Origin of the sequence: Terrisporobacter glycolicus ATCC 14880 = DSM 1288 (assembly GCF_036812735.1) — a bacterium.
Classification (GTDB): domain Bacteria; phylum Bacillota; class Clostridia; order Peptostreptococcales; family Peptostreptococcaceae; genus Terrisporobacter; species Terrisporobacter glycolicus.
In genome coordinates this window covers 749,727-865,069 of record NZ_CP117523.1, presented here as the reverse complement: position 1 = coordinate 865,069, position 115,343 = coordinate 749,727, and the positions used below count along the sequence as shown (strand labels likewise).

Below are 115,343 nucleotides of genomic sequence, written 5' to 3'. Positions count from 1 at the left end.
TTAATTGAATGCTGGATAAGATAAACTTTAGAACCTTCATTTTCTATAGGCATATTTGCAAAGTAAAGATATCCATCTTTTGTTTTTCCACAATACCAACTTTCAGGAACCTTAGCAATTCCTATGTTTGGTATTTCTACCTCTTTATATCCATCATATCTATAGTGCTCATTTACAAAAAATAAAAATACTACAGATATTATTACCATAAAAATACCGCTCTTTTTCATTTAATTCGCCCCTTTACTTGTAATACTAAGTATATTTACACAAATCTAATAAATATCCTTTTAAATCATCACAAAAATAAAGTGACTTTATCTCCTATATTTCACAATTATAAAAAAGGCTAAATTATTTATTAATTTAGCCTTTTCAAACTTTATATATTATTTCAATTTGAATTCGTATTCTTTTACACCATCTATTGAGTTAATGATATTAGTATATCCGTCTTTTTCTAATATTTGCGATGCTTCAGAAGTTCTTGTTCCTGTATTACAGTATAATAATATTTCTTGGTCTTTATTTTTTAATTCTTTTTTAGCTTTTACTTCAAATTCATCCATTGGTATGTTCACTGCATTTTCTACTGAACTTTTTTCAAAATCTTTAGCATCTCTAAGATCTAGTATAACAGTATCTTTGTCTTCTGTTGCTAATTTTTCAAATTCACTTCCAGTTACGTTAGTATATTTAACTGTATCATAATCATATTCTTCCATGCCATCTTCTGCATTGTATACTTTAGTGAACCCTTTATCAACTAGCATCTGTCCTGCTTTACCACTTTTGTTTCCAGTATTGCATATTAAAACTATTGTTTGATCTTTATAGCCATCTAAATCACTTATTTTCCCCTCAAAATCATCAAATGGTATGTTGATAGCATTAGCTAAATGTCCTTTTTCATACGCATCAGCACCTCTTACGTCTATTACTAATGTTTTTTTAGTTTCATTGGCTAACTCTACTGTTTTTGCTGAGTCTATTTTGTTGTATGTTTTTTCGCTCTCCTTTGAAGAACACCCTATTGCAGAACTTAATGTTACAACTAGTAACATCCCCAATGATAAAACTTTAAATTTTTTGTTTAATTTCATGATTATCCCTCCAGTTAAATTCCATATTATAATTTGCTATAATATATTTTAATAATTAAACTTCTCAATCCATTTTATTATAACAAATTCGACTCATTTAGGTAAATTAATATAGAAATAATCAATAATTTACAATTATGTATAATTTTTTTCTATATGTTATAACATTTATATTTTGTATTCCTTTATTTTTAGTTTTGCATTTTCACATGTAAATAAAGTGCTCATAATAGCAAAATCGTCTGCATACTTTAAAACTTCTTTAACATTTTCAGGTAATATACCTCCTAGTGCTACTATTTTAATATCAGTGATTTTTTTCCCTTCTTTCAAAAGATTTATTCCTTTAGGTTTTAAATTTTCCTTACACTTAGTTTCATATATATGTGATAAGGTTATATAGTCTACTTTTATATTATTTTCTTTAATAATTTTTTCTAGTGTGCTAATATCACTTGTATTATGAAGAGACAATCCTAAAATTTTATTATCCTCAAAAATAAATCCTTCATTAACAAGTTGGATAAATCTTTCAAAAGATAAATGGATTCCACTGAAATTAAGCTTTTTGTACAAATTTATATTACTATTAATGATTAAATTAAACTTGTTATGTAAATAACTTGTTTTACTTACAATCTTATTGTACAAATCGGTTAACTCCTCATCACTCATATCTTTTTCTCTTAAAATAACATTTTCTATTCCACTACTTACAGTATCTTCAATAACTGACAAATAATGATTTTCATCGCATAAATGTCTATTTGTTATCAGATACATTAAAATCTCACCCAATCTTTAAATACATATTGATATCCAATTGATTTCAACATACTAGCTACTTCTTCTATACTATTGTCATCATTAGTTTTAAACTGAGCTGTATTTTCTTCTCCTTGAGAATGTCCGCCAACATCTGTTGATACTGCTGCACTTAATTTTGTAACGCCAAGGGGCATTAAATGCTTTCTCATGTCTAAAGTTTCTCTGCTCGATACATTTAATGCTGCATGAGGATCGAACAATCTCATAATAGTTAAAATTTGAAACTCTGTAGCATCGTCCACCTCTAAAACATCTTCAAAACTTCCTTTAAATGGTCTTATTCTAGGAGCAGAATATGATAGTTCTATATGTGGATATTTTGTTTTTAAATACTCTCCATGTAAAATCGAGAAAAATGCGTCTTTTCTAAAATCACTAAGACCAAGTAATGCTCCTATGGATAAAGACCTCATACCAGCAATAGCCCCTCTTTCTGGTGCATCTAATCTATATCTATAGTCAGCTTTAGGACCTTTTATATGTACTTTTTTATAAACTTCCTCATCATAAGTTTCTTGATATATAGTTAGTGAATCTGCACCTTTATAAACTAAGTGTGTATATCCTTCAACGTTCATAGGATAAACTTCTATAGCTATTGATGGAAATTTTTTAGATAAAATTCCCACAGCATCACCTATATATTCAATGCTTGATTTTGTTTCACTTTCTCCAGTTAAGACAATAATATGTTTAAAACCTTTAGCAGCAACACAGTTTCCTTCTTTTTCTATTTCTTCTAAAGATAATTTTTTTCTCTTTATTCCACTATGACAATTATAACCACAATAAACACAGTGATTTTCACAGTAGTTTGCAATATAAATAGGAGTATATAAAGTTGCAGTTTTACCACAATATTGTAATGCTAACTTACTAGCCTTTTGAGCCATTACTTCTAAATGCTTTTTTGCTGTAGGCGAAAGTAAATTAAGTAAATCTTTGTGATTTAGCTTATCCTTTGATAAACTTCTTAGTACATCATTATCACTTACTTTCTCAAAATATCCATCAAAATCAAAATCTTTATATTCTTCTATTACCTCATAAAAACTCATTTTAGATACCTCCTATAAGTTCCCTAAAAAACCAGTAAGAGGAGAAGATGCATTTGCAAATTCTGATACAGATCCAGTTTTTGCAATAAATGCTACACGACCACCCTCTACTGCCATTTTAAATGCTTTTCCCATAGCTATAGGATCACCAGCTGATGATATTGCTGTATTTACTAAAACTGCTGCAGCTCCCATTTCCATTGCCTCCATAGCTTGTGAAGGCTTTCCTATACCTGCATCAACAATAATTGGAATATCCAGTTCTTCTATCATTATTCTTATCATCTCTTTCATTTTAAGACCTCTATTTGAACCAATCGGTGCACCTAGTGGCATAACTGCAGCAGCGCCTGCTTCTATTAATCTTCTTCCTGCATATAAATCTGGACTCATATAAGGAAGTACTACAAATCCTTCATCTGCAAGAATTTTAGTTGCTTTTATTGTTTCTTCATTATCTGGTAATAAGTATCTAGTATCTGAAATTACTTCTATTTTTATAAAATTTCCACATCCCATTTTACGAGATATTCTTGCTATTCTTACAGCTTCTTCGGCCGTTGTTGCTCCTGATGTGTTTGGAAGGATTGTCATATTTTTAGGTACATATGTAAGAATATTTTCATTAGAGTTATCTAAATCAACTCTTCTTAGTGCCATAGTTATTATTTCACTACCACTTTCTTCTATTACTTTTGGAAGTATTTCATTAGACCCATATTTTCCTGTCCCAATTAAAAGTCTACTATCAAACTCATGTCCACCTAATATTAATTTATCCATTAATTTATCCCCCTAAATATAATCTATAAGTATTTTACTTGCTAAATTAGCCATATGATTTGCACAGATTGCCACACGAGGTGCCATTAACCCCTCACCTTCTTTTGCTTCATGTACAAAATCACCACATATATAAAATTTTTCTCTTATTTTCTTTGTCACAATAATATTTGAGTCATAATATCCTGCCATGCCAGAAGATGCTATTAAATATTTTTCTCTCATATGAAGCAAAACAAAATTACTTATTTCAGCTTTACAATTTGGATCATCTAAAGCTTCAATTATTATATCTACTTCATATAAAAAATTCATATTTTCTTTAGTAATATAAGAATTATGTATTTCAACCTCTATGAAAGGATTAATTTTATCTAAATGTTCTTTCATTGCTTTTGTTTTGTATTTTCCAATATCATCAATAAAATATTGTTGTCTATTTAAATTGGAAGGTTCTACAACATCATAATCAACCAAAATCAACTTACCTACACCTATTCTAGCTAGAGAGATAGCTATATTAGAACCTAGACCACCAATGCCCAAAATAGCTATCTTTCCTCCTTTTAATTTTTCATGTACTTTTGGTGTATGCCTTGCAATCATAAGATTTTCTAGTTCATTCATAGATGGTTTCTTTCCTTTTTCTATTAAAGTTACTCTATCATTTTCTTTTAATATTTCATTTTTTTTAGTAGGAAATCCATTTAAAACTACAACATCACTAAACTTATTAAAAATATCTTTAATTTTAAAAACACTTATATCATTTTCAACTTCTCTTTCTATTTCATTAACAAATATTTTCAAATCAACCACCACCAATAAAGCTAATAATTTCTATTACATCATGCTCTTTTAATACATAATTTTCATATTGCTCATTTTCTAATATTTCTAAGTTTATCTCTACAACAACTCTATCTTTGTTTAAGTTGTAATCATTTAATAAATCTAATACAGTTTTATTATTTTGGAATTCTACTACTTTTCCATTTACCTTCATCGTTACACCTCCTCACTTTTTTGTTTCAATAAAAAAAGCCTTACCCGTAGGTAAAGCTTGTAGTAATCACATATCATATGTGAAAATTCACATATTTCATTATATAACACTCTACTCTTTCCTACGCTGGTATTATCCAGATCAGGTATAAGGGTTAATGTTTCCATCTCTCAGCCTTTTAGGGCACCCCTAGGTAAAACTTTTCAATTTGTTTTAATTGTAGTACTTAAATTTAATTTTTTCAAATCAAAATATTTTTATGCTTGTAATAATTATATTTATATTCTTGCAACACCAGTTTTTATAGCAGCTTCTCTTACTGCTTTTGCCACATTTTCTACTACATTTTTATTGAAAGCATCTGGAAGTACATAATCTGGAGTTAATTCTTCGTCACTAACTACATTTGCTATGGCATAAGCTGCTGCAACCTTCATTTCTTCATTTATTTCTCTTGCTCTAACATCTAATGCTCCTCTGAAAATTCCAGGGAAAGCAAGAACATTGTTAACTTGGTTAGGGAAGTCTGAACGACCAGTACCCACTATAAATGCGCCTCCTGCTTTAGCTTCATCAGGGAATATTTCTGGAGTTGGGTTTGCCATAGCAAATACTATTGGTTTATCTGCCATAGTTTCAACCATTTCTTTTGTGACCATCTTAGGCGCAGATACCCCTATAAATACATCTTTATCTTTTATGATATCTACTAAACTTCCTTTTTCACCATATTTATTAGTCACTTTCACCATTTCTTTTTGTGCCCAATTTATATCCGCAGAATCTTTATGTATTGCACCATTAATATCACATAAAACTACATTTTTAACATTTAAGTTAAGTAACATTTTAGCTATGGCCATACCTGCTGATCCTGCACCATTTATAACTATTTCCAAGTCCTCAATTTTCTTTCCTGATAATTTAACTGCATTTAATATTCCTGCAGAAACAATTATTGCTGTACCATGTTGATCATCATGGAATACCGGAATATCTAATTCTTCTTTCAATCTATTTTCTATTTCTATACATCTAGGTGAATTTATATCTTCTAAGTTAATTCCACCAAATACAGGTTCTAATAATTTAACTGTTTTTACTATATCATCAATATCAATAGTGTTTATACATATTGGAAAAGCATCTACGTTGCCAAATTCTTTAAATAATATTGATTTTCCTTCCATTACAGGAATCGAAGCAGCAGCACCTATATTTCCAAGACCTAAAACTGCAGTTCCATCACTAACCACTGCCACCATATTACTTTTACAAGTATATTTATAGACATCTTCTGGATTTTCTTTTATTTTTAAACAAGGCTCTGCAACACCAGGAGTATATGCAGTAGATAAATCATCTTTGCATTTTACTTCAACCTTACTCTGTATGCTAACCTTTCCTCCGTGATTTTCGTGCATTTCTAATGCTAATTGTGCAAAATTCTTATTACTCATTTTACTTCTCCTTTATAACATCTGACAAATTATTAGTTTTTAAATTTATTCTGATTCTTTTGCAAACATTGCTCTTCCTTTTTCATATATATTGTTACCATAAGAGTCTATAGCAACAATTAACTGTAAGCCTTCAACCTCTAATCTTCTAACTGCTTCTGGTCCTAAATCTTCATAAGCTATTACTTCACATTTTTTAATAGCATGAGAAATATATGCTCCTGCTCCACCAATAGCTGCCAAATACACAGCTTTATTTTTTATCATAGAACTTACTACTTCTTCTCTTCTTTTTCCTTTACCAATCATAACTTTTAGGCCCAACTCTAATAAAGGTACTGTTAAGTCATCCATTCTATAACTTGTAGTTGGTCCAGCTGAGCCAATTATTTGCCCCTCTTTACTAGGTGATGGCCCCACATAGTAAATTCCTGCTCCATTTACATCAAATGGTAGCTCTTCTTTATTATGTATTGAGTTTATCATTCTTTTGTGAGCTGCATCTCTTCCAGTATAAATTACACCACTAATTTTAACAACATCTCCACAAACTAATTTCTCTATATCTTCATTTTTAAAAGGTGCTTTTAACTCTATCATATTTTCCCTCCTATATAATCACTTGCTTATGTCTAGCAGAGTGACAATTTATATTAACTACAACAGGAAGCCCTGCTATATGTGTTGGGAAAGTTTCAATATTTACAGCAAGAGCCGTCGTATTTCCTCCAAGGCCTTGAGGGCCTATTCCTAAATCATTGATTTTTTTAATCATTTCTTTTTCTAAATCTGCTATCATCTCATCTTCACTGTGATTTCCGATATCTCTAAATAAAGCTTTCTTAGCAATTTGAGCACATTTATCTACTGTACCACCAATACCCACTCCCACAACTATAGGTGGACATGGATTAGGTCCAGCTTCACTTACAGTTTTCACTATGAATTCTTTAACTCCCTCAATTCCATCAGAAGGTTTTAACATTTTTAATTGACTCATATTTTCACTTCCAAAACCTTTAGGTGCATATTGAATTTTTATTTTATCTCCCTTCACCATTTCATAGTGAATTATGGCAGGAGTATTGTCTTTTGTATTTATTCTAGTTATTGGACTTACTACAGATTTTCTTAGATATCCTTCTCTATAACCTTCACTTACACCTTTATTAATAGCATCTGTCAAGGTATCTCCTTTTATCATAATTTCTTGGCCAATTTCAACAAAAAATACTGCCATTCCCGTATCTTGGCAAAGAGGTATATGCGTGTCTTTAGCTATTTGAGCATTTTCTATTAAAATATTTAATATATCTTTTCCTAAATCACTTTTTTCTTTTTCTAAATTTTCCTTAAAGGATTTTATTACATCATCCCCAAGGTATATATTTCCTTCAATACAAAGTTTCTTAACCTCTTTAGTTATTACTTTTGAATCAATTTCCCTCAAGCGAACATACCTCCCAAACAATCTCATAATTATTCGTGTTTACATTTTAACTGTACCACTTTTTTTCAATCTAAACAATATTTTAAAGTATAAATTTTATGGTAATTATGTTTATATATAAATTGTATCAGTTATAAAAAAATAAATCACAACTTTTAAAAAAGGATTTTCGTTCCTCTATCTAGAATAACTATATATGTTAGTCCTATGCTTTTTTAGGATTCATTATAAAACTTGAGGAGTGAAATATATGAGTGTTGCAACAGTAGATTTTTGGGTTAAATCATTTGATAATATTTATTTAAAATGCGCAAAAGACTTAGTAAATAGTCCTAAAGCTACTATCTTAATCCTACATGGATTAGCAGAGCACTATAGAAGATATGATTATATCACTAGAAAATTTGTTTCAGATAATTTTAATGTATATAGATATGACCACAGAGGGCACGGAGATTCTGATGGAAAAAGAGGATATGTTGACGATGCCCATACCTTTGCAAAAGATCTAAAAATTGTTATTGATTTAGTTAAAGAAGAAAACCCAAATCTTCCTTTATTTATTTTAGGTCAAGGCATGGGAGGACATATAATGAGTATTCTAGGTGGACAATATGATAATCTGGCAGATGGTATGATATTTTGTAGCCCTTTAATTTGTGATTATGGTAATTATACAAATTGTAATTCTGATGAATATGATAGTGATTTTGACTTTGTTTCTGTTGGAAGTATTCATAATCTAAGCCATGATTATGATTTTATTCAATCTTATGATGAAGATGAATTAGTTTTAAAACAAGTTACTGTAGGTCTTTATCACGTGTTGAAAAAAAGTTGTTCAAATATTATTGAATATTTATATAAATTTAAATATCCTTGCTTAATACTTCATGGCTCAATGGATGCAGTAACAGATTGTGAAGATAGTAGGTTTTTATTTAATAATATAATTTCTACAGATAAGGAAATTAGGATTTTGAATGGTTTATATCATAAGCTTTTGGATGAATTAATTAAAGATGATATAATATCTGAAATGAGTAGATGGATAGAAAATAGAATATAGTTAAAAAAGGAGAGTTAAAATTATTCAGCTCTCCTTTTTTAATTAAATGATATATTTAATCTCTGCATCTGGAAAAATTTCTTTTATATTTTCTGTAAAAAACTTTTTCATATATGCTAAATGTTCCTTTGGATAAACAAATTTTCCATATCCAAATTGGCCATATTTATAAGTTCTATCATTATCTTTCATTGGTAAAATATTCTCTGGAAAAACTTCATTTATAATATTTTTTGCTCTTGTTGTATATCTGTGAGATATTACTTCAAAAGTAATTGAATTTTCTAAATTATTAGGTATCTTTTCACTTAAATAAATTAATAAGTTTCTGTAATCGTCTTCCCAGTTTTCATATATAAATACTGGCGCTATAATATATCCAACATGATATCCTGATTCCATCATTTTCACGCTAGCTTCAATTCTTTTTTCTCTACTACTAGTTCTTTTTTCATAATCTCCTATGACTTTTCTTGTATTAATAGTAAATCTTGCTTCTGTTTTTCCTCTATGTTCAATATCTAATAAAGTGTCAACATCATCAAACTTTGTAACAAATCTAAATCTTCCGTATTCACTTTTTGCGAAAAATTCAATTGTTCTTTTTAGAGAATGTGTATATGGCTCAACAGGTATAGGATCAGATGTAGCTGAACCTTCAAATATGGTAATCTCAGGCTTTCTTTCATACATATACTCTTTTGCTCTGTCTAAAATATCATCAATATTTGCATTAACCTTTATAAAAGGTTTATCACCTAAATTTGTGTTCAAGTAACAGTATTGGCAATTCCCCACACAACCGCTAAATAAAGGTAGTTGCCAGTGAGCAGATGGTTTACAACTTTGAAATTTATAGCCCTTTTTAATTCCTACAACTAAAGTGTTTTTGCCTTCTTTGTAAAAATCTCTAATATTATCTCCTGGTATATGTTCTTTAACTTTATTATTAGTCAAATTTATTATTTCTGTTTTTTCTTTATTTTTAAATTCTTCATAAATATTTTTTCCTATTTTATAGTTTAGAGCGTCTTTTTCAAATATAATTCTTTGAGGAACAAACATTACTTCACCTTCCTTTGATTCTATTTTTCCAAATTAATATTAAAAAATTCAAGGACAAATTGGAATTATATGTTATAATCTCAATAAAAATAATATTTAAGGGGTTTATTATGTCTGAAAGTATTAGTGAAAAAAATTTAAAGGAACAAGAAAAAATAAAAAGATTTGAAAAAATTAAAGAAGAAATGATAAAAAATGGATATAAAGAGAATTCAGGCACAATTACTGTTGCAAAAGCTAACATTTATGCCCTACTTACAGCCGGACCAATAGCTCTTGTTTGTTTTTTCATTTATATAAATAAATGGGGAAGTATTGTTTTAGAGTTTACTCCAGCTACTCTTATGTTATTTTTTATTTCAATAATTGCATGTGTCGTTATACATGAATTTTTACATGGAGCCACATGGAGTTTATTTTGTAAGGAAGGATTTAAAAGTATAAGTTTTGGTGTTATGTGGAAGTCATTAACTCCTTATTGTCATTGCAAAGAACCACTTAGCTTTAAAGCTTATATTACTGGAGGACTTATGCCTTTACTTATTTTAGGTATTTTACTATTCATAATATCTTTCTTCACGGGCAATTCTTCATTAATGAATTTAAGTTTGATTAATATTTTATGCGCAGGTGGGGATACTACTATCGCCCTATTATTATGCAAATATAAGGATGCTCTTTTTATAGATCATCCTACAGACTGCGGTTTTGTTGCATTCACAAAATAATAAGACAAGAATTTCAATAAAAAACAGATACAAATTCCAAACTTGTATCTGTTTTTTATTTATTTTATTTCATCAATCATAGATTTAAAATCTGTTGAATTGTACATAAACATAACTATGTCAGCATCACTATCTTCAATTATTTCTTTTATAGATAAATCTAGTTTTTCCGTATATCTTGGATCAACTAGTTGTACTTCTGAAAACATGTCTGCAAATAACCATGAAGTAGGAGCTTGATAAGAGTCCCTTATTATTAGTATTTTCTTATCACTTAAAGCATCCTTATTTTTAATTTTTAATATATTACAAGCATTACCAAACATGTAGGCTCCACCATATAATATTTCATCTTCATGTCTCCTTGTGGCTACAAAATCTTCTTCTTTTCCTTTAATTTCTTTTTTTCCATCATATTTAAAATATTCATATTTATGTTTATTTTTTGAATGAACATAAGGAATATCTTCATCTTCTTTTACTAAATTATTTAAATTTAAATTATAGCTTCCTAGGAAATATCCTTTTTTTAAATCTGTTTTAATATAATTATTCCAATTTATATTTTTAATACCTTCTGTTTTTTTCATTTCCTCCATAATAGTTTTAAAACCTTCATATGCCCCTATACCATTCCAATGATGATCTGTTTTAAAATATAATTTTTCTCTTTCTTTCTCATTAAATTTACTTAAAAAATCTTCATCTATGTCAATAAAATCTATCTTATCTTTATCTAAATAATTTTTAAATTTATTTTTATTTTCTGTAGCATTATTTAAACCTTTTGTAAATTTAGGGTACAAATTAGTTAACATACTTTCTTTGTGTGGCGCTGATGCATAATAAACTTTCTTGTTAGACTTTAATGCTGCCTGAGAAAGCTCATTTATTTTTTCAGCTGAATCTTTTAAGTCTTCCTCTGATAATGCATCTACTGGTGTTGGCATAACCCAATTATTTTCAAGCACATAGTAATTTTTAATTTTATTTTTACCAAGCATTAATTCTACTTTATTATAAAGCTGTGACAATTCCTCTCTAAAAGGAAACTGGTCTGAAAAATAGGCTTCAAACTTTTTGGTGAAGTCTTCTTTTTGCACATCTTCCACTGAGGGTATTTGTGCTAATGATCTATTTTCAGATGCGCTTATCTCTTTATCTTTACTTATTGTATGAATAAATAATGTAGCTATTATTGCAATTAAAAATGGTATAGCTATATATTTAGCTTTTTTATTATTCATTATTGTATCCTCCTCTTAGAATCTAAAATATAAAAATGGATTGTATGTGGAATTTATTAAAATCACAACAACTATAAACATAATTGACATTAGTGAAATTGAATGAAGTGCATAAGTAAATCTATTATCAATTAATTTCTTATTTCTTAACTCGATTTTCCACTTAATCTTATGTAAAATTGGTGTAGCAAAAATGATCGCTAAAATCACAATAAATCCTGATTCATTTATGTAACTAAGAAATGAAATATTCAAAATAGAATTTTCGCCAAGTCCCATTAAAACTTTTATATATTCATATGCTTGTCCAATATTTTCCGCTCTAAAGAATACCCATCCTATCATTACTAATAATATTAAATAAATATGTCTACATAACTTTGGTAACTTATCTAAATATTTTTGTAAGAAGGCTTTTTCTAGTGCAATTAGAAAACCATAATATAGTCCCCATGTTACAAAAGTCCAATCAGCCCCATGCCATATACCTGTTAACGACCAAACTATAAATAAATTTCTATACTGTTTAATAGGAGAAACTCTATTTCCCCCTAGGGGAATATAAACATAATCTCTAAACCAACTTCCTAGAGAGATATGCCATCTTCTCCAAAACTCCGATACATTTTCAGATATATATGGATAATTGAAATTTTCTAAGAAATCAAAGCCAAACATTTTTCCAAGTCCTATGGCCATATCACTATATCCACTGAAGTCAAAATAAATTTGAAGGGTGTAACATATTATCCCCAACCAACCTTCCATAGTAGACAAATCTGACATATTAGTTGCAAATATACTGTCAGCAACTAAGCCTAAATTATTTGAGAAAATCACCTTTTTTCCAAGACCAATAACAAATCTATTTATACCTACGGAAAATTTATTTATGGTATGAACTCTACTATTTATTTGCTCGTCCACCGTTTCATATCTAACAATCGGACCTGCCACAAGTTGTGGAAATAAACTTATATACAATGCTAAATTATAAATATTTCTCTGAAGTCTACTACTATTTCTATACACATCAATTACATAACTCATTGTTTGGAAAGTGAAAAATGATATTCCAAGAGGCAAAGGTATTGTGGGAATACTGATGTTAAGATGTAATAAACTGTTAATATTATCTATTAAAAAATTGCTATATTTAAATACTCCTAATAGTGAAATATTAAAAATCACAGCTATTATAAGCCATAACTTCTTTTCCTTTGCATCATCTGAGGATACCTTGATTCCAAATATATAATTGCAAATGATAGATGCAATCATTAAAAATACATATTTAGGTTCTCCCCATGCATAAAAGAACAAACTTGCCAACAGTAATACTACATTTTTTAATTTTTCATTAGATAAATAATAAAAAATAAGTACTATAGGTAAGAATAAAAATAAAAAAATCAAACTGCTAAAAACCATAATTATTTTCAATTCTAAATCTTAGAATTGTTTTCCCCTCCATCTATTAATTTTCTTCTATAATAAATATAACAAATAAAATCTTAAAAATATCATATTTATATGTATTGTTCACTCTTTGTTATAAATATTTAATAAAATGTGATTTTCGTTATAAATTTGTTATAAAGATTAATTTTTACAATCTAAAAAGCTATGAAATTAATTTTTATCTCAACTTCATAGCTTTTATGGAAATTATAAATTTTAACAATCTAAATCATTTAATTTTCCGTCTATTATTGATATAATTCTGTCTGCTTTTTTTGCTATTTCATTATTATGAGTTATCATTATTAAAGTTTGATTGTATTTTTTTATGGATTTTTTAAGTAAATCCATAACTTCTTCAGTAGTCTTGCTATCTAAATTCCCCGTAGGTTCATCTGCTAAAATAATACTCGGCTTAGCTGCTAGTGCACGAGCTATAGCAACACGTTGCTGTTGACCTCCAGATAATTGATTTGGTAAGTGATCTTTTCTCTCTTCTATTCCAAGTAATTTCATAAGATCTTCTATATAATCTTTATCTATTTTTTGTTTATCAAGTTTTAGTGATAGTTCTATATTTTCTTTAACATTAAGAACTGGTATTAAATTATATTGTTGAAATACAAATCCAACTTTTTCTCTTCTATATTTAGCTAGTTCGTTGTCAGATAAGCAACATATATCTTTATTATCAACTTTTATAGTTCCATTGCTTGGTCGCTCAAGTCCTCCTATTAAATGAAGAAAAGTACTTTTCCCACTTCCACTAGGCCCTACTATTGCCACAAATTCACCCTTATTTATTTTTAAATTAACGTCTTGTAATGCATCTACTTTTATTTGTTTTTTTCCATATATTTTACCTAAATTAATAGTCTCTAATATCACCATAATAATCCCTCTATTCTATAATATTTATAGCTTCTACTATGCTACTTTCTTTTATTTTTCTAGCTGGTAGATAAGTTGCTAATAACCCCACAGTTATATTAGCTAATACAACTACTACATATAACTTGTAATTTATTACAAAATCCATGCCATAAGCTTCAAATCCAAAGGTTTTGTACATTCTTATTTGCATCAACAATGAAGTTACTACTACAATTACACTTGAAATCACACCATAAAATAACCCTTCATAAGTGATCATTTTTTTAAAATCTTTTTCACTTATACCTATTGCTCTTAACATTCCAAATTCACTTGTTCTTGAAATTAAGTTATAACTCACATTATTAATTATATTAAACACACTTATAGCAAACATAACTGCTACTACACCAAAGTCTAAAAGTTTCTTCTGTTTTAATATTTGCTCATCCATTTTTTTATCTTCAGTCATATCTGTAGTTACAGTTCCTGGTACTTTACTCCCAATTTCTCCTAGTTTTTTATTTATAGTATTATGATTTGCTCCATTTTCCATATTTGCATATACAACATCATAATTGCTGTTGCCAACCAATCCATCTAAATATTTGTCACTTACTATAATATCTATTCCGTCGTCTCCAGAATATAAATTGTCATCTGCATAAGGATAATTAACTATAGCTCCTACTCTAAAAGTGTAGTCTTCATATTCACAATTGTCTTTTCCTTGCCAATACTTCTGAGTATCCTCTATTTTACCTTTAGGATATTTAACTGTAACTGTATCTCCTACCTTAATATTTGCAAGAGGTGAACCCGTATTTCCACCTAGTACTTTACCTTTTGTACCGTTATCATCATATATATAAGGCATATATACTACTGCCAAATTCTCTTTTTTCATCTTTTCTATATCAATTTTTCCACTTACTAAATAATCCTCTAGTGATTTTATCATCTCATCATTATATCCCTTTAACTTTTGTTTCATTAAATAAGTATCACTGGATTTATTATCTATCAAGCTTCCATTTAATACATCTCTTATATATATTTCTGAATCAAGCTGTTTATTAAAATCTTTCTCTAATAAATCTTTTTTAGGTAAAACTAATCTACTTTGCAAAATTCTAGCTACTTTTACTTCATTTATACCATCTATATTTTTAATTTCCTTAATATCTCTATCACTTAAACCAACTCTTTCATCATCAGCTGAGGTAACTTGCATAATAAAATCACCATTTAAATACGTTCCCTTTCTTTGCTGTTCATACATAGCATCAGATATTGTATAAGCATAATTGTTTCTAATTACTAATACACCACCTATACTCATAGACAGCATTATTAAAATAAAGGCTTTCTTGTTTCTCAATATATTCTTCATTGAAATTGATTTCGTTTGTGATATACAATTACTTATTTTAGATATTATAAAACTACTTTTCTTAATCTTACTATTTGATCCGTAGTTTCCTTTTATGGCTTCAATTGGAGATATTCTTTTTATTTTGAAATAAGTAAATATACTAATTATCAATATTACAACAAAAGTACATACTATAGATAGTAAAATCACTTCTGTTGGTATAACAAAAGGTGTTGATTCTAACTTGCCTTCAAAATTTATATTCCCACCTAACTTATTAAATAACTGTGACCCTCCCATACCAAATAATATTCCAATTGGTAGTGATACTAAAGCAATAATTAATAACTCATAAATCATACATCTAAATATTCTTAAATTAGTAGCTCCTACAGCTCGTAACATTCCGTAATCTCTAATTCTTTGGTATACAGATATGGAATAAATGCTATAAATTACAAGGCCTGCAAATATGCTCATGGCAATAGCCGTGCTTTTACTTGCCATATCTATACCACCGTTATCTTCAACCGTTTGTACTAGTGATTTATTTACTCCAACCTGATTCTTCAAACTTATATTTGCTTCATTGGCAATAGCTTCTATATCATTGCTTATTGGACTTCCTTCATTAAATTCTACATTTGCAGTAAATTGACTAACATTATTCTCATCAAGGTGTAAAAATATTTCACATCTTCCAACACTTTTATCCTTATATCTATCTTTAAGAATTCCTACAACTTTAAAAGTCTCAGTTTTTTCTTTATTATAAAGTTTAAAAGTTAGCTCTTGTCCAACCTCTGGTTTTAGACCCATACTATTTAATATCCAAGCTTCTAAAACTACCTCGTTTTTATCTTTTGGTAATCTACCTTTAACTATCTCTGACTCATCATTAAGATAATTATTATCAGCATATAAAATATTAATTGGTAACTTTTCACTTACATCTGTAGATGCATAATATGACGTTATCCCAATATTTTCTATATCCTTACCCTTTTTTACTATTTCTAATTGATTCTTATCTATGTCTTTATAATAAACATGATAAGTTCCCAGCTCCCTTTTAGTTCTGTTTATATCTGCTTGCTGAGCACTTTTTGATAAAGTACCTACACCTACTATAAGTGCTGTTCCTAAGATTATACTAAGCATTATTGCTATAGATCTTGATTTAAAACTTTTTATATATTTTATTACTATATTAAAATCTTCCCTCATTTGTTTTGCTCCCTTCCATCTGAATAAACTCTCTTCTTGAATAAGTTCATTATATATGTGAAAAATAATTCTATCAAATCAAGTTTTTTCAACTTTTTTATAGTTATTTGTTCACTTCCATAGATATAATTGCACATTTTAAGTTCATTTATGTAAATTTCAACTTTTTACATATTTTTTTATAAATGATATACTTCTAATATAAATGGAAAACTAAGGAGTTAAATATGTATAATATTTTTATATTTACAATGGGTATTTTAGTAGTTTTTATGGGTAGTAATTTAATTTTTTATAGATATGATTTTTATAGAAAGATGAGTTTTGGAAAAAGAAATATTTTTAGTTTATGTATATCTTCAATATTATTTTTAATAGCTTATAAAATATTTACGTTTGCATTATATAAATTAAATGATAGTTTATTGACAAAAGGTGTTTTTATATCAGTATTAGCCTTTACATTAATGATTTTTTCTTTATATCTTGGCTATGAACTTTCAAAAACATTGAATATGAAGTATGAATACAAATGTGAATTAAATAAATTAAATAATAAAATAGAGCATAAGAGCAGTATTATAGCTAAACTTAGAAGTCAAAAACATGATTATCTTAAACATTTGCAAGTGGTTTATTCCCTACTTAATAATAACTTGAATAAGGATGCAAAAGATTATATAACAAATATATCTAATAGTTTTAGATCTAAAACTTCTAGATACGGCAAAGTATCTTATTTAGATGCCATTTCTTCACTAAAATACGAAGAGTGCCTTATGAAAAATATTACATTTGATGTTTATATCCAAGATTTTATTGATAACTTGGTGATTGAGCCAAGCGATATGAGTTCCGTAATTTTAAACATAATTGACAACGCTATTGATTCTCTGTCTACCATAAAAAAAGATAATAAATATATAAAACTTTTCGTCTACGAAGATGAGTTTCAATATGTTATATCAATAAAAAATAACGGTCCACAGATATATAATACAGAGAGTATTTTTGAAGAAGGATTTTCAACTAAGGATGGAGATAACAGGGGTTATGGTCTTTATCTTGTGAAAAATATTTTAGATAAATATGGTTATCATATTTTTGCAAGTAGTGATGAATTTTTAACTGAATTTACTATTTTAATACCGAAATACTGTTAAGAGGAGATAATTCTAATGATAAAAGTTTTAATATGTGATGATGATAAAGCTATAAGAGATGATATAGAAAATATAATAAAAAATTCTGGCTATGTCGATTATGTTAAAAAAGCAAAAAATGGTATTGATGCCATAGAGTTTATTAAAAGCGAAAAAATAGATTTACTTATAATGGATATTGATATGCCTCATAAAAATGGAATTGATTGCGCAAAGGAAATTGCAAAGATAGATGAAGATGTTCATATAATCTTTGTAACAGGTTTTGCTGATTATAGTTTGGAAAGTTTCAAAGTTCACCCTGTTGATTTTATAGTAAAGCCATTTACGAAGGAGAAGATTTTAGATTCTTTAAATATTGCCATAGATCATATTAATTCTCATAAATTAGCTAAAAGTAACTTTATCGAAGACACCTTATTTGTATATAAAGTAAGAAAACAAGTTCATATGCTTAACTTTGATGATATCGTTATGTTTGAAAAAAATTCTAGAGCTATAAATCTTTATACTAGAGATCATGATGTAATAAAATTCTATGAAAATATTGAGGATTTATCTAAAAGATTACCACCAAATTTTTTCACTTCTCACAAACAATATATAGTTAATTTAAAGTTAATACATAAGGTTATACCAATTAATAAATCCTCTCTTGAAATAAGATTTATTAATTTTCAAGAAACAGCAACCTTGAGCAAATCACTAGAAAAAGATTTTCTTTATAGATTTTACAGAACAAAAAGGTTTTAAGGCATACCAAAAGGTATGCCTTATTTTATAATATCTGCATATTCAAAGTTTATAGCCTTTTGTAAGTCTTCAGGGTTTAACTCAATTTGAAACCCAATTTTTCCTCCACTTACAATTATGTTTTCTAAATCCTTGCCACTTTCATGTACAAATGTAGGATATAACTTCTTCATTCCCACAGGAGAGCATCCTCCTCTAATATATCCGGTTACTTTATTTATATCTTTAACATGAATCATTTCTACATTCTTTTCTCCAGCTGACTTTGCTGCCTTTTTCATATCTAAACTTTCTGCCACAGGTATTACAAAAACATAAAAGTTTTTACTGGCCCCTTGAGCTACTAAAGTTTTAAATACCATATTTTCATCTTGATTTAATTTGTGTGCCACACTTATTCCATCTATATGGTTATCATCAGCTTCATAAGTATACATATTATACTCTATTTTCTTAGCATCTAATATTCTCATGGCATTAGTCTTTTGTTGTTTTTTTGCCATTTCATCATCTCCTTGTTAATTTTTCCAAATTGATATTATTCTTTTATTATAATATAATTTCCTAAACGGATACATCATTTATCATAAAAAAGTGAATTTTGAGTAACATATTTATTCGATGTGGTGACGATGATATATCGTTGACCATATGAAGTAATTCACCCACACAGTGGCTCAAGTGAAGCGAATTTTATTTTACTTCTATAATATAGGCACTTGTTTGTGGCGGTATACTCATTGTCATAATATTAGAATGATAAGCCACAACTAAATCACCTATATTTAAATCTTCTACAGTAATTTCATTGTACTTACGATCCAATATTAGAGTTTCATCACTTACAACAAGTCTTGTAAATGTATAAATATCCTTCGGATTCTGTCCTATCGTGACTAACTTATACCTTTCATCATTACTCTCCATTATTTCTACTATTACTCCTATTTTATAAGAACAACATTTCATTATAATCCCTCCAATAATTCTATTTAATTATTTATATTTTTATTAGTTAAATATAGTTACAATAATAAAAAAATAAAACATCCTATATCATATAAGATGTTTTTATTTAAAGTTATTTACAATTAGTATGAAGTACACTTATATCTCTTGTATTTTTCACAATGGTATAAAAATTAGGATATTTACTTTTTAAAAATTTATGATTAAAATCATCAATATATTGTGAATAACAAGAAGAATATACACTAGAATAATTTATCAAAGTTACGCTAGAAAATAAATCGTCAAATACCTCCTTAATTAATACCTTGTATTACAAACTTATTAGTTTTTATAACAACTTCCTTCACAATGTTTTTTCGAAGAATTTCTTTTTCTATCTTTTTCACATTCTGATACTCCACAAGCTGTACAGTTTAGTATTTCTTTTGATGCTAATTCAAATATTGTACTCGCCAATTCTAATACTACGTTTTCTAACGAATTTATTTCATCTTCTAATTCACACACCATACATTCTATTAGTTCACACTTACAATCCATATGTGACTTACATAAGCACTCTATATTACTTATTTTCGAAATTATACTTTCTATCAAATCTATTATTTTAAATAATTTACATAAAACATCTGATATCAAGTCACATCTTTTACTAAATAGACATTTTAATTGACAAAGTAAATTTTTTAAATTTTTTAATATACATTCAAATTTGTCTATTTGTAATAGATAACCATAGTTTTTCTTACAGTTAGTACATTCCTCTATATCAAAAAGTGTTGTCATTAATACATCTAATAAGCTAATGCAATTACAATCTTTATTCCATCCCTGTAGTTTATCAATGCACAAGTCTTCTTCTAAAAAATTTTCCGTAATATTTCTTATTATTTCTACTTCTTTTGGATGGCGCTCCTTATCACAACAATTATGGTCATGACAATTTTCATGATGTTTTTCATCACATTCACAATCTTCATGATCTTGACAACTATGCATATCATCTATGCAGTCTTTTTCACAATGTTTAAAATCATTATGACAGTCGTCAAATTCTTTATGATAACATCTTTTATCACAAAACAAATCAAACTTCATTTCGTTTAATATTTTATAAACAAATTTTAAATTAAATATATGATACACTACTTATCCCACCTTTTTAGTCTAAGAATACTCTTTTTATATTTTAATTCTTTAACAGTTTCGTAAAAACTTTTATAATACTTATTTCTTGCTACTTCAGCCACATCTATCTTGACGTTAGTATGGGCAAGACCTCTATTTCCATAGCTCGCCATGTTAAAATAACACATTTGCCTATATTTTCTTTGTAATGATGCTGCTGTATAGGAAGGTCTGCATTGATGATAATTAGAAATTTAAATCGCTGCTATTAATGTACTTAATCCTTGTATTTAATCACTCATTAAGTTTTTTAATAAGAATTACCTTCTTTCCCTATATATATGAATATTTCTAATAATTGACACTAAATTTAGTGTTTTTATCTATTCAAATTTATATTATTTACATAAAAATGCTTCACCAAATTATTTTTTTTTCATATTATAAAATATACTTGATAGGAGGGAGTATTTATGAAAAATTATGACTGTCATAACAACATAATATGTCCATCAACGGTAAAAAAATTTTTGGATTCTGATATTGCTACAATTGCTGCAAATTCAAGTTTTCCAATGTATTTTACTTTATGTAAAAATTTAAAATTGCCTAAAAATTGCAAAGTTGAAGTCCTAGAAACAAGATTGCAATATAATATTTCTAAAGTAGAAAAAGAATTGTTAATCAATGGTAAATATGTAGATACAGATAAATCTTTACTTCATGATTGTATCAATATAAAGGACGTATTTATTAATTTGCCAAAAGATAACTATAATAAAATCTTATTTAGTATCATAGAAAAGCTTAAATTACAAATTTCACTTATATTAGAATTTAAGGCTATAGCTCATACTGATAATTGTAAAAAAATATATTTTGAAGCTACCGGAAAGTCTAAAGATTATATAGAGACTATTTTAATGAACAAATGTTGCATACCTGCTAATCATGATTTAGATAATAATTTTATAGATGTGGACCACCGCTTAAATGCTGAAGTTAATCCAGATTATATATTTATATCTCCTAAATACGATTGCCATTCTAATATTGACGGTCTTTTAGGAAGGGTATTTATTAATTATGAAATTCTGATGGATTTAATGTGTCATAAAAAAATAAGAAAATATTTTTATAATACTACTTATAATACTGGAGATATTTATCATAAAAAATATATATATTTTAACTGACAATTATATTTGTCAGTTTTTTATTTTAATATAAAAGCTTTTAAATGATATCTTATTTTGTAACATAAAATTATTTCTAAATATTTTAAAATTAGTCATCTATTATTCCTAAAATACATCAATATTTAGCAAAATTTTAGTTTTTTATACTTATTTAGTAACATTATTTTATTTTATAAATATATTATACTATAAGCTTCGAAAGCTTATAATATAATATTTGAAGGAGTAGATGTTATGAGTAATAATAGTTGGATGGTTTCAAAACCATGCCAAAATCAAGAACATTATCCAGAAAAAGATGAATGTTCTTGTAAAAAAGACGAATGTTGTTGCAAAAAAGATATGCTAAAAGCTTTAGAATTATTATTTGATCCAAAGATAAAAGAGTTTGTATGTTTCCATAAATTTTCATTTATTGGCAGAAAGTATTTAGTAGGTACTTTTTTAGAGTATTTTAATCCATATGATCATGATAATACTGCAGCACCTTGCGCTAAACTAAAATCTATTGACCCTTGTCAATCTGATTATATAAATATATGGGCAGATGGCTTCTATTATCCAATTCCTACTAATTATAATTATAAATATAAATATTTTGTACCATATCCAGTTGATAAAGCATCACTATGTGATTTAGAGGCTATTCAATTTGAATACTATCAATGTGGATCTGGTTGGTCTTTTAAAGAAAGACTAATGTCATTACTAGATAAAAAACGTCCGTTCAAGTGCTGTAAGGATGATGATTGCTGCTGTGGTGATACTACATTTAGAAATCTGTCTTTTACGAGCAGCAATGTGAATCTTACTGCTGGCTGGTTAGCTTTAACAGATGCTGAAGTACTTGGTAGGGTAGGTAATATATTAGTTCTTTCTGATACAGGTTCTAATAAAATTAGCTATGTTTGCTTAGAATCTGTTGGATTCTATGGTCCTTCATATGGACCTATAGCTGTAGATGCACCTGCAACTGAACCTGTAGCTGAACCTGATGTAGAATAGGTTATAAGAATTCTATTAAAATTTTTTCTGATTAAATAGTTAGGTGTGCACCTTCTTAAAATAAGGTGCACACCTTTATATTATCTTATAGTACTGAACTTATTTTTGATGTGGAGTAAATTGTTATACCCGAATCATTGTTATTTACTAACATAACCCCACTACCGACCTGTTTGATAACACCATTTATATCTTCTTCAAACGGTGTTGATATATTTTCCTTACTTATTTCCACACTGCTTATTAGACTGGTAGGTTTTTTATCCAGTTTTACATCTTCCGCAACATAATTTTTACTTTCAATAGTTTTAACTGACTTAACCATATCTATTTTTTCTATCTTATCTATTTTAGATACTGAATCATATTGAACATCTTTTATACTCTTTATTGATTCTGCATTTTCTTTAGTAGCAACAAAAGCCGTTTCATCCTTATTCACTATATTGTTTACACTACTATTTGAAACATTAATAATATTGTTTATGGAAGTTTCATTTTCTTCTTTTTTCTCTAGTATATTATTATCGTATTCAATATCTACAGAATTTATAAAACTATCCTTAGAATAATTTATATCTTTAACCACTTGATTTATTATGTTTTTATTTTCATCTATATTAACTAATATATTTTTTATATTATTAGGTACTACTGTTATAGTTTTCATAGATACTTTTAATGGTTCGAAGGTTCCATCATCCAGTACTATACCTATATAATTCTCTCCTGTTGGATCAAAAGTTAAGTATTTATCTTTTACTTCTTCTTTATTAATATTTTTATTACTAGGTTCAACAATCAAAATATCAACAGTTTTAGGTTTAATTAGCTGAATATCTGTATTAACATTTCCGATTATTTTTTCTTCACAAGCAGTTTTTATATCTATTATTGCTTTTGATTTTTTTTCTTTAATATCTTTAACTACTTTTGTAGGAGATTGATTTGTAATTACTTTACAATCCTCCATATGTATATCGGTTACTACTCCCATTTCTTCTATTTTTATAGGTTTTGCTACTTCAACTTCGTTAGAATTATTAGTTAAAACAAGTATTTCTTCAGTTTCAATATCTTTTATTACTTTTTCCTTATTGTCTTCTATGGAACTTAACACGCTATTTTTTTCCACATTTACTTTCAAGTCCTCCAAAACAGCTTTTCTTTTTATATCTAAGGATGTGTCATGACTTAAAGCTTCCTTTTTATCCACAGATCTAATATTATTCATATAACTATCATATTTTGTTCCATTGCAATAAATTGTGTTTATATTATTTTTATTTTCTTGTATATACCATTCTATATTCTTTTCCTTAGATAAATTATTACCGCCTCTATAATACCCTGCATTTTTATGCTCTTGGATTATTTCCTTTTCAATAATATTTTCTACTTCTGCTAGGAATATATTTTTAATCCTATCATCCAAATTAGCATCTAATATTTTTAATTTTACTATATCTTCTAAACGTAATGCTTCTTTTTCTATTATTATTATGTTTCTATTTATTTTAATTAAGTCTACATTATTATTAGTAATTTTTATTTCTTTTCTTACTCCATCTGCCGTAATTATTTCCATATTAATTGCATTATTCCTTTTATTTGATAACGTATTTACTATATCATTTATAAGATCAAAAACTTTGGTAAATATCTTATTCTCATTTTTTTTACTCATTTTTTTCACTCCTTTTCAAAAACAAATCTCCTCATTATACCTATGTATAATGAGGAAATTTTATTACATAAGACAAAGACTAAATTATTAGTGATTAGTCCTATACATATTTTTATCCATTGTAATAGCAGTTTGAGCCAATTCTTCCATCTGTACAAGTAATACTGCTTGGATTCGTATTTGTATATACTATAAGCTCTTCTTTTACTATGGCATATATTGTCTTGCTTATTAATAAAGTTGAAAAAGCATCTGCACAGAATTTCTTTGTTACACAATCATAAGTTTTTGTTGATCTTATACAATCTATTGACAGACACGCATCAAAAATTTCTTCAAAGTGTACTCTATTTCTACCTGTTGGTAAACATATTGTTCCAAAGAAATCCGCTTTATTAAATCCAAACCCTGCGCTTAATGGTCCACTAAATTCTTCAGTTTCTGCTCTAAAGTTTTCACAACCTATTTTACCTTTAACTATAAGTTTCGCTTTACAAATATAAAAATCTAAACAATCTTCACCTATTATAGTTTTTCTTCCTTCTTCACAGCATTCAATATCTATCGTCTTGCTTCCTTTGTATATGTTATATAATTTTCTCTTTATAGAACCTCCATCGCAATCAAATTCACATTTGCAGCTTTCAGATTCATCAGATGAATGGAAAGATACTTCATTCTCTAAGCTATCGATTCTTACTTCTATCTCCTCATCTATTAATCCTATGCATTTGTACTTAACTATAATAGTTTCTATACATATTTCATCCCCTTGTTTATAATCGCCATTTGATGTTATAGTAAATTCAATGTCTTTCAAATATTTTCTCTGTTTATCTTCTAAATATACACAGTCGTATATTCTATTAGATAGTACTGGAATACCCTTTGCTGTACATATATCCAACGGAGCTGCTATCTCTTTTGGAGAGCAGCATCCTTCTTGGCATCTGTTTGGCTTTTCAACTAGTCCTGGTTTTTCACAGCCACAACAATCTTGATTTAAATTGTCTTTTACTTCACTCATGTCATATATCCTCTCCTGATTATTTTTTAGAAAAGACCATATTCTCTTCTTATATAAAATATATGATTTTAATGAGCACATGTTACTATCAGATTAACATATTTATTATTTTCGATAATTTATGTATAAAAAACAGTATTTTAATATAAATATTAATATGAATATTTTTAAGGAGGGATATTATGCCTTTTATAGATAAAACCTCTATCTTAGTTGAAAGTTCTATTAATAAAGGACTAACCTTATTTGAACTTGGTAAAAATATTGTCTCTACTAATATAGATACTGATTTAGATAATATAGGTTCACGTATATTATTTAACGGGGAGTACTCATTTATAGATATTTGGCTAGACATAGATGATAAGGATAATATTTATGGTATATTAAATGATAAAAAAGGAAAACTTCAAAATTTAATTATAACTAACGATAACGTCGATTTTAATACAATTATTAAATATGATTATAAAAATTTTTTTATAAAGTTTACTTATATAAAAGAAATAAACAATGAAAATCATATATTATATTACTCTATTAGCAAAGAATCCCCTTACTGTGCATATATAATTCACTTATATAAATCATCTAATGTTTGTAAAAAAACTAGAATCGATTTTATCAATTATAGCATATTAACTAACTTCGTTATTACTTATAATAACAACGTTCCAACCATATTTTACTTTAAATTAGTAAATCATCACGAGGAACTATTTTCATCTACATTTGATGAAAATCTTTATACATGGTCAACTCCTAAACAAATAACTAATTCTAAAAAAGATAAAATTTATTTATCTGCAATAAAAGATAATAAAGACAACTATCATATAGTTTTTGCAGAAAATAATAAAAATAGGTATTATTGTAAATACATACAAGTAAATTTTATGGATAATAATTTTACTATTTCATCAGAAAAATATATCAGTAAGAATTCCATGTGTGTATTTCCTAATTTAATTTCTACTTGTTCAAAAATATATATTCAATGGATTGAGTATTTCGATTTATATACCAGTGAATCTTTAGATTTCGGCAAATCATGGTCAAAGCCAAAATTAAATTATTCAGCATCAGATTTTCCTTTTCAAAGATATGAGTTTAGATCAAACAATAATATTTATAACACTTCTACTATCTACGCACTGAAAAATTACAGTATTATATTATAATATATTTTAAAGGAGATAAGTTATGCTTTGTAAGAACTGTGGATTTAAGTACGGTGAAGAATATAAATTCTGTCCTAAATGCAGCGAAAAAACAGATACGAATGATAAAGCAGAAAAAATAATAATTTTTAATTCTGATAATAAAAGTAGTAATGAAGAATATTATAGAAATGGTAAAATAGGTAATAGCATTTACGATGAGTTTGCTAATCTAAAGCCTTATTATCAACTAGAGTTCACAAAAATAAAAGATAATGATGAAACTTATAAAGGTAAGTTTAATTTCTTTCCTTTTTTATTCTCTTGGATTTGGATGCTAACTAAAAAAATGTATGTTGGAGCTGTAGTATATATTATTGTAGTTGGAGCCTTAACCAATTATGTCCATGGCATTTTTTCCTTACTCTTTGGAATACTAATGGGATTTAGAGCCAATTATATGTATTATAATTACTATACTAAGGGTACATATAAACTTTGGTAATTTATTTAAAGCAGTATATGTAAAATTTACATATACTGCTTTTATTAAGTTAAAGATTTTATTATATTTTGAATTACCATATTAATTTCTTTTTCATCATTCCACTGTAAAATAGGAAATAAAACAAACCTTGGTATTAAGAATCCTAAAATATTAGTTATAATAATTCTGAAAAATGTAATCTCATCCACATCTATAATTTCATTTTTCTCCTTAAGCTTCTTAATTAATTTTGTAAATACAGGATAGACATCAATTAAGAACATTTCCTTTATTTCCTCTTTTATATAATCTTGAGATATGATTTCCTGAATAATAATTCTAAATAATGGCGTTTCATCCTTTGCAAATTCATATCTATCTCTCACTATAACTTCAACAAAATTTTCCAATGTATTATAGTCTTTATCTAAAACACTAGATATAAATTCTTTTATAATTTTAGGTTTTATAAGTCTCATAAATGAAGGAATAAATATGGTATCTAACAAATCTCTCTTTGTTTTGTATTGCCTAAAAATTGTTCCTTCAGCTACTCCAGCTCTTTTTGCAATTTCTGCAGTTGATACTTTTTCATATCCTTTTTCACTAATAAGCTCTACGGCAGATATTAGAATATTTTCTTGTTTTTTTGTAAGTTTATTTTCTTTATTACCTTCTTCAATAATATAATTCATCCATTTACTCATTTTATCACCTTACCAAATTCTATGTTTTTTTAATGTCATTATATTTAATATTGCAAATACCACAGTAAATCCTATAAGCACTAATAAATCATTACTAATTTGTTGTAAGTTATAGCCACAAGTCATCACACCTCTTAGGGCATCACTTGCATAAGTTAATGGCATACATTTTGATAAAATTTGTAAAGGCTCTGCCATATTTCTTATGGAGAATAATCCACAGAAAAACACTTGAGGAACTATAACTATAGGTATAAATTGCATAACTTGAAGTTCGTTATGTGCATAGGATGATACAAACATTCCAAAACTTAGAGCACAAAGAGCTATTACTGTGCTTATCAACAAAATAAGACCTATGCTTCCGCCATTATATATTTTTAATATGCCAATGGAAAAAGCAGAGATTAATGCGGATTGAACTATAGTAAATATGCCAAACCCAATTAAGTATCCAAATACTATTTCATATCTTTTAATTGGAGTTGCTAAAAGTCTTTCTAACGTTCCTGTTGTACGCTCTCTTAAAAAACTTACTCCTGAAATTAAAAATACAAAGAAAAATATAAATAATCCTATTAAAAGTGGTCCTATATAATCTATTGTACTCATATCATTATCACCAAAATAATTGTCTGTTTCTATTTCTGTTGAATTTATATCTATAGAATCAACCTTACTGGCAAAATCCGTATTCATCATGCTAATCATAGGATTGCTTACTAAATCTTCAATTATTTTTTTATTATTTTCTCCTTTTTTAGTCATATAATCTTTGACTGCTTCTTGAATATTTTTATTTAACTGATTAATCACAGAATTATCAGCACCATTTAATAAAATATTAAGTTCTTTTTCGTCTCCATAAATATACGCATCTAGGTCTTTAGCTTCAAATTTACCTTCAGCTTCTTTTTTACTCATTATACTTATGTCATTATCTTTATGCATAGATGATAATATATTTTTTACATTAAAATTTTCCACACCTATATTTAATTTAGTATCTTCTTCAGTAAATACAAAACTCATTAAAGTTAAAACTAGCATAGGGGCTACAATTAATAATGCTAATGTTCTTTTGTCTCGTAAAAATTGTCTTATTATTCTACAAACCATAGCACTAATCCTCATACACATCGCCCCCTAATTTTAAAAATACCTCTTCTAAATTATTACATTCATTTTCTTTTATTATATTATCTGGTTCTCCTACACAAATACATCTTCCATTTCTAAGTAATGCTAATCTATCACAATAAGATGCCTCATCCATAACATGAGTGGTAATAAGAATAGTTACTCCATTTTCTTTTAATCTATATAATTCCTTCCAAATTTGTTTTCTAAGTAGGGGGTCCATTCCTACTGTAGGCTCATCTAAAATCAATATTTGCGGATTATGAATTAATGATATGGCAAGAGATAACCTTCTTTTCATACCTCCAGAAAAATTACTTACTATTTTCTTAGCATCTGCATTTAAATTTACTATCCCCAGGCATTTTTCAATTCTACTTTTTCTTTCTTTTTTAGGCACTTTATATAGTCTACAATAAAATTTCATATTTTCTTCTGCACTTAAGTCTGTATAAAGAGCATCTGCTTGAGCTGTATATCCTATACTTTCTATAGTTTCAGGATTAGGTACTTTTTTATTAAAAATAAGCACCTCACCTTTATCATTTTTTTCCATCCCCATAATAATTCTTATTAAAGTTGTTTTTCCTGCTCCTGAAGGTCCTAACAAACAAAATATTTCTCCATTTTCAATGTCAAAAGATACATCTTTCAGCACCTTTTGCTTTTTATATGATTTATTAATATTTTTTATTTTTATACAATAATGATCTTCCATATCTACCCTCCTAAAATGAGTGATTACTCACTTTATATAAAGATATCACAATTTATTCTCTATAGCAACAAAAAAGTCTATCTTAAATAGTTAAAAGATAGACTTTAGTTTGATTTAATTTTACTTACAAGTAAATGTATCACAAGATGCTTTATTCGCACCTATATTTACACTCTTAGCAGTACAATTTTTATTTTTGTTATATTTACATTTGCAAGCTTCACAACTTATATTGTGAGTATTAGTTCTTACAGAGTTCACACTATTTGTAAAAGAATTTGAATTTCTATCTACATATGAAGAGCAAGTAGTTCCATCAGTTGTAACTGCTTCTGTTCCTCTAATATTTATAGCTCCTGCGCTACACTCCATTCTTTGATTAAATGCACAATTTGTAGCATTACATTTTAAGTTTGTATTTTGCATTTTTTACCTCCTTAAATATATATTTCTTATTATTACCAACATAAAGAAAAATATTTAAGGCACTAAAAAAGACTCAAAAAGGCAGTCCAGTACCTTGTTGAGTCTTTTACTTACTTATTATTTCGAATAAAACTCTACTATTAGTATTTCATTTATTTCTATTGGTACCTCATTTCTTTCAGGCATTTTGATAAGTGTACCCGCAAAATTTTCTTCATCTTTTGCTAAATAAGGATATACTACTAGTGATCTTTCTTGGAAGTTAGTTTTAAACATTTCGTTGCTTCTAGATTTTTCTTTTAGAGAAACAGTATCCCCTACACTCACTGCACATGAAGGTATGTCCACTTTTTTCCCATTAACTAATATATGTCCATGCACAACCATTTGACGAGCTTGTCTTATAGAATTTGCAAGACCTAGTCTGTAAACTATATTGTCTAATCTACACTCTAACATTTGAATTAATACTGTACCTGTAGATTCCTTAGATTTTTCTGCTTTCTTGTAGTAATTTCTAAATTGCTTTTCTAGTACTCCATAATAAGCTCTGAGTCTTTGCTTTTCTAATAATTGATGTCCATAAGCCGAAAGCTTTTTATCCGCTCTAGAAGTTCCTTTCACCGCTCTATCCATCGCCTTAGGATGTCCACATACATTTAGTCCTAATCTTCTACATTGTTTAAATCTTGGTCCCATCATTTTTGCCATTGCTTTAATCTCCTTAAAAATTATTATTTGCCGCGATAATTTTTAAAGCCAAGATAATTATATCATCCAATAAGTTAATTGTAAATGATTTTCATTAACATCCGTTCCATCATTTATTCACTTCTCTTATTAAATAAATTTCTATATAGAAAAAGAATCTGGGTGCAGACTCCCAGATTCTTTTTTACAATTAAGAGTAATTTTTAAAAGTTAAAAAATCAATAGCAAAATATTTCACATAATATTAAGGTGTTTTTATGGCTTTTATTATAAATTTTTATTTTTCACTAAAAATCTTTTGTTTTTCAACTTTGATTATATTTTACCACAATGATATCGTTTTGTAAATGATAATTGTTATCATTTATTTATTTTTCTATTTTTTAATTTTATTTATTGTTTTTTAAGTTATATTTTAATATAATTAAAACATACTTTAATAATATTAAAGTACATCTTCATTATAAGGAGGATTAATTATGGATAATATTCCAAAGTGGCTAGAAAATTTAGACGATGAAGATATAAATTTTATTAAAAAATTTATCTTAGCTTCAGGATCTCTTAAGGAAATCGCAGGAATTTATAATGTCACTTATCCTACAGTTAGACTTAGACTTGATAAGCTTATACAAAAAATTGAATTAAATGATAAAACTCCTAGTGAACCATATATTTCTCTTATCAAGCAATTAGCTCTAAAGGATAAATTAGATTTTGAAACTGCAAAGCTTTTAATAAATGAATATAAAAAAATAAAGGATGTGGAAAAATAATATGAGTATGTCACCAGTTTTATTAGTGTCAAATAGTATTCTATTTTTAGGAATATTAGTTGGTATAGCTATTTTACAAATATTTTTATCAAGCAGGGAAAATAAAAATCTAGGATTAATACTACCTGGTATAAATTTCGTAGTGTCAATTTTAGTAGTATTAATTTATCTTTTAAATGCAACTTTGCTTGATGTTTCTATATTTATCGGAATTATTATTGTTTTTATAGCTTATAATATTCCTACAGTTATTCTTGTGGCAATTTACTATGCTTGCCGTAATAAATATAATAAGAAACATGATATAAATAAAATGAATATTCAAGATTTAGATTAATTTTAAATAAAAATAGACGCCATAATTTCAAATTATTTATGGTGTCTATTTACTATACTTATTTTAAAATACAAAATTACTTTATAAGTTTTAACTTATAAAAATTTCTCCGCTACCCTGTTCCAAAATTCATATCCATTTAGTCTTAATAGTTTTAATTTGTAATTAGATTTGTATATTTTAACTTCCTCAATTTGACTAAACTTATACTGCTTACCATCTATTACAATAAGAATAGAATTTTCAAAATCATATTCTGGGCTTATGGATATAACTGACGTTGTTGGCAGTATAATACTTGATGTGAATGATCTATATGCATTTGTGTTCATTGGTGCAATAGGTGTTAGTTGAATTAAATCAAGTTTAGGATCAACTATACTTCCCCCTGCTGAATAATTGTATGCAGTTGAGCCCATTGGTGTTGATATAAGCATACCATCTCCACTAAAATGCTCTATCTTTATTCCATCCACTTGTAAGTCTAGGTGTACTGTTCTTGATTGAATATTTTTTATTACAATTTCATTTATAGCATTTATATTTATACATTTTTTCTTAGTAACTATACTTGCTTCTATGGTATACACTTGCTGTATGGAATATTCTTTATTTATGTATCTATTTATAAATTCATTGATTTTGCCTGGTGAAAGCTCTGCAAAAAAACCTAAATGTCCGGTATTTATAGCTATTACTGGAACTTCAATAAAATCAAATTTATGTATTGTCTTTAAAAAAGATCCATCTCCTCCTATTGATATTAACAGCTCTGTTTCTTTTTCTATTTTTTCACTTACTTTAAAACCTGCTTTAGTTAATTCGTCTACTAAAATTTCTTTAGTTTCTATTGATTTTGGTAAATCATTATAAGAAATTGTAATTACGCCTTTCATTTCATTTCCTTCCTAAATACTGATTATAATTTTATTTTGTATTTATCTACTCATAAAAATCCAATTAAAATTTGTCTTGTCTATAGTATAGTAAATAATATTATAACCTAATTTTTGTTTTTTCACTAATTCTTCTTATTTTAAATATTGTTTCAAATATATTTGTTATTTTATTATTGTAAAATCCAACATTCTTAGTTGCAAAAGCAACTATATGATCATACTATAAAATTATAGTTGTAAAAGCAACTACATTAAAACAAATAAGGAGATGAATATGTTTGAACATAAAGCCGTAGGATTAAATATTTTTATAATTGATAAATACTTTAAAATGTATTTAAAAAAATCACTTAAAAAGTACGACTTAAATACTGCTGAAGGATTAGTTTTGCTCGTTTTTTTTAAACATAATAATAAAATGTCTCAAAATGACCTTGATGAAATTCACAGTGGTAAAGAAGGAAAAACACAAGACGAAATTATATCAGAGTTACACTATGACAAAGGTGTTATGACAAGGACTATGCAGTCACTTGAAGGTAAAAAATATGTTACAAGAAAAAATAACACAGAAGATAGTCGTTCATACATTTTTGAATTAACAGAAAAAGCTATTCATTTAAGACCTGATTTATTAGACATTTTAAGTGAATGGAATGATATCTTATTACAAGGAATTGATAAGGAGTTAGCGGATTTAATAAAGTCCCAACTTGATAAAATGGTTGACAATGTAATTAAAGACTTGTCTTTGCCCAAAAAATAGGAGGGGAATAACTATGACCAAAACAAAAAAAGACTCAAAATATCTTTTAGTTATGATAATTTATTTATCTGGAATATTTATGGGTGCAATTGATACTGGAATTGTTACTCCAGCTAGAACAGTCATACAAAATAATTTAGGTGTAAATGATCAAACAGGAATATGGATGATAACCATTTATACCTTAGCTTATGCAGTAAGTATACCCATTATGGGAAAACTAGCCGATAAATATGGTCGAAAATATATTTATCTCACTAGTATATTCTTATTCGGTATTGGTTCCATATTTTGTGGATTATCTCAAGACTTGGGCAGTTTTAATTTATTACTTATAGCAAGAGTTGTTCAGGCCTTAGGTGGCGGTGGTATTTTACCTGTAGCTACTGCTGAGTTTGGAACTACTTTCCCAGAAGAAAAACGCGGTCTAGCCTTAGGGCTTGTAGGTGGTGTCTATGGAATAGCCAATATATTTGGAGCATCTGCTGGAAGTGCCGTACTAGACATATTTGGGACCAATAATTGGCAATTTATATTCTATATCAACATCCCTATTACTATCTTCATATTAATTGCAGGATTTACCACACTAAAAAATACAAAAATATCTGACACAAGTAAAATCGACTTTTCAGGTATATTTATATTAACCATCATGATTTTATCTCTTTTATATAGCTTGAAAAATTTAGACTTTTTCAATATATCTTCTACTATTACTAATACAGACGTATTACCTTTCTTAATAACATTCTTAGTACTTATCCCATTATTTATTTTTATAGAAAAAAAATCAGAAGATCCTGTAATGAACTTAAATTATTTTACTGACAAAAACATTGTTTTAACTTTATTAATTTCCATGCTAACGGGAGTTATTATTATGGGAATGATTTTCGTTCCTCAATTTTGTGAAAACACTATGAAGGTTGCTACTGGTAGCGGTGGTTATTTTGTAATAATATTAGGACTTTTTGCAGGTGTTGGAGCTCCTGTATCTGGTAAATTAATTGATAAATTTGGAGCAAAACTTATTTTAGAATTTGGTTTTCTTATTTCCATAGCAGGTTCTTTATTTTTATCATTTGTAGCTACTTCACATCCATCAACTTTGACTGTAGTTATTAGTTTAATCCTTATTGGTATAGGTGTTGGCTTTACTATGGGAACTCCTTTAAATTATATGATGTTATCTCATACTAAAGAAAGTGAATCAAACTCTGCCCTTGCAACACTTTCACTAGTTCGTTCCTTAGGTACTGCTGTAGCTCCAGCTATTATGGTAGGTTTTATTGCTCATGCTGGAGCTAATATTCAGGATGAAATAATGAAAAATTTGCCTAATACAATAACTATTCCAAAATTACCTTATGCTAATGAAATAACAAAGGAATTTAATGACTTAAAGTCAAATTCTCAAATGAAAGATAAGCTAAAAAATATGGATATGCCTGATCTTGTATCTATGGAAACAGTTAAAATTGATTTTGATGATAATAATTCTGACTATAAAGTTTCTGATAATGTAGTTGAACTGATGAAAACTTCTGACGTTACTACTATAACTAACAACTCTAAAATCATGGCAAAAACTATGTTCCATGAAATGACTCTATCAGTAATTAAAGATATTCAAAATAATGTTCAAAAAGGAATTGATGGTGTAGATAAAGGTGTTGTATCAATAGAAAGTTCTATATCAAAATTAAATGATGGGTACAACAAATTAAGTACTGCTTATACGAAGGTGAATGCTGGTTATAATAAATTAAATTCCGCTTATACTCAAGTAAATTCTGCTTATATTAAAATGAATGAATCATATATTAAAGCAAATAATGCTATGAAGTTAGCAATGAGAAATACTGATAATAAGCAAGAAAATATGAATCAAATGGGTGGTGATACTGCTTCAATGGCATCTAAACTTAAGGCTATGAAAACTCAAGTAGATACCATGAAAACAAAAGTAAATACTATGAAATCTCAAGTGGACACTATGAAAGTACAGGCAAACAATATAAAATCTCAGCTTAGATCCATGAACACTGCATTAACATCAATGAAGGAAACATTAAATTCTATGAAATCCTTAGAAGATAAGATGATTATTTTAAAAAACTCTGTACCTAATGCCTTTGATGAAGGAGAAAAAGCTTATCTGAAAGAAATTGACAACAGAAGTGATCAAATTGAAAATACATTCCAAAAAATTCTTAACATAGGATTTAAAAATGTTTATTTAACAACAGGTATTTCATCTATTATAGGACTATTATTATTACTTTTTTATAAAAATAAACCTATAATTAATAATAGAAAATCTAATTAACTGTTACTATTTGTTTCTTTTCCTAGTTCATATAGTTACTATTAGTTTACAATCTAACCATTTTTTATCTACACCCTTATTTTAGTGTTAAAATTATATTGTTTAAAATAATAACAAATCTAATAAGTTTAGAGGGGGTACTTGAAATGAAATACAATGTATTAAAAAAATTTATGGTAACTGGATTAGCTTCTATGCTTTGTTTAGGCGGAGTATCTATGGCAGATTTGTCAAACTATAACAGTAACACTGTTACAAACGTTTATGCTGCCACAATTAAAGACAGTGTTTTAAACGCAACTGGTACAATAAATAGTAATGTATCTATGAGAAAAGGTCCTGGCACTAGCTATACTAGACTTAATACTTTGAAAAAAGGTACTAAAGTTACAATAGTAGCTAAATCATCTAATAATTGGTTCAAAATTAAAAACAATAAAGGTTATGCTTATGTTTACAGTCAATATGTAACAATAAAATCTAGTAATGATAAAAAAGAAGATGTAGCTTACTCTGCAACTGGCATAGCTAAAAGTGCTGTATATGTAAGAAAAGGTGCTTCTACTAATTATGCTAAACTAGGAACTTTAAATAAAAATACGAAAGTTGCAATAGTAGCTAAGTCTTCTAATAATTGGTACAAAATTAAATTTAATAATGGATACGGATATGTTTGTGGCCAATATATAAATATTACTAATAACAATGACAACAAAGAAGATAAATACCCTCAAACTGGTGTTGTAAATCATGCTGTATATGTTAGAAAAGGCGCATCTACAAAGTACACTAAATTAGGCATTTTAAACAAAAATACTAAGGTAACTATATTATCTAAAACTACTTATGGTTGGTACAAAGTCCAATACAAAAATGGAACTGGCTACGTTTATAACCAATATATAGATGTTAATTCTACTCAAAAATAATATACAATAAAGTTTTCATTATAAAAATAGGATTCCTAATACAATAGGAATCCTATTTTTATCTTATTATTATACTAAATCAATATTTTTTGTAGCGATAAGATCTACGTCTAAGTTTAAAATATTTGATTTTATTACATCACCTATTTTTACAGGTGCATTGACTTTAATATTTTTAATCTCATCCATTACATCAAATATTTTGTTTTTTGATATACTGTTACTTAGTCTAACGCTTACAATTTCCAAATCACCATTTATTACTTTAACTGAAGTGGCTATGTTTCTTTGCGGATTAGCTAGTTCTTGATTTACATATTCTTTTCCTTTTTTGCAAGTAGCTCCTTCAATTTTAATTATTTTATCATTGTCTAAGTCTACCTCTATTTCACAACCATTAGGGCAAACTATACAAGTAAATATTTTTTTCATTTTACTACCACCTTCAAATCTGCTTTTGACTTTATATTATCCTTCTTAATTTCAATTTGAATCATTTCTGCTGGAATAGCTTTTTTCATTTTCATAGTTCTTACAATATTATCGTCTTGCAATATTTCTATTACAGCATCTTTAATTGGTTTTCTAACTCTCATAGATAAAATAAAATCATTTTCTCCACTAATTTTTTGAGGTATTGTATGACCTATATTATTATCTTTTATTATATTTATTTCACACTTTGGAAGCTTGTTATTATTTATATAATTTGCTACTGATATAGCCAGTCTTTCTCCTTCCAAAGAAACAAAATCAACTAAATCATGAACATGAAGAACATTTCCTGCTACAAAAATTCCATCTACACTTGTTTCATAATTTTCATTTACAATAGGTCCCTTTGTATTATTATCTAACTCAACTCCAGCTTTTAAAGATAATTCATTTTCTGGAATTAATCCTACTGATAATATTAAAGTATCACAGTCGTAATTTTTTTGTGTACCTTCAATTATTTGCATGTTTTCATCTACTTCACTTACGCTTATTCCTTCGATTCTTGATTTACCTTTAATCTTAGTAACTGTATGACTTAGATACAAAGGAATATTGTAATCATCTAAACATTGCGAGATATTTCTAGGAAGTCCACTTGCATAAGGTAGTATCTCAAATACAGCTTCAACTTTTGCCCCTTCTAAAGTCATACGTCTTGCCATTATTAAACCTATATCACCAGACCCTAAAATAATAACTTTTTTGCCTACCATAGTATTTTGTAAATTTATATAAGATTGAGACACCCCTGCAGTGTATACCCCCGCCGGTCTACTACCAGGAATACTTATGGCACCTCTAGTTCTTTCTCTACACCCCATAGTCAAAATAACAGCTTTAGCTTCATACTCCAATAGTCCATTTTTATTTACAGCAATTACTTTTTTATCATGAGTCAAATCTATTACAGTAGTATCCACAATACTCTCAATATCTTTTTGCTTTGCTTCATCGATAAATCTTTGTGCATATTCTGGCCCACTTAAAGTTTCTTTAAATCTAGTTAATCCAAAGCCATCATGAATACATTGTCTAAGGATTCCTCCTAGCTTTTTCTCTCTTTCAATTATTACTATATCTTCTATTCCACATTCTTTTAGTTTTACAGCAGCTGCTAGGCCTGCTGGGCCTCCACCTATTATTATTGCATCTTTTTTTATAGACATTATACTCTCACCTTCCCAGTAAACATATTTGAATCTTTTCTACAGTAGAGTATTTCTTCTTCCTTTTTGTTTTTTTCTTCTTTAATTAAATTTGATATTCTTGTTTGGCAATATCCACCTTGACATCTTCCCATCATTGCACGAGTTCTGTATTTTATTCCTGTTAAAGTTTCCACCCCCAAAGGATTATTAATAGCTTCTAATATTTCAGCCTTTGTTATAGTTTCACATCTACAGATTACTTCTCCGTAATTTTCATCTTCTTCAATCAATTTTCTTTTTGTTTCTAAAGGTTGATCGTTGAAACATGTAATTCCTTTTCTATATTTATTAAAATTTGGATTTTCTTCAAGAGATTCTTTTTGTGACAATAAACTTACTACATATTTTGCAATAGGTACTGCGCTTGTAAGTCCCGGTGATTCTATTCCTGTTAAGTTTATCAAGTTTGGTATATCATCTCTTAATTCTATTTTAAAGTCATCATATCCACCTTGATCTTTTCCTACTAATTTAGGTCTAATTCCTGAGAAGTTTCTTATAAAATGCTCTTTTTTAATATGTGGAAAAATTCTTCCTCCATCTTTTATTAATAAATCCATAACATCTTTTGTTACGGAATAATCATCTTTTTCATCTATATATTCGCTACTTGGTCCAATAAATACATTTCCATCAATTGAAGGCGTCAAATGTATTCCTAGTCCTCCTGCCTTAGGGTTTGGCACTGGATATGCAGGCATATTTAAAAATTGTCCTACCTTTTGATCTAATATAAAATATTCTCCTCTACAAGGATGTATAGTGTATTCTTTAATTCCCAACATTTTACCGATTTTGTCACTATTTAATCCTGCAGAGTTTATAATCCATCTAGATTTATAAATTCCTTTATTTGTTTTAATTTCATAAATATCTTTATCTTCACATAATTCTTTTTTTATATTCAAAACTTCATTGCCTAGGAAATAATTAACCCCATTTTCAACAGCATTTTCTGCCATGGCAATCGTATAAATAAACGGATTTAAAATTCCAGTACTTGGAGAATATAATGCAAATTCCCCTTCTATAAATGGTGATAATTCTTTAATCCTGTCTTTGTTGATAATCTCTAGGCCAGCAACATTATTTGCTTCACCTTGTTCTTTCATTTTTATTAGCTTTTCTTTATCATCATCTGTAAAGCCAACTACCAATTTTCCGCTTCTTTTAAAAGGGATATCAAGTTCATTAGCAACCTCATCAAATTTTTGATTTCCTTCTACACAAAATTTTGCCATTAAAGTACCTGGTTTATTATTAAATCCTGCATGCAAAACACCAGAATTTCTTCCACTAGTTTCGCAGCATACATCTAACTCTTTCTCTAGTACACAGGTACTTAAATTATACTTTGAAAGTTCCCTCGCAATGGAACTTCCTACGACTCCTCCTCCAATAATTAAAACGTCATATGTACTCTTCACTTTATTCCCCCCATTTTTAACTTATTGATATAAGTGTATCACAATTTTATTTTTAGTCTTTATAGTTTAATCATTTTTTATATATTAGAAAAATAGTTAGTTTTAATCACAATATCAATTAAATTTATTTTGCTTGATAAAACATGGTATCATTACTACAATTAACTATATATTCAGATTCATTATTTTATAATTTCAAGGTGGGACAATATATTATGAAAAAATTAAAAAAATTTTTATTATCAATTCTAGTTGTAATCTTAATTGCAGGTATTAGCATTGGTACTTTTGTTGGTAATTTACTTTATAATGTAGTAATAAGCGCTGATTCTCCTAAAAACGCAATTTATGCTGATTATACATATAAACGCTCATATGATAATGAAAACTGGTTAATTAAAAAATCTAATTATAAAGATAAATATATAACTTCTTTCGACAATTTAAAATTACATTCATACGTAGTTAAACAACCTAAAAAAACATCAAAATGGGCTATTGTTGTTCATGGATATGGAGAAGAGGGAAAGTTTATTAGTAGAAAAGCTCTTCGCTTTTACGAAATGGGGTATAATGTTCTAATACCAGATTTAAGAGGTAATGGACAAAGCCAAGGAAGTTATATAGGAATGGGTTGGGATGATAGGATAGACATAATCACTTGGATTAACAGTATAACAAAGGATGACAATAAATCTGAGATAGTACTTTATGGTACATCTATGGGTGGTGCCACTGTTTTAATGACTTCTGGAGAGGATTTGCCGTCTAATGTTAAAGCTATAATATCTGATTGTGCTTACACTTCTGTATATGATATTTTTGATTATGAAATAGCAAGTTACTCTAATACTTCTTCCTTTCCAATAATTGATTTTACTAATATGGTAACTTTAATAAGAGCTGGATATTCTTTAAAAAATGCCTCTGCCATTGATTCAGTAAAAAAATCCAAAACACCTATTCTTTATCTTCACGGTGATAAGGATAAATTTGTTCCTATTTCTATGATGGATGAATTATACAACGCTACTAGCTCTGAAAAGAAAAAGGTAAGTATAAAAGATGGTCAACATAGCAATTCAGATTTAGCTCAACCTGACTTTTATTGGTCAACTATTAGTAAATTTTTAAAAGAATATATTAAATAATAAATTACTTAACCTAAAAATACTGTTGAAAATTTTAATTTCAGCAATATTTTTAGGTTTTTTAGTTTTATTTACATATATTTAGTATTTCAAAGTATTCATTTTTATGGTAGTATATTTTCTAGGTTTAAAACACAAGGAGATTGAATATGACTAAAAAGAAAAAAATAATAATAAGTTTAATAGCAATGCTATTATTAATAACTGTTGGCACAGGCGCTTTTATAGGGAATTATTTTTATGACCTAGCTATTAATCCATCTACATCAAAGGATATGATATTTGGTGATGATGACGATGAAGGGGAGATAAAAGAAGATGTTAATTGGCTAATAAACGATTCGAATTATAATGATAAATATATAAATTCTTTTGACAATCTTAAACTACATTCTTATGAAATAAAAAATAAAATTGAAACTAATAAATGGGCAATTGTAGTTCATGGTTATACTTCTGAAGGTGAAACTGTAAGCTCTAAGGCTAAACATTTTCATGATATGGGATATAATGTTCTAGTACCGGATTTAAGAGCCCATGGAAAAAGTGAAGGTCATTATATTGGAATGGGCTGGGATGATAGACTTGATATAATTAACTGGATTAATATCATAGTTAAAGATAATCCAAATTCTGAAATAATTTTACATGGTACATCTATGGGAGCTGCTACTGTTTTATCTACTTCAGGAGAAAGTCTGCCTTCTAATATTAAAGCTATTATTGCAGATTGTAGCTATACTTCAGTTTGGGATGAGTTTACTTATCAATTAAAAGCTTTATTTGATTTGCCATCCTTTCCTGTAATGAATCTTTCTAATATAGTTACAATGATTAAAGCTGGATACTCCCTTAAAGAAGCTTCTCCAATTAAGCAAGTAGCTAAATCAAAAACTCCAATTCTTTATATTCATGGAGACAAAGATGATTTTGTTCCATATTATATGATGGATCAGCTTTACAATGCTACAAGTTCACAAAAAAGCAAACTTACCATAAAAAATGCTGCCCACGGAAAAGCTGCTTTAGTTAATCCAAACCTTTACTGGAATACAGTAAGTGATTTTTTAGATAAATATATAGTTAAATAACAAAAGTAATACTCATAGTATTAAAAAGGAACTGTTATATTAAAAATTAACATACAACAGTTCCTTTTATTATTTATTTATGTCTTCTCTTATGTCCTTACCTTCATGTTGCATTTTCAACCCTGTCTCAATTTGTAGATTCATATCTTTAATGGATATATCATCATATCCAACTCCCATAATAGCTATAGGGTAAACTATATTTTTCAATGTAGCTCCTGGCTTAATTACTTTAGGCAAATTTTTAGTATATTCACTGTGTATAACCTCAGAGTCCATGTCATCTTCTATAAGAAATTCATATTCCCACTCACCATCTTTTAATTTATCTGATGATACAATAGTATTAAAACTACACAGATCACTAAAACTTCTATTTTCATTAACAAGCTTTAATGGCTTTTTTCCCTCATATCTTAAATCAAAGTCCATAATGGTACACTGCGATTCATCATCTCCAACACACGACCCATTATCCTTCTCTATTTTATTTATAGTCATATACACTTTTTCATTACCATGGGATTTATCATCACATTCATATAGTAAAAATTCTTTTCCAATTTTAATTGGTTCATTAAGTTTTCTATATCCAAAGGCAAATTTATCAGATATAATATCCCCTAAAAATATAAATATACCAAATAATAGAATTCCTGTAATAATTATAATTCTATTATTTTTACTCATGGTACTGTTTTTAACAAGAAAAATCAAATTAATTAGTAAATATACTGTAGTAAATAAAATTCCTATTGCATACATGCCCATGGATATAAGTCCAAGCTCTTCATTTATCAATTGCATTATTATTGCAACAATACCAAGGATAACGTTTAGTACACCTTGATTTTTCATCTTGTTAAAAAATCTTTTTTTATTTTCATGTCCCGAAGAGTTTCTAGCTACTATCCCCACTGTAAATAATGCTATACCAATAACTAGCTGCATAATACTCATTATTAAAATAAAATTCATTTTTCCCTCCCTATACTAAATCCATGATACTTTAAACTTATAATGATATTTTTTTCAATAAATTTATAAGTACTTCTTCTGTTCCTTTTATACCCTCTTCCATACTTCTAATAAATTCCCCTTCTATATCATTAGTGTTTATATCTCCATGTTTTAGAACATAAGCATTATCAGTTATATTTAGCATTCCTCTATCCATATTAGAGTCACCAATAACTGCAAAACTTTCTATATTTTCAACTTTGCAAATATACTCAATTGCACTTTCTTTTGTAATTCCTTTTGGTAAGAAATATATTTTCCTGCCGCTAACATAATAAATCCAATTTTTATTATTTAATATACTTATATAAGTATATATACTCATTATGTCAAATTCTTTAAAGTCTACAACAATGTAAAAAAATAGATTTTCTGCTACTCTAAAATTCGTAATACCATTCATTTTTATATAAGGTTCAAATAGATCTAACATTACATCAATAGATTCAGATGATTTTTTTATTTTTTCTACTTCTTCCTGCCAACCTAAAAGTGGTCTATTATTTTTTAATATATGTCCTCCATTACTAGTAATTGCATAGTCAAAATTTATATTATATTTATTAAAATTAATTCTTTCAAACTGCTCCCTTGTTCTTGTTGTTGTTGGTATAAATAAAGTATTTTCATTTATTGTTTTTAAAATTTCCATTGTTTTTAAAGATACGTAAGATATCTCTTTATTATCTTTTAGTTCTATACATTCATAAGAGTTTTGACTTATATCTTTTAAAAACTTACTTGAATAAATTATGCTTCTATCTAAATCTGAAAAAATAACCATCTTATACATCCTTCATATTTTTTATTATTCCACAACAACTATATCCTTTTAAAGGAACTTCTTCTATTGGAACATTTTTTTCTTTTGCAAGAACAAATATATGATCTAAATTTTTATCATTTATATCTTTTACTAGTATTTTGTAGGGGATCCTTCTAAGTAAAACCCTTGTAGTTTCACCTACTCCTGGTTTTATAAAATTTATATCCTTTATGTTATATATTTCTTTTATTATTCTAACATCTTCATCAGCAAGTTTTGTTATTATATCATCTTGCCAATTTTTTATTTCTTTTTCTATATTTTCATATTGATTTTTAAAGCAATCACAAATTGTATCAAGATATTTTATAGATTCATCATGTTCTTTTAATTCTTTGTAGTACTTTGCTCCATGAAAATCATTTTCTCCTATTATATCCTTTCTAAGGACTGTTCTACTTATAAGGCCTGAGACAGTTGAATTTAAACATGCACTTGGAATTAGGAAATCCTCCCTAACACCATATAACCCAGAATACCCAGCAGGATCCGCAAGTACTGCTAAAGTAGAGTCAAATTTCATCTTATATTTTAAATTTAAATCTTCACAAGCCTTATCTAGTTCTTTGCAAATAGTTCCCTTTCCTGTCCATCCATCTATAAATTGGATTTTTGAATTAGGATGTTCTTTTAATATATAATCAATAGCATTCATATCAATACCTTTGTCTCTTATTATTGATATAGAATAATGAGGTAGATTCATATTGTATTTTTCTTTTAAGTATCTTTTAGCTAAAATTCCTATGGGAATTCCAGCCCTTGCTAAAGATACTAAAACTACATCATATCCATTTTTCTTCACTATTTTTTCACTCATTACTCCTACTGCAAAAGCTAATTTATACTTTGTAGCTTTTAGTTTTTCATAATATAAATTCAAATATTTTCCACTTACATTATATTCAATAGGTATCATCTCTGAGTAATGAGTCCCACTTTGAATCTTCATTTCTCTTTCTTTATTACCTTCTTCTTTTATTAAATTAGAAATATCTTTTAATAAAAAAATTACATCATCTTTTGAATATGTGCCAAATTCCCCCATAAGTCTCTCCTTTTAACAGCAAACTATATTTAATTTCTTTATTGAAGTTTGTTTAAATATATTAATTATTTCTTCATAAACTTTTTTATCTTTATTAAACTCTACAAATAAAAAACATTCATTATAATCTTTTTTATCTATATTATATAGGTAGTTTTTCACATTTTTATTATAAAGACTATTTAACTCAAATTTAGATTTGATTGGATATTCATTTTTATCAATATTAATTATTGGACTTCTTGTTGTTGAATAATAATATATATTTCCCTGGCAGTATTTTGCAAATAACATCGGTATATACATAAATTCTTCCGTTCCTAAAAATAATACTTTAGCATTTTTATCTTCTATATTAAGTTTCTTAGACTCTCTTTTTACTATGTCTTTTAACTTGTTTTGTTCTATTTTATTAAGTCCAAATCTACCAGTATATTTTACATATCTTTTTTTTCCAATGTAATCATCCATATCTAGATTTATATAATTTATTTGAATATTTTCATTTTTATCTTCAAAAAATTTATCATTTTTAATTTTATTATCATCGATATTTAAATCATTTAATTTAAATTCAAACTCACCTTTAAATAAGTATACAAATTCTATAGAACAGTTTAGATCCTTCTCCAATTGTTTTATTCTTTTTAAATTTTCGCCTTCTACCCAGTTTAATATAGAACAAATTGTATATCTTTCTTTTGGGTACAATTTATGTATTTTCTTAATAAGATTTATACAAGTATTTGCAGTCGTTACTTCATCATCTACAAGTACAACTTCTTCTCCTAATTCAAAATTTTTTATTTTATTAAAATAAAGATTATGATTAGTAGCATGAGAATGTTCCTCTAAAAAGTCTAAACTTTCAAAACCTTCCACACTTTCTCTAGTAGTATGTAAAAATTCATAATCATTTTCCATATAATTAAATACACTATGTCCTATGGCAGTTCCTGTCTCCGCAAAGGAGATTACAACTCCACTAGACGGATTTCTTTTTTTATTATAAGCTTCCACTATTAATTTCCCCAAATTGTCCATATCTTTTGCTCTACAAGCAATATGCTTACCAAGAACTTTAGACACAAATAAAAATCTTCTTTTGTCATTATTTCTTACTGCTATTTCTAGAAAGTCTTCTAGATTTAAGCCTAGTACATTTTCTTTAATTTCTAAATCACAGTTAAAATTTAAGTAAGTCATTATAGTCTATCCCCTCATTTAATACTCCATATATTTTAGATAACATGATGATTTTTTTAGCCCATAAAAGATGAGGATTAACTTCATTCATACGTTGCCCTGATATACTTCTACTAACACCATACTTACTTTGTATACTTTCTAAAATCATCTTTGCATCCATATAATCTTCATAACTTACTGCACAAAGAGCTTGTACTATTGCTACTTGATTTGGATGTATTACTGTTTTTCCAACTAATCCATGGAATTTATCTAACAATATTTCTTTAACATATTCTTCTTTGATCTTTTTATTACTTATATCATAAAATTCTGATACACCACCACTAATAGGGATGTCTAATTCTTCTCTAGATAAATATGTAATAATATCATTTATAAAGTTTGTACAAATAATATTTTCATATATGGAAATATTCTTACTTCTTCTTATTCCAAAAATACCAAGAATATCTGTTATCCCCACTCTAATATTAAGTATTCTAGATTTATGTTTAATTAAAGTATTATATAAATCTAAAAATGCTTTTTCTTTGCTCTCTTTATATATAAATTCTTTGCTTTCAATTATAGGTAACAAATAAATTTTATCTAGATTTATGGTGTCTAGTACTTCAATGCATTTTTCGATAATAATACTATTTGCTTTTGGAACAAGAATTCCTGTTAACATCTCTTTGTTTTCATAAATAATATTTTTTATTTTTTCTAGTTGTGTAGGATTTTTTGTTCTAATAAAAATAAGTGGTCTTTCACTATCTTTAATTTCTCCTTTTATATTATTTAGTACTAATGATAAATTTTGAATTGCTTCTTCCTCTCCACTTGTGCCTATTGAATCTTCTAAACATATAGCCAAAGGTCTAGAACATTTTACATTTCCCATAATATTTTTATACATCATGTTATACTGTGTGGCTGGTATATATAAAAAAGCTCCTAGAGCATACTTCAATATATTTATATCTGTATTTTTATTAAATTCTTCTGGCTCTTTAAAAAATAGCCTCTTTCTATCTTCTTTACCTATAAAATCAAAGTATCTCAATTTTCACGCCTCCAAAAAGATAAATACAAAGAACTAACGTCCTTTGTATTTCTGTCAATTTATTTATTGTAAATTATAGATGTATTAAGTTCTTCTAATCTCTTAGTATTATCTTTTATTGATTCTCTGTTCATAGCTTCTATTCTTAGAGTTTCCTCTATTCCACTTTTAATTGTACTATGCATTTTCTCTAAAGTTTCTATTTGTATAGAACTTGAATTTGCCATTTTAGCTATTTGTATACTTTGTGATGTTACGTTTTGAGCATTTCTTATAAGTAACTCATTTGTTTTATCATCAAGAGCTTGTAAAGATTTTGTTTGTAATTCTTGTTTCTTTAACAAAATTGCTTGAGATAAACATTGTTTAAATACTGGTAAAGTAACAACAAAAGCACTATTTATTTTTCTTATTAAACCATAGTTATTATGTTGCATTCCTCTAAGCATTGGTATAGTTTGTATTGCTATATTTTCAGCTATTCTTAAATCATAAACCCTTTGATTTAACATATCATATACTTTAGTAAGTTCTTGAAAATTAACCACATCCATTTGATTTCCACTAGTTTCTGCCAAGTTTTTGAAATGAGGTAAAATTTCATTATCCATTTCTTCTATTGCCATTTCACCAGCAACTATATACTTTTGAAGTTCTTCGTAGAAATTAAAGTTTTCGTTTATCATAGCTCCCAATTGCTTATTAGATGTTTGTATTTCTCTTTCATACTTTTCTAATTCTATTTGAATCTTTTCAACTTCTCCACCTAAAGTCTCATATTTTTGGAACATAAGCTCTATAGCATTACTAGCTTTTTTAAATATCTTTTGCAAAAATGATGGTTCTTTAGTTTCTTGGAAATCATCTAAATCAAATCTATCCATTATTTTAGCTAACTGTTCTATCATTTTTGAATTTTCTTCGTTCTTATTCATTTTAATAGTGTTTAGTAAACTATTTGATATTCTAGCGATTCCTTCTGCTGCTGGACGACCAAATTCAAGAATCGTATTTGGATTTTCTACTTCTATAAGAGATGTTAACGCTTCTACTTCTCTAGATTGTCTAAGTTCTTGCTTTTTCTTATTTGTATATTCCACGATATCAAAATTTTCTTCAGTATTATTTACTTCTGTATTATTAATAACCTGTGGTGTGTTTTTATTGTCCCTAGATAAATTATTAAGATTTATTCCCATTAAAATAATCCCCTTTTACTAAATAATTTTTTTAATATACTTTTTTCCTCTTCTTCTTTTTCATCTAAATCAAATTGATAAATCATTTTATCCAGCCTGTGAATATCTATTACTTTAGAAGATATTACATTTTCAATGCAGTTGTCTCCACCTGGTGATAATATAATAATATCAAATCCTATTTTTGATAGTAAAAGTAATAAAAATCCAATTTCCTTATCAAATACTACGGCTTCTTCCATATAAACAACTAACTTTGGATTAATTAAAGCATAATCAAAGTTATTTATCATATGTACAAATTTTTTATCCATGTTTAAGACTGTAAATAAACCTTTTATCCTATCTTCTCGATTTAATTCATCAATAAATACATTACTTGCTATAATTTCTTCTACCTTTTCTAAAATCATAGTTTGCTGAGGTTTGCCTAAAGTTGATATTGAATAACTTTTTTCTTGTAAAACAGATTTTTTATCTATTACTCCCTTTGAATCAAGTATAAAAGATAAGCTAAAAGCATCATTTGTAAATGGTTTAGCCAATTGTTCAAATCCATCTTTTAAATCAATGAAATTAACATATTCTCTTGGTCCTTTTAATATTTTTACAAAGTTTCGATATTCATGTTTATCATTGTATACTCCATTTATTTTAGAAAAGAATACAGACACCTCTATATAATTATTATCGAAATTAAAACCAGGTCTTAGCTTTAAAGGTTGGTTCCAATAAATAGATATTTCCTCCATAGTTGAAGTCAATAAAACGTTTTTTATCTTTCTATCTTGTAGCTGCCACGGCTTAATAAATCCAGATTCATTTAATAACTCATTACTTATTCTTTGTGATGCCTGTGCCCCTATAGTCATTGCTTTTTTTATAGATCCTTTATTCACTTTTTCTCCAAGAGCAACTCTCTCTTCAAAAGTAAGCATATCTTCAACATTTTCTTTTACAATTTCTTCTATTTTATATAAGTCTTTGTTTAAAACTACTATATTGCTTGATGAATTAGGATTTAGATATAATACATCAAAACCAGCTAAATATAATATCGCTAAGAAATATGCTTCATGTTTTTTTATCTCTCCATAAAAAATAATTTTTGGTGCATCATCTTTATTTATAGTTAAGGGATCTACATAAGTTTTTATCCACGACATAACCTTGATAATAAAATTTTCCTTAACTCTTTCATTATTAAATTGCTTTTCTTCTTCTTTTAAAACCTTATCAAATGATTTTTTTATATTGTTGTTTATTTTTTCATTTGAAATTATTCTAATGTCCATATGTTCTAAATTATTTCTATAATTACTTAATTTATTTTTGAAATAGTTTATCATATCAAAATCACTAGGATTTGGCAAACTACTACTAAATAAGGCTATATCTTTCCTATTATCAATATTATATTTTGTTTTGAAGATTTCTAAATTATACAAATCTTCATCTTCTAATCCTATATATGAAATAAAATAATTCGTATATCCACTAGTAATTGTGTAATTTTCCCTATCTATTTGGCTGGAGAATATTTTTTCAAAGACTTTAGAATTACTCATTTTATCCTCCTCAAATTTAATTATTATTTTTAATTATCCCCATCCTTAAAAAGAATGGGGATATTATCTTTAAGCATTTTCAGTTGCTAGTTCTTCACTTTTCTCTGTTTTTGGGTTAAACAATCTTATTACTAATTTCACTATTTCATTAACTACTACTATTGATGCAGCAACTAGTATTATTTTTATCCATAATCCAAAACTTAATGATACAGAGTTAAAGAAGTCTTGGAATATTTGTACAAAGAAAATTTGTGCTATTCCTGTTACAGATATTATTTGTAATGCAAGTTTATTCTTTGTGAAGTTTGGTATTATACTATCACTACCAAATTCTCTACAGTTAAATGCATTAAATAAAGCCAAGAATGCAAATAATGAGAACATTACTGTTTCATTTTCTTCTGGTGTTACATTTAATATATTGAATGTAGATTGTGCAAGTAATAAACCTGTTATAAATAATGCATTTAAAATTATTGTTCTTATCATTGATTTAGATATTATATTAGCATTTCTGTTTACAGGTTTTCTATTTAAAACAAAATCTCTTACTGGCTCTAGTCCAAGAGCTAATGCTGGAGGTCCATCCATTATTATGTTTACCCACAATAATTGTATAGTTGTAAATGGCATTTCTTGACCTAACACTTGAGATATTATTGCTATTAAGAAGGCAACCACATTTACTGTTAATTGGAATTGAACGAATCTTTGGAAGTTATCGTATATTCCTCTACCCCATTTTATACCTTTAACAATTGTTGAAAAACTATCGTCAGTTAATATAATATCTGCAGCACTTTTAGAAACTTCTGTTCCAGATATACCCATAGCTATACCAACATCTGCTTTAGATAAAGCTGGAGCATCATTTATTCCATCTCCTGTAACTGCAACTACTTCGTTATTATATTGTAGTGCTGATACTATTCTCATTTTGCTGTCTGGTTTACTTCTAGCAACTATAGATATTGTTTTTATTTCTTCTCTTAATTCTTCATCACTTAATGTGTCAATATAAGAAGCTTCAACAGCTCTCATATTATTTTTTAATAATCCTAATTCTTCACCAATTGCTTTTGCTGTGATTATGTTGTCGCCTGTAAGCATTTTTACAGCAACACCAGCATGATTAGCTACTTTCACTGATTCAACAACATCTGGTCTAAGTGGATCTCTTATACCTACAAATCCACTAAATACTAGGTTGTTTTCTTCTAAAGATATATCTATTGTTTCATTTTCAAGTGTTAAAGCTACTTCAGCCTCTTGGCCACCTGATGAAATTTGCTTATAAGCAAATCCTAAAGTTCTCATTGATTTAACTTGTAGTTTTTCTATTTCTTTTAATATATCTGTTTTTATTTCTTCAGTTATAGGTATTATGTTTTCACCTTTTTGGACAAAAGTACATAAATCTAATAGTACTTCTGGTGCTCCTTTAGTTAACAATAGATAAGAATCACCATTTGCAACTAATGAGCTCATTCTTTTTGTATCTGAAGTAAATGGTTTTTGAGATGTCACATCTGCACTGCTTCTTATTTTTCTATAATCTTTCTCCTTATTATATAAAAGCAGAGCACATTCTGTTGCACTACCTAAATATTTTACTTCTTCTTCACTATGCTCAATATCAGCTGTAGAGTTTATTAAACAGTTTTCTTCAAAGAAACTATTTGTATTTATATCATTTCCATCTATATATCTTCCATCTACATATGCTACTTCTACAGTCATTCTATTTTGAGTTAATGTTCCTGTTTTATCTGAACAAATTACTGAAACAGAACCTATAGTTTCACAAGCTTCTTTTTTAGTAACTAAGGCATTTATTTTAGCCATTTTTTGCATAGTTATTGCTAATGTCATATTTATCATAGTTGGCAAACCTTCTGGTACAGCTGCAACTATTAAGGCAACACATACTGTAAATGCAGTTTTAGCTGGTCCTATTGATTCTAAGAATGGCATAAATCCTGACATATCAATATTTAATGTGTTGTTCATAACCATTTTGAAAATCATAAATATAAATAGTAAACCTGCTATTGCACTAGAAACTTTGGCTATCATAGCACCAAGATTTCCAAGTTTTAATTGTAGTGGTGTTTCTTCATCTTCATCACTTAGGTTTTGAGCAATTCTACCCATTTCACTATCATCACCAATAGACGTAACTACCATAGTTCCTCTACCATAGGCAACTAGTGTACCACCAAATACCATATTTATTTGTTTAGCAGGTATAGGCTCTTGTTCTATTGTTTGACCTTTTGATTCTATTTTTTCCATTGGTATTGTAATATCTGCATTTTTGGATACATCATCAGATTCTCCTGTTAACATATCTTCTCTAACTTTTAAGTTTACAGATTCTATAAGTCTCCCATCTGCTGGAACCATGTCTCCTGTTTCAATATAAACTATATCTCCAGGAAGTAATTCATTTTTAGGAATTTGTTGTACTTTTCCGTCTCTAAGCACTTTAACTTCTATATTTTCTGTTAATTTTGAAAGTGCCTCTGCTGCTTTTTTAGATTTACCTTCTGTAACCATTCCTATTCCTACACCTATAGCTATGGCACATATTATACCTATAGCATCATGTGTTTCACCAACAACTGCACTTATTATTGCTGCTGCGATTAATATTACTATCATTGGTTCACTTAAAGCTTCCTTTAAGTCATCAAAAAAACTACCTTCTTCTTTTGGTGTAAATTCGTTGAAACCATATTTATTTCTTCTAGAATCAATCTCTTTGGATTCTATTCCTGTTTCTACGGTAACCGCTAGTTCTTTTAGTACTTTGTCTTGTTTTTCATTAAAAAATTTCATTTTTTATACCCCATATGCACATTCTACTCTGGCTAAATTCTCTCTTATATCTCTTAAAGATGTATCTCTAGTTCCTTCTCCTATTGCTGAGAATTTCCAAGTGTCTTTATATCTATATATTGTACCTACTATAAGAGCTGTCTTATCACTATAGTCATCTGTTAAATTATATTTTGCTATTTCTTTATTTGTATCTCTATCTACAACTCTTATAAAAGCATTTTTTATCATTCCAAAATGTTGTCTTCTACTTACACAATCATAAATATTGACTACAAATAAAAGTTTATCAACATCAGATGGTATTTTATTTAAATTTACTAAAATTTGTTCATCGTCACCATCGCCATCTCCAGTTAAGTTATCACCTGTATGAACAATAGATTTACAAGTACTTTTTAAATTCCCAAAATAAATTAAGTCTTTACTGTTGTTCATTTGACCTTTTTCATTTAGCATAAAAACTGATGCATCACAATCTACATCTGCTCCTCCTCCGCCAAATAAACTACTTAAGAACCCTCCTCCTTTTTGAGTAACTGGGTCCCATCCAAGCCCAACTAGTAAAGAACTAAGCCCTGGATTGGATTTCTTTAAATCTATTTTTTCTCCCTTTTTCAAACTAATTGACATAAGTATTTCCCCCTATTTTATACATTTAATCCATAATTTTTACATAAAGCTTCTAGACCACCTTCAAACCCTGATCCTACTGCGCTAAATTTCCATTCACCATTGTATTTGTATAATTCACATGCTACTATGGCAGTTTCTATACTAAATTCTTCACCAAGATCATATCTTAGTATTTCTTCTTCATTTTCAGAATTTAAAACTCTTATGTATGAATTGCTTACTTGTCCAAAATTTTGTCTTCTTTCTTTAGCTTCATAAATTGTTACGGCAACTGCTATTTTTTGTATATGATTAGGAATTAATTTTAAATCAACTAAGATTTCTTCATCATCACCATCGCCTTCTCCGGTTCTGTTGTCACCTAAATGTTCTACTGCCCCAGAGATATGTTTTAAATTATTGTAGAATACAAAATCTTCATCTCTTTCTACTCTACCTGATTCCCCTACCATGAATACACTTACATCTAAATCATAGTCGTAACCACTATCAAAGCTGTTAATATCCCATCCTAATCCTAATTTAATATTTTTTAATCCTGGATTTCCTTTTGTAAGATTAATTTTTTCTCCCTTTTTTAAAGTTATTCCCATTATATAACCTCCATATTAATTAATACATTTTATATTCTAATAAGTATCTTTCTATAAATTAATACCAAAGTTTTTGCATAAAGCTTCTAATCCACCTTCAAATCCTGACCCTAGCGCATTAAACTTCCATTCTCCATTATGTCTATATATTTCAGCTACAACTACTGCTGTTTCTATACTAAAATCTTCTCCAAGGTCAAATTTTAATAATTCTTCATTATTATCTTTATTAATAACTCTGATATATGAGTTACTTACTTGCCCAAAATTTTGTCTTCTTTCCATTGCTTCATGAATTGTTACAGTAAAAGCAATCTTATTTATATTTTCTGGAACTAATGATAAGTTTAGTAATATTTCTTCATCATCTCCATCACCTTCACCAGTCCTATTATCTCCTAAATACTCCACAGCTCCTAAAGAATGCTTTGGATTATTATAAAATATAAAATCAGTATCTTGTGTTACGTTGTCATTACTTCCTAATAGAAATGCTGATGCATCCAAATCAAAGTCAAATCCACCATCATATTTATTAGTATCCCATCCTAAACCTACCATAATATTTTTTAGTCCTGGATTTCCTTTTGTTAAACTAACTTTTTGACCTTTAGCTAATGTTATTCCCATAATCTCTACCCCTTTCATTCAGTAAGTAATACCAATATTATTATACCATTGGTATTAAGTTATTTGAAATAATTTAGGAATTTTTATCAGTTTTTTATATAAAAAATAATAATAAGGTAAAATAAAAATATTTTTTACTATTCCTCAACTTTTTTAAATGATTGAGATAAAATATATCCTGAAAGAGCAAAAAGCACCAAAGTTAAACTATTTAATATAGTGAAATTTAAGTATATAAAATAAGAAGAAATTGATATCATAGCAAATATGAATATTATAATAAATCTATAATTCAATAACTTCCACTTTCCATCTTTCTTGAACTCAGTATAAATATCTTTAATCCCTATCCAAAAACCTAAAATCATGTATCCACCAAATTCTACTAACATTATTAAATAGTCATATATAGAATCATAAGAAGTTTGTTTTAAATTAATACAAATTTCACTTAACTCACCCATAGCTAATACTATTAGTACTCCTATAAGAAAATATACAGTATTAATCACCATATTTATATTTTTCATATTATACCTCCCATTTAATAATATTTATATAGAATATATTTATAAATGTAGCAGAAATATATATTATATGCATTTACAATTTATTTAATTTGATGTTAAAAACTATAATTGGGTATAAAATTTAATATCTATATAAGCTTTAGGAGGATAAATTTATGTTTAGTAAATTAATTAAAAAAAACAAGAAATTTAAAATAATAAATTCTAATAAACCTAAAAAAATTTGTTCTTGTTATAATATTTATAATTATGACATTATGGATGCTCTAAATAATGGGTGCCGTGGAATAAATGATATTAGAAAAACTACAAAGGCAGGTACTGCTTGTGGCAAATGTAATGCCTCACTTGAATATGAAGTTTATAAAGCATTAAAAAAGTAAGTCTCTTATTAAAGAGACTTACTTTTTATATTTTACCAAAATTAAGGAATTAATTTGCTTGATCTAAATTATTTACTTCTTCTGTTGCTTGATCTTCTTTTAATATTAATCTTCTATTCCATAACATAATTCCAACTGTTGAAGCTATTAATGCTCCTATTCCTATTGTTTTTAACTCAGTCAACTTAACTATTAGCCATGGAAGTGGACTTGAACCGTAGTCAATACTTGATATCATTGTAGCTCCATTTGGTATAGCAAACTTAGCTGCTAGTGCTGCTTCTGTAAATAGCGGAGACATACTTGTTCCTATTAGTAGCCCTGCTCCTACAACTATAATACCTACTATAAATGCTCTAAAGAAATCTCCTCTTACAAGTGGAGTAATCAAAACAAACATAAATGGTAATCCTGCTAATGATGCAAATGGTAAGAATTGATTTCCTGGTATTATTAAAGCTAATATTAATGTTACTGGCACTAAAACTAGTGAAACTGCTAGTGTAACTGGGTGACCAACACTTACTGCTGAGTCTAATCCTATGTAAAGCTTAGCTTTTCCTTCAAATTTACGTTGAATTAAAGATTGTACTGCTTCAGACACTGGCATTAAGCCTTCCATCAATACTGCTGCCATTTTTGGAGTAAGTACAAGTACAGCACCCATTACTACAGCTAAGTTTAAAGTCCCTTTCACATCATATTTTGCAAGTAATCCAAGTATTACACCTATTGATGTTCCTAATATAGCTGGATCTCCAAATACCCCAAATTTCTTTTGTATATCATTTGCATCTAACTTTATTTTATTTATTCCTGGTATAAAATCTAATATTTTATTTGCTAACCATGCTATTGGCACATAAGATGCTGAGAAGCCATGAGGAATTGATATTCCAGGAAGTCCTAATTCTTTTTCTACCAAAGGAGCAGTTCTATCTGCAAGAACCATTGTAACTATCATATTTACTGCTGACATCACTAAAGCTATTGGTAAACTTCCTGTTAGCATGTAAACTAAAGAACCTGTGAAAGCGAAATGCCAGAAATTCCATATATCTATATTTACTGTTCTAGTTGTTCTTGTAAGTAACATTACAACATTTATTATTATTCCTAAAGGTATTATTAAAACACCAACTGTTGAACCAAATGCTATTGCTGAAGCTGCTGGCCAACCAACATCAAGTACATTTAAGTTTAATCCAAAGTTTTTAACCATTGCTTCTGCTGCTGGTCCTAAATTTTCTGTTAATATTGTTATTATTGCATTTAAACCTATAAATCCTATTCCTATTAGAAGTCCTGATTTTATAGCATTTGCTAGCTTGACGCCTAAACATACTGCAAATACTGCAAATATTATTGGCATCATTACTGAAGGACCTAAGTCAACTAACTTTTGTAATATATCCATTATTACTATTCCCCCTATTTATTATTTTTTATGATATTTTGTTATTTAAAACTTCTACTATTACTGATGGGTCTTGCTCATTATATAAACTCTCTAAAAATTCATTTTCTCCAAATAATCCCATTAATTTTGATAAAAGGCTTACTTGTTCTTCTTTTTGAGTAACTAATAATACAAATGCCATATTTACATTAATATCATTATTGGTACACATTTCTTTAAATTCACATTCATTTTTTAATCTTACAAATGCTACTCCTGGCTTATTTACATGTTCTGAATCTGTATGAGGTATAGCTAAGTTATATTTTTCAGTTCCTATGGCAGTCGGATATTCTTCTTCTCTTTTTATAATTGCATCTTTAAAAGACTCTTTTACATATCCTTTTTCTAATAGTTCATCTGCTATAGAATTTAAAAATTCATCACTAGTTTTATATTCTACATCTAAAAATACTAGGTCCTTGCTTAACATTCATTCCACCTACATTCCTAGTTTTGCAACTATATCATCCATTAATTTATCTACTCCTAATCCTGTTATAAAAGGTAATCCTGATATAACTGGTATATCCACACTTTGGCTAAATTGAGCTGTAGTAACAACCATATCATGTCCTGCAACTTTTCCTGGTAATTCTGCTACTGTACATTGAGTAAATGAAACTTGTCCTCCTAAGCCTCTTTTTTCAAATCCAGCTTTTAATTTTTGTATTGCTACTGTTGATGTTGCTATTCCTGCTCCACATGCTACTACTATTTTTTTCATAATCCTAATCTCCCTTTATTAATATAATTTTTTAATATAATTCAAATCTTTTTTGTTAATTATTTTTTCAACTTTATACATTTCATCAACTTGGTTATATATGTCCAAGAATAAATTTTCATGTTCTAGAAATACCTCTTTATTTATGGCTATCATCATTACTAGTTGAACTTCTGAGTATACCCATTTTATTGGTTCTTCCAAAATTGCTACATAAATTCCAGGCTTTTTCACTTCTCCAACTAGTGCATGAGGAATGGCAACCATATTCCCTATTTCTGTTGATGAAAGTTGTTCTCTTTCTATAAAGGAATTTTTCATTACTTCGTCTATATATCCTAATTCATACATTTTATTGGACATGTATTCTACCACATCTAAGTAATTATCCTTATTTAAGTTTGGTGAGAATATTTCATCTTTAAAGTATGATTTTATATCTAGTTTGTAATTTTCATTTCCTTTACTTATAAAATGATTTATTTTATTCATATCTGTATCACTTAGAATAGGTGATACATTTATAATAGGTAAGTTTTTGTACTGTAGATTAATAGTTGAAATTATCAAGTCAATATCTTTAAAATCTAACTCCTCCAATTTATAAGATGGATATACTCCACAAATCTGAATTTTAGATCCAAATCTATTTGATAATTTGCTTCTTAGAAGTATGGATGTTCCCATGCCAGATGCACATATAACAATTACTCGAAGTCTATCTTTTCTTCCCTTTATGTTCATCCTTTCTAGTGCACCACCAAAATGTAGTGCCAAAAATCCAACTTCATTCTCATCTACTTCCACATTCATATCTTCTTCTATTGCTTTAGCCAAGAAGTTTGATAGCTCGTAAGCTAGTACATAGTTTTTCTTTATTTGGTCTAGCAGATTATTTCTTATTTTCATTTTGTATTGTATTCTGTGAAGAACACTTTTTAAGTGAACAAGAAGACCATTTTCCAGTATTTCATCATGAGTAAAATCTATACCTATTTGTAAATAAATCTCTTTTAAAGACTTTCTTATAGTTTTTAAATTTTTACTATCTTCTTCATCTATGGAATAGTTATCATCTTTAAATAATCTGTTTTGAGATTTTAAATGCTGATATATATACACAACTTCTGCTGTTGGAAATTGAATTTCCGTCAACTTACATATTTGCCTACAAAGATTTAATGATGCTTCATATTCCATTTCATCTGCTGGTATATTCTTTACTTTTTCTTCATTGATAATCTTGTCATTTTTTATTCTTGTAATAGTAATAACTATATGATTGAATAAATTATCAAATCCTAAATCAGTAATGTTTAAGTCATATCTGTTTATTACATCAATTATTATAGATTTAATACTTTCTGAAGATTTTGTATCTATCATTTCTAAAATAGTACCTGATTTTTCTTGTCCTATTTTATGAACAATATAATCAGATAAAAAGTATCTAAACTTAGCTTCATCACCACTAATATAAACACCTGAATTTCCTTTGCGGGATAATTTTAAGTCATAATTATGTAATATATTTTTTACGACTTTTAAATCATTTTTTAATGTAGATAAACTTATAAATAACTCATCACATAACTCATCTTGTTTTATTGATTCTGTTTCGCTATCCACATATAGAAATGCTAGCTTTCTAATTAGCCATTCCACCCTATTTTCTTCTAAGGTGTACATACAGTTGCAATCGATTTCTCCAACTATACTTTTTAGCACTTTGTAATCGTCGTAATTCTCATATTTTATTTTATATCCATGACTTCTTTTAGAAATTATTTCACAATTGTATGATTGTAAAAAATCATTTATATCCTTTATCTCTCTTTGTACTGTTTTTACAGATATCTGATTTATTTTTGCTAAATCATTTCCACTTATATAACCATCAGAACTTATAATTGCATTTATTATTCCTCTTTGTCTACTTGTTGCTTTTATCATTTTTATCTCCTTCATATTTATATAGTATCAATAAGTATTTTTTTTAAATAGTCTTTATATTTCTCTTATAAAAGGACATTTGTCGTCTCACTTTGTGAAATAATGTCCTTTATAATTCTACTACTTTTATATATATAATTAATAGAGTATAAATTATATATATAAGTTATAAAGCCAGTAATAAAGACTATATCCTGTGATATATTACATTTTTTATCACTTATTCCAAATGATACTACGTCAAAATATAAGCAACATATGATAATATATTTCTTAAATCTTTATGGGGGTATTATGTATGAAAAAAATTAAGAAAATAATAATAACCCTTTCGCTTGTACTCTTGATTGGATGCCTAGGGGTTAGTTCTTTGGTAGGAATATTCTTTTATAATTTAGCAGTAAATGCAAATTATTCAAAAGATATAGTTTATGCAGATCATAACGGGGATAAACTACGAGATGATGAAAAATGGCTTGAAAAAGAGTCTAATTATACCGAGAGTTATATTGAATCAAATGATAATTTAAATTTACATGCTTATACAATAAATCAAAATAATAATACTGATAAATGGGCGATTGTTGTTCATGGTTATGGTGGTAGCGGTAAATTAATGAGTGTTAAAGCAAAATACTTTTATGAAATGGGATATAATGTGTTAATTCCAGACCTAAGAAGTCATGGAAGGAGTGAAGGTGATTATATTGGAATGGGTTGGGACGATAGACTAGATATAATAAGTTGGATTAACTTTATAATTCAAAATAATTCAAATTCTAAAATAGTTCTTCATGGTACTTCTATGGGTGCTGCCACGGTTTTAATGGCTTCAGGAGAGGATTTACCTCCTAATGTGAAGGCTATTATATCTGATTGTGCTTATACTTCCGTTTGGGATGAATTTAGTTATGAATTAGAAACTTATTTAAACGTACCGACATCTTATGTCCTAAATGTTACTAATATTATTACTAAATTAAGAGCTGGATATTCTTTTAAAGAAGCTTCCGCCATAGATGCAGTAAAAAAGTCTACTGTGCCCATTCTTTATATTCATGGTGATAGTGATAAATTTGTTCCTTATTCTATGATGGACAAGTTATATAATGCCACTAAATCTCCAAAGGAAAAATTAACTATTGAAGGTGCTGAGCATGCAAATTCAGATTTAATTTCACCTTATCTTTATTGGCTTACAATAAATGATTTTGTAGAAAAATATATTCCTTAATTTTAATCATATAAATATAAGTTTTATAAATAATAAAAACACAGACTTATAGTCTGTGTTTTACATTAAGTGGCAATAAACTATCTGATTATTTTCATATATTTTTGCCTTTGGCTCTTCTTTTGTACATATTTCTTCGCATAATTTGCATCTAGTTCTAAAGCTACATCCAGAGGGAGGATTTATTGGATTAGGAACATCACCCTCCAATATCTCTTCCATTCTTTCATTATCAATAGATGGTATACTACTAAGCAAGGCTTTAGTATAAGGATGTTTAGGATTTATATATATATCCTCACTATTACCAATTTCTACAATTTTACCTAGGTACATGACACATACTCTATCTGAAATATGTCTAACCATAGATAAATCATGTGCAATAAAAAGATAGGTTACATCAAATTCCTTTTGTAAATCTTCTAGTAAATTAATAACTTGAGCTTGTATAGATACATCTAATGCTGAAATAGGTTCATCACAAAAAACAAAATCTGGCTTAACTGATAATGCTCTTGCTATACCAATTCTTTGCCTTTGCCCCCCACTAAATTCATGGGGATACTTTCTAGCACAGTCTCTAGATAGACCTACCTTTTCTAGCATTTCATAAACAATTGCTTCTTTTTCTTTATTACAATAGTCTGTATGGATATCAAGAGGCTCTTTTATTATATCTTTTACCATCATATTTGGGTTTAATGAAGCATAAGGATCTTGAAAAATAGTTTGAATTCTTTTTCTGAAAGATTTTAATTCTTTTTCGTTCTTTTTGCTTATATCTTCTCCATCAAATAATATTTCTCCATCTGTTACTTCATAAAGCCTTATTAAAGTTCTTCCTAAAGTGGATTTACCACACCCACTCTCTCCAACTAATCCTAAAGTTTCTCCTTTTTTTATATTAAAACTTACATCATCTACTGCTTTAACTTCTTTAATATCTCTTTTCAAGATTCCAATACCTTGAGTGAAGTATTTTTTTAAATTCTTAACTTCTACCAAATTCATTTTTCTCATCCTCGCTTAATTTTGCACAATTTACTTTATGTGTTTTACTTAATACATTTGTTTCAATAGTTTTTTTACAAATATCATCTTTCTTATCACATCTATCATAGAAAGGACATCCACTTGGTGGATTAAGCAAATTAGGTGGTGAGCCTTGAATTGGAACTAGTCTTTCTTTTTCATATGAGTTACTCTTTGGTATAGACTTTAAAAGACCTATGGTATACGGATGTTTAGGGCTTTCAAATATTTCCTTCACTGTTCCAGTTTCCATAATTTGTCCACCGTACATTACTATAACTTTGTCACAAGTATTATAGACTACTCCAAGGTCATGAGTTATTAAAATAGTTGAGCTTTCATTTTCTTTGTTCAGATTTTTAATTAACCTTAAAATCTGTGCTTGTATGGTCACATCTAATGCTGTAGTAGGTTCATCTGCTATTAACAATTTAGGTGATGAACTCATAGCCATAGCTATACAGACTCTTTGTCTCATACCTCCACTAAATTCATGTGGATAATTATCAACCCTTACTTCTGGTGATGGTATTCCTACCATTCTAAGTAAATCTATTGCCTTTTTTCTAGCTTCATTTTTGTTAACTTTTTGGTGTCTCATTAGTACTTCACTTATTTGTTTGCCTACTTTTATAAGTGGGTTTAAAGCTGTCATTGAATCTTGAAAAATCATAGAAATTTCATTTCCTCTTATTTTTCTCATTTCACTTTCATTTAACTTAGCTAAGTCTCTACCTCCAAATAGTATTTCTCCGCCCACTACTTTTCCTGGGCTACTTATTAGACCCATTATGGATTTTGAAGTTATACTCTTTCCACTACCACTTTCCCCAACTAACCCTACAATTTCTTTTCTTCCTATATTAAAACTTACTTTTCTTACGGCTTGTACTTCACCTTGTTTTGTAAAGAAAGACGTTTTTAAGTTTTTTACTTCTAGTATATTATTCATTCTTTCCACCTACCTATCATTTGCCTTAGCCTCAAATGTTGATCTTAAAGTATCACCAATCAAGTTAAAACTTAGCACTGTTAATAATATAAACATACCTGGGAACATTGCCATATATGGTGCTTGTCCTAAGTAAGCTTGTGCATCCTTTAACATACTACCCCAAGATGCATTTGGTTGCTGTACTCCTAAACCTAAGAAACTAAGAGATGATTCCATAAGTATTGCACTTGCTATATTGATACTAGATGCAACGATTATAGTAGGAAGTATACTCGGTATTATGTGTTTAAAAATAATATTAAAATGACTTTGGCCTACAGACTTTGCATACAATATATATTCTCTTTCTTTAACTGATAAAGTTTCAGCCCTTACTACTCTAGCAATGCTCATCCATCCTAAAAATCCAATTACAAAAATTATATTTTGGATACCAGACCCTAAGTATGAATTTATCACTAGAATCAAGAAAAATGTTGGTATACACATTAATATATCTATAAATCTAGTTATAAAACCATCTATTTTTCCACCAAAGTAACCACTTATAGTTCCTACAATTGTGCCAAATGCTGTAGAAATTAACATAGATAAAAAACCTACTGTTAAAGAAACTCTTCCTCCATATAAAGACCTTGTAAAATAGTCTCTTCCCATATTATCAGTTCCAAATATATTACCTCCACCAGGTGATTTAAGTCCATTAACTGGATCTATTTTATTTGGATCAAAAGGACTTAAGAATGCTAGTATACAAGCAATACATAATATTCCTATAATAGCAAGGGCCATTATGGCTAATTTATTATCTTTGAAATTATTTTTTAATCTTTCTACCATTTATCTTTCCTCCCATTTATGCTTTAATTCTTGGATCTATTAACTCATATAATATATCCGCAATTAAGTTTCCGATTATTAATATTAGAGAGGAAAACATAGTTATTCCCATAACAACAGGATAATCATATCCAAAAATTGAGTTTATCCCTAATTGTCCCATTCCAGGCCATCCAAAAATTGTCTCTGTTATAAAAGCTCCTGTTACAAGTTGTGGAAGTGACATTGCAAATATTGTTATAACAGGTAATAAAGTATTTTTAAATACATGCTTAAATAATATATCTTTAGTAGTTGCACCATAAGCTCTTTGCGTAAGTACGTAGTCCTCTCTAAGTTGACTAATAGTACTGGACCTTATATATCTAGTAAATACACAAATATTATAATAGCTAAGAATAATTACCGGCATTATCATGTGTTTAAGTAGGTCTACAGTATTTTCTACCCCTACAGTTCTCATGCCAACACTAGGTAATAAGCCTAATTTTAACGAAAAAGTATATATAAGCATCATGGCGAACCAAAAACTTGGTATTGATATTCCTAAATATGAAATTACATTTAATACCTTATCTACAATGGAATCTTTTTTATATCCTGACACAAGCCCAACTGGTATAGCAACTAATATTGACAATACTAATGCTGTAACTGTGATTAAGAGTGTACTTGGAAGTCTTTCCATAATCACTTGAAAAACTGGTCTATGACTTATTAAAGAATATCCTAAATTACCCTGTACTGCGTTTATTAGCCATTTAAAGTATTGGACTATAATTGGTTGGTCCAATCCCATACTTACTCTTATTCTTTCTATATCATCAGGATTCATTTGTGGTGTTATATATGCTTGAAGCGGGTCTCCCGGTGCCATTTGCATTAATAAAAATGACACTAATGATATAAAAAATAACATTGGTATTAATCCCAATAATCTTTTTACAATTTTATTTTTCATATTACTCTCCTATTTTTCTTGTCTAAAAAAATAGCCGTAAGAAATACGGCTATTTTCTATATCATATTAGTTTTTTACTTTTATGCCATTTAAATCTCTAAACATAAATATAGGAACTAAATTAGCCTCTGTTACATCATAGTTTTTGTCTACTGCTACTATAGATTTAGAGTAACAAATTGGATAAAGTGCAGCATCCTCAGCTAAAGTTTTTTGTATTTCTTTATATAAGTCAGATCTTTTTGTTTCGTCAGTTTCTTTTAAAGCTTCTTTGAATTTCTTATCAATTTTTTTGTTAGAATAACCAGCAATATTATCACTTCCGCCGCTTACAAATATTGATGCATATTCAGCTGGTTCACTTCCCATTACATAACCATTTAAAGCTAAATCAAAACTTGCATTTTTTCCATCCCATAACTCACCATAGAATGCACTTTTCTCCATAGGTTTCAATTCTACTTCTACTCCAACTTCTTTTAAGTTGCTTTGTATAACTAAAGCTATTTTTTCTTGTTGACTCTTATGAGTGCTGTAAGCTAACTTTAATTTTAAGTCACTTGCTCCAGCTTCTTTTAATAACTTTTTAGATTTTTCTTTATCTTGTTCATACTTTTCTACATCATTAGTATATGACATTGTACTTGATGCAAATAATGAATAAGCTTTTTCTGCGTATTCTTCTGATTTATATGCTGCAGTAATTATTTCATCTTTATTTATAGCATAGGATAAAGCTTGTCTTACTTTAGCATCTTTTAAAGTTTTATTTACATCTTGCATAAATACAAGGTTGTCTACCATTCCTTCGTCAAATGCAACTATGTCAACATTTCCTTTGCCTTCAACATCTGCAACTTCATCTGGTTGAACATATTTAGCTTGTACTTCTCCATTTTGAAGTGCCATGTTTGCAGAGTTAGAATCAGCTATAACTCTATAAGTAACAGTTTCTAGATTGCCTTTTTCTCCATAGTATTCATCAAATCTTTCTAGAGTTATTAACTCTCCAGTTTTATATTCTTTAAATTTATATGCACCATTACCTATTGGCTTACTATTTTTCTCACTTTTTGCCAAATCTTTTTCATCTTTATAAATATGCTTAGGTATTATTCTTATATCTCCTAACATACTTTCAAATGAAGTAGATACTCCCGGTAATTTAAATTCCACTGTAGTATCATCTATTTTTTTTACTTCTACGGCTTTATCTTCTATAACAAATTTTCCCCTACTTATTGCCGCTTGTTTTTCATCTAATATACTGTCCATTGTAAATATTAAATCGTCTGCTGTTAAAGCTTCTCCATCATGCCATTTTAAATTAGGCTTCAATTTTACTGTGTAAGTTAAAAAGTCGTCTGATGGATTAACACTCTCCGCTAAATAAAACGTTTTCTCACCCTTCTCATTTACCACGTATAATGGATTAAATAAAGAATTCATCACTGTCATAGAAACTCTATCATTTGCATAAAGCGGATTTAAATTAACTGCATCACCACCTGCTACTATGCTCATTGATGTTATGTTAGAGCCTTCGGATGAACCTCCCTTACTGGAACACCCAACTGATAAAAGCATTGTTCCTGCAAGACCTAATGCTAATAATTTACTTGTTATTTTCATTTTTCCCTCCATGTTTATCTATTATATTATTTACCTCGACAAATCTATTATATTTTCTACAAACATAAATGGTCAAATTGTATTTTTATATAAATACGTATTAAGTATTTTATTTTTCTATATTAGTTTTATTAGCATTCTTTAAATACAAAAATAAGCCCCTATTTAAAGAGGCTTATTAAAAAATTCATTAAATTTTTTTATAAATGTGCATTGCTATATAGCTCTAGTGTATCCTTTTAACCACTCAACTTCTTCAGTAGTTAAGAATGGACTAACTGTATCAAATACCATTTTGTGATATTCATTTAAGTATGCTTTGTCATCTTCTTTCATAAGATCAACATCTATTGCATCTAAATCTATTGGAGCTATTGTTATTGATTCAAATTCCATGAATTGACCATATTCGTTTTTAACGCCTTTTTTGCAAAGCATTTCATTTTCTAATCTTATTCCATGAGAACCAGCTTTGTAGAATCCTGGCTCATTAGTCGTTATCATACCTTCTTCCAATGTAGCTAAGTTTCTGTTGTCACATCTGAATCCATTTGGCGCTTCGTGAACGTTTAGTACATGACCTATCCCATGACCTGTACCGTGGTTGTAATTAAGTCCTTGTTCCCACATGATTCCTCTAGCTAATATATCTAAATAGTATCCATTTGCACCATATAGGAATTTAGCTCCAGATAATCTAATCATAGCTCTAGCAACTGATGTAAAGTTAGATTTTTCTTCTTCAGTAAGTTCTCCTAAAGCAAAAGTTCTAGTTATATCAGTTGTTCCATCGAAATATTGTCCACCTGAATCTAATAAAAATAATCCTTTTGGCTCTAAAGTAGTATTACTTTCCTCATTAGCACTGTAGTGAACTATAGCTCCATTAGCAGCGTATCCTGCTATAGATGCGAAACTTGGTTCTATAAATTGTCCTTGTTCTTTTCTAAGTTCAGTCATTTTATCTGCTGCACTTATTTCAGTTATTTCTATTTTTCCTATATTATTTTTTAACCAGTACATAAACTTAGTTACAGCAACACCATCTCTTATATGAGCTTGTTTAGTGTTTGCTATTTCAACTTCGTTTTTCTCTGCTTTGAATATAGTAGAAGGGTTTATAGCATTTAATACCTTAACACCTTCTGGTATATTTTTTAATATTGTGTAGTTTATTTTGTTGCTATCAACTAAAACTACTTCTTCTTTTTCTATAGTTTTAACAAACTCATCTATTTCGAAGTATCCTTTTATTTCAACTACTTCTTCACCAAAGCTTGCTTTTATTTCACCATTTAATTTATTTTCATCAACAAATAATATAGCTTTGTCTAAAGTAACTACTGCATAAGAAAGTACAACTGGATTGTACTTAACATCCCCACCCCTTATATTAAATAACCAAGCTATATCATCTAAGCTTGTTAATATGTGAGTTGTTGCTCCAGTGTCTTGCATAGCTTTTCTAACTCTAGCTATTTTACTTGTGAAATCTTCTCCACTATATTTAACATCTAATAAAAATGCTTTTTCATCAGATAAAGCTGGTCTATCTTCCCATACTTCGTCTAATAAGTCACCTTCATAAGATATAGTTATATTTTTCTTAGTTAAACTAGTTTCTAATCCAGCTCCCATAGCTGCACTTATAGCTCTTCCGTCAAATCCTATTTTAGAATCTTCTGGAACTTCATTTTCTATGTATTCAAAAGTTGTAGGAACGTTTTCTTCTCCCATTTTGTAAAGTTCAACACAAGAAGTTGATAATTCTTTTTCAGCTTGTAAGAAATATCTTCCATCTGTCCAAAGTATAGCTTTTTCTGGAGTTATTACTACTGTACCAGCTGAACCAGTAAATCCTGATATAAATTGTCTTCCTTTGAAGAATTCCCCAACATACTCACTTTGATGATAATCTGCTGATGGAATTATGTAAGCAAATATGCCTTTTTCTTTCATAACACTTCTTAATTTTGAAATTCTGTCATTAATCATATTAAACCACCTTTACTATTTTAAATCTTTTAGCTTCTTATTAAGTTTGCCATAGATCTTTTTCATATAGGTCTCATTACTAGCTTCAACTGCTTCATCTAAGTCAAACCATTTGACTCCACTATTTTCATCGGCTTTAATGTGTGTCATTTCATTTTCATCAGCACAAAGTAAATAAGTAACATTTAGATGCATATGAGATGCCACGTATTTACCTTTTTTCATATGACCATCTACTCCAAGAACTTCTAAAGAAAAAATTTCCTCAGATAAAGGTGTTACATTTTTAAGCCCAGTTTCTTCTTTTGCTTCTTTCAACGAAACATAAAGTAAATCACCATCACCATCAGCATGTCCACCAGTCCATGACCATGAGTCATAAATGTTATGATAAATCATCAGTACTTTTGTTTTATCTTTGTTTACTATCCAACAAGATGAAGTAAAATGACCTATCTCATTATTCCTAGTAAGCACGTCATCAAAAGTATTAATATATTTTATCATTATTTCCTTGTCTTTTTCTTCTTCACAGTTGCATGGTAGATAATTTTCTATTTTTCTTCTTAAATCCATGTTTACCTCCCCATTAATAATGACCCTCTTTCAAATTCTATAATATTATTTATTAATAATCAACAGTGTAATTCTATTAAAATAATATTTTTATTTAAACATTGTTATTATGAATTTTTATTAAGATATTCCATAGCTTTTCACTATAATTTATTACAAATATATACTTATATGGTAAAATATTCATACTAAAAACAATCATTAAAAATATATACATTAAGGAGGTATACATGATTAATTTTCGTAACAATAAAACAGTAATTCTAGTAATGTTGCTCGCCACTTTTATGTGCTCGTTTATGTCTACTAATACTATAAGTAGCTTTGCTTCAAAATCTACTACTTCTGCTAAAAAACCATACTCTGGTTTGGTAACTATACGTGGTAAAACATATTATTACAGTTCTAAAACAGGAAAAAAGCTTACTGGGTTTAGAATTGTAAATGGCAAAAAGTATTATTTTTCAACTACTTCTGGTGCTCTGTTATGTGGTCTTAGAACTGTAACATATAAAGGTGAAAAACAAACTTATTACTTTTTAAAAAATGGTGATGTTTTTAAGGGTGGTCTTAAAGAAATTAATAATAAAAAATATTATTTTTCTAAATCTACAGGTAAGATGCTCACTGGCCTAAAAAAAATAGATAATAATACTAGTTACTACTTTTTAAAAGATGGTAAGGTATACAAAGGTGGCCTTAAAGAAATCAATAATAAAAAATACTATTTCTCCAAGTCTACAGGTAAGATGCTTACTGGTCTTAGAAAAGTAGATGATAACACTAGCTATTATTTCTTAAGTAATGGTGATGTATATAAAGGTGGCTTTAAAGAAATTAATAATAAAAAATACTATTTTACTAAATCTGCAGGTAAAATGCTTACTGGTTTTAGAAAAATAAATAATAAAACATATTATTTCATTAAAGATGGATATGCCTTAACAAATCAATTAAAGACAATAAATAATCAACTTTATTATTTTGAAAAAGATGGTTCTATTACTAAAGGTACAAAGACAATTAATAACTCAAAATACTACTTTGATTTAGATACAGGTGCTGCAATTTCTGGATTAAAACAAAGCGGTGGAAAATTATATTATTATGATAAATCAACACATAAAGCAATTACCGGCTTCAAAACTGTAAATAATAGTACATATTACTTCCATAATAAATATAATTATGCTTTAAAAGGATTACAATCTTTTGCTGATAAACTATATTATTTCAATGAAAAAAGCTGTAAAATGTTAAAAAATTCTAATATAACTTATGTAAATATTGAATTTGCTTTTGGAAATAATGGCGTTTCAACTAAACAAAATATAGCCAAAGGCTTTGAAAATGACAATAGAACTAATTTAATTTTTAATGGCTTTAAAAAATTAGGAACTCCATATGGTACATCTGAAGAAGAGTTAAGATGCAATACTTTTATTGATTATTGTTATCAAACTATAGGTATTAATAAACTTCAAGATTTAACTTCTAGTAGACAAGCCAAGTATTTATTAAAAAATAATAAAAATATACCATTTGAAAATTTAAAACCTGGTGATTTAATTTTCTATAATAGCGAAAATTGCAATCCAATAGAAACTACAGGTTCTTGTGGGAGAATTGAAGTAATAAATGATATAAGACTACATGTCCATCACGTTGCCATATATATAGGAGAAGGCAAAATGATAGATTCTACTCAAACTATTTACGAAGGATCTGGCCGTGTAAAAGTTACAGATTTCGATCCAAATACAACAAGTAAAACTTACTATCCTGTTTTATATGCTAACCTTATTGACTAATTAATTTATTTCATATAGAAAAGCGTCTACACTAATTATTATGTAAACGCTTTTCTATATATATTTTTCTAAATTGCATTATATATTTCTTCCTTTGTAATTTGCCTACTCGTAAATACTTTTTTAATCTCGATTGGTGAATTTCCAAATACATAAATTTTATCCGACAATAAAATTGCTTCTTCTATATCGTGAGTTACAAATAATACTGTTCTTTCTTCTATTTCTAATATTTGTTTGAAATTATTCATTATTATTTCTTTATTAATAACATCAATAGATTTAAAAGGCTCATCCATTATAATGATTTTTGATGGGTAAATAAAAGCTCTTGCAATATTCACCCTTTGTCTAAGCCCTCCACTTAACATTTGAGGATAGTAATTTTTATATTCTTTTATTCCTACTAAATCCAGATATTTATCACATAGCTCTTCATACGTTTTTTTATTATAAAGTTTTTTTACTACAAGGCTAATATTCTCACCTACTGTTAACCAGTCAATTAGCCTATCATCTTGAAATATATAACTTACACCATACTTTTCTATTGTTTCAAAATCATCTTTATCATTAGGTATTATTCCGCTAATTATATTTAGTAGTGTACTTTTGCCACATCCTGATTTCCCAATAATACAATTAATTTGATTTTTATAAAAATCTATATTAAAATCTTTAAATACAACTTTTTCATTAAATTTTTTATTTATATTTTTAAATGATATCATTTCTTCTTTATTCATCGTCTCCATACAAAAGCTCTCCTTAGCAATAATTTTTCTGTAAGATTTAATAAGGATGAGATTGTTACAATAATTATTATCCAGGCAAAAATAGCTGTAGTATTAAAGTTCACTTTCTCACTTTGAATCATTGCCCCTATTCCATATAAAGGTTGTCCATAAACTTCTCCTGCTATTACAATTTTAAATCCAAGAGAAATAGTCGATGATAAAATTGATATTAGAGAAAACTTTATTGCCGGCAGGTATATTTTTAATATTTTATCTTTTCTACTAATTTTATATAAGTCAGCCATTTCTAAAATTCCCTTGTCTATATTTTTCATAGATCCTAAAACTGCATCATATAAAACTGGAAATACCATAATGAATACAACAATATATGGAGCACTTTCTTTATTAAACCATATTAATGTTAAAACTATTAAAACCATGTTAGGTATCGAGCTAGCTAAAGATGTTATAGGTGTTAAAAAATTTTTAAATATATTAAAGCTATAAGAAATTATTCCTAAAACAAATGCTACAGCTAATGCCATAACAAAACTTAATATGCACCTTGATATAGTTGAAAATACATCTAAAATAAATCTATCTTCTAGTACAATTTCTTTTATACTTATAAAAACTTGTCCCAATGTAGGTAAGTATATATCATTATTTATTTTAAGAGCTATTATCTCCCATAAAAATAACAAAATAATACACGAAAGAGCTACCTGTATTTTATTTTTATCTTGAAATAATTTCATTTTATTATTTGTGGTAAATTGACTCATCTAGAATTGCTCCCCCTACAGATTTATCGTAAAAGCATAACTCTTCAAAAAGGTTTAAAACCTTATTTTCATAGTACTACAATTGGTAGTATTATTCAATAAGGCTTAAATTAATCATTAATATATACTTTTATTCAACAGATTCATATGCATTTGGACATAAAGCTTCTAGCTTTTTATAAAGTTCGCTATTTGATGTTAATCCCCATTTTGTTTTGTACGGAGCATATTTACATTGAATCATATCCATAGTGATTGTTATTTTCAGATTTTTTCCTTGATAATCCTTTGCATTTGTATCATCGCTTCCACCTAAAAATTTAATTCCTTCAACTAATTCCATTGCTTCTTTTGTTGTTACAGAATTCATATAGTATAAATAACCATCGTCACATTTATACCAATAATCTTTTCCACTAGTAGTAAAATCATTCTTTACAATATCATTAGCATAAATAAATTTAATATTAGATACTGAAAGAGCAGTTTCACTATCCTCATTATACCAACTCGGTTCTATCTTAACTCTAAGTAAACTAGGTGCAGTTGCATTAGGTTTAATATTAATAGTTTTAGAAATTGTGTCACCAGGTACAATTCCATCTGTATTTGCATCTTGTGTATTAACTACAGTTCCCTCTATTTTACCATCTACAGTTAAAGTATTAGCTACTTCTTTATCAATTGCCTTATCTCCTCCAACAAAGTATCCAAATCCAAGTGCTCCAAGTGGTATTAATATACATGCTAATGCTATAGCAATTCTCCTCGTTTTCCTTTTATTTTCCATTTTAATCTCCTCCTATTTAAAAATTATTTTTCTTATGTCATTTCCTTCATAGGTTTCATTTACTTTATTATTAAAATAACTCTCCAAATCAGTATCTTCCATATTCCACTCATACTTATATGCATAATTATTCACTTGAACAGCTTCCATCACAATATCTATCCCTAACTCACCACTTCCTAGCATCCTTTTATCTTCTTCACTTAAATTAATCTCTATACTTTTAACCATAGGATTTTCCGTTCTATTTCCTACTTTTAATGGTTTAGTATAATAAATATAATTATCTTCACTAACAAACCAACTATCCTCACTACCATAATTAATTTTCACAGATGAATTACTTAAAGTTGTCCCATTATCTCCTTCAATTTTGGGATAAACAAAAACAAAGCCTCTCAGATAAACGTCACAACTACCTTCATTTATAAAGTTTAAATATACATCTTCTAAATCATCCTTCTTCTCAATTTTCATTTTTATCTCCAAGGCTTTATCTTCATAAAGAAAAGTTTTCATAGCATAAAAAGCATCTTCTCCATAAACAATAAGAGCGCAAAAAAACACTCCAATAATAACAATTAATAATAATAGTAATTTCTTAATTTTGCATTTTCTCTTATCTTTTCTTTTCTTACTTCTACTCATATTTATCACCTGTTTATAATAATTTCATCAATCTTCCTTTGTGTAAAATAATTATTAGATTTTGCATTTGTATTTATTATTATGGATTTTGTATTATATCCTGGCGCATTTTTTAATACAAAATTTTGGCTCTTAATCGGTTTGTATGAAGATGAATTAATTAATGACAATTCATATGTTTTGTCATAATCCAAATTGCAAATAGTATATGATTTATTACTTTTAACTTTTATATTTGATGAATTGGTTTCTCCATCTAACTTTAAATAAAAATAATCTTCCTTATTTCCATTCACTCTCACAGTCAACCTTCCTTTTAAAGGCTTTACTTGTAATCTACTTGTATTGGTATATTTGTAAAATATGTGATTATTCAGATAATTCAATTGAAAAATGCAATCATAATCAATTTTTTCCTTTAAAGCATTGTACTCTGTCACATTATAAACAAATTTATCGCTACTTATAGTTAGCTTGTCACCTTTATTTAGCTTTGATAATTTAGTAATTGAGCAAGGTGTTTTTTCATCATTCAAATATAAACTAACGCTATTTTTTATGCTAATACCTTTATATTTTGCATCATTCTTATTTATTTGCAATACATCACTAACCTTTGTTCCTCCTTCTTTTATCTCTTTTATTAAATCCATACGAAGGTCTAAATTACTATAATCATAAGCACTACTTTCATTTATAACTTCCACATCAAATAAGACTTTCTCACTGTATGAAAATTTATAATCTAAATCTATATATTCTTTTTCATTGTGTTCATCTAATAAATATGGCTTAATTTTAACTTTAAATTTAGGATTTTCAATTAGAAATAATGATATTTTGCTTGTCCCACCATTGTAATTAAGAACGTCTTGTCCCATTCTGCCAAGTTGTCCTATTAATAATGATATTTTATAGTCGCTAACTCCTGGTTTTATATATTGAGATATATCTCCAATCATTTTATAATAATTATCACTAGTAGTTGGTTTTAGAATATTACAATCAATATGTCTATTACGCGTGTGCTGAGACAAAATATTATCTTCTTCTTTATTACAGTACTTACTATGCTCTGAAGTATTTGTAAGGTTATAATTACCAATAGTTTTATCTATTTTATACTTATAAGATTCTGATGTTGCCCTATAATTAATATCTGTTATTTCACCATTAATAAAAACATTTAATAAGTCGCAAAATGGTAATATTAGATGACAATTTTCCTTACTTTCAATGCCTATGACAGGTTGTACTTTTTTTGATTTTATCAATTCTAATTGTTCCTTATTTAATTTAAATTCTCCCTCTATCATTCTCCACTCTATAGGTGCCTCTCCTGTAAGCTCATATTTTAAAACTTCAACATAACATGGCCACGTTATAATTTTACTTTCTAAGTTTCCATCTTTCCAAATTGGACTTACACTACTTTCAAGCCAGGTTTGTATTGTATTATAATTGAATGAGTAAATAGGTTCAAAAGTTCTTACTCTCGTTCTAAGAACTTTATTTCCTTTAATTCTACTTTCATCTTCAAGCTTAAATGAATTTACAGTGTTTACAGTTCTCATTGATTTGTCTCCTGAAGTATAAAGATTAGTAAATATCTCTAATGGATTTAAAGTATCATCAAAGTTAATATTTCTGATATTTTTAAAATCCTCGCTGTTAAGTTTCTTTTCATCCTCCTTTATTTCATTAATTTCTCTTGTCTTAGTCCAATTACCAATTTCAACTTTATCCACCCCCTGAGGAAGAGCATGAATTTTTTTAATGCAAACTAAGTTAATCATTAACAAACACAGGAGTACTATACTTATCTTTAGTAATTTTCTTATTATTATCACCTCCTCAATTATTGGCGTGCATGGTGCAAATATGTTCCTAGAGGTCTTGACACTTTTTTAGCTAGCACCACACACATATTAATTTATATTTAATAAACTTTATTATTATTACTCATTATTTTTATTTTTAAAAAAATTTATTTTTATTTTTAAAAGAGTGCTATATTTAATGATATTTAATCATTAAATATAGCACTCTTCATATTGTTCTAATAGTATTCAACTTCAACAATTTTACCAAGTTTAACTAAAATATTCTTCATTTCATTTAAAACATAAAGCCTAGCACTTAAATCATCTGGTATATCTGACATCATATTTTCAGGATTTATACATCTTCCTATTATCATTTTTATATGAATACAATCCTCATACAACATTTTAGACAACAACGTGGCTCCATCCTTCTTTTTATGTAAAAAACTGTCATCATTAGTAGTTAATAATCGTCTTAATATTTCACATGATTTTCTTAGTGTTAATACTCCTTCTGTTACCAAATCTATACCTTCTATATATCCTATTGGTGGCACATCTTCATCTATAATATCTGTACTAGATCTATATTTTACATTTAGCTCTCTAGCAACAATATTTGCGGTAGTTCCACCACAAACTATTTTCTTTCCAGCACTTCCCATAATTTCATATACAACTTCTTTATCCTTATTTTTATTGATAGGTGGGCCAGAAAATAAAACTGCATTGCTATCATGGCTAACCTTTATAGTAGCTACAGTCGTATCGTCTCCTGGTTCAAAGTAATATAATTGATTGCAAACTCCTAACAGATTGTTTGTAATAGTTTTTGCATTCATGTTTTCATTAGTAAATTTCAATAAATGCTTTGAAATATCTTTCCATTGCCAAGAATAATTTAAAGTTTTTCTTCCTCCAGCAAATTCTACACCATCGCTAATCAATACTATCCTGTCTCTTTCTGTAAGTTGTATCTTGCATTCTCTTATTTTTTTATCATGAATTACTATCTCATTCCAATCTAATGAAAGTATATCTTTTCCTCTCATAAAAAATAATGTAGGATTATCAAATTCAACAATATAAGCTATCCCATCTTTAGCCACTTTTACCATAGTAAATGTAGAATAAGCTATTTTATTTTGTGAACAAATAGGCAAAGTCTGACTAACAGTATCCACTACATCCTCTATTCTCATTCCTTCCTTTAGCATGGTAAGAGCTATTTTTGATGTAAGAGTTGCTAAAATATTAGCTTTTACACCACTTCCCATTCCATCAGAAAGTACTGCAATGAATTGCTCATCATCAGCATAAAACTCAACCTTATCTCCACACAATTCTTCTCCATATTTTAATAAGCTTCCATAAGCAAAATCTATATAATATTTCATTATCTATGCCCCTCTTCCTCAATAAGTTTTTTCAACTTAGTTAAGGTAACCTTTGTCTCTGCTGTTGTTTCTCCAAGAAGACTTGCTATTTCTTGTGCCACCATCATTTGCTTATTTATAACATCTTGAGCCATGTTTATGGAATTTATTTTCATTGTCTGTAATTCTTTTTCCTTGTTCTCTTCTTTTGTAATATTGTTGGCTATCCATATATAAATTTGATTTTCCTCTAGCCATATAATATTTTGATCTAATACACCATTATAGTCTGGAAGTTCTATCTTATCCCCAATAATATTTTTCCTTGTATCTCTTGCTTGCTGAAATTTATCTTCATCCAAGTACATAATAACAGGTACTCCTCTGGCTTCATCATTACTAACTTGGAAGAAATTCTGTGCTGCTGGATTAAACTCCTCCACACATAAGTCCTTATCTACTATGCCTATTAAATTAGGTGTAGCTGATATAATTACATTTGCCTTATTTTCCGCTTTTTGCCTCATGTATGGAACACACATGCTAGTATCAGCATAACCATTAAACACTGCTTTGGCTTTGTCTCTACATGTTTTATAACCACATGCCTTACAATTTATCTCATCCATTCTTGCGAATTTACCCATAGACTTTAAAATTTCTCTAAGCTCTGTTTCACTAGGTTCTTTTAAAGGGCTAAATTTAGATTGAAATTTTCTATGTAAATCTATTTTTGATAGTATTTCATCATAAGAATTATCTATTTTATCCTTATATAATTTTTCACACTTTTTACTATAAGTCTCTATATTTTTTCTTCTTTCATAAGAACTTGCTCCATCATCTGCAATTCCGGAACCTCTAAGGCAACCACTTTCACAGAAATTCATATCAAATATTACATTACTTACTCTTTTGTTTAGCATTGCTTCTATTGTTTTCTTACAATCATTTGGACCATCCACAGATACTACTTCCTTATTTTTACTAGAGTCAAAAAAGTAATCTGTATTTTCAGATACAAATGGAAAAACCCTGTTATAATGGCTAATTGCATCAAATGAACTTTCTTTAAAATCTTCAAAAGAAATATTTTCTTGTTTTATCCATCTTCTTAGTTCCTCTAGAGTAATTACTGCATCAACACTATTTTCAAATCTTGATTCATCCTTTTTTCCAAGACAAGGTCCTATAAAAACAACTTTTACATTTGCTCCATATTTTTTCTTTATTATTCTTCCATGGCAAGCAAAAGCAGATATAACAGGTATTAAGTTTTCAATTAAATCAGGATAATGTTTTTCTACTAAATTGATTATGGATGGGCAAAGAGTTGTTATGTAATTTTTATTATCATCTTTATTAATATATTTAAAATACTCATCTATTATAGGTTGAGCTGCTACTAATGTTTCTTCTACATAAGAAAATCCCAAATACTTCAATACTCCAGGTATTTTATGACTATTATCCCCAAAAATAGCAGCAAAACTTGGTGCAATAGAAGCTATTACTGTTTCTTTATTTTTTATATAATGTTTTACAATTGGTACCTCTGAAGTACTTAATCTATTTTTTTGTGGACACGCCAAATAGCATGCATCACAAACTATACATCTCTCTTCCCTAATTCTCGCTTGTTCATTTTTTATTTCTATAGCATTAACTGGACATACTCTTACACAGGCATAGCAATTTTTACAATTTTTCTTACTAAATTTATCAAACCACATAAATTTTCCCCCTTGATTAATATTAGCCTAAAATCATACTAAAATTATAGCAAACATAAATACACTTTTTCATAATATCTAACAAAAAAGAACTTAGTACTTTATTTAGTACTAAGTTCTTACTTATATTAGTCTCTTTTATTGTAATAATTCAAAGTATCCTGATGGATGGAAGAAATATATTGATCCACTATCTTTGTCTACTAAGTAAGCTAAATCAGTTTCTATATTTGGTAAAAATACATATCCTCTTATGCCTTTTTCTTGCATTGCTTTAAAAGTATTTTCATCACCTTGGTATGTATATGTAAAGTCAGCTTTTTCTACATCTTTTATGTATTTATTTAAGATTGCTTCAGCTTGTGATTTTGTCATCCCTGTTTTAACTTCTTCTTTATCTTTATCATCTTTTACAACTGTGTTGTCAGCTGGTTTAGTAATTTCTTCTTTTTTAGTTTCCTCTTTTTTATTATTTACCTTTATTTCTTTTTTCACTGGTTTTTTATTTTTTACAACTGTAGTTTCAACTTTTACAGGTTTTTTAGTTTCTTCATTTTGTGCTATTTTGTTTTTATTGTCTTTTATAGCTTCTGTTTTTTCAGTTTTTGTAGTTTGTTCAACTTTTACTGGTTTTACATTTACTTGTTCATCATTTTGTGCTATTGCATTTGCGATTGGAGTTATTAATAATGCTCCGCTTAATAATAAAGTTATTGCTATAATTCCTTTTTTCATTTTTCAACACATCCTTCTAATTTATTTTAATATCTTTAAGATTTCGTCTTTTTTTTTCTTTTATTTATACTATTATAATATCATTACCCCTTGAAAAATTACAGTTACATACTTGTTACTTTGAATTACAAAATAGTAACATAGGTAATTACAGAAATGTTACCAAATTTCAATAATATGTAAAATAAGTTTTATTTATCCATATTAAATAAAATCCCCTAGACTATTCTAAGGGATTTTTTGTTATAACTCTTCATCTTTTACAATTCCAAAAGCTATATTATACATAATTTTTTCTTTTATTTTACCAGTGTATAAAATTTCATTATTTTTTTCATTTATAACGTAAATATAATAGTCAATATCCGGATATCCATTTCCACCATCTACATAATCATCATCTTTATAATCACACATTATAAGGTATGTTTTATCATTATAGCATCTCATTTCTAAAATATACCTACTATAATCATCTTTGGTCTTTGCATCTATTTCATTTGTGCTTATTATTTTTTTACTATCCAAATTAACTACTAAAGTTTTAGCTCTTTTACTTATTGGATCTACCTCACAAGAAAGCAATACCTGGTTGTCATCAATAGAATAATTAGTTATATTTTGATTTCCAACTCCTAAATTAATAATATTTATTTCTTTAGTAATAATATTAAAAGCAAATAAACACGTATTTATCTCTTTACTTGATTCACCTTTTATATGGGTAACAAAATATGCAACATTATCTTTTACAAATCCTACGTCACCATTTATATACATTTCATTAGGATCATATGACTTAGTTAAAATACACTTAGATTGTTGTGATGATAAATTTAATTTAAATAAGCTTAAATAAGTTTGTTTGTACACATCTTGTTCATTATCTTGTGGTTTATTTTTATCTTGTTCACTATCATCATAAACTGATGAAATAATCGCCAAATAAATATTATCATTATCTCGCATTGGTAAAGCTTTATAAATACTGTTTCCATTTACATTAATAGTATCATCTATTTTTATTTCATAATTTTTAATCTTTGAATTTTTTTTATCTTTTATATCAATATATACTGTCATTTCATCGCCATTATAAGGTGAATAAGTATTCAAAAGAGACACATTAGTAACTTCATCATCGGTCTCACAAATATCACTTTTATAATTGGAGATTTTCAATAGTTCTCTATTATCTATATTTTCCTTTGATATGGTGAAACTTGTAATACCTTGTTTTACGTTTTTTTCAATTTTTTCATTGTCTTTAGATATGATAATATTATCTGCTTCATACATCCCTTTTCTTTTTTGATAAACAATATTCATATCACCAAGAGCACTTCTATCTCCAGATACATCTTCTATATCTATCTTATCTTTTGTAATAAAACTTAAGGAGAAAATAATTAATATCATGGTTAATGATACAGTAATTAAAAATATCTTTGAAATTCTTTTATCCATAATATCCCCCTAAACATGTATTCTTTTATTTAATAATCTATAAGAAATAATAAGGGACAATCCCCCTATAATTGTGTAGTATAAAATATGATTTTTTAACAATTCATCTGTAAATATCATAGAAGTAGTTGAAATAAACATATATACAAATCCAACAATTGCAATATAACATAAGCCCCAAAATCCACCTAGTTTGTCAAAAGATTTATGAATCAATACTCCCGTAAACAAAACTATAACAGCTAAAATAGGCCCTATTACATAGTACATAAATATTTCTAATGGGTATATAGGCAGTCCCATAATTAAAAAGCTCATTGAGTTGTTATAATTTATAATATGAATAATTTCGCTAATATCAATACCTGTAAAGCTTTTAATTATGAATATTTCTAGGATCCACAATATATGTTGTGTTACTAATACACCGTATATAAACGACACTACTGTTATTAATTTTGATATGAATATATTAAACTTATTATAAGGTAAAGTAAACAAAGTATAAACTACCTTTGTTTTATTTGAAAAATCTTTATACCATATTAATAATGTGTAATATAAACACCATATTATCGCTAAAATCATAAAAAATAAAGATAAAATATATAATGAATATATTAATCCACCATTTTTTATAATTATATATGCCTCTTCCGATTTTAGTAAACCTATTCCACCTCTTATGTTCAAAATTTCTTGAACTTGTTTAGCTACTGAATGTAAGTTATAAACAAACCAGATAAGATTACTTATTGTAAGTAATCCTAAGATAGAGAAATAAATCTTCTTAATTCTTTTAAACTCTATATCATAGAGTGTTAAAATCCTACTCACCCCTATATACCTCCCTCATCTTATCTATAATAGACTTATTTTCATTTTTTCGAACTTCTTCAACATTAAAATTAAATGCCACTTTTCCTTCATGAAGTATTACTACTTCTTCAACTATTTCTTCAATTTCCAGAATTTCATGAGTTGTTATTATGATACTTTGCTCTGGAGAGATATATTCTACCATTACCTTAATAAATTCTTCTCTTTTAAAAATATCTATACCAGAAAAAGGTTCATCTAGTAAAATATATTTTGCATTTTGTGCAAAACCAAGAATAATTTTAATTCTAGCTCTATTTCCCTTGGATAAAGCACTTATCATTTTATCATCAGTAAGATTGAACATTTTTAACATTTTTGTTGCCTTTTCTTCATCCCAATTTTCATAGAACTCTTTCATAAATGCGAATGTATCTTTTATTGTAAGGTGCGGAAAATAAGTATCCATATCTGGTACAAATGCTATTTTATTATATAACTTAGGGTTCATTTTTTCGCCATCTATAAGAATTTTTCCTCTGTCTGGCCTAATTACACCAGCTATAGATTTTAATATAGTTGATTTTCCTACTCCATTTATCCCAAATATTCCTATTACTTTTCCTTCTTTAATCTGAAAAGACACATCATCTAATGCGTGTACCTTTCCAAATTTTTTGCTTAAATTTATAATATCTATCATTTATAAAACGCCCCCTAAAATACTTACTTAATGAGATCTAACTTACTAATTTTATTATTTTGAATATGCATTAATGTAATCTATAGGACGGTATGCCTGTCCGTTTTTATAAAGTAAAGCAGACTCTATCTTTATTCCTCCTATAGGATAAGGGTTCCTGTTGGCTGAGTTGATTATTTTTCCTCTTCCAATATACATAACTACATGGCCTGGTGTAAAAATAAGATCCCCTAGTTGAATATTTTCCATTTGAACTTTATAATCTTTTAATACTTCTTTTTGTTCAGTTGTAGAATAACCAATATTTACATTAGTTATACTTTTATAAGTCCAATAAGTAAGACCCGAACAATCAAATCCTTGTTTTCCTATATAATCTTTTTTTTCTAAAGGATAATAACTTTCACCATAATAACCTATAAGCTCCTCTAGTTTTTCATTCGTTATTATTTCTCCCTTGCCACCCCAAGTGTATTCCTGTCCTTCTCTTTCTTTTGCTAAAGAAATAACCTCATTTATTATTTTTAAATCATCTTTACTCATATTTTTAGTTTCTTGTTCATATTTCTCATTTATTTTTTGTACATACTTTTCTTTTAAAAAGCTATACCCCCATATCGCTACAAATACAACTAATATAAATATTAAAAATTTCTTTAAAAATTTTTCGATTGTTATTAGCTCCCTTCACGTTTACGCCAGTTAAATACACAACTTCCTTATTTTATTATCACACTAAAACTTTCATATTTCAACTTACAAATTCGTCATATAGAAATGCCCCTGCCCTATATATTAGACGTATAAATAGTATAAAAAGTTTCATTGAATTTTAATTATTTATTATTTAATTTCACATAAATTCTAACTAATGATTTTGAAAAATAATTATTTTAACTTAAATGTACTTATAATCATATAATCCGACTACTTTTAATAAAATTTAATATTAACTTTGTTGTTATTTCATATTTTTATTAATACAATTCTAATATACATTGATATCCGTTAGTATATAAAAAGTGGCTTAAATTTAGCCACTTTCTCTAATTATTTATTTGGAACTACTATTTCTCCACTTATTATTTTTTCTATTTTTCCATTAACATAGTCTATTACATCTTTTGGAACATTTTTATCTGTTGATGGTGCAAGTCCTATACCTTCTTCTTTTAAACCAAATACTAAAGTTTTCCCACCATCAAACTTACCATCTTTTAAATTTTTAACTACTGTATAAACACCCTCATTTACTCTTTTCATTGCTGATGTAAGTATATTGTTTGGTGCTATATTATTTTGATCCCTATCAACACCTATAGCATATTTACCTGCTTCTTTCGCACATTCAAGCACTCCCAAACCACTATCACCTGCACATGCAAATAATATATCTGCTTCATTATTGTACATTTGATTAGCTATTGATTTACCTTTTGCTTGGTCAGCAAATGAATTAACATATTGTACTAAAACTCTTGCATTTGGATTAGCTTCTTTTACTCCTGCTTCATATCCTGCTTGAAATTTTTTAATAACTACATTATCCATTCCACCAACAAATCCTACTTTATTAGTTTTTGTCATTTTTCCTGCAACTAAGCCTGCCACATATCCTGATTGCTCTTCATTAAATGATACACAAGTCACATTGTCAGGTGTTTCATCTCCATAATCCACGTCAACTATAGCAAACTTTTGATCAGGATAATTTTTAGCTGCTTTTAATAATGCTTTTTGCATTGGAAATCCTGTTGCAAGAATTAAATCATTATGATTATCCACAGCTTGTTCTAAATTTGTTACATAGTCTGCCTCTTGCTTTGATTCTATACAGCTTGCTTTGATTCCTAAATCTTTTTCTGCTTTTTGAAGCCCTTCCCAAGCACTTTGGTTGAAGCTTCCGTCAGTTACCCCACCAACACTAGTAACCATTGCTACTTTTAATTCTTCTGTCTTAGCTCCATCATCTTTATTACCTTTACATCCTGCTAAAGAAGATGCAGTAATTATAAGTACGGTCATTAAACATACAATTTTTTTCAATGTCATTTTATCCTCCTATGTAATATAATATTTTTTATTAGCTTAACTATAATATGAAAAAATTATTACTATATATTATGGTATATAACATATTTTTTGATTTTTTTGAGGATATAAACATTATAATGCTAAATAACCCAAGTAAATTAAGTTATTATATTAATAAATTTCAAATTAATGAAATTTTCACTAAAAATATAGAAAAGTATATGGAGCTTCATTATTTCAAAAAATATTATAAAAAAAGAAAAAGAACTTTAGATATAGTCACTTTTAAATACTTTTGATGTAAATCTGTATAATTAAAAGAGCATGTTGATTTTTCAACATGCTCTTTTAGATTAATATAAAGCTATTTTTTCCTTTTTTCTTTGCTTCATACAATAAATTATCCGCCTCTTTATAATTTTCTATATATGTTTTATTAATATCAACAGGCACAATACCTACGCTTATTGTTAATGGTGGGTTACAATTTAAATTGTTTAATGTTTCAAAAATATCATCAAACATAGACTTTAAGTCATTTCTTTTTAATCTAATAAGGCCAGCAAACTCATCTCCACCAGTTCTATAAAATCGGCCCTTACTAGTATTTTCAAGTATTCTACCTAATTTTGATAAATAATCATCTCCTTTTAAGTGACCATAGTTATTGTTCAACTCTTTCAAATTATCTATATCAATAAGCGCTAAGTAAAAACTACTTCCATCATATTTCAATATTTCATCTATATCATTTATAAATTTTCTTTTATTATATAATCCAGTTAAAACATCAGTTTCAGCCCTTTTATTTGCCATTATCTCTTCTGTTATATCCGTACCTATACATAAAATTCCACCATCAATACATTCCTTTGATATATTTAAATATCTTTCTTTATAGTATATAACGTGATTAGAGCTTCCTTTTTTAAGTGTCTTTATATCACCTATTTTTAGTTTTCTATATAATAATTCCTCAATACTATTTTCTCTTAATAAATCATTGTCATCTTTATTTAATATTTGTTCTTTGTCGCAATTAAATAATTCTGCACAACCTTGATTAGCATATTTATATTTCAGATTACTATCTTTAAAAAACATTATATCCTTTGACTTATCCATCATTCTCGATAAAAAGTTGATTTCTTCGTAAAGATTGCATAAATCAGTAAACTCTAAAATTATATAATCGCCTTCATGTGAAATTTTCAAAGATATATTAATATATTTACCATCGGAATTAAACTTAAGGTTATCTATAATTTGTTTAATATTTGTTTCTTTTAATTGTTTCATTGCATTGTTTAAAATACATTCACTACACCTAGATGTTTGTTGACAGTAACAATTTTCAACAATAGTATTATTACATTTCACATAATTTCCTAATAGTTGATTTTCGTCTGATGAAAAAAATTTTCTTACCTTTTTATTAGCGTATAATACTACTAAATCCTTGTCTAATACTATTATCCCATTCGATTGCTCATCTATTAATTTAGATAAAATAACATCATCCATTTTTGTCCCCTTTTTATCATTGTTTATTTATGATTTACACTATATAGCTTATCTATATTATACTTATTTTTTACAAAACTATGAAAGCTACAATTTATTATATAATAAAAATCCTATAATACAACATCTGTATCATAGGATTTTTTAATTTATTAATCACTTAATTCGCTTACAAGTCTAAGTAAGTCTAGGAATATATTGATAAAATCAAGATATAAATTTAAAACATGGATTGATAAGTCGTCTCTATCATTTATTCCACCATATTCTATTTCTGATTTTAATAAACTTACATCATATAATATATATCCAGAAAAAATTACAATTCCCACTATACTTATTATTATATTAAATACACTTCCCCCAATAAATATATTTACTATAGACATTACTAATAGTGCTATTAATAAAATAAATAATGTAGGCCCAAATCTAAGGAATCTTCCACTTTCACTTCTATTAGCTATAAATGCAAGTCCTCCAAATATAACAGTTGTAGCTAATAATACGTTTATTACCATTCCTGTTCCCATACTTCCCACATAATAGCTTATAATCGGTGACATTAATATTCCATCAATAAATGTAAATAAGTAAACAAAATTCATGGAAAATCTTTTTGGAATTATGCTTTTTCTAGAGAATAAAGCCATAAGTATTAATGCTACCATTAATACTGCTATTATTGTATTTGCCATATAAATAAAACTCTCTGGTAAAAACAGTAGTCCAAATAAATATCCTATAAACATAAATACTATCGATATTGATAAGTATTTAAAAACTTGTGACATTGGATTGTACATACTTTTTAACATAATATTCTCCTTTCAACCTTCATAGTTAGTAATCAAATATTATACATTTATTTTAATACTTTGTCTATATACTTAAGCTTATAAATAAATTTATTGATATATTTACACTATATTTTGTCTTTACATTAAAATTTTTATAATATATCATATATATATTATACATTTTTTTAAAATCATTATATAGAAAGGACTAATCAAGAAATGGAATTTAATTTAAACATTTATGAGACCATGGCTTTAGTTTCCATTGTATTTTATATTGGTAAATATTTAAGAAATAAATTTTCTATACTATCAAAATATTGTATCCCTCCATCAGTAGTAGGTGGGTTTATATTTGCAATATTTATTCTTATATTAAAAACTACGAGCATAGCAACTATAAACTTAGATACGACCTTACAAGAAATTTTTATGACAGCATTTTTCACTAGTATAGGATTTACTGCTAGTTTTAAAATATTAAAACTAGGTGGTATGAAAGTTGTTACTTTCCTAGGACTTGCAATTTTACTTGTTGTATTACAAAATACAGTTGGTGTTACATTGGCATCACTATTTAATTTACAACCACTACTTGGACTTTGTACAGCATCTATACCCATGATAGGAGGTCATGGTACTGCAGGATCTTTTGGGCCTTTATTAGAAAGTATGGGTGTCTCTGGTGCTACAACAGTATCTATTGCCTCAGCTACATTTGGCTTAATAATGGGAAGTATTATCGGTGGATTAGTTGCTAGAAATCTGATACACAATCATAAAATAAAAACGGTTCATGATGAGAACTCTAAAGTTCCACCAGATGAAGTTGGCGATTTTAATGAAGAAAACCAAAATATTTTATGTTTAAAAAAATTAATGACTGGTGCATCTTTCTTATTCGTTGCTATGGGGTTTGGATCAATAATATCTGATTTAATTCAAAACTCGGGATTAACATTTCCATCATATATAGGAGCAATGCTTGCAGCTGCCATAATAAGAAATTTATATGATTTTCTTGGAAAAGAAATTGTAGAAAAAGAAATCGAAACTTTAGGATCACTTAGTTTATCATTCTTTTTAACAATGGCATTAATGGGATTAAAACTTTGGCAATTATTTGATTTAGCTTTACCTCTTATGATTATGTTATTTGCTCAAGTTATACTAGTAGGATGCTTTGCTTATTTTATTACTTATAGAATTATGGGTAAAAACTACGAAGCTGTGGTCTTTGCATCTGCAACTTGTGGATTTGGAATGGGTGCCACTCCAAATGCTATTGCAAATATGGACGAGCTAACTAACAGATATGGATTTGTTCATACGCCATATTTTGTAGTTCCTATTATTGGTTGTTTATTTATTGACTTTGTAAATTCAGCCATAATAACACTATTTATAAACTTTATATGCTAAAAATTAAACCTTGATGTATTTCTATATAAATATATCAAGGTTTTTATAACTTAACTGTTAAATTTGCTTTTCTTTTACGCATAGCTTCTAAAATAATTATTTTGTTGATTTTTAATTTATATAATACATTGTTTTGTCAAATGTAGAGTGTATAAATTCATCAATAGCATCTCCTACTCTAATTTCTTCACTATATTCAATTAAATCTTCCCCTTTACATTTTGTTTTATCTTTCAATATCATATTATCGACATCAAAATAATAAATAATTAAAACTTTATCTTCATCTGTTAATATAATTCATAAAAACTTACATTTAGAATTATATATTTCAAATACATCTTCCAATAATAAAAAAAGAACTATATTACAGTGTTTTTGTAAAATAGTTCTTTATATAAATTAGATGCTATCTCTTAGTTCTCTTTTTATCTTTTGAGTTATTGTTTCTATTATCTCTTGAATTACTTTTACTATTTCTTCCACCTTTAGAGTTTCTATCATTAGATTTATTCTTCTTATTTTTGTCAAATTGTCTATTTAATGCGCCTCTAGCTTCTTTAGGTTTGATTAAACATCTTGGCCCAAATCCTATTAAATCTTCTCTACCAGCTTCAACTAAAGCCCTATGAACTAAGTCATAGTTTCTAGGTGCAGAATATTGAAGTAAAGCTCTTTGCATTGCTTTTTCAGTTTTAGATTTTGGTACATAAACTTCTTTCATAGTTCTTGGATCTAATCCTGTGTAGAACATTGTTGTTGATAGCGTTCCTGGTGTTGGATAGAAATCTTGAACTTGTTCTGGTTGATATTTAATATCTCTTAAATATTCCGCTAGCTCTATGGCACTATTTAATGTAGAACCTGGATGCGAAGACATTAAATATGGTATTAAGTATTGTTTTAATCCAATTTGTTCATTCATTGCAAAGAATTTTTGTCTAAACCTATCGTAAGTTTCTCCTGCTGGTTTTTGCATATAATAAAGCACTTCTTCCGCAACGTGCTCTGGAGCCACTTTTAATTGTCCACTTACATGATGTTTTATTAATTCTCTCATAAATGTATTATCTTTGTCAGCCATTACATAATCATATCTAATACCTGAACGCACAAATGCTTTTTTTACACCCGGTACTTGTCTAACTTTTCTAAGAAGACTTATATAGTCATTGTGGTCTACGTTTAAATTTTTACATGGTGATGGGTCAAGACATTGTCTATGTTTGCATCCACCTTTTCCTTCTGTTATTTGTTTTTTACAAGCTTCTTGTCTAAAGTTTGCAGTAGGTCCACCTACGTCATGTATATATCCTTTGAAGTCTGGTAAATGTGTAATTTCCTTAGCTTCTTCTAGTATAGATTCATGACTTCTACTTTGCACAGCTCTACCTTGATGGAAAGTTATGGCACAGAATGAACAACTTCCAAAACATCCTCTAGAACTTACTATTGAAAATTTAACTTCATTTAAAGCTGGTATTCCACCTTTTGCTTCATATGATGGATGATAGTTTTTAGTATATGGAAGTGCATATACTTCGTCTAATTCTTCTCTGGTTAAAGGTGGTTCTGGTTTATTTTGAACCATAAATTTATTTCCATGAGGTTGAACTATGGCCTTTCCTCTAAATGGATCCTGCTCTGCTTCTTGTATTTTGAAAGCCTGTGCAAATTTAACTTTGTCTTTTTTTATTTCTTCGAATGATGGTGTTAATACATAATCTACGTATACTTCATCTAAACTATCTGCCATATAACAAGTTCCATCTATAAAGCTTATATATTTAGGATCAAATCCATCATTTATAGCATCTGCTACTTTAACTATTTGTCTTTCACTCATTCCGTATACTAATAAGTCCGCCCCACTATCTACTAATATGGATTTTCTTACTTGATCACTCCAGTAATCATAGTGAGCAAATCTTCTTAGTGATGCTTCTATTCCTCCTATTACAAGTGGAATATCTCCGTATGCTTCTCTTATTCTATTACAATAAACTATTGTAGCTCTATCTGGTCTATGACCCATTTCTCCACCTGGTGAATAAAGATCTTTGTCCCTTTGTCTTTTGCTAACAGAATAATGGTTTACCATAGGATCCATGTTTCCTCCATTAACAAGGAAACCTAGTCTTGGTTTTCCAAGCTTCCTAAAGTCTTCTGTTGTCTTCCAGTTAGGTTGAGCAATTATTCCTACTTTATATCCAGCATGCTCTAACACCCTTGATATAATGGCTGTCCCAAAACTGTGATGGTCAACATAAGCGTCTCCTGTAACAAGTACGAAGTCACACTCATCCCATCCTCTTTCAATCATATCTTCTTTACATATTGGTAAAAATTTATTTTCCATTTTATCACCTGCTCAATCTATATTTAAAATTCACTTCGTTCATTTCTCTCAAAATTTTTATTTACTTATCTTTAATTATTAACTCTGATTAACTATTATATCACAAACATAGTAATATTTTTAAAGTAATTAAGTTTTATAGCATAATTAGTTACAATTATTTATGTTAAATTTGCATATTTTTGTTAACTTACTTTAACATCAAGTAACGCATTCTTAACACTATTAAATAGTATTTACAGATTATAATTTACTAAAGAAATATTTATATATTATTCTTTTTATATAATTTTTTATTTTATAAGGAGGGAATTTTATGGAAAACATAGTCAATAGTATTAACTCTATAGTTTGGAGTGTAGCACTTGTATGGACTTGTCTTGGTGTTGGTATTTATTTTAGCATTAGAACTAGATTCTCGCAGATTAGAAATATTAAAGAAATGGTTGCTTTGTTATTTGGAGGTAAAAAATCAGAACAAGGTATATCTTCATTTCAAGGATTTTGTACAGCTCTTGCTGGTCGTATAGGAACTGGTAATATTGCCGGCGTTGCCACAGCTATAGCTTGGGGTGGACCTGGAGCATTATTTTGGATGTGGCTTGCAGCATTCCTTGGTGCAGGATCAGCTTTTGCTGAATCAACTTTAGGTCAATTATACAAAGAAGAGCATGAGGGTGAATATCGTGGAGGTCCTGCTTACTATATAGAAAAGGGATTTGGAAGCACTACATTTTCTAAAATCTATGGGATAACGTTTGCAGTAGTTACACTTATAGCTATCGGTATATTACTTCCTGGTGTTCAAGCTAACTCAATTGCAGTATCTGTAAACAATGCTTTTGGTCTTAATGTTAATATTACAGCTGTTATATTAGTTGTATTTCTTGCTCTTATAATCTTTGGTGGAATAAAAAGAATAGGTTCTGCTGCAGAATTTATAGTTCCTTTTATGGGCGGCGCATATATCTTTATGGCACTTATCATTATCGCAGTTAATATAGCTGATTTACCTGGAATAATAGTGTTAATATTCAAGTCAGCATTTGGTGCAGAAGCAACTTTTGGTGGTATAATCGGTTCTACAATAGCTTGGGGTGTAAAACGTAGCGTTTACTCAAACGAAGCTGGTCAAGGTACTGGACCACAAGCATCTTCAGCAGCTGAAGTATCTCACCCTGCAAAACAAGGTTTCGTTCAAGCTTTTTCTGTTTACGTTGATACATTATTTGTTTGTTCTGCAACTGGATTTATGATTATGATGACTGGCTGCTACAACACTTATTATGAAGCTTCAGGCAAAGTAATAGTTGAAAATATGCCTCAATTAGGTATTCCAGAAATAGGTCCAGCTTATACTCAAAATGCTGTAGATACTTTAATTCCTGGGTTTGGTTCTGCCTTCGTTGCCATAGCATTATTCTTCTTTGCATTTACTACTTTAATGGCTTACTATTATATAGCAGAAGTTAATTTAACTTATTTAGTTAAAAAAGTTAAAAAAGGCCAAGGTAGTAAAGTTGCAATTAATGTATTAAGATTTGTATTATTAGCTATGACTGCATTTGGATGTGTGAAGAGTGCAGGCCTTGCATGGGCAATGGGTGATATAGGTGTAGGACTTATGGCATGGCTAAACTTAGTTGCTATAGTTCTTTTATCTAATACAGTTATTAAGTGTTTCAAAGATTATGAAAGACAAATGAAACTCGGAATTCCTAGAGATGATATAACCTTTGACCCTACACCTCTTGGAATAAAAGGTGCTACATTCTGGGAAGAAAGAGTTGCAAGCGGAGATAATACTCCTCAATATTAATTTGTAATCAACCCACAATTGATGATAAAATAAAACCCTAAAAAATGTACTAGAAAAAGAGCTAAGGCGGCTTAGCTCTTTTTCGCGTAGAAAATTATATTTAAGGTTGTTTAAATGAACAGGGTAAATTTACTACACATTTACCACAAACCTGACTTCCTCCTCTCGGTTTACCTTTTTCCGCGTCTTTATTTCCATATAGATTTTCGTACTTATTAAAACTTTTCATACAAGTTTCATAGCATTTAAATCTATCATAATTATTTTCATTTAATGCTCCACTAAAGCAACGCTTTACACATACTAAACAGCTTTTGTTTCTTTTATACAAACATTTTTCTTCTTCTAATGGCTTATCTGGACTTACTGGTAAGTTTGTAACGATAGTAAAATATCTTCCACAGCATCCTTCTTTAGTTATCAACATATTATTAATGCCAAAAGTTCCAAGGCCCGCTATCTTTGCCATATGTCTATGAGACCATTTGCTTTTTAATATATCTGTTTTAAAATCACTAGCTACTTTACATATCGCTGCATTATATCCCATTTTTTCTATTATTTTAATAAGATAATCATTTAATTTAATAAACATTTTATTAGTTTCTTGATAAGTTAATATCCATTTCTCTGATGCTAACTCCCCATCAATATTAGACTGAGCTATATCTTTAGTAAAAGGAACAAAGTAAGCAATAATAATAGTTGGATCTTCTAATATATCTCTAGGCATTAAATGTTCTTCAAAAGTACACTCTCTTATGCGAAAAATATCTTTATGATTAGCATCGGCAAAGCCAACTAAAGGCTCTCTCCAAGTTGTACTTATATCATCTCTCTTCTCATATTCTCTCACATAGTTTACTATATATTTCTTAATTAAATCCTTCATAGAACTCCCCTTTTCCTATTAAAATTACTTGCATACTGTTAACTATACATCTAAAAAAGCACCTTATTCAAAGATGCTCTAATGTCTAATTACTATTTCTTTTTGCTATTTTTATTTTGTTCTTCATCTCTCGCTCTTTTTTGCGCCCAAATATTAGTTACTATTAAAAATAATAAAACAAGACTTCCCACTCTTATTATAGTTTGAACCATATTATCCCCCCAATTATATTACTCTTTTACAGTTTTATATCCTACTTAAATTATACACCAATTCATCTCAATTATCATTTATTTTACGTTGCTATAAGATGCTTGCAACTGTTATAATTCACTTATTAGTATATTTTGATAATTGGAAATAAAATTATGGGAGGGAAAATATTATGAAAAAAAACTATCATTTTTATGCACTTATAACAATAATATTTTGGGCAATGGCATTTGTTTTTACTAGGCTAGCCCTTCAATACTTTGATGTATATACTTTAAGTTTTCTAAGATATTTATCAGCATCATTAACTTTAGTTGTAATTATTTATTTTATGAAAATTAATAAGCCTAAGAAGGAAGATTTCCTTACCTATATACTTTCTGGCTGTATTGGATTTTTTATCTATGTAATTCTATTTACAAAAGGTACAGGACTTGTAACTTCCGCCACTGCTAGTATTGTAATCGCCATGGTACCTGTATTTACAGCCTTTTTAGCATCATTCTTTTATAAGGAAAAACTGAAAATGTATCAATGGTGTGCCATAGGAATTGAATTTATAGGAATCTTAGTATTAACCTTAATGAACGGTACCTTATCTATTAATGAAGGTGTCTTTTGGTTATTACTAGCTGCACTTTGTCTAGCTACTTATAATTTACTACAAAGGAAATTAACAAAGAAATATACAGCTTTAGAAGCTAGTACTTATAGTATTTTTATTGGAACTTTATTTTTATGCTTTTTCTTACCTTCATCTATAGAACCTACTTTGCGTGCTCCAATTGAACATATAATATATGTTTTAATTCTTGGAATATTTTCTTCTGCTCTTGCATATATTGCCTGGGCAAAAGCTATTTCCATAGCAGAAAAAACTACTTATGTAAGCAATTATATGTTTGTCACACCATTTTTGACTACAATTTTAGGATTTATAATGATGGGTGAAGTTCCTGATAAAGCTACACTTTTAGGTGGCATCATTATTTTAACTGGATTATTTATGTTTAATAAAGAAAGTTTCTTAGAACCATTTAGAAGTAAAAAAGTTTCATCAGTAGAGTTTGCTACTTCCACTGATGAAAGTGATTTAATAGAATAGATATTCTAAAGGCCTTCTATAAAAATATTAACATATTTTATAGGAGGCTTTTTTATACAATATTTTTTAAATTAAGTGCTTGTTTATATTCATAATCTGTTAAACTTTCTGTATATTTAAATATCAGTTAGCGGATAAGGATGGCTATGGTGAACATTCGTGTATATTAGATTGTCATCTTTATCATAAGAATATTTAATAGTAACTATTATCTTATCACCTATGGATACATTCTTACATAATTCTTTATTTTCCATATAATAACTTTCTCCATTATATGATGCCTTAACTGTGCTAGTCTCTTCATAATTCATTATATTTATCATAGGCACATAGCTTACCACACCTTTATGAGAAACAAAACACTCAACAGTCATTATATAAGTTCCAAATGATATCCATTTAGTATCCTTAAATAACTTCATTTTTTTATTTAAATTTAATTCTTCTACACTATCTATACTTTCTTTTAGTGATGATTTGTCATTCATATATATCCCCCCATGAAATTTTATCTAGCATCCAGCTATTAATTATTCTTCCATCATTTTCTTTAAAATAACAATTATAACACTCAAAATAATTACTATACTTATTAATACGGTTAATACTACTACTAACCAAGTAGGAACCTTTTTATAAAAACTGTTATAAGCAACTAAACATGCTGCGCCAAAAAACCAGCCAAAAGCATTAAGTATCTTTAATCTTAAACTTGCTAATTTCTTTACTCTTTCTTTTTTTACATCTATTTTCTTTGTATATATAGAGCGTAGTTCAACAGACGCTTCTTCATCGTTTCCCCCATCAAATTGTTCAATTGCTTTATTTTGTGCTTCATTTTCTGAATAACCTTGATTAAGATACTCTTTGACAGAAGTTATCAAATGCTCTTTTATCTCTTCCTTTATTTCTTTTGCATCTTTACTATCATCATTTTTATACAATCTATCTAAATATCCCTCTATGATTTTCATAATTTATTTCCCCTTATTTAAAAATTTATTCATAACTTCTTGTATAAAATTCCACTCTTCAACTTTTAGATCCAAGTCTTCCTTTCCATCTTCTGTTATATTGTAATACTTTCTTCTGCCTCCTGAATCTTGATTGTCACCCCAATAAGACTTTATCAATCCTTTAGATTCTAACCTTTTTAATGAAACATACATGGTACTTTCTTTCAATTCAAATGTGGTCTCATCCTTGACTATTTTGGCAATTTCATATCCATAAGAATCTTCTTGGTTTAGTATTGATAAAATTAAAGTGTCAATATGACCTTTTAGTAATTCTTTATTTAAATTCACAAACTCATTAACCTCCCTATATATACTACCTTATTATATGAAGTACTTTGTAATTTAATGGTAGCTTGACTTTTTGATTTTAGCAACTAAAATTTTATTCTATTATTAAATATTTTTTATCTTCTAAATCATTTTAAAATGTATATAATATGACTTTCTATAACAAAAAAGCCAGAAGTAACTATACTTCTGGCTTTTTTTATTAAATTTTATATTAATTTAATTCATGTAAGAAAAGTCCACACCTTACCTTTGGTTCAAACCAAGTAGATTTAGCTGGCATAATTTTATTCTCATCTGCAACTAAAATTAATTCATCTATATTAGTTGGATACATTAAAAAACCAACTTTCATATCATCGTCTACTCTTCTTTCTATTTCTTTTGCTCCTCTTATTCCACCAATAAAATCTATTCTTTCATCAGTTCTAGGATTTTTGATACCTAAAATTTTATCTAATATATGATTTTGTAAAATAGAAATATCTAAAGTTTCAACTACATCTCTATCTTGTAAATATTCTTTACCAAATTCTATTTCATACCATTTATTATTTAAATACATTCCAACTTTTCCCTTACACGTTGGCTTATAGTTTTTTTTTGCTTCCTTAATAATAAATTTTTCTTTTATTTTATTTAAAAATTCATCTTCAGTAAAACCATTTAAATCTTTTATAACCCTATTATAATCCATTAGTTTTAAATCAGTATGTGGAGCTATCATTGCTGTATAGTAATTAAATTCTTCTTCTCCAGTATAATTTGGATTTTTTCTTCTTTCTTCTAAAGCTATATTTTCTGCTGCTGCACACCTATGATGACCATCAGCTATATAAAGATTTTCTACCTTAGCAAATTCATTTACTAGATCATTAATATCTCTTTCCTTTTCTACTTTCCAGATAGTATGAATAACATCATCATCTGTTTTAAAATCATATATTGGTGTCATAAAATAAACATAATAATCTATTATTTTTTCTATTTCTTCCTGGTTTTTATAAGTTAAAAGTACAGTTCCTGTATTTGCATTACAGTATTTTATATGATTAGTTCTATCTAATTCTTTGTCCGGCTTGGTATATTCATGTTTTTTTACTATTCCATTTATATTGTCATCAATTGCCACGCAAGCTACTATACCAGTTTGTGCTCTATCATTTACTATTTCTCTATAAATGTAAATTGCATCTTGATTATCTCTTACAAATACATTTTTCTTCATAAACGTATCTAAATTTTCTTTAGCTTTTATATATACTTGTTCATCGCTCTCATTTATATTATCATCTAAGTCTATTTCTGCTCTATCTATGTGTAAATAAGAATACTTATTATCCTTTGCTATTTTCTTTGCTTCTTCTCTATTCATCACGTCATAAGGTAGTTCTGCCACCATATTTACATATTCATTTGCAGGTCTTACCGCTTTAAAAGGTTTTATATTTGCCATTGTTATTCCTCCCCCAAATTTTCTTCTCTAAAATTTATTTGTTAATTTATATTTATTCTTATAGTGCAATTTTCATATCATCAATTATTTCTTCTTCTACTAAAAAATTATATATTATTTTTACTATTTCCTTACCTATTCTCTCTTGTGCTTCTACTGTTGAAGCCCCAAGGTGTGGCGTTGGAGAAACCATTGGATGATTAACTAGTTCTAAGTTAACCTTTGGTTCTTCTTCATAAACATCCAAAGCAGTAGCTTCAACTTTTCCATTGTCTAATGCTTCTATTAAAGCTTTTTCACAAACTAGTCCACCTCTAGCATGATTTATAAAGTAAACTCTATCTTTCATCATATTGAACTCTTTTCTGCCTATTAAATATCCTTGATTTCTTTCTAAAGGAATATGAATAGTTAAAAAATCTGCATTTTTTAATACTTCTTCAAAATTGCAGAAAGTATAATCTTCACAAGAGTTCATCTCCCCAAGTATATCGTAATAAATTATATTCATTCCTAAATCATGAGCCATTTTGGCAACAGTTTTTCCTATTCTTCCAAGACCTATAATTCCAAGAGTTTTCCCAAATATCTCTGTGCCAACATATTTTGTTTTGTTCCACTGCCCATGTCTCATAGTTATATTTGAAATATTTATAAATCTTGATAAAGTTATTATTTGACCTATTGTAAGTTCTGCAACAGATCTTGTGCTAGCATTAGGCGTATTGAAAACTTTGATTCCCTTTTTATTTGCATATTCAACATCTATATTATCAAGGCCTACACCGCTTCTAATTATTAATTTTAGAGTGTTTCCTTCACATGCTTTATCGATAATTTCTTTTGTTATTACATTTTTTGAACGAATAACTAGTACCTCTTTATCTTTTAATTTTTCCCCAAGTTCCATCCCATCGTAAAATTTATGTTCAACATCTATATTAAACTTTCTCAAGTTATTAACAGCATTTCTGTTCATTCCATCTGTTACTAATATCTTACACATAGTATTTACCTCCAGTTTTTACCCTTATAATTTCTATCTAATATGAATATCAAGAACTTTCTTAATATTCAAACTAAAATTCTTAAATTAAAACTTGGTACAACAAATGACGCAAATTAAATTTTCTAATATTAAAATCCTAAAATTTCATTAATATTAATTAATAATTCATTTACATCTTTTACTGTATAATCGCCCATGTGAGAAATTCTAAATGTTTTCTCCTTAAGGTCTCCATATCCATTGGCTATTAAAAAGCCTCTTTCCTGTAATTTTTTATTGAGATTTGATACACTGATTCCTTGTGTATTCTTGATAACGGTAAGGGTATTAGACAAATAATTTACATCGGTAAAAATTTGGAAGTGTTCCTGTGCCCAGTTTCTAACTAGATTTGCCATTTCTTCATGACGATTAAATCTATTATCTAGGCCTTCATTTAAGATTTTTTTCAGTTGGAAATTTAAAGCGAACATATGCGAAAGGGAAGGTGTTGAAGGGTATTGATAATTTTTATTTTGGATGTACTCATAGATAGCGAGTAAATCAAAATAATAACCCCGATTAGGTACTTTTTCTGCTCTCTTCTTTGCCTTTTCTGATAAAGTACAAAGAGACATTCCTGGTGGCAAGCCCAAAGCTTTTTGAACTGAAGTTAAACAAATATCTATGTTAGAATCATCTACTTCAATTTTCATACCACCTGCTGAACTAACAGCATCTACACAATAAACAACATCATCGTATTTTTTAATTACTTCTCCAATTTCTTTTATTGGATTAGCAATTCCACTTGAGGTCTCATTATGAGTTACCATGACTGTATCATATTTATTCGTAGATAATACCTTATCAACCATTTCTGGTTCAATAGCTTTTCCTAATTCGACTTTAAATAAATCCGCTGGAACACCATTTAATACGCCCATTTTATACCATCTGTCACCAAATGAACCACAGGATAGTACTGCTGCTCTCTTTAAAGTACAGGAGCGAATGGAGCCTTCCATTAGGCCGCTACCGGAGGATGTTGATAACAAGACATTATTTTTTGTATAGAATAAATCTTGAAGTTTTTGTGTTATAGCTTCTTGTAAAACTGATGCTTCACTTCCTCTATGGCTTATAACTTGCTTTGCCATTTGTGCTAAAACATCTTCATTTACATCTATTGGTCCTGGTATGAATAGCTTTTTACTCATAATTTTACCTCCTTTCTTAATTATTAAAATAAATTAATTATTATTATAACCATATTTTTAAAAATAATATTATAAATTATTATATTTCCTTTTTTAATTTTATGATTATATTATTTTGATTAATATTTATACTATGCATTTTGATAATATTTGTCAATAAAAAAATTCATTTTGTATATATATTTATATTTATTCAATCTTATTAAATATAATATTTTTATTCTTGATTCTTTCATTTATCGCTTTTGATGATAACTCATAAACTACGCTAGTAAGAGGCATTCCAAGTATCATACCCATTACACCAAATAAATTTCCTCCTACAACAATAGCTAGCAATATCCATAAAGGAGAAAGCCCTAAAGAATTTCCTACTACAAAAGGATACACAAATTTTCCATCTAATTGTTGAATTGTAAATACTAAAACTAAAAACAATAAAACTGATGTTGGTTTTACCATCAAAATTATAAATGCAGATATAGCAATCCCTACATAAGTACCAAATATAGGAATAAAATTTAAAATAGGTATCATTATGCTTATTAATAGGGCAAAAGGTATTTTAACTAAGTAAAACACTATAAAGAATGCAGTTCCTAGTATTAATCCATCCATTGATTGCCCTAATATAAATTTAGAAAATTTATTATTTGTTAAATTTAAAATATACATTATTCTTTTACATTTTTTTTCATTTAAAAAAGCATATATAAGCTTTTTAAATTGTAAAATTAGCTTTTCTTTACTAAGTAAAATATATATGGATATTATTATTCCCAAGAATAAATTCATAAAGAAGTTTGTTATTCCTATAGTGAAATTGAATATATTAGAAATAAACATATTAATAAAATTCTGAACAAAAGTTAAGAATTTTTGTATCATAGACTGTATGTCAAAAGATGTATTTTTTAACATTTCTAAGTCATTTATTTTACTCATTATTTCATTTTGCAAACTACTTATATAGCTAGGTATACCATTAGTTAAAGTGCTTAAACTATCCGCTAAATGAGGTACTATGTAACTAATAAATACCCACATTAAAACTATCACTATTACAAGTGTAGATACTAAAGATATAGCTCTTGAAAACTTTGATAACTTTCTATTATTTTTACATAAAGGTTTAACAATTTTTTCTTCTATAAGTTTCATTGGCAAATTTATCAAAAAAGCAATTACGCCACCTATTATAAAGGGTTTAAATGCTATTGTAAGCTTACTAAATAAATTTGGTATTAATGCTGGTTTTAGTATAAATAAAAGAAAAATCATTATATATGTAGATATTATAAGTTGATTTTTTAATTTTAAATCTTTTAATTTATTCATTATGACGTCCTCCATAAAAATATATATTATATTTTTTTCAAATTTTAATTATCTATTATTTCCTATAAATAGATTGTACCTCTATTGAAGAAAAATAACCATATTTTGTATGATTTTATCTATTTTTATATAAATAATGCTAATATTCCAAATATATCCTATGAATATTTAAATCACATTCATTGAATATATTTGGACATAAAAAAGCACCAACTTTTACATTGGTGCTAAAAATTTTACTAGTATTTAAATCTACTTCTCTTCATCCTGGGTAGTCTTAGCATTATCTACTTCAGTAGTTTTGTCTACTCTTTCAAGCTCTTCTTCTATACGTTTTTGTTGTTCTTGTACTCTTTTTTCTTTCTCTTTTATTGCTTCAAGTTCAACTCTTTCTGCTTCTTTTTTAGCTGCTTCTTTAGCATCATGCTCTTCTTTAACCTCTGCCACAGATTTTCCATTTAGGATTTCCATAAACTCTTCACCTGTGATAGTTTCTTTTTCTAATAAGAAGTCTGAAAGTTCGTGTAGTTTATCAATATTTTCTTCAAGTATTTTTTTAGCTTTATCATGAGCAGATTTTATTATACTTAATACTTCTTTATCAATCTTAGCAGATGCTTCTGGTGAACACATAAGTGATGCATCTCCACCTAAATATTGATTGTTTATTGTTTCAAGAGCCATCATATCGAACTCCTCACTCATACCGTAACGAGTAACCATAGCTCTTGCTATTCTTGTTGCTTGTTCTATATCATTAGACGCACCTGTTGTGAAAGAATTGAATATTATTTCTTCTGCAGCACGACCGCCTGTAAATGTTGCTATTTTGTTGAAGGCTTCTTCCTTAGACATAAGTACTCTTTCGCCTTCTTCAACCTGCATAGTGTATCCTAATGCCCCAGATGTACGAGGGATAATCGTAATCTTATGCACTGGTGCAGATTCTGTTTGCTTAGCTGCAACTAATGCGTGGCCTATTTCGTGATAAGCTACTATTTTCTTTTCTCTTGGAGAAATTACAGCTGCTTTTCTTTGGTACCCTGCTATTATTACTTCTACTGATTCTTCTAAGTCTGCTTGAGTGGCTTTGTGTCTTCCAAGTCTAACAGCCCTAAGTGCTGCTTCGTTTACTATATTTGCAAGTTCTGCGCCACTAGCTCCAGCAGTTGCTCTTGCTATTCCATTAAAATCAACATCTTCGTCCATTTTAACGCTCTTAGCATGAACTTTTAGTATATCTTCACGACCTTTTAAGTCTGGAAGTTCTACTGGTACTCTTCTGTCAAAACGACCTGGTCTAAGTAAAGCTTTGTCTAGGGATTCTGGTCTATTAGTCGCTGCAAGTATTACAACACCTTTCTTACCATCAAATCCATCCATTTCAGTTAATAGTTGGTTAAGAGTTTGTTCTCTCTCATCATTACCACCCATTCCGCCACCATCACGCTTTTTACCTATAGTGTCTATTTCATCTATAAATACTATACATGGAGCTTTTTCTTGAGCTTGTTTAAATAAATCTCTTACTTTTGCAGCACCCATACCAACAAACATTTCCACAAACTCTGATCCTGAGATTGAGAAGAATGGTACTTTTGCTTCTCCTGCAACTGCTTTTGCAAGTAATGTTTTACCTGTACCTGGAGGTCCTACAAGTAGTGCACCTTTTGGCATTGAGGCACCTATTTCTTCGTACTTTTTAGGATTGTGTAGGAAGTCAACTATTTCAGTTAATGATTCTTTTGCTTCGTCTTGTCCTGCCACATCTTCAAAAGTCTTTCCTGTTTGCGCTTCTACATATATTTTGGCATTACTTTTGCCAAACTGCATAGGGCCGCCTCTTCCACCAATTCTACCTGTCATTTTTTTCATCATGAAGTTTAATAAGGCAATCATTAAGATTGTTGGTAACACCCAGTAAAGAATAAACTCTACAATTGGTGAGTCTTCTTTTGGTATGCTTTTACCAAATTTAACTTTTGCTTTATATAAACGTTCAACTAAGTCAGAGTCATTTACTTGCCCAGTTATATAAACTTTATCTTTATCTGCTTTTGTTTTGAAAGTTATTTGTTTTGAACCTTCAATATCTACTTGGTTTACTTTTCCTTCATCCACCATTGTAAGGAATTTTCCGTAGTCCACTTCTTCCACTTGCCCGCTCATATTATATAGCGATGGAAATATAAAAGAATTAAGCACTACTAGTAAAAGAAGTATTATCCCATAATAATATAACCATGATTTTTTTTGAGGTTTTTTCTCTTTCATAAGATATCTCCTAAATAATTATTCTGTATTTATTACTATATATACCCATCATATATGTCTTAAACATTAAATATAATGTTATAAAGCTATAAAATGACTTATATAAGATAGTAAAATTAATAAGGTATTTTGTCAATGTTTCTGATACTATATTTTTATGTTTATATTGATTTTGTGTATTTTTCACATTTTTTATAATAAATAATTATATAGTGTTAGTATGAATTTATTATGAATTATTATTATATAAATATTAGGAGGAACAATATGTTAGATTTTACAAAAGAATTTAACGAAGTTAAGATTATACCAGCCGTATTTTGGTATATTTTCACTATGATCATTGTAATTTTAGGAGCTTTTATTATTTACTTTACTAATGATATTAATTTAATAGATAATGATAATTTATTATCTTTAATATCTACAAGTTTATTTATACTTGTACTTTTATACAAATTTAGAGTTAATAAAAATAAATTGCTATTAATGGTTAAAGATTATTTTAAAAAAATAAGTGTAAAAGAACTTGGTAGCGTTGTAGCTACTCAACTCTGCCTTTCCATGGGGATTAGTTTATTATCAATTGGCATTGTTTATTTTGCTTTTCCAAATATGTTAAATAAACTTCTATCTGAGTCTTCTGTATCAACAGTTTCTACTTATAGTGGTTTATTTATATCCATGATAATCACTGTTATTGGTGCTCCTATTATGGAAGAATTATTTTTTAGGGCCATTATATTCAAAAGAATTAGCAGAAAGTTTAATATCTGCATAGGAATGGCCATTTCATCTTTGGTATTTGGACTTTTACATATTGAATTAGCTGTCATTGGTGCTTTTATTTTTGGTATTGCTTGCTGTATTTTATACATAAAATACAAAAATATACTAATTCCAATGACTGTTCATTTTTTTAACAATTTAATTGCATTTTTACCGCAGCTAAATATTCATTCAACCACTAATACTGCTCCATTAAACAATACAGATGCTATGGTTTCTTTATCCTTTGGCTCAGTATTATTTATAGTAGGTATGTTCTTTTTTATTAAGTTTATACTTAAAAATAAAAAGCATCTACATGGAGGATTTGCTCCTAGGACAAGTACAGGATTTATAGTAGAAAGTAAAAATTAAAATTTAATTTAAATTAAAAAGCATCTTTTTATTTAGATGCTTTTTAATTAGATGTTTAAAATTATTTATACAAATCTTCAAGTATTAAATCATTATCATAAATATATTTTGCTATATCATTTCCTACATATCTAAAATGCCATGGTTCAAAACCGTAACCTGTATTTTCTTCTCTATCCTTTTTATACCTTAATATAAACCCATAGTTATGTGCATTTTTTTCTAACCATTTACCTTCTTTTGTTGTTTCAAATTCTGGTATTAGTTGATATGCTATTGATTTTGAAGAAACATCTACTGCTAAACCCGTTTGATGCTCACTATAATTAGCTTTTGATAAATACTGTTCTGTATACTCTTTTCCATTATGTATTAAAGAATCTGAATATATCTTTTTTTGGTAACTACTAGATCTATAGCCACTTATTAAATAAAGATATACTCCTTTTTCTTTTGCAGCTTTAAACATTTTTTCCAAACTATTGGAAGCAGTTTTACTTATATAAATATCAAACTTTGTAGTCTTAACATCAGGAATAACCAAGTCATTAGGTTCATAGCTTGATTTTAATCTATTTTCTTTATTTACTAATTTTGCTATTCCATTTTTATTCTTATATACTAAGTCTTGTATATTTTTAAACTCCTTGTTAGTATCCTTTTCACCACTATAATCAAGTGCATTACTTTTTGATACTTGTTTTTTGGCAGATAACTCTTTAGCTTGTGTAAAATTTTTTACCCCACAAAATAATAAAAAACCACCAAATAAAAGTATAACTCCAATCGTACTATATACTTTCTTTTGATTCATTCCATAACTCCCTCATAATATTAATTATCAAAATCACTTTATATTATAACATTTTTTCGACTATTTTTTGTATTGTTTTGTATTTTTTTACTTTTATTTACATATTAAATTTGCAAAATAAAAGCCATACTAATTTATAGTATGGCTTTAGTTAAAATTCAAATTTAAATTTTATAATTGAAAAAATTCTAATATCTCATCTTCATGATAATTGATAACTAATTCTTTTGGAAAATCAACCTCTTCAAGTAGCTTTTCTGCATTATCAAAAATACCAACTTGATAACAAATATGCGCATCGCTTCCTAAAATAATTCTTACCTTATGTTCTTTGCACAAATTAAGTAACTCTATATAATTTTCACGGGCATTTGGTCTAAATGAACCTTGGTTTAATGATGAATTATTAACCTCTAATAATATATTCTTTTCCTTTGCCTTTTTAACAATGACTTCATAGTCCAATAAATATCTTCCATCATCTGGATGACCTATAACTTTTACTAATTCATGATCCATCGCATTTAATGTTGCTCTAGTATTTTCTTCTTTTGTTCCAGGCTCCAAACATACTGTGTGAAGACTTGCTATTATATAATCTAATCCTTTTATATATTTATCAATTTCCACATCAATATTTCCATCATAATCTATAACATTAGCTTCCATTCCTTTAAGAATTCTAACGCCATCTACTTCCTTAGGTAATACCTTTAAATTTTGAAAATAAAATAGATGCGGTCCTCCTGGCATATTTATACCATGGTCAGATAAGCCATAGTATTTTAATCCATTAATTTTAGCATATTCTATGTTTTCTTTTACTGTACTGTATGCATGCCCACTAGATAGAGCATGAGTGTGTAAATCAATTATACCCTTCATTTACGTCTTCTCCTTTATTGCAGAATTTATCATATGTTAAAAGCCATATAGCTTTTGCAATATGGCTTAAGTGTATTTATTATTATTTATTATCTAACTTTCCTTTTAATAAATCACCTATAGTTGACCCTAAATCTTCTTCTTTATTTAGGAATTCACTGTAATCTTCTTCTGGCTCTTTATTAACATCTTTTATAGATACAGACATTCTCTTATGAGATGGATCGAAAGTTAATACTCTAACTGTTATTTCATCTCCAGGATTTACAACACTACTTACGTTAGCAACTCTTTCTTCTTTTAAGTGAGATATTGGTAAGTATGCTTCTACACCTTCTTTTATTTCAACAAAAGCACCTTTGTCTATTATTCTAACAACTTTACCAGTTATTATATCATCAACATTTACTTCCTTAGATATTAAATCCCATGGATCGTTATTTATGTCTTTTAATGCTAATCCTATTCTAGCTGTTTCTTTGTTTACATCTAATACATAAACATCAACTTCTTGTCCTACTTGTAGCATATCTTCTACAGATTCTACTCTTTTCCAAGATAAATTATTTATGTGAGCTAAACCTTCAACCCCACCTAAATCGATGAAAGCTCCGTAACTTACTATGTTAGTTACTTTTCCGTGTCTTTTTTGTCCAACTTCTAAAGAATCTACTAAAGCTTCTTTCTCTGCTTTAACTCTAGCTTTTTCAGCTTCTCTTTCTTCTCTTGCTTTTTGTCTTTGTTCTTCTCTTTCAGCTTGAATTCTTTCTTTTCTAGCTTTTCTTTCTTGGTCTAAACGCTCTTGTAATACTTCTCTATGTGAACCTACTATCTTATTGGCTTTTTCATTGAATTCTATTATATAAACTTCTAAATTAGCATCTTGATATTCTTTTGTATCACTTACAAACTTAGTATTTAATTGAGATATTGGTATGAATAATTCAACTGATTTGTAGGTAGCAAATACCCCTCTTTGTATAGTTTTTACTACATTTACAGTTAATATTTTGTGTTCAGCATGTGCATTTTCTAATTCTTTTTTATCAGCTACCATATCTAATCTTAATTTAGATAGTTTTAATGTGCAGTCTTTTTCTGATACTTTAGTTATAACAGCAGATATTTCATCTCCAACTTTATATACATCAGATACCTCTTGATTTTTTTGTAAGTTTAATTCACTTACTGGGATTACTCCGTCAAAACCTATATTAAGTCCTACAGTTACTTCATCATTATTTATTTTAGTTATAGTTCCCGCTATAGTCTCTCCAACTTTTATTGAACTAAGTAGCTGTTCTTGTTGGTCTAGCAGCTCTTGCATAGATAATTCTTTAGTCATTGTTCTACATCCTTTCACCTAATAATCTTACTTTTTTATATTATACCATTAAAATTTCAAATACTTACAGATTTATACAATATTTTATCAGTATTTTTCAATTATTTTCAAAATATTTTGCTTTACAATAGTATCTTAACTTTATTTAGTAAATTTATCAATTATATTGTTGTAATTTCCATTTATTTTAGTAGAATTAACTTCTTTTTTATAATATTACTTTTACAGGGTTATTAAGTGTTATATTGTCAATTTCTACTTTTGAATCGTAAGCTAGAACTTTGACTCCTTTTTCATTTGCCTCCTTAAGTGCATCCCCAAATTCTTTGTGCATATCTACATTAGGAGTAAAATAAAGTACATCTTCCATTTGAATAATAAGAATTATGTACGCTAAATAGCCTTCTTCTTTAGCTTTTATTAGCTCTTTCACATGCTTTACTCCTCTTTCTGTTTTTGCATCTGGAAATTTTACTACCCCATCTATTTCTAGGGTGCATCCCTTAACTTCTATAAATGCTTTTTTAGATTTACCTTCTACATAAACATCAAATCTAGAATTACCGTATGTTTTTTCTGGTTTTATTAAAGTGATTTCTTCATTAAATCCTGGTAATATTAATGACTTATCTTCTAATGCTTCATAAACCATTTTATTTGTAACTTGAGAGTCCATATTTATTAGTCTATCACCTTTTTTAACTGCTATTAAGGAATATTTTGTTGTTCTAGCAGGATTATTACTTTCTTCTAAATATACTTCGTACCCAGGTACTAATAGCTCTTTACATTTGCCTGTATTTTTCACATGAGTTTTTTCAACTTCCCCATTTACATCACAATAAGCTACAAATCTATTAGGTCTTTCTATAAATTTAGCTTTTATCATATTATTATATTTCATTTTATTCTCCTATTTACTCATTCTCTTATGCTTAAAAATATTATACCCATTCTTTAAAAATTAAAATTATTTTTAAAGATTTAAGGTATTATTAAAGGAGCAATAATTTTTATTGCTCCTTGTACTTCTTTTATACACCTGCAAACCCAAATATTATTCCTACTATAGCCGATCCTACTATAAAGAATACTGGGTGAAGTTTTTTAGTTTGCTTTACATTATTTGATAGAACATAAATTATTATTGCTAAGATCAAAGATTTCCAGTTAAGTAAGTCTAGTATTTCCCCACTACTTTTAAATAAATCCATTTGAAGTAATGTTATTGTAACCACAGTCATACCCGCCGCTGCAATAAGTCCTGTAGAAGCTGGGCGAAGACCATAAAATGCTGCATCTACATATTTATTTTCTCTAAAGGATTTTAAGAAATAAGATATTATTATAATAATTATAATAGATGGTGTTACAAGTCCTAAAGTTGCTATTATAGCTCCTCCTATTCCTGCTGTTGTAAATCCTACATATGTAGCCATATTTACACCTATTGGTCCTGGCGTTGATTCTGAAACTGCTATCATATCTGCAAGTTGACCTGATGTAAACCATCCTGTTTTGTCTGCCATATCATAAAGAAAAGGAAGTGTTGCCATTCCTCCTCCTACTGCAAATAATCCAGTCTTAAAAAATTCGAAAAATAACTGAAGATAAATCATTAATGCTTCACCTCCATATTTTTCACTATTATACCTGCTACAGCAGTAATAACCACAAATAATATTGGTGATAAGTCTGTAAATACAGAACCTAAAAATACACCAGTAAAAATAATAAGAGTTGCCTTATCAACTACAGAACTTTTCCATAGCTTAACTACAGCATTAAATATAAGTACACAAACGCATACTCTAACTCCAGCAAATGCATTTTTTACTATTGCTAAGTCAGAAAAATTACTTATAAAAGCTGCGATTGCTGTTATTATGATAAGAGAGGGCATTACAACACCTAACGTTGCCATGATACCTCCTACTATACCTTTTTTCTTCTGTCCTATAAATGTTGCTGTATTTACAGCTATTACGCCTGGAGTACACTGTCCTATGGCATAGTAATCCATAAGTTCTTTGTCAGTCGCCCAGTCATTTTTTTCAACAATTTCTCTTTGTAAAATTGGAAGCATGGCATATCCACCTCCAAATGTTAGTACCCCCACTCTTGCAAATGCAATAAATAAGTCCATTAATTCCTTCATATATTGCCTCCTATTTGTCTATTTAACAAATTGCTTTCTTTTAGAAGAAGATAGTATATTCATTTCTTCTCTATATTTTGCCACTGTTCTCCTAGCTACTGTTATTCCTTCAGTTTTCAATAATTTACATATTTTATCATCACTTAAAGGCTTTAATTTGTTTTCTTTATTTATAAATTCTTTTATCATATTTTTAATTTTAGTACTTGATGTACCTTCTTCTTCTTCACTTTGAATTGCAGTGCTGAAAAAGTATTTAAACTCAAATAAGCCAAAAGGAGTTAACATATATTTACTATTAATCCCTCTACTAATAGTTGACTCATGATATCCAAGATCTAGGGCTATATCTTTTAATCTCATTGGCTTAATATGCTTAATTCCATCAATAAAGAACTCTTTTTGCTCTCTTACTATTACTTCTGCTATTTTTAAAATAGTGCTTTTTCTTGTTTCTATGTTTTTCAAAAGATTAAGAGCATGGTTAAGTTTATTTTTTATAAACTCTTTAGCATTTTCATCTGATGCAGGGTTACTTAGCACACTTTTATAATAATTATTTATACATAAATGAAAATTAGTATTATCATTCATATAAACAATAAATTCTCCATCAATTTTTCTTACAGTAACATCAGGTTGAATATAAACTGTTTTTTCATTGCTACATAATCTTCCTGGCTTAGGATCAAATTCTTTAATCTTTTCAATATATTCTACACACTCTTCAATGCTTATATCATATTTTTTGCTAATAAATTTTATTTTATTTTGTCCTATTAAATTTAAATCTTCAATTATAATAGATTTTAAAATATCATCGTTTATATTTTTGTTCTTCATTTGAATTAACAAGCACTCACTAAGACTCCTTGACCCTATTCCACTAGGTTCTAGTTGCTGGATATTTTTTAAACACGCCTCAAAATAATTATTATCTATATTTAGTTCATCAAGTATGAATTTTTCATCAGTTCCCAAGTATCCATCCTTATCTAAACAATCAACAATATACTCACAAACTTCTTTTTCTTTATTGCTTAATTTCAAAAATGATAACTGTTCTTTAACATAATCATATAGATTACTTTCATATCTTGCCAAATTTTCTAAAGTAAAATCATTATCTAGGTCATAACTTTTTATATTGTAACTTTTATTATCAATATTTTTAGCAAATTCCTCCCAATCTATATCTCCCTTATTTTCTATTTCTAAGACCGGATTTTCTTCTGACTCTCTTTTTATTTCATCTTCTAACTCTAAATTACTCATATTTAAAATATCTAGGGATTGTTTTAATTGAGTTGTCATAACAAGCTTTTGTGATTGAATTATATCTAATCTATTATTTAAGTTCATACTTTTTATCCCCTTTTCAATATTTACAATAATTCTTACAAATCTATTGTTTGTAAATTTAAATATCTAAATCCATTATAGTTAATATATTTAAACACTTCAATAAATCTTTATCACTTAATTCAACAAAATACATGTATAATAAATCTTGAAGCATTTAAATTTATCATATTAAAATTTTAAGGAGGTAATATGAATACTTTGTGGCAATATACATTAAAGTATAAATATCAATTTTTATGTAGAATAATAACCATCTCTTTAGTTGCTCTAGCAAGTATTTGCTTTGATTTTCTAATGGGATTTATAGTAGATATATTTGCAAGTGGTGACAGTAGTAAGTTTGCAACTATTACTATAACTAGTATATCTTTAATAGTAATTATGTTTGTAACAGAATATATAGATGGTGTTGTTATGTCATCTTATATTAAAAATACTGTAAATTATTTAAGAACAGACATTTTTTCTAAAGTCATAAATAAGGATATAAAAGACTTTTCTTTAGATAACAGTGGGAAATATATTTCAATCTTATATAATGATATAAAAATTATTGAAGATAGCTTCTTTAATAACCTTTTTCAAGTTATATCATGTATCATATCCTTTGCAATTTCATTAGTCGTCTTATTTTCAATTAGTCCAAGTATAGTAATTTTCATTTCTATTTTTGGAGTTTTAGGATTTATTATACCAAATGCTTTATCAAAAAAATTAGTTATTCAAAAAAATAAGTACTCTGAAAATTTAGAGCAGGTGACTTCTGTTACAAAAGATTTGTTTTCTGGCTTTGAAGTAATTAAGGGATTTAATATAAGTAATAAAATAAATGAAATTTTTAATATTGCATCAAATAACGTGGAAACTTCTAAGAAAAATTACTCTGTTTTAGAGGCGATAATAAGAGGATTTTCTTTATCCTTTAGCGTTACAATTTATCTAGGAGTTCTTCTTCTTGGTGGATATCTTATGTACAAAAAAAGTATAACTGTTGGTACTGCTATAATAATTATTCAACTAAGCACTCATATTGTCGGTCCAGTAAAATTAAGTATTTCATTAATAAATCAAATTAGGTCTGTATCACTTATCGCTGATAAAATAGAGAATCTTTTAGAAGATACTAAAGATAGTTTTGAAAATACTAAGTTAAATAATTTTACAAGTTCTATAGAAATTAAAAATCTTAATTTTTCTTATAATGAAGAAAGAAAAGCCTTATATAATATTAATTTAAAAATAAATAAGAATAAAAAGTATGCTATTGTTGGTGAAAGTGGCTCTGGTAAAAGTACTTTGATAAAACTTATTATGAGATATTATAGTGATTATGAAGGTAAAATAATTATTGATGATAATGATTTAAAAAATATTTATAGTTCTGACTTATATAAAAATATATCTATGATTCAGCAAAATGTATTTATGTTTGATGATAGTATAAAAGAAAACATAAGGCTTTATTCTAATCATACTGATGATGAAATTATAAACTCCTGCGAAAGGTCTGGATTAAATAAATTGATTGATAGATTGCCCAAAGGAATTAATTCTTTAGTTGGTGAAAATGGTAATAAATTATCAGGTGGTGAGAAGCAAAGAATTGCTATTGCAAGGGCTTTAATAAATAATACGCAAATACTGATTTTAGATGAATCTACTTCTGCCCTAGATAATGAAACAGCTTATAACTTAGAGAAATCCCTTTTAAACTTAAACGATTTGACTTTAATAACAGTCACTCATAAGTTGATCAAGAGTATTTTAATTAATTATGATGAAATTATTGTTATGAAAAATGGAAAAATTATCGAAATAGGTAACTTCTATAATTTATTAAATCAAAAAGGATACTTCTATAGTTTATATACCATTCAAAATGATAATTTACTTTAAGCACTACTTTTGTCCAGTTAATATATTAGAAGTTAAAATGAGGTTGAATCATTGATTCAACCTCTTAATATATTAAATAACAAATTTACTTATAAATTATTCTGTAACTACTTTAGATTCTTTTTTTAGGTTTTTAATTGCACCAGATATCATACTAGCTCCAGTGTAAACAAGAACTGCCATTACAACCCATTTTAAAGTTTCTATTGGCAATGACTTGACAATAAATGCTGCCACAAATACCCCAACTGCTCCGCATAATCCTAATACTAATGAAGCTTTTCTAGGGTATGCTCCTTCTTTTATAAATTTAACAGAAGATACTGGTTGTAACATTGCACAAGATCCCATCATTATTGGGAATGTAACTTGTGGAGATAGTCCTAAGAAATAAGTTAATGCCATACATGGTGCAAATAGTCCAACACCGGCTGTCATTAATGCTCCAAGGATTGCATTACCAACAACACCTATAACAAGTTTTACTCCAGAAAGCCCTATTGCATCTCCACCTCCTGGCATGTATCCCATTTTACTACAAAACATTAATACTGAAGTAGCTAAAAGAGCTATTCCCATTATTAGTTGTATTTTAGCTTCATCCATCTTAGCTATTACTCCTGCTCCTATGTATGAACCCACAGCTGCAGCTATTAACATAGAGAATAGTGTTAAAGGATCTACCTCAATAACTGTAGTAAATATAAACGCTTCACACATAACTGGTAAACAATTTCCAACATTTAAAAATCCTGGAAGTTCTTTATCTTTTATTCCTACTTTAAAGAATTTATTAGCTGCTACTATAATGGCAAATGATCCGATACCTAATGTATCAAAAAAGTTAGCTACCCATCCTAGGACTCCAACTTTTACTACAGAAGGATTGTCTAATTCTCCTGCTTCCTTTACTTGTCTATAATCTTTAAAAAAAGTGTAATAATAAACGCCCATTAAAGATAATAGAATTCCTCTTAATGCTAATAACATTTGTTAACTCCTCCTAAAATTTATCTTTTTATTATATTATACAGTATAAAGTTCGACAATATTCTTTATTTGACAAACGTTTACCTCTTAATTATAATAATTTGTTAAAAAATATTCAAGCAATTGATTAATATTTACATAAATCTATTTTTGAATATAAAAAATTTTTAATAATCTCATATTTATTGATGTTATCCATTTGAATAATATTAAAATTAGGAAGTTTATTTTTGAAATAAAAAAATATGCCACGATAAATCGTGGCATATTCTTATTAAAATACATTGCAATCACTTAATTTTTATTATGCTTCTATTTTTTTGCTAGCTTTGCTAGCAGCCATTAACATAGATGCAGAAGTATAGAATATAACAGCTATAACTAACCAAGTTAATACATCCATTGGTAAAGATTTAACTAAGTATGCAGCTACAAATACCCCAACTGTCCCAGATAAAGCTATTATTAAAGCTGCTTTTCTTGGATAAGCCCCTTCTTTTATAAATTTAACTGATCCAACTGGCATTAATGTTGCACAAGATCCCATCATTATTGGGAAAGAAACTTGTGGATTCATTCCTAAGAAATAAACTAATGCCATACATGGTGCATATAATCCTATACCAGCAGACATTAAAGCTCCAAGTATAAAGTTACCCACTACACCTATAACTAATTTAACTCCAGAAAGTCCTATTGCATCTCCACCACCTGGCATTAATCCAAGTTGTTTTAATAACATTAGTACAGCAGTTATTAATAAAGCAATACCCATAACTTTTTGGATTTTTACTTCATCCATTTTAGCTATTACACCAGCTCCAAGATATGAACCTAAAGCTGCTGCTGCAAGCATAGATATTAATGTTACTGGATCAACTTCTATAACTGTAGTGAATATTACTGCTTCACACATAACTGGAAGAGTGTCAGCAACATTTAATAATCCTGGAAGTTCTTTATCCCTAACTCCCATTTTCATAAATTTGTTTAATGCAACTGTCGGTGCAAATGATCCTATCCCTAATGTATCAAAGAAGTTTGTAGCAAAACCTACAAAACCTGCTTTTCCTACATTTACATCATCTAATTCACCTGCTGCAGATACTTGTCTGTAGTCTTTTATGAAGAAGTATCCATATACAGACATTATAATGGCCCAAATTATTCTTACAATATTAACCATAATATGATTCCCCCTATTTTCTTTTGTATTATTATATTTATAG

General features: G+C 28.0%; 111 protein-coding genes and 1 riboswitch (1 of these 112 only partly in view). Of the genes, 23 read left to right on the top strand and 88 right to left on the bottom strand.

What is annotated here, in order from left to right:
* From TEGL_RS04380 to TEGL_RS04335, 10 genes are all read right to left on the bottom strand, one after another.
* Nucleotides 1-230, bottom strand: partial view of a hypothetical protein gene (locus TEGL_RS04380; protein ID WP_018592878.1) — the start only. It extends 292 nt beyond the left edge of the window; only the first 230 of its 522 coding nucleotides appear in the window; its start codon is at nt 228-230; its stop codon lies off the left edge, out of view.
* Between the two features lie 159 nt (nt 231-389).
* Nucleotides 390-1,103, bottom strand: a complete 714-nt coding sequence (locus TEGL_RS04375) for a rhodanese-like domain-containing protein (protein WP_018592877.1) — start codon at nt 1,101-1,103, stop codon at nt 390-392.
* A 168-nt stretch (nt 1,104-1,271) separates the two neighbouring features.
* Complete coding sequence (locus TEGL_RS04370) at nt 1,272-1,886, bottom strand: thiamine phosphate synthase (protein ID WP_018592876.1); 615 nt, start codon at nt 1,884-1,886, stop codon at nt 1,272-1,274.
* On the bottom strand, nt 1,886-2,989 hold the full coding sequence (thiH, locus tag TEGL_RS04365) for a 2-iminoacetate synthase ThiH (protein ID WP_018592875.1): 1,104 nt from the start codon (nt 2,987-2,989) through the stop codon (nt 1,886-1,888). The genes TEGL_RS04370 and thiH overlap by 1 nt, the downstream gene beginning before the upstream one ends.
* 12 nt (nt 2,990-3,001) lie before the next feature.
* On the bottom strand, nt 3,002-3,772 hold the full coding sequence (locus TEGL_RS04360; RefSeq protein WP_018592874.1) for a thiazole synthase: 771 nt from the start codon (nt 3,770-3,772) through the stop codon (nt 3,002-3,004).
* A gap of 12 nt (nt 3,773-3,784) precedes the next feature.
* A complete protein-coding gene (gene thiF, locus TEGL_RS04355) occupies nt 3,785-4,591 on the bottom strand; it encodes a sulfur carrier protein ThiS adenylyltransferase ThiF (protein WP_334290547.1) in 807 nt (268 codons plus the stop codon).
* Nucleotides 4,584-4,778, bottom strand: a complete 195-nt coding sequence (gene thiS / locus TEGL_RS04350; protein WP_018592872.1) for a sulfur carrier protein ThiS — start codon at nt 4,776-4,778, stop codon at nt 4,584-4,586. Before thiS ends, thiF begins: the two co-directional genes overlap by 8 nt.
* Before the next feature lie 100 nt (nt 4,779-4,878).
* Nucleotides 4,879-4,979: riboswitch (TPP riboswitch) on the bottom strand.
* Between the two features lie 77 nt (nt 4,980-5,056).
* Nucleotides 5,057-6,238, bottom strand: a complete 1,182-nt coding sequence (locus tag TEGL_RS04345) for an NAD(P)-dependent malic enzyme (protein ID WP_018592871.1) — start codon at nt 6,236-6,238, stop codon at nt 5,057-5,059.
* 45 nt (nt 6,239-6,283) lie between these two features.
* Nucleotides 6,284-6,838, bottom strand: a complete 555-nt coding sequence (locus tag TEGL_RS04340) for a Fe-S-containing hydro-lyase (protein WP_018592870.1) — start codon at nt 6,836-6,838, stop codon at nt 6,284-6,286.
* Nucleotides 6,839-6,848: 10 nt separating this feature from the next.
* Nucleotides 6,849-7,688, bottom strand: a complete 840-nt coding sequence (locus TEGL_RS04335) for a fumarate hydratase (RefSeq protein WP_018592869.1) — start codon at nt 7,686-7,688, stop codon at nt 6,849-6,851.
* Between the two features lie 250 nt (nt 7,689-7,938).
* Between TEGL_RS04335 and TEGL_RS04330 the strand changes: the two genes are divergently transcribed.
* On the top strand, nt 7,939-8,757 hold the full coding sequence (locus TEGL_RS04330; protein WP_018592868.1) for an alpha/beta hydrolase: 819 nt from the start codon (nt 7,939-7,941) through the stop codon (nt 8,755-8,757).
* Between the two features lie 42 nt (nt 8,758-8,799).
* Here the strand turns inward: TEGL_RS04330 and splB are convergent, their stop codons facing one another.
* Nucleotides 8,800-9,822 (bottom strand): spore photoproduct lyase, encoded by a 1,023-nt coding sequence (gene splB / locus TEGL_RS04325; protein ID WP_018592867.1) that lies wholly within the window; start codon nt 9,820-9,822, stop codon nt 8,800-8,802.
* 110 nt (nt 9,823-9,932) lie between these two features.
* On the opposite strand from splB, the gene TEGL_RS04320 reads away from it, so the two are divergent.
* Entirely contained in the window at nt 9,933-10,550 is a 618-nt protein-coding gene (locus TEGL_RS04320; protein WP_018592866.1) for a DUF3267 domain-containing protein, read from the top strand.
* A gap of 59 nt (nt 10,551-10,609) precedes the next feature.
* On the opposite strand, the gene TEGL_RS04315 is transcribed toward TEGL_RS04320, so the two are convergent.
* The 4 genes from TEGL_RS04315 to TEGL_RS04300 form a co-directional block, all read right to left on the bottom strand.
* The gene (locus tag TEGL_RS04315; RefSeq protein WP_018592865.1) at nt 10,610-11,797 is read right to left on the bottom strand and encodes a DHHW family protein; all 1,188 of its coding nucleotides are present in this window, start codon (nt 11,795-11,797) and stop codon (nt 10,610-10,612) included.
* 15 nt (nt 11,798-11,812) lie between these two features.
* The gene (locus tag TEGL_RS04310; RefSeq protein WP_018592864.1) at nt 11,813-13,228 is read right to left on the bottom strand and encodes an MBOAT family O-acyltransferase; all 1,416 of its coding nucleotides are present in this window, start codon (nt 13,226-13,228) and stop codon (nt 11,813-11,815) included.
* A gap of 246 nt (nt 13,229-13,474) precedes the next feature.
* A complete protein-coding gene (locus TEGL_RS04305) occupies nt 13,475-14,149 on the bottom strand; it encodes an ABC transporter ATP-binding protein (protein ID WP_018592863.1) in 675 nt (224 codons plus the stop codon).
* 10 nt (nt 14,150-14,159) lie between these two features.
* On the bottom strand, nt 14,160-16,733 hold the full coding sequence (locus TEGL_RS04300) for an ABC transporter permease (RefSeq protein WP_018592862.1): 2,574 nt from the start codon (nt 16,731-16,733) through the stop codon (nt 14,160-14,162).
* Nucleotides 16,734-16,960: 227 nt separating this feature from the next.
* Here TEGL_RS04300 and TEGL_RS04295 point away from each other — a divergent pair, with 227 nt between their 5' ends.
* Entirely contained in the window at nt 16,961-17,896 is a 936-nt protein-coding gene (locus TEGL_RS04295; RefSeq protein ID WP_018592861.1) for a sensor histidine kinase, read from the top strand.
* 15 nt (nt 17,897-17,911) lie between these two features.
* Nucleotides 17,912-18,649, top strand: a complete 738-nt coding sequence (locus TEGL_RS04290) for a LytR/AlgR family response regulator transcription factor (protein ID WP_018592860.1) — start codon at nt 17,912-17,914, stop codon at nt 18,647-18,649.
* A gap of 20 nt (nt 18,650-18,669) precedes the next feature.
* On the opposite strand, the gene ybaK is transcribed toward TEGL_RS04290, so the two are convergent.
* From ybaK to TEGL_RS04270, 4 genes are all read right to left on the bottom strand, one after another.
* A complete protein-coding gene (gene ybaK / locus TEGL_RS04285; protein ID WP_018592859.1) occupies nt 18,670-19,152 on the bottom strand; it encodes a Cys-tRNA(Pro) deacylase in 483 nt (160 codons plus the stop codon).
* 190 nt (nt 19,153-19,342) lie between these two features.
* A complete protein-coding gene (locus TEGL_RS04280) occupies nt 19,343-19,618 on the bottom strand; it encodes a hypothetical protein (RefSeq protein ID WP_018592858.1) in 276 nt (91 codons plus the stop codon).
* Between the two features lie 324 nt (nt 19,619-19,942).
* On the bottom strand, nt 19,943-20,767 hold the full coding sequence (locus tag TEGL_RS04275) for a hypothetical protein (RefSeq protein WP_018592857.1): 825 nt from the start codon (nt 20,765-20,767) through the stop codon (nt 19,943-19,945).
* Complete coding sequence (locus TEGL_RS04270) at nt 20,767-20,922, bottom strand: hypothetical protein (protein ID WP_018592856.1); 156 nt, start codon at nt 20,920-20,922, stop codon at nt 20,767-20,769. Before TEGL_RS04270 ends, TEGL_RS04275 begins: the two co-directional genes overlap by 1 nt.
* Nucleotides 20,923-21,222: 300 nt before the next feature.
* Here TEGL_RS04270 and TEGL_RS04265 point away from each other — a divergent pair, with 300 nt between their 5' ends.
* Nucleotides 21,223-21,945 carry a hypothetical protein gene (locus TEGL_RS04265; RefSeq protein WP_018592855.1) on the top strand — a complete coding sequence of 241 codons (723 nt, stop codon included), beginning with the start codon at nt 21,223-21,225 and terminating at the stop codon, nt 21,943-21,945.
* Between the two features lie 237 nt (nt 21,946-22,182).
* Nucleotides 22,183-22,953: a CotA family spore coat protein gene (locus TEGL_RS04260; protein ID WP_018592854.1), complete on the top strand. Its 771-nt coding sequence runs from the start codon at nt 22,183-22,185 to the stop codon at nt 22,951-22,953.
* Between the two features lie 85 nt (nt 22,954-23,038).
* On the opposite strand, the gene TEGL_RS04255 is transcribed toward TEGL_RS04260, so the two are convergent.
* Complete coding sequence (locus TEGL_RS04255; protein WP_018592853.1) at nt 23,039-24,640, bottom strand: hypothetical protein; 1,602 nt, start codon at nt 24,638-24,640, stop codon at nt 23,039-23,041.
* Nucleotides 24,641-24,752: 112 nt separating this feature from the next.
* On the bottom strand, nt 24,753-25,667 hold the full coding sequence (locus tag TEGL_RS04250; RefSeq protein WP_018592852.1) for a hypothetical protein: 915 nt from the start codon (nt 25,665-25,667) through the stop codon (nt 24,753-24,755).
* 182 nt (nt 25,668-25,849) lie between these two features.
* On the opposite strand from TEGL_RS04250, the gene TEGL_RS04245 reads away from it, so the two are divergent.
* Both TEGL_RS04245 and TEGL_RS04240 read left to right on the top strand, forming a co-directional pair.
* Entirely contained in the window at nt 25,850-26,848 is a 999-nt protein-coding gene (locus tag TEGL_RS04245) for a hypothetical protein (protein ID WP_018592851.1), read from the top strand.
* Between the two features lie 22 nt (nt 26,849-26,870).
* Complete coding sequence (locus TEGL_RS04240) at nt 26,871-27,332, top strand: DUF2628 domain-containing protein (RefSeq protein ID WP_018592850.1); 462 nt, start codon at nt 26,871-26,873, stop codon at nt 27,330-27,332.
* A 44-nt stretch (nt 27,333-27,376) separates the two neighbouring features.
* Here TEGL_RS04240 and TEGL_RS04235 read toward each other — a convergent pair whose 3' ends face one another.
* The 5 genes from TEGL_RS04235 to rpsD form a co-directional block, all read right to left on the bottom strand.
* Nucleotides 27,377-28,021 carry a TetR/AcrR family transcriptional regulator gene (locus tag TEGL_RS04235; RefSeq protein WP_018592849.1) on the bottom strand — a complete coding sequence of 215 codons (645 nt, stop codon included), beginning with the start codon at nt 28,019-28,021 and terminating at the stop codon, nt 27,377-27,379.
* Nucleotides 28,022-28,030: 9 nt separating this feature from the next.
* Nucleotides 28,031-29,155 carry an ABC transporter permease gene (locus TEGL_RS04230; protein WP_018592848.1) on the bottom strand — a complete coding sequence of 375 codons (1,125 nt, stop codon included), beginning with the start codon at nt 29,153-29,155 and terminating at the stop codon, nt 28,031-28,033.
* Nucleotides 29,145-29,879 carry an ABC transporter ATP-binding protein gene (locus TEGL_RS04225; RefSeq protein ID WP_018592847.1) on the bottom strand — a complete coding sequence of 245 codons (735 nt, stop codon included), beginning with the start codon at nt 29,877-29,879 and terminating at the stop codon, nt 29,145-29,147. Before TEGL_RS04225 ends, TEGL_RS04230 begins: the two co-directional genes overlap by 11 nt.
* Before the next feature lie 120 nt (nt 29,880-29,999).
* On the bottom strand, nt 30,000-30,305 hold the full coding sequence (locus tag TEGL_RS04220) for a DUF1540 domain-containing protein (protein WP_018592846.1): 306 nt from the start codon (nt 30,303-30,305) through the stop codon (nt 30,000-30,002).
* 117 nt (nt 30,306-30,422) lie between these two features.
* The gene (rpsD, locus tag TEGL_RS04215) at nt 30,423-31,016 is read right to left on the bottom strand and encodes a 30S ribosomal protein S4 (protein ID WP_018592845.1); all 594 of its coding nucleotides are present in this window, start codon (nt 31,014-31,016) and stop codon (nt 30,423-30,425) included.
* Between the two features lie 479 nt (nt 31,017-31,495).
* Here rpsD and TEGL_RS04210 point away from each other — a divergent pair, with 479 nt between their 5' ends.
* Both TEGL_RS04210 and TEGL_RS04205 read left to right on the top strand, forming a co-directional pair.
* Nucleotides 31,496-31,792: a DUF2089 family protein gene (locus tag TEGL_RS04210; protein ID WP_018592844.1), complete on the top strand. Its 297-nt coding sequence runs from the start codon at nt 31,496-31,498 to the stop codon at nt 31,790-31,792.
* Nucleotide 31,793: 1 nt separating this feature from the next.
* Nucleotides 31,794-32,129, top strand: a complete 336-nt coding sequence (locus TEGL_RS04205; protein ID WP_018592843.1) for a hypothetical protein — start codon at nt 31,794-31,796, stop codon at nt 32,127-32,129.
* Between the two features lie 95 nt (nt 32,130-32,224).
* Here the strand turns inward: TEGL_RS04205 and TEGL_RS04200 are convergent, their stop codons facing one another.
* Complete coding sequence (locus TEGL_RS04200; protein ID WP_018592842.1) at nt 32,225-33,025, bottom strand: NAD(+)/NADH kinase; 801 nt, start codon at nt 33,023-33,025, stop codon at nt 32,225-32,227.
* A gap of 277 nt (nt 33,026-33,302) precedes the next feature.
* Between TEGL_RS04200 and TEGL_RS04195 the strand changes: the two genes are divergently transcribed.
* From TEGL_RS04195 to TEGL_RS04185, 3 genes are all read left to right on the top strand, one after another.
* Nucleotides 33,303-33,794, top strand: a complete 492-nt coding sequence (locus TEGL_RS04195; protein ID WP_018592841.1) for a MarR family winged helix-turn-helix transcriptional regulator — start codon at nt 33,303-33,305, stop codon at nt 33,792-33,794.
* A 13-nt stretch (nt 33,795-33,807) separates the two neighbouring features.
* Nucleotides 33,808-36,126 (top strand): MFS transporter, encoded by a 2,319-nt coding sequence (locus TEGL_RS04190; protein ID WP_018592840.1) that lies wholly within the window; start codon nt 33,808-33,810, stop codon nt 36,124-36,126.
* A gap of 146 nt (nt 36,127-36,272) precedes the next feature.
* Entirely contained in the window at nt 36,273-37,055 is a 783-nt protein-coding gene (locus tag TEGL_RS04185) for an SH3 domain-containing protein (protein ID WP_018592839.1), read from the top strand.
* 69 nt (nt 37,056-37,124) lie between these two features.
* Here TEGL_RS04185 and TEGL_RS04180 read toward each other — a convergent pair whose 3' ends face one another.
* Genes TEGL_RS04180 through TEGL_RS04170 form a run of 3 tightly spaced genes read right to left on the bottom strand, consistent with a single transcriptional unit; the run spans nt 37,125 to nt 40,188 of the window.
* On the bottom strand, nt 37,125-37,487 hold the full coding sequence (locus tag TEGL_RS04180) for a DUF1667 domain-containing protein (RefSeq protein ID WP_018592838.1): 363 nt from the start codon (nt 37,485-37,487) through the stop codon (nt 37,125-37,127).
* Nucleotides 37,484-38,719, bottom strand: coding sequence for an NAD(P)/FAD-dependent oxidoreductase (locus tag TEGL_RS04175; RefSeq protein ID WP_018592837.1), 1,236 nt, complete (start codon nt 38,717-38,719; stop codon nt 37,484-37,486). Before TEGL_RS04175 ends, TEGL_RS04180 begins: the two co-directional genes overlap by 4 nt.
* A complete protein-coding gene (locus TEGL_RS04170) occupies nt 38,719-40,188 on the bottom strand; it encodes an NAD(P)/FAD-dependent oxidoreductase (protein ID WP_018592836.1) in 1,470 nt (489 codons plus the stop codon). The genes TEGL_RS04175 and TEGL_RS04170 overlap by 1 nt, the downstream gene beginning before the upstream one ends.
* A 215-nt stretch (nt 40,189-40,403) precedes the next feature.
* Here TEGL_RS04170 and TEGL_RS04165 point away from each other — a divergent pair, with 215 nt between their 5' ends.
* The gene (locus TEGL_RS04165; protein WP_018592835.1) at nt 40,404-41,339 is read left to right on the top strand and encodes an alpha/beta hydrolase; all 936 of its coding nucleotides are present in this window, start codon (nt 40,404-40,406) and stop codon (nt 41,337-41,339) included.
* 149 nt (nt 41,340-41,488) lie between these two features.
* Entirely contained in the window at nt 41,489-42,430 is a 942-nt protein-coding gene (locus tag TEGL_RS04160; RefSeq protein WP_018592834.1) for an alpha/beta hydrolase, read from the top strand.
* Nucleotides 42,431-42,499: 69 nt separating this feature from the next.
* Here TEGL_RS04160 and TEGL_RS04155 read toward each other — a convergent pair whose 3' ends face one another.
* The 12 genes from TEGL_RS04155 to TEGL_RS04100 form a co-directional block, all read right to left on the bottom strand.
* Nucleotides 42,500-43,408, bottom strand: coding sequence for a DUF3185 family protein (locus TEGL_RS04155; RefSeq protein WP_018592833.1), 909 nt, complete (start codon nt 43,406-43,408; stop codon nt 42,500-42,502).
* A 37-nt stretch (nt 43,409-43,445) separates the two neighbouring features.
* Nucleotides 43,446-44,234 (bottom strand): HAD hydrolase family protein, encoded by a 789-nt coding sequence (locus TEGL_RS04150; RefSeq protein ID WP_018592832.1) that lies wholly within the window; start codon nt 44,232-44,234, stop codon nt 43,446-43,448.
* A 1-nt stretch (nt 44,235) separates the two neighbouring features.
* Entirely contained in the window at nt 44,236-45,324 is a 1,089-nt protein-coding gene (locus tag TEGL_RS04145) for a cysteine protease StiP family protein (RefSeq protein WP_018592831.1), read from the bottom strand.
* Nucleotides 45,325-45,336: 12 nt separating this feature from the next.
* Nucleotides 45,337-46,530 carry a phosphoribosyltransferase family protein gene (locus tag TEGL_RS04140; protein WP_018592830.1) on the bottom strand — a complete coding sequence of 398 codons (1,194 nt, stop codon included), beginning with the start codon at nt 46,528-46,530 and terminating at the stop codon, nt 45,337-45,339.
* Nucleotides 46,511-47,581, bottom strand: coding sequence for an HpcH/HpaI aldolase/citrate lyase family protein (locus TEGL_RS04135; RefSeq protein ID WP_018592829.1), 1,071 nt, complete (start codon nt 47,579-47,581; stop codon nt 46,511-46,513). Before TEGL_RS04135 ends, TEGL_RS04140 begins: the two co-directional genes overlap by 20 nt.
* Nucleotides 47,582-47,640: 59 nt before the next feature.
* Nucleotides 47,641-48,780, bottom strand: a complete 1,140-nt coding sequence (locus TEGL_RS04130; protein ID WP_018592828.1) for a toxic anion resistance protein — start codon at nt 48,778-48,780, stop codon at nt 47,641-47,643.
* Nucleotides 48,780-50,348: a YceG family protein gene (locus TEGL_RS04125; protein ID WP_018592827.1), complete on the bottom strand. Its 1,569-nt coding sequence runs from the start codon at nt 50,346-50,348 to the stop codon at nt 48,780-48,782. Before TEGL_RS04125 ends, TEGL_RS04130 begins: the two co-directional genes overlap by 1 nt.
* A 69-nt stretch (nt 50,349-50,417) precedes the next feature.
* Nucleotides 50,418-53,192, bottom strand: coding sequence for a calcium-translocating P-type ATPase, PMCA-type (locus TEGL_RS04120; RefSeq protein ID WP_018592826.1), 2,775 nt, complete (start codon nt 53,190-53,192; stop codon nt 50,418-50,420).
* Between the two features lie 3 nt (nt 53,193-53,195).
* A complete protein-coding gene (locus TEGL_RS04115; RefSeq protein ID WP_018592825.1) occupies nt 53,196-53,825 on the bottom strand; it encodes a TerD family protein in 630 nt (209 codons plus the stop codon).
* Between the two features lie 17 nt (nt 53,826-53,842).
* Nucleotides 53,843-54,424 (bottom strand): TerD family protein, encoded by a 582-nt coding sequence (locus TEGL_RS04110; RefSeq protein WP_367656673.1) that lies wholly within the window; start codon nt 54,422-54,424, stop codon nt 53,843-53,845.
* Between the two features lie 48 nt (nt 54,425-54,472).
* Nucleotides 54,473-55,054: a TerD family protein gene (locus TEGL_RS04105; protein WP_367656672.1), complete on the bottom strand. Its 582-nt coding sequence runs from the start codon at nt 55,052-55,054 to the stop codon at nt 54,473-54,475.
* Between the two features lie 134 nt (nt 55,055-55,188).
* The gene (locus tag TEGL_RS04100) at nt 55,189-55,581 is read right to left on the bottom strand and encodes a hypothetical protein (RefSeq protein WP_018592822.1); all 393 of its coding nucleotides are present in this window, start codon (nt 55,579-55,581) and stop codon (nt 55,189-55,191) included.
* Between the two features lie 155 nt (nt 55,582-55,736).
* On the opposite strand from TEGL_RS04100, the gene TEGL_RS04095 reads away from it, so the two are divergent.
* Nucleotides 55,737-55,964, top strand: coding sequence for a (2Fe-2S)-binding protein (locus tag TEGL_RS04095; protein WP_018592821.1), 228 nt, complete (start codon nt 55,737-55,739; stop codon nt 55,962-55,964).
* Between the two features lie 49 nt (nt 55,965-56,013).
* Here TEGL_RS04095 and TEGL_RS04090 read toward each other — a convergent pair whose 3' ends face one another.
* From TEGL_RS04090 to TEGL_RS04075, 4 genes are read right to left on the bottom strand one after another with little or no spacing between them, the layout of a single operon-like run.
* The gene (locus TEGL_RS04090) at nt 56,014-57,381 is read right to left on the bottom strand and encodes a PTS galactitol transporter subunit IIC (RefSeq protein WP_018592820.1); all 1,368 of its coding nucleotides are present in this window, start codon (nt 57,379-57,381) and stop codon (nt 56,014-56,016) included.
* Between the two features lie 28 nt (nt 57,382-57,409).
* Complete coding sequence (locus TEGL_RS04085) at nt 57,410-57,856, bottom strand: PTS sugar transporter subunit IIA (protein ID WP_018592819.1); 447 nt, start codon at nt 57,854-57,856, stop codon at nt 57,410-57,412.
* Between the two features lie 9 nt (nt 57,857-57,865).
* Nucleotides 57,866-58,150: a PTS sugar transporter subunit IIB gene (locus tag TEGL_RS04080; RefSeq protein ID WP_018592818.1), complete on the bottom strand. Its 285-nt coding sequence runs from the start codon at nt 58,148-58,150 to the stop codon at nt 57,866-57,868.
* An 18-nt stretch (nt 58,151-58,168) separates the two neighbouring features.
* Nucleotides 58,169-60,103 carry a BglG family transcription antiterminator gene (locus TEGL_RS04075; protein WP_018592817.1) on the bottom strand — a complete coding sequence of 645 codons (1,935 nt, stop codon included), beginning with the start codon at nt 60,101-60,103 and terminating at the stop codon, nt 58,169-58,171.
* A gap of 298 nt (nt 60,104-60,401) precedes the next feature.
* On the opposite strand from TEGL_RS04075, the gene TEGL_RS04070 reads away from it, so the two are divergent.
* The gene (locus tag TEGL_RS04070) at nt 60,402-61,337 is read left to right on the top strand and encodes an alpha/beta hydrolase (RefSeq protein WP_018592816.1); all 936 of its coding nucleotides are present in this window, start codon (nt 60,402-60,404) and stop codon (nt 61,335-61,337) included.
* Between the two features lie 60 nt (nt 61,338-61,397).
* Here TEGL_RS04070 and TEGL_RS04065 read toward each other — a convergent pair whose 3' ends face one another.
* The 7 genes from TEGL_RS04065 to TEGL_RS04035 form a co-directional block, all read right to left on the bottom strand.
* Nucleotides 61,398-62,360, bottom strand: a complete 963-nt coding sequence (locus TEGL_RS04065; protein WP_033316621.1) for an ABC transporter ATP-binding protein — start codon at nt 62,358-62,360, stop codon at nt 61,398-61,400.
* Nucleotides 62,332-63,324 (bottom strand): ABC transporter ATP-binding protein, encoded by a 993-nt coding sequence (locus tag TEGL_RS04060; RefSeq protein WP_018592814.1) that lies wholly within the window; start codon nt 63,322-63,324, stop codon nt 62,332-62,334. Before TEGL_RS04060 ends, TEGL_RS04065 begins: the two co-directional genes overlap by 29 nt.
* A 9-nt stretch (nt 63,325-63,333) precedes the next feature.
* A complete protein-coding gene (locus TEGL_RS04055; RefSeq protein WP_018592813.1) occupies nt 63,334-64,167 on the bottom strand; it encodes an ABC transporter permease in 834 nt (277 codons plus the stop codon).
* 16 nt (nt 64,168-64,183) lie between these two features.
* On the bottom strand, nt 64,184-65,128 hold the full coding sequence (locus TEGL_RS04050; protein WP_018592812.1) for an ABC transporter permease: 945 nt from the start codon (nt 65,126-65,128) through the stop codon (nt 64,184-64,186).
* 66 nt (nt 65,129-65,194) lie between these two features.
* Entirely contained in the window at nt 65,195-66,760 is a 1,566-nt protein-coding gene (locus TEGL_RS04045; RefSeq protein ID WP_018592811.1) for an ABC transporter substrate-binding protein, read from the bottom strand.
* 216 nt (nt 66,761-66,976) lie between these two features.
* Nucleotides 66,977-68,755, bottom strand: coding sequence for an aminopeptidase P family protein (locus TEGL_RS04040; RefSeq protein ID WP_018592810.1), 1,779 nt, complete (start codon nt 68,753-68,755; stop codon nt 66,977-66,979).
* Nucleotides 68,756-68,770: 15 nt separating this feature from the next.
* Complete coding sequence (locus tag TEGL_RS04035; protein ID WP_018592809.1) at nt 68,771-69,331, bottom strand: NUDIX hydrolase; 561 nt, start codon at nt 69,329-69,331, stop codon at nt 68,771-68,773.
* A gap of 299 nt (nt 69,332-69,630) precedes the next feature.
* Between TEGL_RS04035 and TEGL_RS04030 the strand changes: the two genes are divergently transcribed.
* On the top strand, nt 69,631-71,142 hold the full coding sequence (locus TEGL_RS04030) for a hypothetical protein (protein ID WP_338460406.1): 1,512 nt from the start codon (nt 69,631-69,633) through the stop codon (nt 71,140-71,142).
* Nucleotides 71,143-71,210: 68 nt separating this feature from the next.
* On the opposite strand, the gene TEGL_RS04025 is transcribed toward TEGL_RS04030, so the two are convergent.
* From TEGL_RS04025 to TEGL_RS03955, 15 genes are all read right to left on the bottom strand, one after another.
* Nucleotides 71,211-71,897, bottom strand: coding sequence for an ABC transporter ATP-binding protein (locus TEGL_RS04025; protein ID WP_018592807.1), 687 nt, complete (start codon nt 71,895-71,897; stop codon nt 71,211-71,213).
* Entirely contained in the window at nt 71,885-72,667 is a 783-nt protein-coding gene (locus TEGL_RS04020; RefSeq protein WP_018592806.1) for an ABC transporter permease, read from the bottom strand. The genes TEGL_RS04025 and TEGL_RS04020 overlap by 13 nt, the downstream gene beginning before the upstream one ends.
* Before the next feature lie 130 nt (nt 72,668-72,797).
* A complete protein-coding gene (locus TEGL_RS04015) occupies nt 72,798-73,457 on the bottom strand; it encodes a hypothetical protein (protein ID WP_018592805.1) in 660 nt (219 codons plus the stop codon).
* Nucleotides 73,458-73,469: 12 nt separating this feature from the next.
* Nucleotides 73,470-74,105 (bottom strand): hypothetical protein, encoded by a 636-nt coding sequence (locus tag TEGL_RS04010; protein WP_018592804.1) that lies wholly within the window; start codon nt 74,103-74,105, stop codon nt 73,470-73,472.
* 5 nt (nt 74,106-74,110) lie between these two features.
* The gene (locus TEGL_RS04005; RefSeq protein ID WP_338460405.1) at nt 74,111-75,907 is read right to left on the bottom strand and encodes a hypothetical protein; all 1,797 of its coding nucleotides are present in this window, start codon (nt 75,905-75,907) and stop codon (nt 74,111-74,113) included.
* A gap of 257 nt (nt 75,908-76,164) precedes the next feature.
* Nucleotides 76,165-77,328, bottom strand: coding sequence for a SpoIIE family protein phosphatase (locus TEGL_RS04000; protein WP_018592802.1), 1,164 nt, complete (start codon nt 77,326-77,328; stop codon nt 76,165-76,167).
* The gene (locus tag TEGL_RS03995; RefSeq protein WP_018592801.1) at nt 77,328-79,040 is read right to left on the bottom strand and encodes a [Fe-Fe] hydrogenase large subunit C-terminal domain-containing protein; all 1,713 of its coding nucleotides are present in this window, start codon (nt 79,038-79,040) and stop codon (nt 77,328-77,330) included. Before TEGL_RS03995 ends, TEGL_RS04000 begins: the two co-directional genes overlap by 1 nt.
* Nucleotides 79,041-79,178: 138 nt before the next feature.
* Nucleotides 79,179-79,775 carry a hypothetical protein gene (locus TEGL_RS03990; RefSeq protein WP_018592800.1) on the bottom strand — a complete coding sequence of 199 codons (597 nt, stop codon included), beginning with the start codon at nt 79,773-79,775 and terminating at the stop codon, nt 79,179-79,181.
* Nucleotides 79,776-80,018: 243 nt separating this feature from the next.
* The gene (locus TEGL_RS03985) at nt 80,019-81,242 is read right to left on the bottom strand and encodes a hypothetical protein (protein ID WP_018592799.1); all 1,224 of its coding nucleotides are present in this window, start codon (nt 81,240-81,242) and stop codon (nt 80,019-80,021) included.
* Between the two features lie 9 nt (nt 81,243-81,251).
* Nucleotides 81,252-82,079 carry a hypothetical protein gene (locus TEGL_RS03980; RefSeq protein ID WP_018592798.1) on the bottom strand — a complete coding sequence of 276 codons (828 nt, stop codon included), beginning with the start codon at nt 82,077-82,079 and terminating at the stop codon, nt 81,252-81,254.
* Nucleotides 82,072-82,764: an ABC transporter ATP-binding protein gene (locus TEGL_RS03975; protein WP_018592797.1), complete on the bottom strand. Its 693-nt coding sequence runs from the start codon at nt 82,762-82,764 to the stop codon at nt 82,072-82,074. Before TEGL_RS03975 ends, TEGL_RS03980 begins: the two co-directional genes overlap by 8 nt.
* 54 nt (nt 82,765-82,818) lie before the next feature.
* On the bottom strand, nt 82,819-83,307 hold the full coding sequence (locus TEGL_RS03970; protein ID WP_018592796.1) for a C40 family peptidase: 489 nt from the start codon (nt 83,305-83,307) through the stop codon (nt 82,819-82,821).
* Between the two features lie 507 nt (nt 83,308-83,814).
* Entirely contained in the window at nt 83,815-84,816 is a 1,002-nt protein-coding gene (locus tag TEGL_RS03965; RefSeq protein ID WP_018592795.1) for a BMP family lipoprotein, read from the bottom strand.
* A gap of 330 nt (nt 84,817-85,146) precedes the next feature.
* The gene (locus TEGL_RS03960; RefSeq protein ID WP_018592793.1) at nt 85,147-86,322 is read right to left on the bottom strand and encodes a sensor domain-containing diguanylate cyclase; all 1,176 of its coding nucleotides are present in this window, start codon (nt 86,320-86,322) and stop codon (nt 85,147-85,149) included.
* A 152-nt stretch (nt 86,323-86,474) separates the two neighbouring features.
* Nucleotides 86,475-87,140: a Bax inhibitor-1/YccA family protein gene (locus TEGL_RS03955; protein WP_018592792.1), complete on the bottom strand. Its 666-nt coding sequence runs from the start codon at nt 87,138-87,140 to the stop codon at nt 86,475-86,477.
* A gap of 201 nt (nt 87,141-87,341) precedes the next feature.
* Here TEGL_RS03955 and gltS point away from each other — a divergent pair, with 201 nt between their 5' ends.
* Nucleotides 87,342-88,544 carry a sodium/glutamate symporter gene (gltS, locus tag TEGL_RS03950; protein ID WP_018592791.1) on the top strand — a complete coding sequence of 401 codons (1,203 nt, stop codon included), beginning with the start codon at nt 87,342-87,344 and terminating at the stop codon, nt 88,542-88,544.
* Between the two features lie 111 nt (nt 88,545-88,655).
* On the opposite strand, the gene TEGL_RS03945 is transcribed toward gltS, so the two are convergent.
* Both TEGL_RS03945 and TEGL_RS03940 read right to left on the bottom strand, forming a co-directional pair.
* Nucleotides 88,656-88,787, bottom strand: a complete 132-nt coding sequence (locus tag TEGL_RS03945) for a hypothetical protein (RefSeq protein WP_018592790.1) — start codon at nt 88,785-88,787, stop codon at nt 88,656-88,658.
* A 166-nt stretch (nt 88,788-88,953) separates the two neighbouring features.
* The gene (locus TEGL_RS03940; RefSeq protein WP_018592789.1) at nt 88,954-90,903 is read right to left on the bottom strand and encodes a YgiQ family radical SAM protein; all 1,950 of its coding nucleotides are present in this window, start codon (nt 90,901-90,903) and stop codon (nt 88,954-88,956) included.
* A 316-nt stretch (nt 90,904-91,219) separates the two neighbouring features.
* Between TEGL_RS03940 and TEGL_RS03935 the strand changes: the two genes are divergently transcribed.
* On the top strand, nt 91,220-92,722 hold the full coding sequence (locus TEGL_RS03935) for an alanine/glycine:cation symporter family protein (protein ID WP_018592788.1): 1,503 nt from the start codon (nt 91,220-91,222) through the stop codon (nt 92,720-92,722).
* Nucleotides 92,723-92,822: 100 nt separating this feature from the next.
* Here TEGL_RS03935 and TEGL_RS03930 read toward each other — a convergent pair whose 3' ends face one another.
* Nucleotides 92,823-93,614, bottom strand: coding sequence for an epoxyqueuosine reductase (locus tag TEGL_RS03930; RefSeq protein ID WP_018592787.1), 792 nt, complete (start codon nt 93,612-93,614; stop codon nt 92,823-92,825).
* 385 nt (nt 93,615-93,999) lie between these two features.
* Between TEGL_RS03930 and TEGL_RS03925 the strand changes: the two genes are divergently transcribed.
* Nucleotides 94,000-94,932, top strand: a complete 933-nt coding sequence (locus TEGL_RS03925; protein ID WP_018592785.1) for a DMT family transporter — start codon at nt 94,000-94,002, stop codon at nt 94,930-94,932.
* 116 nt (nt 94,933-95,048) lie between these two features.
* Here the strand turns inward: TEGL_RS03925 and TEGL_RS03920 are convergent, their stop codons facing one another.
* From TEGL_RS03920 to ftsH, 8 genes are all read right to left on the bottom strand, one after another.
* A complete protein-coding gene (locus TEGL_RS03920) occupies nt 95,049-95,423 on the bottom strand; it encodes a hypothetical protein (protein ID WP_018592784.1) in 375 nt (124 codons plus the stop codon).
* Nucleotides 95,424-95,465: 42 nt separating this feature from the next.
* Nucleotides 95,466-95,909, bottom strand: a complete 444-nt coding sequence (locus tag TEGL_RS03915; protein ID WP_018592783.1) for a permease prefix domain 1-containing protein — start codon at nt 95,907-95,909, stop codon at nt 95,466-95,468.
* 3 nt (nt 95,910-95,912) lie between these two features.
* Entirely contained in the window at nt 95,913-96,242 is a 330-nt protein-coding gene (locus tag TEGL_RS03910; RefSeq protein ID WP_018592782.1) for a PadR family transcriptional regulator, read from the bottom strand.
* A gap of 214 nt (nt 96,243-96,456) precedes the next feature.
* The gene (locus TEGL_RS03905; protein ID WP_018592781.1) at nt 96,457-97,698 is read right to left on the bottom strand and encodes a DUF1015 domain-containing protein; all 1,242 of its coding nucleotides are present in this window, start codon (nt 97,696-97,698) and stop codon (nt 96,457-96,459) included.
* A 58-nt stretch (nt 97,699-97,756) separates the two neighbouring features.
* Nucleotides 97,757-98,704 carry a D-2-hydroxyacid dehydrogenase gene (locus TEGL_RS03900; protein ID WP_018592780.1) on the bottom strand — a complete coding sequence of 316 codons (948 nt, stop codon included), beginning with the start codon at nt 98,702-98,704 and terminating at the stop codon, nt 97,757-97,759.
* Nucleotides 98,705-98,835: 131 nt separating this feature from the next.
* A complete protein-coding gene (locus tag TEGL_RS03895; RefSeq protein WP_018592779.1) occupies nt 98,836-99,906 on the bottom strand; it encodes a pyridoxal-phosphate-dependent aminotransferase family protein in 1,071 nt (356 codons plus the stop codon).
* A gap of 189 nt (nt 99,907-100,095) precedes the next feature.
* Nucleotides 100,096-101,244 carry an AI-2E family transporter gene (locus TEGL_RS03890; RefSeq protein ID WP_018592778.1) on the bottom strand — a complete coding sequence of 383 codons (1,149 nt, stop codon included), beginning with the start codon at nt 101,242-101,244 and terminating at the stop codon, nt 100,096-100,098.
* 252 nt (nt 101,245-101,496) lie between these two features.
* Complete coding sequence (gene ftsH, locus TEGL_RS03885) at nt 101,497-103,518, bottom strand: ATP-dependent zinc metalloprotease FtsH (RefSeq protein ID WP_018592777.1); 2,022 nt, start codon at nt 103,516-103,518, stop codon at nt 101,497-101,499.
* 267 nt (nt 103,519-103,785) lie between these two features.
* Between ftsH and TEGL_RS03880 the strand changes: the two genes are divergently transcribed.
* Nucleotides 103,786-104,661 carry a CPBP family intramembrane glutamic endopeptidase gene (locus TEGL_RS03880; protein WP_018592776.1) on the top strand — a complete coding sequence of 292 codons (876 nt, stop codon included), beginning with the start codon at nt 103,786-103,788 and terminating at the stop codon, nt 104,659-104,661.
* Nucleotides 104,662-104,722: 61 nt separating this feature from the next.
* Here TEGL_RS03880 and TEGL_RS03875 read toward each other — a convergent pair whose 3' ends face one another.
* The 7 genes from TEGL_RS03875 to rpoN all read right to left on the bottom strand — a co-directional run bounded on the left by TEGL_RS03875 (nt 104,723) and on the right by rpoN (nt 111,225).
* Nucleotides 104,723-105,475 (bottom strand): M15 family metallopeptidase, encoded by a 753-nt coding sequence (locus TEGL_RS03875; RefSeq protein WP_018592775.1) that lies wholly within the window; start codon nt 105,473-105,475, stop codon nt 104,723-104,725.
* Nucleotides 105,476-105,646: 171 nt separating this feature from the next.
* Complete coding sequence (locus tag TEGL_RS03870) at nt 105,647-106,360, bottom strand: phosphatase (RefSeq protein WP_018592774.1); 714 nt, start codon at nt 106,358-106,360, stop codon at nt 105,647-105,649.
* An 82-nt stretch (nt 106,361-106,442) separates the two neighbouring features.
* On the bottom strand, nt 106,443-107,705 hold the full coding sequence (locus tag TEGL_RS03865) for a 30S ribosomal protein S1 (protein ID WP_018592773.1): 1,263 nt from the start codon (nt 107,703-107,705) through the stop codon (nt 106,443-106,445).
* A 208-nt stretch (nt 107,706-107,913) separates the two neighbouring features.
* Entirely contained in the window at nt 107,914-108,609 is a 696-nt protein-coding gene (gene sfsA, locus TEGL_RS03860) for a DNA/RNA nuclease SfsA (RefSeq protein WP_018592772.1), read from the bottom strand.
* A gap of 130 nt (nt 108,610-108,739) precedes the next feature.
* Nucleotides 108,740-109,324 (bottom strand): chromate transporter, encoded by a 585-nt coding sequence (locus tag TEGL_RS03855; RefSeq protein WP_018592771.1) that lies wholly within the window; start codon nt 109,322-109,324, stop codon nt 108,740-108,742.
* A complete protein-coding gene (locus TEGL_RS03850; RefSeq protein ID WP_018592770.1) occupies nt 109,324-109,863 on the bottom strand; it encodes a chromate transporter in 540 nt (179 codons plus the stop codon). The genes TEGL_RS03855 and TEGL_RS03850 overlap by 1 nt, the downstream gene beginning before the upstream one ends.
* Before the next feature lie 18 nt (nt 109,864-109,881).
* On the bottom strand, nt 109,882-111,225 hold the full coding sequence (gene rpoN, locus TEGL_RS03845; protein WP_018592769.1) for an RNA polymerase factor sigma-54: 1,344 nt from the start codon (nt 111,223-111,225) through the stop codon (nt 109,882-109,884).
* A 192-nt stretch (nt 111,226-111,417) separates the two neighbouring features.
* Between rpoN and TEGL_RS03840 the strand changes: the two genes are divergently transcribed.
* Nucleotides 111,418-113,124 (top strand): ABC transporter ATP-binding protein, encoded by a 1,707-nt coding sequence (locus TEGL_RS03840; RefSeq protein ID WP_018592768.1) that lies wholly within the window; start codon nt 111,418-111,420, stop codon nt 113,122-113,124.
* Nucleotides 113,125-113,220: 96 nt separating this feature from the next.
* On the opposite strand, the gene TEGL_RS03835 is transcribed toward TEGL_RS03840, so the two are convergent.
* On the bottom strand, nt 113,221-114,114 hold the full coding sequence (locus TEGL_RS03835) for a sulfite exporter TauE/SafE family protein (protein WP_018592767.1): 894 nt from the start codon (nt 114,112-114,114) through the stop codon (nt 113,221-113,223).
* A 304-nt stretch (nt 114,115-114,418) separates the two neighbouring features.
* Nucleotides 114,419-115,300: a sulfite exporter TauE/SafE family protein gene (locus TEGL_RS03830; RefSeq protein WP_018592766.1), complete on the bottom strand. Its 882-nt coding sequence runs from the start codon at nt 115,298-115,300 to the stop codon at nt 114,419-114,421.
* Between the last annotated feature and the right edge of the window lie 43 nt (nt 115,301-115,343).

Coding starts and splice junctions, on each gene's coding strand:
- TEGL_RS04375 (WP_018592877.1), bottom strand. CDS start 1,103: ATGAAATTAAACAAAAAATTTAAAGTTTTATCATTGGGGATGTTACTA.
- TEGL_RS04370 (WP_018592876.1), bottom strand. CDS start 1,886: ATGTATCTGATAACAAATAGACATTTATGCGATGAAAATCATTATTTG.
- thiH (WP_018592875.1), bottom strand. CDS start 2,989: ATGAGTTTTTATGAGGTAATAGAAGAATATAAAGATTTTGATTTTGAT.
- TEGL_RS04360 (WP_018592874.1), bottom strand. CDS start 3,772: ATGGATAAATTAATATTAGGTGGACATGAGTTTGATAGTAGACTTTTA.
- thiS (WP_018592872.1), bottom strand. CDS start 4,778: ATGAAGGTAAATGGAAAAGTAGTAGAATTCCAAAATAATAAAACTGTA.
- TEGL_RS04345 (WP_018592871.1), bottom strand. CDS start 6,238: ATGAGTAATAAGAATTTTGCACAATTAGCATTAGAAATGCACGAAAAT.
- TEGL_RS04340 (WP_018592870.1), bottom strand. CDS start 6,838: ATGATAGAGTTAAAAGCACCTTTTAAAAATGAAGATATAGAGAAATTA.
- TEGL_RS04330 (WP_018592868.1), top strand. CDS start 7,939: ATGAGTGTTGCAACAGTAGATTTTTGGGTTAAATCATTTGATAATATT.
- splB (WP_018592867.1), bottom strand. CDS start 9,822: ATGTTTGTTCCTCAAAGAATTATATTTGAAAAAGACGCTCTAAACTAT.
- TEGL_RS04320 (WP_018592866.1), top strand. CDS start 9,933: ATGTCTGAAAGTATTAGTGAAAAAAATTTAAAGGAACAAGAAAAAATA.
- TEGL_RS04315 (WP_018592865.1), bottom strand. CDS start 11,797: ATGAATAATAAAAAAGCTAAATATATAGCTATACCATTTTTAATTGCA.
- TEGL_RS04310 (WP_018592864.1), bottom strand. CDS start 13,228: ATGGTTTTTAGCAGTTTGATTTTTTTATTTTTATTCTTACCTATAGTA.
- TEGL_RS04305 (WP_018592863.1), bottom strand. CDS start 14,149: ATGGTGATATTAGAGACTATTAATTTAGGTAAAATATATGGAAAAAAA.
- TEGL_RS04300 (WP_018592862.1), bottom strand. CDS start 16,733: ATGAGGGAAGATTTTAATATAGTAATAAAATATATAAAAAGTTTTAAA.
- TEGL_RS04295 (WP_018592861.1), top strand. CDS start 16,961: ATGTATAATATTTTTATATTTACAATGGGTATTTTAGTAGTTTTTATG.
- TEGL_RS04290 (WP_018592860.1), top strand. CDS start 17,912: ATGATAAAAGTTTTAATATGTGATGATGATAAAGCTATAAGAGATGAT.
- ybaK (WP_018592859.1), bottom strand. CDS start 19,152: ATGGCAAAAAAACAACAAAAGACTAATGCCATGAGAATATTAGATGCT.
- TEGL_RS04280 (WP_018592858.1), bottom strand. CDS start 19,618: ATGAAATGTTGTTCTTATAAAATAGGAGTAATAGTAGAAATAATGGAG.
- TEGL_RS04270 (WP_018592856.1), bottom strand. CDS start 20,922: ATGGCGAGCTATGGAAATAGAGGTCTTGCCCATACTAACGTCAAGATA.
- TEGL_RS04265 (WP_018592855.1), top strand. CDS start 21,223: ATGAAAAATTATGACTGTCATAACAACATAATATGTCCATCAACGGTA.
- TEGL_RS04260 (WP_018592854.1), top strand. CDS start 22,183: ATGAGTAATAATAGTTGGATGGTTTCAAAACCATGCCAAAATCAAGAA.
- TEGL_RS04255 (WP_018592853.1), bottom strand. CDS start 24,640: ATGAGTAAAAAAAATGAGAATAAGATATTTACCAAAGTTTTTGATCTT.
- TEGL_RS04250 (WP_018592852.1), bottom strand. CDS start 25,667: ATGAGTGAAGTAAAAGACAATTTAAATCAAGATTGTTGTGGCTGTGAA.
- TEGL_RS04245 (WP_018592851.1), top strand. CDS start 25,850: ATGCCTTTTATAGATAAAACCTCTATCTTAGTTGAAAGTTCTATTAAT.
- TEGL_RS04240 (WP_018592850.1), top strand. CDS start 26,871: ATGCTTTGTAAGAACTGTGGATTTAAGTACGGTGAAGAATATAAATTC.
- TEGL_RS04235 (WP_018592849.1), bottom strand. CDS start 28,021: ATGAGTAAATGGATGAATTATATTATTGAAGAAGGTAATAAAGAAAAT.
- TEGL_RS04230 (WP_018592848.1), bottom strand. CDS start 29,155: ATGAGGATTAGTGCTATGGTTTGTAGAATAATAAGACAATTTTTACGA.
- TEGL_RS04225 (WP_018592847.1), bottom strand. CDS start 29,879: ATGGAAGATCATTATTGTATAAAAATAAAAAATATTAATAAATCATAT.
- TEGL_RS04220 (WP_018592846.1), bottom strand. CDS start 30,305: ATGCAAAATACAAACTTAAAATGTAATGCTACAAATTGTGCATTTAAT.
- rpsD (WP_018592845.1), bottom strand. CDS start 31,016: ATGGCAAAAATGATGGGACCAAGATTTAAACAATGTAGAAGATTAGGA.
- TEGL_RS04210 (WP_018592844.1), top strand. CDS start 31,496: ATGGATAATATTCCAAAGTGGCTAGAAAATTTAGACGATGAAGATATA.
- TEGL_RS04205 (WP_018592843.1), top strand. CDS start 31,794: ATGAGTATGTCACCAGTTTTATTAGTGTCAAATAGTATTCTATTTTTA.
- TEGL_RS04200 (WP_018592842.1), bottom strand. CDS start 33,025: ATGAAAGGCGTAATTACAATTTCTTATAATGATTTACCAAAATCAATA.
- TEGL_RS04195 (WP_018592841.1), top strand. CDS start 33,303: ATGTTTGAACATAAAGCCGTAGGATTAAATATTTTTATAATTGATAAA.
- TEGL_RS04190 (WP_018592840.1), top strand. CDS start 33,808: ATGACCAAAACAAAAAAAGACTCAAAATATCTTTTAGTTATGATAATT.
- TEGL_RS04185 (WP_018592839.1), top strand. CDS start 36,273: ATGAAATACAATGTATTAAAAAAATTTATGGTAACTGGATTAGCTTCT.
- TEGL_RS04180 (WP_018592838.1), bottom strand. CDS start 37,487: ATGAAAAAAATATTTACTTGTATAGTTTGCCCTAATGGTTGTGAAATA.
- TEGL_RS04175 (WP_018592837.1), bottom strand. CDS start 38,719: ATGTCTATAAAAAAAGATGCAATAATAATAGGTGGAGGCCCAGCAGGC.
- TEGL_RS04165 (WP_018592835.1), top strand. CDS start 40,404: ATGAAAAAATTAAAAAAATTTTTATTATCAATTCTAGTTGTAATCTTA.
- TEGL_RS04160 (WP_018592834.1), top strand. CDS start 41,489: ATGACTAAAAAGAAAAAAATAATAATAAGTTTAATAGCAATGCTATTA.
- TEGL_RS04155 (WP_018592833.1), bottom strand. CDS start 43,408: ATGAATTTTATTTTAATAATGAGTATTATGCAGCTAGTTATTGGTATA.
- TEGL_RS04150 (WP_018592832.1), bottom strand. CDS start 44,234: ATGGTTATTTTTTCAGATTTAGATAGAAGCATAATTTATTCAAGTAAG.
- TEGL_RS04145 (WP_018592831.1), bottom strand. CDS start 45,324: ATGGGGGAATTTGGCACATATTCAAAAGATGATGTAATTTTTTTATTA.
- TEGL_RS04140 (WP_018592830.1), bottom strand. CDS start 46,530: ATGACTTACTTAAATTTTAACTGTGATTTAGAAATTAAAGAAAATGTA.
- TEGL_RS04130 (WP_018592828.1), bottom strand. CDS start 48,780: ATGGGAATAAATCTTAATAATTTATCTAGGGACAATAAAAACACACCA.
- TEGL_RS04125 (WP_018592827.1), bottom strand. CDS start 50,348: ATGAGTAATTCTAAAGTCTTTGAAAAAATATTCTCCAGCCAAATAGAT.
- TEGL_RS04120 (WP_018592826.1), bottom strand. CDS start 53,192: ATGAAATTTTTTAATGAAAAACAAGACAAAGTACTAAAAGAACTAGCG.
- TEGL_RS04115 (WP_018592825.1), bottom strand. CDS start 53,825: ATGTCAATTAGTTTGAAAAAGGGAGAAAAAATAGATTTAAAGAAATCC.
- TEGL_RS04100 (WP_018592822.1), bottom strand. CDS start 55,581: ATGAAAAATATAAATATGGTGATTAATACTGTATATTTTCTTATAGGA.
- TEGL_RS04095 (WP_018592821.1), top strand. CDS start 55,737: ATGTTTAGTAAATTAATTAAAAAAAACAAGAAATTTAAAATAATAAAT.
- TEGL_RS04090 (WP_018592820.1), bottom strand. CDS start 57,381: ATGGATATATTACAAAAGTTAGTTGACTTAGGTCCTTCAGTAATGATG.
- TEGL_RS04085 (WP_018592819.1), bottom strand. CDS start 57,856: ATGTTAAGCAAGGACCTAGTATTTTTAGATGTAGAATATAAAACTAGT.
- TEGL_RS04080 (WP_018592818.1), bottom strand. CDS start 58,150: ATGAAAAAAATAGTAGTAGCATGTGGAGCAGGAATAGCAACATCAACA.
- TEGL_RS04075 (WP_018592817.1), bottom strand. CDS start 60,103: ATGATAAAAGCAACAAGTAGACAAAGAGGAATAATAAATGCAATTATA.
- TEGL_RS04070 (WP_018592816.1), top strand. CDS start 60,402: ATGAAAAAAATTAAGAAAATAATAATAACCCTTTCGCTTGTACTCTTG.
- TEGL_RS04065 (WP_033316621.1), bottom strand. CDS start 62,360: ATGAGAAAAATGAATTTGGTAGAAGTTAAGAATTTAAAAAAATACTTC.
- TEGL_RS04060 (WP_018592814.1), bottom strand. CDS start 63,324: ATGAATAATATACTAGAAGTAAAAAACTTAAAAACGTCTTTCTTTACA.
- TEGL_RS04055 (WP_018592813.1), bottom strand. CDS start 64,167: ATGGTAGAAAGATTAAAAAATAATTTCAAAGATAATAAATTAGCCATA.
- TEGL_RS04050 (WP_018592812.1), bottom strand. CDS start 65,128: ATGAAAAATAAAATTGTAAAAAGATTATTGGGATTAATACCAATGTTA.
- TEGL_RS04045 (WP_018592811.1), bottom strand. CDS start 66,760: ATGAAAATAACAAGTAAATTATTAGCATTAGGTCTTGCAGGAACAATG.
- TEGL_RS04040 (WP_018592810.1), bottom strand. CDS start 68,755: ATGATTAATGACAGAATTTCAAAATTAAGAAGTGTTATGAAAGAAAAA.
- TEGL_RS04035 (WP_018592809.1), bottom strand. CDS start 69,331: ATGGATTTAAGAAGAAAAATAGAAAATTATCTACCATGCAACTGTGAA.
- TEGL_RS04030 (WP_338460406.1), top strand. CDS start 69,631: ATGTCTACTAATACTATAAGTAGCTTTGCTTCAAAATCTACTACTTCT.
- TEGL_RS04025 (WP_018592807.1), bottom strand. CDS start 71,897: ATGGAGACGATGAATAAAGAAGAAATGATATCATTTAAAAATATAAAT.
- TEGL_RS04020 (WP_018592806.1), bottom strand. CDS start 72,667: ATGAGTCAATTTACCACAAATAATAAAATGAAATTATTTCAAGATAAA.
- TEGL_RS04015 (WP_018592805.1), bottom strand. CDS start 73,457: ATGGAAAATAAAAGGAAAACGAGGAGAATTGCTATAGCATTAGCATGT.
- TEGL_RS04010 (WP_018592804.1), bottom strand. CDS start 74,105: ATGAGTAGAAGTAAGAAAAGAAAAGATAAGAGAAAATGCAAAATTAAG.
- TEGL_RS04000 (WP_018592802.1), bottom strand. CDS start 77,328: ATGAAATATTATATAGATTTTGCTTATGGAAGCTTATTAAAATATGGA.
- TEGL_RS03995 (WP_018592801.1), bottom strand. CDS start 79,040: ATGTGGTTTGATAAATTTAGTAAGAAAAATTGTAAAAATTGCTATGCC.
- TEGL_RS03990 (WP_018592800.1), bottom strand. CDS start 79,775: ATGAAAAAAGGAATTATAGCAATAACTTTATTATTAAGCGGAGCATTA.
- TEGL_RS03985 (WP_018592799.1), bottom strand. CDS start 81,242: ATGGATAAAAGAATTTCAAAGATATTTTTAATTACTGTATCATTAACC.
- TEGL_RS03975 (WP_018592797.1), bottom strand. CDS start 82,764: ATGATAGATATTATAAATTTAAGCAAAAAATTTGGAAAGGTACACGCA.
- TEGL_RS03970 (WP_018592796.1), bottom strand. CDS start 83,307: ATGAGTAAAGATGATTTAAAAATAATAAATGAGGTTATTTCTTTAGCA.
- TEGL_RS03965 (WP_018592795.1), bottom strand. CDS start 84,816: ATGACATTGAAAAAAATTGTATGTTTAATGACCGTACTTATAATTACT.
- TEGL_RS03960 (WP_018592793.1), bottom strand. CDS start 86,322: ATGGATGATGTTATTTTATCTAAATTAATAGATGAGCAATCGAATGGG.
- TEGL_RS03955 (WP_018592792.1), bottom strand. CDS start 87,140: ATGTTAAAAAGTATGTACAATCCAATGTCACAAGTTTTTAAATACTTA.
- gltS (WP_018592791.1), top strand. CDS start 87,342: ATGGAATTTAATTTAAACATTTATGAGACCATGGCTTTAGTTTCCATT.
- TEGL_RS03945 (WP_018592790.1), bottom strand. CDS start 88,787: ATGATATTGAAAGATAAAACAAAATGTAAAGGGGAAGATTTAATTGAA.
- TEGL_RS03940 (WP_018592789.1), bottom strand. CDS start 90,903: ATGGAAAATAAATTTTTACCAATATGTAAAGAAGATATGATTGAAAGA.
- TEGL_RS03935 (WP_018592788.1), top strand. CDS start 91,220: ATGGAAAACATAGTCAATAGTATTAACTCTATAGTTTGGAGTGTAGCA.
- TEGL_RS03930 (WP_018592787.1), bottom strand. CDS start 93,614: ATGAAGGATTTAATTAAGAAATATATAGTAAACTATGTGAGAGAATAT.
- TEGL_RS03925 (WP_018592785.1), top strand. CDS start 94,000: ATGAAAAAAAACTATCATTTTTATGCACTTATAACAATAATATTTTGG.
- TEGL_RS03920 (WP_018592784.1), bottom strand. CDS start 95,423: ATGAATGACAAATCATCACTAAAAGAAAGTATAGATAGTGTAGAAGAA.
- TEGL_RS03915 (WP_018592783.1), bottom strand. CDS start 95,909: ATGAAAATCATAGAGGGATATTTAGATAGATTGTATAAAAATGATGAT.
- TEGL_RS03905 (WP_018592781.1), bottom strand. CDS start 97,698: ATGGCAAATATAAAACCTTTTAAAGCGGTAAGACCTGCAAATGAATAT.
- TEGL_RS03900 (WP_018592780.1), bottom strand. CDS start 98,704: ATGTGTAAGATATTAGTAACAGATGGAATGAACAGAAATGCTGTTAAT.
- TEGL_RS03895 (WP_018592779.1), bottom strand. CDS start 99,906: ATGAGTAAAAAGCTATTCATACCAGGACCAATAGATGTAAATGAAGAT.
- TEGL_RS03890 (WP_018592778.1), bottom strand. CDS start 101,244: ATGAATAAATTAAAAGATTTAAAATTAAAAAATCAACTTATAATATCT.
- ftsH (WP_018592777.1), bottom strand. CDS start 103,518: ATGAAAGAGAAAAAACCTCAAAAAAAATCATGGTTATATTATTATGGG.
- TEGL_RS03880 (WP_018592776.1), top strand. CDS start 103,786: ATGTTAGATTTTACAAAAGAATTTAACGAAGTTAAGATTATACCAGCC.
- TEGL_RS03875 (WP_018592775.1), bottom strand. CDS start 105,475: ATGAATCAAAAGAAAGTATATAGTACGATTGGAGTTATACTTTTATTT.
- TEGL_RS03870 (WP_018592774.1), bottom strand. CDS start 106,360: ATGAAGGGTATAATTGATTTACACACTCATGCTCTATCTAGTGGGCAT.
- TEGL_RS03865 (WP_018592773.1), bottom strand. CDS start 107,705: ATGACTAAAGAATTATCTATGCAAGAGCTGCTAGACCAACAAGAACAG.
- sfsA (WP_018592772.1), bottom strand. CDS start 108,609: ATGAAATATAATAATATGATAAAAGCTAAATTTATAGAAAGACCTAAT.
- TEGL_RS03855 (WP_018592771.1), bottom strand. CDS start 109,324: ATGATTTATCTTCAGTTATTTTTCGAATTTTTTAAGACTGGATTATTT.
- TEGL_RS03850 (WP_018592770.1), bottom strand. CDS start 109,863: ATGAAGGAATTAATGGACTTATTTATTGCATTTGCAAGAGTGGGGGTA.
- rpoN (WP_018592769.1), bottom strand. CDS start 111,225: ATGAACTTAAATAATAGATTAGATATAATTCAATCACAAAAGCTTGTT.
- TEGL_RS03840 (WP_018592768.1), top strand. CDS start 111,418: ATGAATACTTTGTGGCAATATACATTAAAGTATAAATATCAATTTTTA.
- TEGL_RS03835 (WP_018592767.1), bottom strand. CDS start 114,114: ATGTTATTAGCATTAAGAGGAATTCTATTATCTTTAATGGGCGTTTAT.
- TEGL_RS03830 (WP_018592766.1), bottom strand. CDS start 115,300: ATGGTTAATATTGTAAGAATAATTTGGGCCATTATAATGTCTGTATAT.